Origin of the sequence: Ottowia sp. (assembly GCF_016703145.1) — a bacterium.
Taxonomy (GTDB): domain Bacteria; phylum Pseudomonadota; class Gammaproteobacteria; order Burkholderiales; family Burkholderiaceae_C; genus Ottowia.
Map to the genome: position 1 here is coordinate 957002 of NZ_JADJCO010000005.1, position 112386 is coordinate 1069387.

106 protein-coding genes, 3 tRNA genes and 8 pseudogenes (1 of these 117 running past the window's edge) are annotated in these 112386 nt (G+C 67.6%); 50 read left to right on the forward strand and 67 right to left on the reverse strand.

Features of this window, described 5'->3' with window-relative positions; all coding sequences use genetic code 11:
* Positions 1-489 precede the first annotated feature (489 nt).
* Together IPG65_RS17470 and IPG65_RS17475 are read left to right on the forward strand one after the other, a co-directional pair.
* A complete protein-coding gene (locus IPG65_RS17470; RefSeq protein ID WP_293192264.1) occupies positions 490-1788 on the forward strand; it encodes a hypothetical protein in 1299 nt (432 codons plus the stop codon).
* A complete protein-coding gene (locus tag IPG65_RS17475) occupies positions 1769-3574 on the forward strand; it encodes an alkaline phosphatase D family protein (RefSeq protein WP_293192265.1) in 1806 nt (601 codons plus the stop codon). The genes IPG65_RS17470 and IPG65_RS17475 overlap by 20 nt, the downstream gene beginning before the upstream one ends.
* Here IPG65_RS17475 and IPG65_RS17480 read toward each other — a convergent pair.
* The 3 genes from IPG65_RS17480 to IPG65_RS17490 are packed head-to-tail and all read right to left on the reverse strand — an operon-like array spanning position 3546 to position 6719.
* Positions 3546-5360, reverse strand: a complete 1815-nt coding sequence (locus IPG65_RS17480) for a hybrid sensor histidine kinase/response regulator (protein WP_293192266.1) — start codon at positions 5358-5360, stop codon at positions 3546-3548. The genes IPG65_RS17475 and IPG65_RS17480 overlap by 29 nt on opposite strands.
* Positions 5326-6084, reverse strand: coding sequence for a response regulator transcription factor (locus IPG65_RS17485; protein ID WP_293192268.1), 759 nt, complete (start codon positions 6082-6084; stop codon positions 5326-5328). The genes IPG65_RS17480 and IPG65_RS17485 overlap by 35 nt, the downstream gene beginning before the upstream one ends.
* A gap of 59 nt (positions 6085-6143) precedes the next feature.
* Positions 6144-6719 (reverse strand): OmpA family protein, encoded by a 576-nt coding sequence (locus IPG65_RS17490; protein ID WP_293192270.1) that lies wholly within the window; start codon positions 6717-6719, stop codon positions 6144-6146.
* A gap of 332 nt (positions 6720-7051) precedes the next feature.
* Here IPG65_RS17490 and IPG65_RS17495 point away from each other — a divergent pair, with 332 nt between their 5' ends.
* The 4 genes from IPG65_RS17495 to IPG65_RS17510 are packed head-to-tail and all read left to right on the forward strand — an operon-like array spanning position 7052 to position 9943.
* A complete protein-coding gene (locus tag IPG65_RS17495; RefSeq protein ID WP_293192272.1) occupies positions 7052-7612 on the forward strand; it encodes an NUDIX hydrolase in 561 nt (186 codons plus the stop codon).
* Positions 7609-8364 carry a leucyl/phenylalanyl-tRNA--protein transferase gene (gene aat / locus IPG65_RS17500; protein WP_293192274.1) on the forward strand — a complete coding sequence of 252 codons (756 nt, stop codon included), beginning with the start codon at positions 7609-7611 and terminating at the stop codon, positions 8362-8364. Before IPG65_RS17495 ends, aat begins: the two co-directional genes overlap by 4 nt.
* Before the next feature lie 3 nt (positions 8365-8367).
* Positions 8368-9135, forward strand: coding sequence for an arginyltransferase (locus tag IPG65_RS17505; RefSeq protein WP_293192276.1), 768 nt, complete (start codon positions 8368-8370; stop codon positions 9133-9135).
* Between the two features lie 22 nt (positions 9136-9157).
* Positions 9158-9943 (forward strand): IclR family transcriptional regulator, encoded by a 786-nt coding sequence (locus tag IPG65_RS17510; protein WP_293192278.1) that lies wholly within the window; start codon positions 9158-9160, stop codon positions 9941-9943.
* Between the two features lie 103 nt (positions 9944-10046).
* Here IPG65_RS17510 and IPG65_RS17515 read toward each other — a convergent pair whose 3' ends face one another.
* The 4 genes from IPG65_RS17515 to pssA all read right to left on the reverse strand — a co-directional run bounded on the left by IPG65_RS17515 (position 10047) and on the right by pssA (position 15785).
* Positions 10047-11285 carry a serine hydrolase gene (locus IPG65_RS17515; RefSeq protein ID WP_293192280.1) on the reverse strand — a complete coding sequence of 413 codons (1239 nt, stop codon included), beginning with the start codon at positions 11283-11285 and terminating at the stop codon, positions 10047-10049.
* Between the two features lie 118 nt (positions 11286-11403).
* Positions 11404-12942: a 2-isopropylmalate synthase gene (locus IPG65_RS17520; protein ID WP_293192282.1), complete on the reverse strand. Its 1539-nt coding sequence runs from the start codon at positions 12940-12942 to the stop codon at positions 11404-11406.
* A 39-nt stretch (positions 12943-12981) separates the two neighbouring features.
* On the reverse strand, positions 12982-14694 hold the full coding sequence (leuA, locus tag IPG65_RS17525; protein WP_293192284.1) for a 2-isopropylmalate synthase: 1713 nt from the start codon (positions 14692-14694) through the stop codon (positions 12982-12984).
* A gap of 221 nt (positions 14695-14915) precedes the next feature.
* A complete protein-coding gene (gene pssA, locus IPG65_RS17530; RefSeq protein ID WP_293192287.1) occupies positions 14916-15785 on the reverse strand; it encodes a CDP-diacylglycerol--serine O-phosphatidyltransferase in 870 nt (289 codons plus the stop codon).
* A 236-nt stretch (positions 15786-16021) separates the two neighbouring features.
* Between pssA and IPG65_RS17535 the strand changes: the two genes are divergently transcribed.
* Complete coding sequence (locus IPG65_RS17535) at positions 16022-16282, forward strand: CopG family transcriptional regulator (RefSeq protein WP_293192289.1); 261 nt, start codon at positions 16022-16024, stop codon at positions 16280-16282.
* Between the two features lies 1 nt (position 16283).
* On the forward strand, positions 16284-16712 hold the full coding sequence (locus tag IPG65_RS17540) for a TA system VapC family ribonuclease toxin (RefSeq protein ID WP_293192292.1): 429 nt from the start codon (positions 16284-16286) through the stop codon (positions 16710-16712).
* Positions 16713-16866: 154 nt separating this feature from the next.
* On the opposite strand, the gene IPG65_RS17545 is transcribed toward IPG65_RS17540, so the two are convergent.
* The 4 genes from IPG65_RS17545 to IPG65_RS17560 form a co-directional block, all read right to left on the reverse strand.
* Positions 16867-20367, reverse strand: coding sequence for a hypothetical protein (locus tag IPG65_RS17545; RefSeq protein ID WP_293192295.1), 3501 nt, complete (start codon positions 20365-20367; stop codon positions 16867-16869).
* Positions 20368-20830: 463 nt separating this feature from the next.
* Entirely contained in the window at positions 20831-21433 is a 603-nt protein-coding gene (locus IPG65_RS17550) for a hypothetical protein (protein WP_293192298.1), read from the reverse strand.
* 481 nt (positions 21434-21914) lie between these two features.
* Positions 21915-22256 carry a hypothetical protein gene (locus IPG65_RS17555; protein WP_293192315.1) on the reverse strand — a complete coding sequence of 114 codons (342 nt, stop codon included), beginning with the start codon at positions 22254-22256 and terminating at the stop codon, positions 21915-21917.
* A gap of 306 nt (positions 22257-22562) precedes the next feature.
* Positions 22563-24251 carry a hypothetical protein gene (locus IPG65_RS17560; protein WP_293192318.1) on the reverse strand — a complete coding sequence of 563 codons (1689 nt, stop codon included), beginning with the start codon at positions 24249-24251 and terminating at the stop codon, positions 22563-22565.
* 293 nt (positions 24252-24544) lie between these two features.
* On the opposite strand from IPG65_RS17560, the gene IPG65_RS17565 reads away from it, so the two are divergent.
* Positions 24545-25255 (forward strand): response regulator transcription factor, encoded by a 711-nt coding sequence (locus tag IPG65_RS17565; RefSeq protein ID WP_293192320.1) that lies wholly within the window; start codon positions 24545-24547, stop codon positions 25253-25255.
* A gap of 77 nt (positions 25256-25332) precedes the next feature.
* On the opposite strand, the gene mazF is transcribed toward IPG65_RS17565, so the two are convergent.
* Both mazF and IPG65_RS17575 read right to left on the reverse strand, forming a co-directional pair.
* Positions 25333-25668, reverse strand: a complete 336-nt coding sequence (gene mazF, locus IPG65_RS17570) for an endoribonuclease MazF (protein WP_293192322.1) — start codon at positions 25666-25668, stop codon at positions 25333-25335.
* 2 nt (positions 25669-25670) lie between these two features.
* Positions 25671-25913, reverse strand: a complete 243-nt coding sequence (locus IPG65_RS17575; protein ID WP_293192324.1) for an AbrB/MazE/SpoVT family DNA-binding domain-containing protein — start codon at positions 25911-25913, stop codon at positions 25671-25673.
* A gap of 131 nt (positions 25914-26044) precedes the next feature.
* Here IPG65_RS17575 and IPG65_RS17580 point away from each other — a divergent pair, with 131 nt between their 5' ends.
* Positions 26045-27877, forward strand: coding sequence for a 7TM diverse intracellular signaling domain-containing protein (locus tag IPG65_RS17580; RefSeq protein ID WP_293192326.1), 1833 nt, complete (start codon positions 26045-26047; stop codon positions 27875-27877).
* Between the two features lie 317 nt (positions 27878-28194).
* Here the strand turns inward: IPG65_RS17580 and ilvC are convergent, their stop codons facing one another.
* The 3 genes and pseudogenes from ilvC to IPG65_RS17595 form a co-directional block, all read right to left on the reverse strand.
* On the reverse strand, positions 28195-29211 hold the full coding sequence (gene ilvC / locus IPG65_RS17585; protein ID WP_293192328.1) for a ketol-acid reductoisomerase: 1017 nt from the start codon (positions 29209-29211) through the stop codon (positions 28195-28197).
* Positions 29212-29284: 73 nt separating this feature from the next.
* Positions 29285-29776, reverse strand: coding sequence for an acetolactate synthase small subunit (gene ilvN / locus IPG65_RS17590; protein ID WP_293192330.1), 492 nt, complete (start codon positions 29774-29776; stop codon positions 29285-29287).
* 130 nt (positions 29777-29906) lie between these two features.
* Positions 29907-31690: pseudogene (locus IPG65_RS17595) on the reverse strand (acetolactate synthase 3 catalytic subunit).
* A 329-nt stretch (positions 31691-32019) separates the two neighbouring features.
* Between IPG65_RS17595 and IPG65_RS17600 the strand changes: the two are divergent.
* The 6 genes from IPG65_RS17600 to IPG65_RS17625 all read left to right on the forward strand — a co-directional run bounded on the left by IPG65_RS17600 (position 32020) and on the right by IPG65_RS17625 (position 35317).
* The gene (locus tag IPG65_RS17600; protein ID WP_293192332.1) at positions 32020-32586 is read left to right on the forward strand and encodes an RNA polymerase sigma factor; all 567 of its coding nucleotides are present in this window, start codon (positions 32020-32022) and stop codon (positions 32584-32586) included.
* Positions 32583-33044 carry a DUF3619 family protein gene (locus IPG65_RS17605; protein ID WP_293192334.1) on the forward strand — a complete coding sequence of 154 codons (462 nt, stop codon included), beginning with the start codon at positions 32583-32585 and terminating at the stop codon, positions 33042-33044. The genes IPG65_RS17600 and IPG65_RS17605 overlap by 4 nt, the downstream gene beginning before the upstream one ends.
* Positions 33045-33066: 22 nt before the next feature.
* Positions 33067-33675 carry a DUF3106 domain-containing protein gene (locus IPG65_RS17610; RefSeq protein WP_293192336.1) on the forward strand — a complete coding sequence of 203 codons (609 nt, stop codon included), beginning with the start codon at positions 33067-33069 and terminating at the stop codon, positions 33673-33675.
* Between the two features lie 90 nt (positions 33676-33765).
* Entirely contained in the window at positions 33766-34308 is a 543-nt protein-coding gene (locus IPG65_RS17615) for an RDD family protein (protein WP_293192338.1), read from the forward strand.
* Positions 34305-34709: a diacylglycerol kinase gene (locus tag IPG65_RS17620; RefSeq protein WP_293192340.1), complete on the forward strand. Its 405-nt coding sequence runs from the start codon at positions 34305-34307 to the stop codon at positions 34707-34709. The genes IPG65_RS17615 and IPG65_RS17620 overlap by 4 nt, the downstream gene beginning before the upstream one ends.
* Before the next feature lie 17 nt (positions 34710-34726).
* Complete coding sequence (locus tag IPG65_RS17625; RefSeq protein WP_293192342.1) at positions 34727-35317, forward strand: TIGR00730 family Rossman fold protein; 591 nt, start codon at positions 34727-34729, stop codon at positions 35315-35317.
* A gap of 84 nt (positions 35318-35401) precedes the next feature.
* Here the strand turns inward: IPG65_RS17625 and IPG65_RS17630 are convergent, their stop codons facing one another.
* The 6 genes from IPG65_RS17630 to IPG65_RS17655 all read right to left on the reverse strand — a co-directional run bounded on the left by IPG65_RS17630 (position 35402) and on the right by IPG65_RS17655 (position 40371).
* On the reverse strand, positions 35402-35614 hold the full coding sequence (locus IPG65_RS17630; protein ID WP_293192344.1) for a CsbD family protein: 213 nt from the start codon (positions 35612-35614) through the stop codon (positions 35402-35404).
* 180 nt (positions 35615-35794) lie between these two features.
* Positions 35795-37003, reverse strand: coding sequence for a radical SAM family heme chaperone HemW (gene hemW, locus IPG65_RS17635; RefSeq protein WP_293192346.1), 1209 nt, complete (start codon positions 37001-37003; stop codon positions 35795-35797).
* On the reverse strand, positions 37000-37599 hold the full coding sequence (gene rdgB, locus IPG65_RS17640; protein ID WP_293192348.1) for an RdgB/HAM1 family non-canonical purine NTP pyrophosphatase: 600 nt from the start codon (positions 37597-37599) through the stop codon (positions 37000-37002). Before rdgB ends, hemW begins: the two co-directional genes overlap by 4 nt.
* Positions 37600-37643: 44 nt before the next feature.
* The gene (gene rph / locus IPG65_RS17645) at positions 37644-38387 is read right to left on the reverse strand and encodes a ribonuclease PH (protein ID WP_293192351.1); all 744 of its coding nucleotides are present in this window, start codon (positions 38385-38387) and stop codon (positions 37644-37646) included.
* Positions 38388-38444: 57 nt separating this feature from the next.
* Entirely contained in the window at positions 38445-39353 is a 909-nt protein-coding gene (locus IPG65_RS17650) for a protein phosphatase 2C domain-containing protein (RefSeq protein WP_293192353.1), read from the reverse strand.
* Between the two features lie 10 nt (positions 39354-39363).
* Complete coding sequence (locus tag IPG65_RS17655; RefSeq protein WP_293192355.1) at positions 39364-40371, reverse strand: serine/threonine-protein kinase; 1008 nt, start codon at positions 40369-40371, stop codon at positions 39364-39366.
* Between the two features lie 87 nt (positions 40372-40458).
* On the opposite strand from IPG65_RS17655, the gene IPG65_RS17660 reads away from it, so the two are divergent.
* On the forward strand, positions 40459-41379 hold the full coding sequence (locus tag IPG65_RS17660) for a YicC/YloC family endoribonuclease (protein WP_293192356.1): 921 nt from the start codon (positions 40459-40461) through the stop codon (positions 41377-41379).
* Positions 41380-41694: 315 nt separating this feature from the next.
* On the opposite strand, the pseudogene IPG65_RS17665 reads toward IPG65_RS17660, so the two are convergent.
* The 3 genes and pseudogenes from IPG65_RS17665 to IPG65_RS17675 all read right to left on the reverse strand — a co-directional run.
* Positions 41695-42353 (reverse strand): annotated as a pseudogene (locus tag IPG65_RS17665) (IS3 family transposase); the annotation flags it as partial.
* A 217-nt stretch (positions 42354-42570) separates the two neighbouring features.
* Positions 42571-42646, reverse strand: a tRNA-His gene (locus IPG65_RS17670).
* The gene (locus IPG65_RS17675; RefSeq protein WP_293192358.1) at positions 42637-42915 is read right to left on the reverse strand and encodes a hypothetical protein; all 279 of its coding nucleotides are present in this window, start codon (positions 42913-42915) and stop codon (positions 42637-42639) included. Before IPG65_RS17675 ends, IPG65_RS17670 begins: the two co-directional genes overlap by 10 nt.
* Here IPG65_RS17675 and IPG65_RS17680 point away from each other — a divergent pair.
* A pseudogene (locus IPG65_RS17680) lies at positions 42860-43198 on the forward strand (IS3 family transposase); the annotation flags it as partial. The gene IPG65_RS17675 and the pseudogene IPG65_RS17680 sit on opposite strands and share 56 nt — an antisense overlap.
* 114 nt (positions 43199-43312) lie before the next feature.
* Here IPG65_RS17680 and IPG65_RS17685 read toward each other — a convergent pair.
* The 3 genes and pseudogenes from IPG65_RS17685 to IPG65_RS17695 all read right to left on the reverse strand — a co-directional run bounded on the left by IPG65_RS17685 (position 43313) and on the right by IPG65_RS17695 (position 45671).
* Positions 43313-44567, reverse strand: a pseudogene (locus tag IPG65_RS17685) (IS256 family transposase).
* Between the two features lie 68 nt (positions 44568-44635).
* Positions 44636-44773, reverse strand: a complete 138-nt coding sequence (locus IPG65_RS17690; RefSeq protein ID WP_293192361.1) for a hypothetical protein — start codon at positions 44771-44773, stop codon at positions 44636-44638.
* Complete coding sequence (locus IPG65_RS17695) at positions 44754-45671, reverse strand: LPD38 domain-containing protein (RefSeq protein WP_293192363.1); 918 nt, start codon at positions 45669-45671, stop codon at positions 44754-44756. The genes IPG65_RS17690 and IPG65_RS17695 overlap by 20 nt, the downstream gene beginning before the upstream one ends.
* Before the next feature lie 292 nt (positions 45672-45963).
* On the opposite strand from IPG65_RS17695, the gene IPG65_RS17700 reads away from it, so the two are divergent.
* Positions 45964-46254, forward strand: coding sequence for a hypothetical protein (locus tag IPG65_RS17700; RefSeq protein ID WP_293192365.1), 291 nt, complete (start codon positions 45964-45966; stop codon positions 46252-46254).
* 283 nt (positions 46255-46537) lie between these two features.
* Here the strand turns inward: IPG65_RS17700 and IPG65_RS17705 are convergent.
* The 9 genes from IPG65_RS17705 to thrS all read right to left on the reverse strand — a co-directional run bounded on the left by IPG65_RS17705 (position 46538) and on the right by thrS (position 54590).
* Positions 46538-46614, reverse strand: a tRNA-Pro gene (locus tag IPG65_RS17705).
* Positions 46615-46626: 12 nt separating this feature from the next.
* Positions 46627-47097, reverse strand: a complete 471-nt coding sequence (locus IPG65_RS17710) for a MerR family transcriptional regulator (RefSeq protein ID WP_293192367.1) — start codon at positions 47095-47097, stop codon at positions 46627-46629.
* Positions 47098-47215: 118 nt separating this feature from the next.
* Complete coding sequence (locus tag IPG65_RS17715; protein ID WP_293192368.1) at positions 47216-47560, reverse strand: integration host factor subunit alpha; 345 nt, start codon at positions 47558-47560, stop codon at positions 47216-47218.
* Positions 47561-47607: 47 nt separating this feature from the next.
* Positions 47608-50043: a phenylalanine--tRNA ligase subunit beta gene (pheT, locus tag IPG65_RS17720; protein ID WP_293192370.1), complete on the reverse strand. Its 2436-nt coding sequence runs from the start codon at positions 50041-50043 to the stop codon at positions 47608-47610.
* A gap of 12 nt (positions 50044-50055) precedes the next feature.
* Positions 50056-51126 carry a phenylalanine--tRNA ligase subunit alpha gene (gene pheS, locus IPG65_RS17725; RefSeq protein WP_293192372.1) on the reverse strand — a complete coding sequence of 357 codons (1071 nt, stop codon included), beginning with the start codon at positions 51124-51126 and terminating at the stop codon, positions 50056-50058.
* Positions 51127-51245: 119 nt separating this feature from the next.
* The gene (rplT, locus tag IPG65_RS17730) at positions 51246-51602 is read right to left on the reverse strand and encodes a 50S ribosomal protein L20 (protein WP_293192374.1); all 357 of its coding nucleotides are present in this window, start codon (positions 51600-51602) and stop codon (positions 51246-51248) included.
* Between the two features lie 26 nt (positions 51603-51628).
* Positions 51629-51832 carry a 50S ribosomal protein L35 gene (gene rpmI / locus IPG65_RS17735; protein ID WP_293192376.1) on the reverse strand — a complete coding sequence of 68 codons (204 nt, stop codon included), beginning with the start codon at positions 51830-51832 and terminating at the stop codon, positions 51629-51631.
* Positions 51833-51981: 149 nt separating this feature from the next.
* On the reverse strand, positions 51982-52596 hold the full coding sequence (infC, locus tag IPG65_RS17740; protein ID WP_293193056.1) for a translation initiation factor IF-3: 615 nt from the start codon (positions 52594-52596) through the stop codon (positions 51982-51984).
* Positions 52597-52682: 86 nt separating this feature from the next.
* Positions 52683-54590, reverse strand: a complete 1908-nt coding sequence (gene thrS, locus IPG65_RS17745; protein WP_293192379.1) for a threonine--tRNA ligase — start codon at positions 54588-54590, stop codon at positions 52683-52685.
* Positions 54591-55022: 432 nt separating this feature from the next.
* On the opposite strand from thrS, the gene IPG65_RS17750 reads away from it, so the two are divergent.
* Complete coding sequence (locus IPG65_RS17750; RefSeq protein WP_293192382.1) at positions 55023-55394, forward strand: hypothetical protein; 372 nt, start codon at positions 55023-55025, stop codon at positions 55392-55394.
* An 85-nt stretch (positions 55395-55479) separates the two neighbouring features.
* Here IPG65_RS17750 and aceA read toward each other — a convergent pair whose 3' ends face one another.
* Complete coding sequence (gene aceA / locus IPG65_RS17755; protein ID WP_293192385.1) at positions 55480-56808, reverse strand: isocitrate lyase; 1329 nt, start codon at positions 56806-56808, stop codon at positions 55480-55482.
* Positions 56809-57428: 620 nt separating this feature from the next.
* Here aceA and IPG65_RS17760 point away from each other — a divergent pair.
* Positions 57429-58352: a DMT family transporter gene (locus tag IPG65_RS17760; RefSeq protein WP_293193058.1), complete on the forward strand. Its 924-nt coding sequence runs from the start codon at positions 57429-57431 to the stop codon at positions 58350-58352.
* 81 nt (positions 58353-58433) lie between these two features.
* On the opposite strand, the gene IPG65_RS17765 is transcribed toward IPG65_RS17760, so the two are convergent.
* Positions 58434-58742, reverse strand: a complete 309-nt coding sequence (locus IPG65_RS17765) for a hypothetical protein (protein WP_293192387.1) — start codon at positions 58740-58742, stop codon at positions 58434-58436.
* Positions 58743-59190: 448 nt separating this feature from the next.
* Here IPG65_RS17765 and IPG65_RS17770 point away from each other — a divergent pair.
* Positions 59191-60058: pseudogene (locus IPG65_RS17770) on the forward strand (IS4 family transposase); the annotation flags it as partial.
* A gap of 262 nt (positions 60059-60320) precedes the next feature.
* On the opposite strand, the gene IPG65_RS17775 reads toward IPG65_RS17770, so the two are convergent.
* On the reverse strand, positions 60321-61445 hold the full coding sequence (locus IPG65_RS17775; protein ID WP_293192389.1) for a cupin domain-containing protein: 1125 nt from the start codon (positions 61443-61445) through the stop codon (positions 60321-60323).
* A 56-nt stretch (positions 61446-61501) separates the two neighbouring features.
* Here IPG65_RS17775 and IPG65_RS17780 point away from each other — a divergent pair, with 56 nt between their 5' ends.
* Positions 61502-62026, forward strand: a complete 525-nt coding sequence (locus tag IPG65_RS17780; RefSeq protein WP_293192391.1) for a peptidylprolyl isomerase — start codon at positions 61502-61504, stop codon at positions 62024-62026.
* 57 nt (positions 62027-62083) lie between these two features.
* Here the strand turns inward: IPG65_RS17780 and IPG65_RS17785 are convergent, their stop codons facing one another.
* The 3 genes from IPG65_RS17785 to coaBC all read right to left on the reverse strand — a co-directional run bounded on the left by IPG65_RS17785 (position 62084) and on the right by coaBC (position 64399).
* Positions 62084-62641 (reverse strand): glycine zipper 2TM domain-containing protein, encoded by a 558-nt coding sequence (locus IPG65_RS17785; RefSeq protein ID WP_293192393.1) that lies wholly within the window; start codon positions 62639-62641, stop codon positions 62084-62086.
* 73 nt (positions 62642-62714) lie between these two features.
* On the reverse strand, positions 62715-63161 hold the full coding sequence (dut, locus tag IPG65_RS17790) for a dUTP diphosphatase (protein ID WP_293192395.1): 447 nt from the start codon (positions 63159-63161) through the stop codon (positions 62715-62717).
* The gene (coaBC, locus tag IPG65_RS17795) at positions 63158-64399 is read right to left on the reverse strand and encodes a bifunctional phosphopantothenoylcysteine decarboxylase/phosphopantothenate--cysteine ligase CoaBC (RefSeq protein WP_293192397.1); all 1242 of its coding nucleotides are present in this window, start codon (positions 64397-64399) and stop codon (positions 63158-63160) included. The genes dut and coaBC overlap by 4 nt, the downstream gene beginning before the upstream one ends.
* A gap of 79 nt (positions 64400-64478) precedes the next feature.
* Here coaBC and IPG65_RS17800 point away from each other — a divergent pair.
* From IPG65_RS17800 to IPG65_RS17820, 5 genes and pseudogenes are all read left to right on the forward strand, one after another.
* Positions 64479-66169, forward strand: a pseudogene (locus tag IPG65_RS17800) (CTP synthase).
* A gap of 82 nt (positions 66170-66251) precedes the next feature.
* On the forward strand, positions 66252-67109 hold the full coding sequence (gene kdsA / locus IPG65_RS17805; RefSeq protein WP_293192399.1) for a 3-deoxy-8-phosphooctulonate synthase: 858 nt from the start codon (positions 66252-66254) through the stop codon (positions 67107-67109).
* Between the two features lie 14 nt (positions 67110-67123).
* Positions 67124-67414, forward strand: a complete 291-nt coding sequence (locus IPG65_RS17810) for a DUF1330 domain-containing protein (RefSeq protein ID WP_293192401.1) — start codon at positions 67124-67126, stop codon at positions 67412-67414.
* Between the two features lie 109 nt (positions 67415-67523).
* A complete protein-coding gene (eno, locus tag IPG65_RS17815; RefSeq protein WP_293192403.1) occupies positions 67524-68810 on the forward strand; it encodes a phosphopyruvate hydratase in 1287 nt (428 codons plus the stop codon).
* A 61-nt stretch (positions 68811-68871) separates the two neighbouring features.
* Positions 68872-69147: a septum formation initiator family protein gene (locus tag IPG65_RS17820; RefSeq protein WP_293192405.1), complete on the forward strand. Its 276-nt coding sequence runs from the start codon at positions 68872-68874 to the stop codon at positions 69145-69147.
* Between the two features lie 25 nt (positions 69148-69172).
* Here the strand turns inward: IPG65_RS17820 and rimM are convergent, their stop codons facing one another.
* Together rimM and rpsP are read right to left on the reverse strand one after the other, a co-directional pair.
* Entirely contained in the window at positions 69173-69739 is a 567-nt protein-coding gene (rimM, locus tag IPG65_RS17825; protein WP_293192407.1) for a ribosome maturation factor RimM, read from the reverse strand.
* Positions 69740-69748: 9 nt separating this feature from the next.
* Positions 69749-70009 carry a 30S ribosomal protein S16 gene (gene rpsP / locus IPG65_RS17830; protein WP_293192409.1) on the reverse strand — a complete coding sequence of 87 codons (261 nt, stop codon included), beginning with the start codon at positions 70007-70009 and terminating at the stop codon, positions 69749-69751.
* Positions 70010-70142: 133 nt separating this feature from the next.
* Here rpsP and IPG65_RS17835 point away from each other — a divergent pair, with 133 nt between their 5' ends.
* Entirely contained in the window at positions 70143-70589 is a 447-nt protein-coding gene (locus tag IPG65_RS17835; RefSeq protein WP_293192410.1) for a hypothetical protein, read from the forward strand.
* 73 nt (positions 70590-70662) lie between these two features.
* On the opposite strand, the gene IPG65_RS17840 is transcribed toward IPG65_RS17835, so the two are convergent.
* The 6 genes and pseudogenes from IPG65_RS17840 to hda all read right to left on the reverse strand — a co-directional run bounded on the left by IPG65_RS17840 (position 70663) and on the right by hda (position 75933).
* A complete protein-coding gene (locus IPG65_RS17840; RefSeq protein WP_293192413.1) occupies positions 70663-71673 on the reverse strand; it encodes an inorganic phosphate transporter in 1011 nt (336 codons plus the stop codon).
* Positions 71674-71694: 21 nt separating this feature from the next.
* Positions 71695-72342: a DUF47 domain-containing protein gene (locus IPG65_RS17845; protein WP_293192415.1), complete on the reverse strand. Its 648-nt coding sequence runs from the start codon at positions 72340-72342 to the stop codon at positions 71695-71697.
* 134 nt (positions 72343-72476) lie between these two features.
* Positions 72477-72950, reverse strand: a complete 474-nt coding sequence (gene folK / locus IPG65_RS17850; protein ID WP_293192417.1) for a 2-amino-4-hydroxy-6-hydroxymethyldihydropteridine diphosphokinase — start codon at positions 72948-72950, stop codon at positions 72477-72479.
* 3 nt (positions 72951-72953) lie between these two features.
* On the reverse strand, positions 72954-74531 hold the full coding sequence (gene pcnB, locus IPG65_RS17855) for a polynucleotide adenylyltransferase PcnB (protein ID WP_293192419.1): 1578 nt from the start codon (positions 74529-74531) through the stop codon (positions 72954-72956).
* Positions 74528-75204, reverse strand: a pseudogene (locus tag IPG65_RS17860) (HAD family hydrolase). The gene pcnB and the pseudogene IPG65_RS17860 overlap by 4 nt, the downstream one beginning before the upstream one ends.
* A 42-nt stretch (positions 75205-75246) precedes the next feature.
* On the reverse strand, positions 75247-75933 hold the full coding sequence (gene hda, locus IPG65_RS17865; protein ID WP_293192421.1) for a DnaA regulatory inactivator Hda: 687 nt from the start codon (positions 75931-75933) through the stop codon (positions 75247-75249).
* Between the two features lie 146 nt (positions 75934-76079).
* Here hda and purM point away from each other — a divergent pair, with 146 nt between their 5' ends.
* The 3 genes from purM (at position 76080) to IPG65_RS17880 (ending at position 78726) form a co-directional block, all read left to right on the forward strand.
* A complete protein-coding gene (gene purM, locus IPG65_RS17870) occupies positions 76080-77120 on the forward strand; it encodes a phosphoribosylformylglycinamidine cyclo-ligase (RefSeq protein WP_293192423.1) in 1041 nt (346 codons plus the stop codon).
* 231 nt (positions 77121-77351) lie between these two features.
* Positions 77352-78314, forward strand: coding sequence for an AI-2E family transporter (locus tag IPG65_RS17875; RefSeq protein WP_293193060.1), 963 nt, complete (start codon positions 77352-77354; stop codon positions 78312-78314).
* An 88-nt stretch (positions 78315-78402) separates the two neighbouring features.
* Positions 78403-78726, forward strand: a complete 324-nt coding sequence (locus tag IPG65_RS17880; protein WP_293192426.1) for an antibiotic biosynthesis monooxygenase — start codon at positions 78403-78405, stop codon at positions 78724-78726.
* Between the two features lie 3 nt (positions 78727-78729).
* Here the strand turns inward: IPG65_RS17880 and IPG65_RS17885 are convergent, their stop codons facing one another.
* A complete protein-coding gene (locus IPG65_RS17885; RefSeq protein WP_293192428.1) occupies positions 78730-79272 on the reverse strand; it encodes a PaaI family thioesterase in 543 nt (180 codons plus the stop codon).
* Between the two features lie 40 nt (positions 79273-79312).
* Positions 79313-79477: a hypothetical protein gene (locus IPG65_RS17890; RefSeq protein ID WP_293192430.1), complete on the reverse strand. Its 165-nt coding sequence runs from the start codon at positions 79475-79477 to the stop codon at positions 79313-79315.
* Positions 79478-79626: 149 nt separating this feature from the next.
* On the opposite strand from IPG65_RS17890, the gene IPG65_RS17895 reads away from it, so the two are divergent.
* From IPG65_RS17895 to IPG65_RS17910, 4 genes are all read left to right on the forward strand, one after another.
* Complete coding sequence (locus tag IPG65_RS17895) at positions 79627-81309, forward strand: hypothetical protein (protein WP_293192432.1); 1683 nt, start codon at positions 79627-79629, stop codon at positions 81307-81309.
* 481 nt (positions 81310-81790) lie between these two features.
* Positions 81791-81988, forward strand: coding sequence for a hypothetical protein (locus IPG65_RS17900; protein ID WP_293192434.1), 198 nt, complete (start codon positions 81791-81793; stop codon positions 81986-81988).
* Between the two features lie 78 nt (positions 81989-82066).
* Positions 82067-82327: a hypothetical protein gene (locus IPG65_RS17905; RefSeq protein ID WP_293192436.1), complete on the forward strand. Its 261-nt coding sequence runs from the start codon at positions 82067-82069 to the stop codon at positions 82325-82327.
* Positions 82328-82630: 303 nt separating this feature from the next.
* Positions 82631-82969, forward strand: a complete 339-nt coding sequence (locus IPG65_RS17910) for a MarR family winged helix-turn-helix transcriptional regulator (protein ID WP_293192437.1) — start codon at positions 82631-82633, stop codon at positions 82967-82969.
* Here the strand turns inward: IPG65_RS17910 and IPG65_RS17915 are convergent.
* Positions 82970-83056: transfer RNA gene (locus IPG65_RS17915), tRNA-Leu, on the reverse strand.
* Between the two features lie 17 nt (positions 83057-83073).
* Here IPG65_RS17915 and IPG65_RS17920 point away from each other — a divergent pair.
* On the forward strand, positions 83074-84075 hold the full coding sequence (locus IPG65_RS17920; protein ID WP_293192439.1) for a site-specific integrase: 1002 nt from the start codon (positions 83074-83076) through the stop codon (positions 84073-84075).
* Positions 84068-84241 (forward strand): hypothetical protein, encoded by a 174-nt coding sequence (locus tag IPG65_RS17925; protein ID WP_293192441.1) that lies wholly within the window; start codon positions 84068-84070, stop codon positions 84239-84241. The genes IPG65_RS17920 and IPG65_RS17925 overlap by 8 nt, the downstream gene beginning before the upstream one ends.
* Positions 84242-84340: 99 nt before the next feature.
* Here the strand turns inward: IPG65_RS17925 and IPG65_RS17930 are convergent, their stop codons facing one another.
* The 3 genes from IPG65_RS17930 to murJ all read right to left on the reverse strand — a co-directional run bounded on the left by IPG65_RS17930 (position 84341) and on the right by murJ (position 88028).
* Positions 84341-85420, reverse strand: coding sequence for a glycosyltransferase (locus IPG65_RS17930; protein ID WP_293193688.1), 1080 nt, complete (start codon positions 85418-85420; stop codon positions 84341-84343).
* A gap of 153 nt (positions 85421-85573) precedes the next feature.
* Positions 85574-86425, reverse strand: coding sequence for a tetratricopeptide repeat protein (locus IPG65_RS17935; RefSeq protein WP_293192445.1), 852 nt, complete (start codon positions 86423-86425; stop codon positions 85574-85576).
* 49 nt (positions 86426-86474) lie between these two features.
* On the reverse strand, positions 86475-88028 hold the full coding sequence (murJ, locus tag IPG65_RS17940; protein WP_293192447.1) for a murein biosynthesis integral membrane protein MurJ: 1554 nt from the start codon (positions 88026-88028) through the stop codon (positions 86475-86477).
* Positions 88029-88127: 99 nt separating this feature from the next.
* Between murJ and rpsT the strand changes: the two genes are divergently transcribed.
* The gene (rpsT, locus tag IPG65_RS17945; RefSeq protein WP_293192449.1) at positions 88128-88430 is read left to right on the forward strand and encodes a 30S ribosomal protein S20; all 303 of its coding nucleotides are present in this window, start codon (positions 88128-88130) and stop codon (positions 88428-88430) included.
* A gap of 271 nt (positions 88431-88701) precedes the next feature.
* Here rpsT and IPG65_RS17950 read toward each other — a convergent pair whose 3' ends face one another.
* Positions 88702-90402, reverse strand: coding sequence for a hypothetical protein (locus IPG65_RS17950; RefSeq protein ID WP_293192451.1), 1701 nt, complete (start codon positions 90400-90402; stop codon positions 88702-88704).
* A 363-nt stretch (positions 90403-90765) separates the two neighbouring features.
* On the opposite strand from IPG65_RS17950, the gene IPG65_RS17955 reads away from it, so the two are divergent.
* Both IPG65_RS17955 and miaA read left to right on the forward strand, forming a co-directional pair.
* Complete coding sequence (locus tag IPG65_RS17955) at positions 90766-92025, forward strand: multidrug effflux MFS transporter (protein WP_366819531.1); 1260 nt, start codon at positions 90766-90768, stop codon at positions 92023-92025.
* Complete coding sequence (gene miaA / locus IPG65_RS17960; protein WP_293192453.1) at positions 91997-92977, forward strand: tRNA (adenosine(37)-N6)-dimethylallyltransferase MiaA; 981 nt, start codon at positions 91997-91999, stop codon at positions 92975-92977. Before IPG65_RS17955 ends, miaA begins: the two co-directional genes overlap by 29 nt.
* 9 nt (positions 92978-92986) lie before the next feature.
* Here the strand turns inward: miaA and IPG65_RS17965 are convergent, their stop codons facing one another.
* Together IPG65_RS17965 and IPG65_RS19435 are read right to left on the reverse strand one after the other, a co-directional pair.
* The gene (locus IPG65_RS17965) at positions 92987-93244 is read right to left on the reverse strand and encodes a hypothetical protein (protein WP_293193096.1); all 258 of its coding nucleotides are present in this window, start codon (positions 93242-93244) and stop codon (positions 92987-92989) included.
* A gap of 50 nt (positions 93245-93294) precedes the next feature.
* Positions 93295-93639, reverse strand: a pseudogene (locus tag IPG65_RS19435) (hypothetical protein); the annotation flags it as partial.
* Between IPG65_RS19435 and moaA the strand changes: the two are divergent.
* The 5 genes from moaA to IPG65_RS17995 all read left to right on the forward strand — a co-directional run bounded on the left by moaA (position 93614) and on the right by IPG65_RS17995 (position 97563).
* The gene (moaA, locus tag IPG65_RS17975) at positions 93614-94744 is read left to right on the forward strand and encodes a GTP 3',8-cyclase MoaA (RefSeq protein ID WP_293192455.1); all 1131 of its coding nucleotides are present in this window, start codon (positions 93614-93616) and stop codon (positions 94742-94744) included. The pseudogene IPG65_RS19435 and the gene moaA sit on opposite strands and share 26 nt — an antisense overlap.
* Positions 94745-94752: 8 nt before the next feature.
* On the forward strand, positions 94753-95463 hold the full coding sequence (gene mobA / locus IPG65_RS17980; RefSeq protein WP_293192456.1) for a molybdenum cofactor guanylyltransferase MobA: 711 nt from the start codon (positions 94753-94755) through the stop codon (positions 95461-95463).
* A complete protein-coding gene (locus IPG65_RS17985; protein WP_293192458.1) occupies positions 95427-95762 on the forward strand; it encodes a thioredoxin family protein in 336 nt (111 codons plus the stop codon). The genes mobA and IPG65_RS17985 overlap by 37 nt, the downstream gene beginning before the upstream one ends.
* A 128-nt stretch (positions 95763-95890) precedes the next feature.
* On the forward strand, positions 95891-97108 hold the full coding sequence (locus tag IPG65_RS17990; protein ID WP_293192460.1) for an MFS transporter: 1218 nt from the start codon (positions 95891-95893) through the stop codon (positions 97106-97108).
* A 23-nt stretch (positions 97109-97131) separates the two neighbouring features.
* Positions 97132-97563 carry a PaaI family thioesterase gene (locus IPG65_RS17995; protein WP_293192462.1) on the forward strand — a complete coding sequence of 144 codons (432 nt, stop codon included), beginning with the start codon at positions 97132-97134 and terminating at the stop codon, positions 97561-97563.
* Positions 97564-97938: 375 nt separating this feature from the next.
* On the opposite strand, the gene IPG65_RS18000 is transcribed toward IPG65_RS17995, so the two are convergent.
* Positions 97939-99354, reverse strand: a complete 1416-nt coding sequence (locus IPG65_RS18000; protein WP_293192464.1) for an AMP-binding protein — start codon at positions 99352-99354, stop codon at positions 97939-97941.
* Between the two features lie 423 nt (positions 99355-99777).
* Here IPG65_RS18000 and IPG65_RS18005 point away from each other — a divergent pair, with 423 nt between their 5' ends.
* Positions 99778-101079, forward strand: a complete 1302-nt coding sequence (locus IPG65_RS18005) for a lipase family protein (protein WP_293192466.1) — start codon at positions 99778-99780, stop codon at positions 101077-101079.
* A 221-nt stretch (positions 101080-101300) separates the two neighbouring features.
* Positions 101301-102440 carry an acyltransferase gene (locus tag IPG65_RS18010; RefSeq protein WP_293192468.1) on the forward strand — a complete coding sequence of 380 codons (1140 nt, stop codon included), beginning with the start codon at positions 101301-101303 and terminating at the stop codon, positions 102438-102440.
* Positions 102441-102443: 3 nt separating this feature from the next.
* Here IPG65_RS18010 and IPG65_RS18015 read toward each other — a convergent pair whose 3' ends face one another.
* The 4 genes from IPG65_RS18015 to IPG65_RS18030 all read right to left on the reverse strand — a co-directional run bounded on the left by IPG65_RS18015 (position 102444) and on the right by IPG65_RS18030 (position 108224).
* Positions 102444-105560, reverse strand: a complete 3117-nt coding sequence (locus tag IPG65_RS18015; RefSeq protein WP_293192470.1) for an efflux RND transporter permease subunit — start codon at positions 105558-105560, stop codon at positions 102444-102446.
* A 9-nt stretch (positions 105561-105569) separates the two neighbouring features.
* A complete protein-coding gene (locus IPG65_RS18020) occupies positions 105570-106826 on the reverse strand; it encodes an efflux RND transporter periplasmic adaptor subunit (protein WP_293192472.1) in 1257 nt (418 codons plus the stop codon).
* A gap of 131 nt (positions 106827-106957) precedes the next feature.
* Entirely contained in the window at positions 106958-107428 is a 471-nt protein-coding gene (rnhA, locus tag IPG65_RS18025) for a ribonuclease HI (protein ID WP_293192474.1), read from the reverse strand.
* Entirely contained in the window at positions 107415-108224 is an 810-nt protein-coding gene (locus IPG65_RS18030; protein WP_293192476.1) for a methyltransferase domain-containing protein, read from the reverse strand. Before IPG65_RS18030 ends, rnhA begins: the two co-directional genes overlap by 14 nt.
* A 30-nt stretch (positions 108225-108254) precedes the next feature.
* Between IPG65_RS18030 and gloB the strand changes: the two genes are divergently transcribed.
* On the forward strand, positions 108255-109025 hold the full coding sequence (gene gloB, locus IPG65_RS18035; protein WP_293192478.1) for a hydroxyacylglutathione hydrolase: 771 nt from the start codon (positions 108255-108257) through the stop codon (positions 109023-109025).
* A complete protein-coding gene (locus tag IPG65_RS18040) occupies positions 109022-110569 on the forward strand; it encodes a transglycosylase SLT domain-containing protein (RefSeq protein WP_293192480.1) in 1548 nt (515 codons plus the stop codon). The genes gloB and IPG65_RS18040 overlap by 4 nt, the downstream gene beginning before the upstream one ends.
* Before the next feature lie 39 nt (positions 110570-110608).
* Here IPG65_RS18040 and IPG65_RS18045 read toward each other — a convergent pair whose 3' ends face one another.
* Together IPG65_RS18045 and recR are read right to left on the reverse strand one after the other, a co-directional pair.
* Positions 110609-111670 carry an ABC transporter substrate-binding protein gene (locus IPG65_RS18045; RefSeq protein WP_293192483.1) on the reverse strand — a complete coding sequence of 354 codons (1062 nt, stop codon included), beginning with the start codon at positions 111668-111670 and terminating at the stop codon, positions 110609-110611.
* Between the two features lie 214 nt (positions 111671-111884).
* A protein-coding gene (gene recR, locus IPG65_RS18050; RefSeq protein WP_293192486.1) for a recombination mediator RecR crosses the window boundary here: on the reverse strand, positions 111885-112386 show its 3' portion. Its footprint extends 83 nt past the window's final position; 502 of the gene's 585 nt are visible here — the last part of the coding sequence; its start codon lies off the right edge, out of view; it ends in the stop codon at positions 111885-111887.

Below are 112386 nucleotides of genomic sequence, written 5' to 3' on the forward strand. Positions count from 1 at the left end.
TCCGCTGAGCGGCTCGATGCAGCTCTTCGCCCATGAGGCATCGGGGCGCTGGCGCCGCACGCTGCGGGCCTCTCTCGCCTGGCTGCGCAACCGCGCGGTGCGCGACCTCTTCAGCGGCGACTCGCTGCGCTCGCTGGTGTCGGGGAGCTGCGCGACTGGATTCCGCAAACGCTCAACCTCGCTTCGCGCGCGGGGGACCGGCGCCTGCTGCGCTACGAACTGGAGATCGGCGCGCCCGCCAGTGGCCTGCTGCTGGATGATCCTGCCGCCTGGACCGGACGGCGCATCCGCGCGACCAAGACCCTCACCTACGCCGTGGCCTGCAACCCGGCCGGCCAACTGCTCGAAGCCCGGATCGACGCGTTCCCGCGATCCCGCGCGCTGCGCGTGCGCGGGCCGTTCAGGGTCGATCTGCCCTACTTTGGCCAAGTCGCCGTGCCCCTTCTGCGCATCGTCGAGCAGCACGATCACGTGCGCGGGCTGGTCGATATGGCGAGCCTGCTGGCGTACTTCGGCCGCACCATCGTGCCGCTGCACGCTTGGTCGTTCCGCCTGCCCGACCGGCCGCGCCTGCCGCTGCCCAAGGACCCACGCCTGCCGCGGCGCCTGCCGGGACTGCCGCCGCCGCGCATCGTGTGGCTGCCGATGAGCGATGGCCGGCCCGTGCGGCTCACGCACTACGCGCCGCCGGCCGGCGTCATGGCACGCCCCGATCCGGTGCTGGCCCTGCATGGCTACAGCGCCAGCGGAACGACCTTCGCCCACGAAGCCCTTCCCGAGGGCGGCCTCGCCGGCGCGCTGTGCCGGCGAGGCCACCACGTCTGGGTGGCGGACTTGCGCAGCAGTGCGGGCCTCGAATCAAGCCGGGAGCCCTGGACCTTCGAGATGATCGGCTGCCAGGACATTCCGATGGCGGTCGCCTACGTGCATGGGCAGCACTCGGGCCAGGTGCACGTGGTCGCCCACTGCATGGGCGCGGCGATGCTGTCCCTGGGCCTGTTCCGGCGCTGGCCCGGCGACCCGGCCTTCACGCCCCACGCCGCGGCCTGCCGCGCGATGCCGGAGCGCATGGGCCGCCTCGTGCTCTACCAGGTCGGGCCGGCGGTGACCATGTCGCCGGCCAACCTGGCGCGCGCCTATGTGTTCCAGTGGCTCAAGAACTACCCCGGCTTCGGCGCGATCAGCTTCCGCCCGAGCGCGGTGCCTGGCACGGCGGAGGACATGCTCGACCGGCTGCTCTGCGCGGTGCCTTATCCGCGCTCGGACTTCTTCCGCGAGAACCCGCTCTGGCCCCCCTGGAAGCGCACGCCGTGGGTGGCCCAGCGCCACCGGATGGACGCCCTCTACGGCATCACCTTCGAAGTTCAGGGCATGAGTGACCAGGTTCTCGAACGCATCGACGAGTTCTTCGGCCCCTCGCACATGGCCACCACCGCCCAGGTCATCTGGTTCGCGCGTTCCCGGCTCATCACCGACATGCAAGGCCGGGGAGCGTTCATGACGCCCGACAGGATGTCCGCCCTGAGGCACCGGCCCGTGCTGAGCCTGCACGCCGAGCGCAACGGCCTCGTCGATCCCGACACGCAGCGCACCCTGACCGAGCTGCTGAGGCAAGCCGGCGCGGCCGTCCGCGCCGTGAGCCTGCCGGGCGGGCACCAGGACAGCCTGATCGGCCGCGACGCGGCGCGGGTCTTCGCGGAAATCGCCGAGTTCCTGGAAACCCCGGCCGACAACCCGGCCGCACCGCACCCCCCAACCGAGTCCAGCCATGAGCACGCCGGCGTCTGAGATCCGCAAGGCCCGTGCAGTCAGCGGCTTCGTGGACACCCTGCGGCTGCGCGAAAACCGCCTGTGCGGTACGGTCCGGTTCGAGTCGACCAATGGCAGGCCCCTGGGCGTTGTGCTCGTGCCGGTCGTGCGCCCTGCGGACCGCTGGCTGCTGCAGGGGCCGGATGGCCAGGCCGAGCCCCGGCCGTGTGCCAATGACATCCAGCCGGCCCTGGGGCGGATCGGCCATGTGCGCGCCGACACGGTGCCGATCGAGGTCCCCTGGCCGTCCGGCCCGGTGGCCGAGGCGCTCCTCCTGTTGCTGCATGCCCAGATCGAAGGCATCGGCGACCCGGAGTTCGGACTCGCGCGGATGGCCGGTGCCACGGCCAACGCCTCGAAGCGCTGTTCACACGCTCCCATCGACCCAGGATCTCCGCAGCCCGCCGATGCCCTGCGTGCCGCGATCGCCCGATGCATTGACCAACGTCCGGCCAGTGAACTCGACCTCGCGGTGATCCGCCGTCCGGCCGCGCTCGCGCACGGCGGCCCAGAAGCAACCGTGCGACTCGCCCCCTCGGACCACCTCGCTCCCGACCGCTCACCAGCCTTCGCCCTGGGCAGTTGCCAGTATCCGGCCGGCCTCATCGACGGCAGTGTGAACCTGCGCCATGCGGTCAGGAGCGAGGCGGACATCGGTCCGGCAGACAGCTCGCTGTGGCGCCTGGCCGCGCGCTGCGAGGCCGACCACTCGATCGACGCCGTGGTCCTGGCTGGCGATCTGGTGTACGTGGACGCCACGGCGGGGTTGTTCGACCCGAAATCCCAGCTCGACGCGCTCGACTTCGCCTATGGGCGGCTGCGTGACAACCGCGCCCTCGACCGGATCAAGCGCCTGGGCGTGTCGGTCTTCACCCTGATGGACGACCACGAGATCCGGGACAACTATGGCGGCGAGCCGGGCGAGCTCGACGCCGCGCGGCGCCGTTACCTGAACTCGCAACGGGCGATGTGGCCACCCCCGGTCCACTCTCCTGGTGCCCCACTGTGGACCACCCGGCAAGTGGCCGGCCACCCCTGCTTTCTGGCCGACACGCGGTCCGAACGCGAGGCCCGCACGCTCGCCAACTGGCGGGACGCACGGATTTACTCGCCCGCTCAATCCGCCGGGTTGCGGCAGTGGATCGCGGCTCAGTCGCGCACCGGCCGGCCGGCCTTCGTGGTCACCTCTTCCATGCTGCTGCCGCGCCCGATCCGCCTGCGCGACGGCGCGGCCGCGCTGGCCCTCCAGGCCGATGCCTGGTGCGGCTATCCAGCCTCTCTGCACGAGCTGCTGGCCTGGATTCATGACCGGCGCGCGGGCAACATCGTCTTCCTCTCGGGCGATGAGCACCTGTCCTCGCTCGCGCGCATCACGCTGCACGACGGCGAGCCAGGGCGCTTACCCCTGACCGTGTATTCGATCCACAGTTCGGCCCTCTACGCCCCCTTCCCGTTCGCCAACAGCCAGCCCCAGGATTTCGCCAGCTCCGATAGGTTCGAGTTCGAGGTCCCCGGCGCAGGCGGCGCTCGGACCCTCGCCTGCACGGTCGAGGTGCTCGACTGGATACCCGGAGACGGCCATGCCCTGATCCGCCCGGTAGAGACCAAGGAAGGATGGCGGATCGATGTGAATTTCGATCGCGTTGCCAATGGCGCCTCCACCGGATCCCGTGACCATCGGGTTTGGCTGGACACGGCGGCTGCGCCTGCAGAACCGGACGCGACGGCCCCCAGCTTCAATCCCGGGGCGGCTCGGAGCGTGTGAGGACCGCGTCGAGCATCTCCGCGAGCTTCAGCCCGTCCACCGGCTTGTAGAGGATCGGAATCCCCGATTCGCGCGCGGCCAGGATGCGCGAGGGCTCGGTCTCGCCGGTGACCAGCCAAGCCGGCGCATGGCAACCCAGGTGGCGCAGCGCCGCCAGCACTTCGAGGCCGGTGCGCCCGCCGGTCAGCCGGAAGTCCACGATGATCGCGTGCGGCGCGAATCCCTGGGACCAGGCGGCGACCGCGCCCTCCTGGCCGGGCACGGCGCGCGCCTCCCAGCCCAGGGCAACAAGGAAGGTAGCCAGCCCCTCGGCCACCTCGGATTCGTCGTCCACGACGAGCACCCGCCGCGTCGCGCCGAGGGCCAGAGGAGCTGGCCTCGACGCGCGACCTTCCGCGCCCATGCGCGAGATGTCGGGCACATCGACGCGCGGCACCACCACCTCGAAGGTGCTGCCACGCCCGAGTTCGCTCTGGAGGCGGATCTCGGCCTCGATCAGGCGCGCCAACCGGCGCACGATAGCCAGACCCAGGCCCAGGCCGCGACTGCGGTTGCGCTCCGGGTTTCCTGTCTGGAAGAATTCCTCGAACACCTGCTCGCGGACCTCGGGCGCGATGCCCGGGCCGGTATCGCTGACCTGGAAGATCACGTGCCGGCCATCGGCCGACGCCACGGCCCCGAGAGTCACGCCGCCTTCGCTGGTGAACTTGATCGCGTTGCCGATCAGGTTCTGCAGGATGCGCCGCAGCAGGCCGCCATCCACATGGGCCTGGAGCGGCACCGGGTCGGCCGGGTAGGCGCGATCGGAGCGCGTCGACACCACGAAGCTCAGGCCCTTGTCGTCAGCGGCGCGGATGAAGGCCTCCCCCAGATCATCGAGTAGGCGCGCCACGTCGATGCGCCGGGGCTGGGACTTGACCACGCCTGCGTCGAGCTCGGACATCTCCAGCAGGCTGTCGAGCAGGTTGCGGCTCTCACCGAGGGCACGCCGGATCGCCGCGCTGACCTTCTGCAGGGTGGCGTCCCCGCTGCTCTGCGCCAGCGCCTGCACGGTCGCCGCGTTGTACGACAGCGCGGTGAGCGGCTGCCGCAGGTCGTGACTGGCGGCGGCAAAGAAACGCGTCCGCGCTTCGCTCGCCCTCTCGGCACGATCGCGTTCAACCCGCAGAGACTCCGACAGGCCGACCAGGTCGCCAATCGTGCGCCCCTGGTCGCGCACATACAGCGACAGCACGGTGAACAGGAACACCACCAGCAAGCCGATCGCGGCGCCCTCGATCGTCCCCTTGAGCAGCCAGACCGCCACCAGGGTTCCGCCGTAGACCGCGGCCCACTCGAGATAACCCCGCAGATAGCCGGCCGACGGCGACACCGCGCCCGCCGCGTTGCCCACCAGGATCATGGTCATCACGTATTCGGCCGACTGCGAGGGCTGCATGAACACACAGACGATCAACAGGGCATGCACGGCCCCGAGACCAGCCATCAAATGCCCCATGCGTGCAAGCATCGCGTGGGCGGTCATGCGCCCCGACCGGTGCAGCCGGAGTACATAGGCCGTGCGGCCGACCTGGGCCGCCGTCATCAGTGCGAGCCAGATCCAGGCCAGCGGGCCCAAGCCGGCCCGCGCGGCGCTCCAGGTAAGGCAGACATCCAGCAGCAGGTGCGGCAACGGCAGGCGCCGCACCTGCTCGACCGCCAGCCGAACCTGTTCGGCCTCGATCAGCGGCCGCAGACGGGCGGCGCCGGCCTCAGGCTTCACCGGCCCCACGGCTTCGGGCGGCATAAGCGGCCTCGCCGCGCGACCGCGCGCCGACGATCTGGAGGATGGCCCGTACGTGGGACTTTACCGTGGTGTCCGACAGGCCCAAGTCGCGGGCGATGCGCTTGTCCGGTTCACCACGCATGAGCAGACGGAACACCTCGCTCTGGCGCGATGTAAGGTCGGGAAAGACTTGCCGAACGTCGAGCGCGGGAAGTGGCGCATGGGCTTCGGACTCGCCCGGCAGTCGACGTGGCAGCCGGTGGACGACCCCTTGCAGCGCATCACGAACAGCCTTGACAAGCTGCTCAGGCTCGGCCGACTTGGTGACGTAGCCGATGGCACCGGCAGCCAGGGCCTCGCGCATTACAAGCTCGCGCTCGTCGCCCGACACGACCAGGATCGGCGCCTCGCAGCCCGCTTCGCGCAGTGCCTTGATGGCCGTGGCTCCGTCGGACTGGCCTAGCCACCAGTCCAGCAGAACCACCTCGTAGGCAATCGACTTGACCAAGCCCGTCGCGAAGTCGAGATCGCGTGCCTTGTCCAGTGATACATCGGGCATCAGCACCTGGAGCAGCATTTCCAGGGAATCGCCGATGAGCTGGTGATCCTCGATCCATAGGGCCCGCATGTTCTTCCCCTGTAGCGGCGCGGTTGCATCGCCGCGCGTCGCAACCCGTCGGATGACAGCGTAGCAAGGCTGCTGCGGATCGCCATCCTTCGCACGAACGAGGCCGGCGTCGCTCACCGCCCTCGGAAGGGCCGATGACCGATCTTACCGCTCACCCCTCAACCGGGTAGGGGCTCTCAACGGCCCGCGACGGCCGCGCGCTCGGCCAGGAAGATCTCCACGCGGCGGTTGTGCGCGCGGCCAGCATCGGACTGGTTGCTGGCGACGGGCTCGCGCGACCCTCGACCTTCAGTGCGCACGCGGCGCGTATCGACGCCGCGCGTCGCCAGGTAGTCGCGCACGCTGTTGGCGCGCGCCACCGACAGCGGGTTGTTGATGGCGTCGGTGCCCGTCGAGTCCGTGTGGCCGACGATGAACACCTCGGTGTTGGGCTCCTGGCCCAGGCCCTGCGCGAACTGATCGAGGATGGGCCGCATATTTGACTTGATGTCGGCGCGGCCCGTGTCGAAGGAAATGTCGCTGGGAATGTTCAGCTTGAGTTGGTTGTCCGCCGTCTGTGTCACCTGGACGCCCGTGCCGGCTGTGGCCTGCTGCATCTGGGTACGCTTGTTCTCCATGTAGCGGGACCACACGTAGCCACCCAGAGCGCCCACGCCGGCACCGATGGCGGCACCCTTGCCGTCGCCGATCAGCCCGCCAGCGGCGGCACCCACGCCCGCGCCGATGGCGGTGTTGCGCTGAGTTTCGGACATGTTGGCGCAGCCAGCCATCAGCACGGCGGCAGCGGTTGCCGAGAGAACCAGGCTCCGGCTTGTGGAAATCAATGGGTTCGTCATGTTGTGCATCCTTTCTCCGCGAGGAAAAGTGTTCGGGATCAGCGCGCGGGACGATGAGCCCCGCAGCAGTTCCTGATTTGACAAGCCCCTCCCGCCACGACCTGTAGGACGCCAGCCCGTGGCCTCGTCAGGCCGCCCATTCCGAGGCGGATTGTGACGAAGTTGGCACGGACTCCCTTCAATTGTCGTTTTTCGCATGCCGCCAGCCGCGATGGCTCACGCCAGCGGGCCGCTACACTGCCAAGCCCATGCAGCCCCGAACGATCAAGCACTGCCGCGAATGCGGCGCCGCCGTGGTGTACCGCGTGCCCGATGACGGCGACACGCGCGAGCGCGCGGTGTGCCCGGCCTGCGACACCATCCACTACGTCAACCCGCTCATCGTGGTCGGCACGGTGCCCCACCTGGGCGAGCGCGTGCTGCTGTGCAAGCGCGCGATCGAGCCGCGCCTGGGCAAGTGGACGCTGCCGGCCGGCTTCATGGAGCTGGGCGAGACCATGGCCGAGGGCGCGGCGCGCGAAACGGACGAGGAAGCCGGCGCGCGGATCGAGATGGGCGCCTTCTTCAGCGCCATCAGCATCCCGCGCGTGGGGCAGGTGCATTTCTTCTACCTGGCGCGGCTGCTGGACGACCGCTTCCAACCCGGATCCGAAACGCTGGAGGCACGACTCTTCGACGAGGCCGATATCCCCTGGGACGAGATCGCTTTCCTGACCGTGCGCGAGACTCTGGAGCATTTCTTCGCCGACCGCCGGCGCGGCCAGTACGGGATGCACGAATCCAACATCCACTGGCCCGCCAGGAAATGAAACCCCAGCCGGCGCTGGCGGTCCTGCGTCCCGGCGAGCCGTTTCCGCCCCTGGCGCATGCCTGGCCGGCCGACTCGCCTGCGCCCGGCCTATTGGCCGCTGGCGGCGCGCTGGACGTGCCGACGCTGCGGGCGGCGTATTCGGCCACCATCTTTCCCTGGTTCAGCGCGGGCGAGCCGATCCTGTGGTGGAGCCCCGACCCGCGCATGGTGCTGCAGGTGGCGCGCTTTCGGCAGCACCGCTCGCTGCGCCGCGCGATCCAGCGCTTTGCCGCCACCCCGCGCGGCGAGATCCGCATCGACACCGCCTTCGGCGAGGTGATGGCGGCATGCGCGCGCGCGCCGCGCCCCGGCCAGTCGGGCACCTGGATCGGCCCCGAGATGCGCGCCGCCTACCAAGCCCTGCACCAGGCCGGCCACGCCCACAGCGTGGAAACCTGGATCGACGGCCATCTGGTGGCGGGCCTGTACTGCGTGGCGGTCGGACACGCGGTATTTGGCGAATCCATGTTCACCGAAGTCACCGACGGCTCCAAGATCGCCCTGGGCGCGCTCGTCGCCTGGTGCCGCCGGCACGGCGTGCCGCTGATCGACTGCCAGCAGAACACGCACCACCTGGCCTCGCTGGGCGCGGCGGAAATGCCGCGTGCCGACTTCGCGCGCCAGGTGCGGGCGCTGGCCGCGCAGCCGCCCGCGCCCTGGCGATTCGAGCCCGTATACTGGACCGACTTGCTTTCCCCCAGTTCAGCTTAAGCGGTGACGCACCTCAAGGATCTTCCGCTGCAGGCGCTGCAGTTCTACGCCACGGCGCCTTATCCGTGCAGCTACCTGCCGAACCGCCAGGCGCGTTCGCAAGTGGCCACGCCAAGCCATCTGATCCACAGCGACGCCTACTCGGGACTGGTGCGCAAGGGCTTTCGCCGCAGCGGCATGTTCACCTACCGCCCCTATTGCGACGGCTGCAGTGCCTGCCTGCCGGTGCGCGTGCGGGTGCGCGAGTTCCAGCCCGACCGCAGCCAGCGCCGCGCCCACGCCCGCCACCATCAGCTGCAGGCGCGGGCGCTCAAGCTGTGCTACATCCCCGAGCACTACCAGCTCTACCTGCGCTACCAGACCGGGCGCCACACCGGCGGCGGCATGGACCACGACAGCGTGGACCAGTACACGCAGTTCCTGCTGCAGAGCAACGTCAATTCGCGCCTGGTCGAGTTCCGCGAGCCCGGCCAGGGCGACGGCGCCGGGCCGCTGCGCATGGTCTCCATCGTGGATATCCTGGGCGACGGACTGTCGGCCGTCTACACCTTCTACGAGCCCGACCGGCGCGCCAGCTACGGCACCTACGGCGTGCTGTGGCAGATCGCGCAGGCCGCGGCCCTGGGCCTGCCCTACGTGTACCTGGGCTACTGGATCGAGGGCAGCGCCAAGATGGCATACAAGGCCCGCTTTCGCCCCCTCGATCGCTTGACGGACGGGCAATGGCTGCCACACGGCCGGGCCCCGGCCCAGGCCGCCCACGGCGGTTGAACCGCCGCAAGAACACCCTCTCATGCGCAGACCCAACCCCGACGCCCACCTGACGCCGACGATCCAGGTGATCGAGCGCATGTTCACGCTGATCGACGTACTGGCCTCGCGCGAAGAGGCCATGTCGCTCAAGGACATCAGCGCGCAGTCGGGCCTGCACCCCTCCACCACGCACCGCATCCTGAACGACCTCGCCTCGGGCCGCTTCGTGGACCGCCCCGAGGCCGGCACTTACCGGCTGGGCATGCGCCTGCTGGAGCTGGGCAACCTGGTCAAGGCGCGCCTGTCGGTGCGCGACGCGGCGCTGACGCCCATGCGCGAGCTGCACCGGCTGACGCAGCAGCCCGTCAACCTGAGCATGCGCCAGGGCGATGAGATCGTCTACGTCGAGCGCGCCTACAGCGAGCGCTCGGGCATGCAGGTGGTGCGCGCCATCGGCGGGCGGGCGCCGCTGCACCTGACCTCGACCGGCAAGCTGTTCCTGGCCGCGGACGAGCTCCAGCGCGTGCGCGCCTACGCCACGCGCACCGGCCTGGCCGGCCACACGCGCAACAGCATCACGCAGCTGCCGGCGCTGGAGCGCGAGCTGGCCCGGGCGCGCCAATCCGGCGTGGCGCACGACAACGAGGAGCTGGAGATGGGCGTGCGCTGCATGGCCGCCGGCATCTACGACGATCAGGGCCGGCTGGTCGCGGGCCTGTCGATCTCCGCACCGGCCGACCGGCTGGACGACGGCTGGCTGCCCAAGCTACAGCAGACCGCGCAGCAGATCTCGGCGGCGCTGGGACACGTGGCGCCGCCGCATTGATCCGGCGCCCAAGTGCCATCCTCAAGACGATTTTCAGTGCTTTCGGCCTCTAGCCCACATGCATATTTCGCCAAAAGCTATCGATAAGATAGCAAGCTGACGCTCAGCCGGCCAAGGCGCTGCCCACGGCCGTGTTGGCGTGGTGCTGCAGCTCGACCCAGCGGCGCACGCGCTCGGCGTCGCCCAGGCGGCTGTATTTGCCGGTGGAATCGAGGAACACCATGATCAGCTTGCGGCCTGCCACTCGGGCCTGCATCACCAGGCAGCGGCCCGCTTCCGAGATGTAGCCTGTCTTCTGCAGGCCGATGTCCCAGTCCGGGCTGCGCACCAGGCCGTTGGTGTTGTTGTACTGCAGCACGCGGCTGCCGACGGCGACCTCGTAGCTCGGCGACGTGGTCAACTGGCGCAGCAGCGCGTCCCGGTGGGCGGCGGCCACCAACACCGCCAGGTCCTGCGCGCTGGAGCGGTTGGCGCTGAACAGGCCTGTGGGCTCGATGTAGCGCGTGTCCTTCATGCCCAGCATGAGGGCGCGCGCGTTCATCAGCGCCACGAAGCGGCCCATGCCGCCGGGGTAAGTCCGGCCCAGCGCGTGCGCGGCGCGGTTCTCGCTCGACATCAGGGCCAGGTGCATCAGCTCGCCGCGCGTGAGCTGCGTACCGACGGCCAGGCGCGAGCGGCTGCCCTTCTCGGTGTCCACGTCGTCCTGGGTGATCGTGATCACCTCGTCCAGCGGCAGGCGCGCGTCGGAGACGACCAGCCCGGTCATCAGCTTGGTCAGCGACGCGATGGGCAGCACCGCGTGGTCGTTCTTGCTCAGCAGCACCTCGTGCGTGTCCTGGTCCAGCACCAGCGCCACGCTGGACTCCAGGTCGAGCGGGTCGCTGACGGCGCGCAGGCCGGCCATCTGCCCGAACGACAGGCGCGGCGCCGGCGCCTCCCTCGGCACGTGCGCGACCGTGCGCAGCGACAGGCGGGTCTGCTGCGACGCCACGCGCGACGCGCGCGAACCGACCTTGTCCTTGCGCTGGCCGGCCACCAGGGTGCGGCCTACGCGCTCGCCGCGGCGGGCCGCGCCGTCGTCGGCCGCGAAGGCGCGCTTGGCCGACATGCGCCGACCGCTCTTGCCGCTCGCCGGCGTCGTGGATTCAGCGGCCCTGGCCTTTCCGCCAGAGGCCTTGGAGGACGTGGTCTTGGTCTTGGCCGAGGCCGCCTTGGCGGACTTCTTGGCCGGCGCGGCAAGGGCCGGGCTGAGGGGCGCCAGCGTGAGCACCAAGCTCGCCGAGGCCAGACCCAGGCCACATGCCCACGCCGTCAAAAACTTCCTGAGTGCAGCCGTGCGCATCACTGTTCCCCAAACCAGACCACGAATGGGAACGGAGTGTACTGAAACTCAAAAAGAGGCGCAATATCAGCGACTTGCGCCTCTTTCTTCATGCATCGGCTCGAAAAAAGGGTTAACCCTATCCTTGCGCCGCAACCCGGTCAGCTTTGCTGTGTAATTTGTTGAGTGCACTCAGATAAGCCTTGGCCGAGGCGACCACGATGTCGGGGTCGGCGCCCACGCCGTTGACCACTCGGCCGCTGTTCTGCAGCCGCACGGTGACCTCGCCCTGGCTCTCGGTCGATCCGCTGATGGCGTTGACCGAGTACAGCACCATCTCGGCGCCGCTCTTGACGTGCGATTCGATCGCCTTGAGCGACGCGTCCACCGGCCCGTTGCCGTCGGATTCGCCGCGCACCTCCCTGCCATCGACGGTGAACACGATCTGGGCATGGGGCATCTCGCCCGTCTCGCTGTGCTGCGACAGGGAGACAAAGCCGTATTGCTCCTTTTCGGCCGTCACGCTCTCGTCGCTGACCAGGGCCAGGATGTCCTCGTCGAAGATCTCGCTCTTGCGGTCGGCCAGTTCCTTGAACTTGGCGAACGCCGCCATGATCTCGCCCTCGGACTCCAGCACCACGCCCAGCTCCTGCAGGCGCTGCTTGAAGGCATTGCGGCCGCTGAGCTTGCCCAGCACGATCTTGTTGGCGCTCCAGCCCACGTCCTCGGCACGCATGATCTCGTAGGTGTCGCGCGCCTTCAGCACGCCGTCCTGGTGGATGCCCGAAGCGTGCGCGAAGGCGTTGGCGCCCACCACCGCCTTGTTGGGCTGCACCACGAAGCCGGTGGTCTGGCTGACCATGCGGCTGGCCGGCACGATCTGCGAGGTGTCGATGCCGACGTCGAGGCCAAAGTAGTCCCGCCGCGTCTTCACGGCCATCACGATCTCTTCGAGCGAGCAGTTGCCCGCGCGCTCGCCCAGGCCGTTGATGGTGCACTCGATCTGCCGCGCGCCGCCGATCTTCACGCCCGCCAGGCTGTTGGCCACGGCCATGCCCAGGTCGTTGTGGCAGTGCACGGACCAGACGGCCTTGTCGCTGTTGGGCACCTTCTCGCGCAGCGTCTTGAGGAACTGGCCGTACAGCTCGGGAATGGCGTAGCCCACCGTGTCGGGGATGTTGATGGTGGTGGCGCCTTCGTTGATGACGGCCTCGCATACGCGCGCCAGAAAGTCGATTTCGCTGCGGTAGCCGTCCTCGGCGCTGAATTCCACGTTGCCCATTTGGTTGCGTGCGAAGCGCACCGCCAGCCGCGCCTGCTCGAACACCTCGTCGGGCGTCATGCGCAGCTTCTTCTCCATGTGCAGCGGGCTGGTGGCGATGAAGGTGTGGATGCGCCCGCTGGCGGCCCCCTTCAGCGCCTCGGCGGCGCGCGCGATGTCGCGGTCGTTGGCGCGCGAGAGCGAGCAGATGGTCGAGTCCTTGATCACGTTGGCAATGGCCTGCACGCACTCGAAGTCGCCGTTGCTGCTGGCGGCGAAGCCGGCCTCGATCACGTCCACCTTCAGGCGTTCGAGCTGGCGGGCGATGCGCAGCTTCTCGTCGCGCGTCATGCTGGCGCCGGGCGATTGCTCGCCATCGCGCAAGGTGGTGTCGAAAATGATCAGCTTGTCGGTCATCGTGTTTTCTCCTGGTCTGTTCGTCGAATCGCGCGGGGCTCAGGCGGCCACGGCGTCGGTCACGGACCGCGATTGTGCCGTGCCCCCAGGAGCGGCCCACCCCAACGCCTCGGCCCGGTGCACCCCGGAGGCGATGGCCCTGAAGGAAGCCGCCGTGGTGTCGGCATCGATGCCGACGCCGAACAGCGCCTGCGAGCCGTCCACGCGCAGCTCGACGTAGGCGACCGCGCGCGCATCCGCGCCGCTGCCGATGGCGTGCTGCTGGTAGTCGACGACGCGGATGGCATGGCCGGCGGCCTGCCCCAACGCGCGGCTGAAGGCGTCGATCGGCCCGTTGCCGCGACCTTCGATGGCATGCACCTGGCCGTTCCAGGAAAGGTCGCCGCGCAGCGAGACGATGCCCCCGTCATGCGCCTGCACCACGTGGCGGCGCAGGCCATGGCCCGTCTCCATGCGGTATTCGCGCTGGAAGATGCGCCACAGGTCGGCGGCGGTCAACTCCTTGCCCTCGGTGTCCATCACGCGCTGCACCACCTGGCTGAACTCGATCTGCAGGCGGCGCGGCAACGCCAGGCCGTATTCGCTTTCGAGCAGGTACGCCATGCCGCCCTTGCCCGACTGGCTGTTGACACGGATGATGGCCTCGTAGCTGCGGCCCAGGTCCTTCGGGTCGATCGGCAGGTAGGGCATCTGCCACACGTCGCCCTCCCGCCGGGCGGCGAAGGCCTTCTTGATCGCGTCCTGGTGCGAGCCGGAAAACGAGGTGTAGACCAGATCGCCCGCGTAGGGGTGGCGCGGGTGCACGGGCAACTGGTTACAGTGCTCGACCTCGGCCCGCACGGCGTCGATGTCGGAAAAATCCAGCCCCGGCGCCACGCCCTGGGTGTAGAGGTTGAGCGCCACGTTGACCACGTCCAGGTTGCCCGTGCGCTCGCCGTTGCCGAACAGGCAGCCCTCGACCCGGTGCGCGCCGGCCATGAGCGCCAGCTCGGCGCTGGCGGTGCCGGTGCCGCGGTCGTTGTGCGGGTGCACCGAGATCACCACCTCGGGCCGGCCAGCGAAGCGGCGCGCCATCCACTCGATCTGGTCGGCGAACACGTTGGGCGTGGCGCATTCCACCGTGGTCGGCAGGTTCAGGATGATGGGGCGTCCCGGCCCCCAGGCGGCGATGGCGGTCTCGCAGGCCTGCAGCGACACGTCAAGCTCGGCCAGGCTGAAGGTCTCGGGCGAATACTGCAGCACCCATTCGGCGCCCGGCTGCGCGTCGGTGAGCTGCCGCACCTGCCGCACGCGCGCGTCCACGAGTTCCATCACCTGCGGCACGCTCATGCCGAACACCACCTCGCGCCACACCGGGGCGACGGCGTTGTAGACGTGCACGATGGCGCGCCGCGCGCCGCGCAGCGACTCGATGGTGCGCTCGATCAACTCGTCGCGCGCGGGCGTCATGACCTGAATGGTCACGTCGGGCGGAACGCGCCCCTCGTCGATCAGCTTGCGCACGAAGTCGAACTCGATCTGCGACGAGGCGGGAAAGCCGACCTCGATCTCCTTGAAGCCGGTCTTCACCAGCAGCTCGAACATGCGCAGCTTGCGCGCGGCGTCCATGGGTTCCACCAGCGCCTGGTTGCCGTCGCGCAGGTCGGTGGACAGCCACGTCGGCGCGCGGGACAGGACGGCGTCGGGCCAGGTGCGGTCCTTCAGGCCGATGGGCGGAAAAGCGCGGTACTTGGTGCTGGGTTGCTGGAGCATGGGGTCATCCTTGTGGGAGGGGTTCGCCACCAGCAACACGAATGCAAACGGCCCGCTGCTGGTGCATACGGGCCGTCGAGGTGTTCGATGAAGAAATGAACGCGTCTAGCCCGCCTGTGGTAGCAGTAGAGCCAGTAGCGCACGCGCGGCGCAAGCCGATGCATCGGCTTGGACGGCAGCGGCGCGGGCGAATTTCATAAGCCGATTACTCTATCACAAACTCAGTCGTGCAGGCCGCGTTCGTCCGGCTCGTCGGTGGAAGTGCTGACGATGCTGACCGGCTCGCCCTTGGCGCGCCGCCAGGCGTAGATGACGTAGCCCGACAGCGCGTAGCCCACGAACAGCACGAACAGCATGGTGGCCGGCTCGATGCTGATGATGGCGAACACCAGCGCCACCAGCACCAGCACCGCGAAAGGCACGCTGCGCCGGCCGCCGAAGTCCTTGAAGCTGTAGTAGGGGATGTTGGTCACCATCGTCAGGCCGGCGAACAGCGTGACTGCGAACATGATCCACGACAGATCGCCCCGCCCGATCGGCACGCCGCCACCGCCGACCGAGATCAGCGCGCGGAACAGCGGCACCTCGCGGTGCGCGACCAGCATGGCGCTGGTGAGCCAGATAAAGCCCGCCACCAGCGCCGCCGCCGCCGGCGACGGCAGGCCCTGGAAGTAGCGCTTGTCCACCACGCTGGTGTTGACGTTGAAGCGCGCCAGCCGCAGCGCCGCGCAGGCGCAGTAGATGAACGCGGCAATCCAGCCCCAGCGGCCCAGGGTTTCCAGCGCCCACAGATAGGCGATCAGCGCGGGCGCCACGCCAAAGGACACCATGTCGGCCAGCGAATCCATCTGCTCGCCAAACGCGCTTTGCGTGTGCGTCATGCGCGCCACGCGGCCGTCCAGGCTGTCCAGCACCATGGAGGCAAAGATGGCCGCGGTGGCCAGGTCAAAGCGGTTGTTGATCGCCATGACGATGCCGTAGAACGCCGCGAACAGCGCCGCCAGCGTGAACAGGTTGGGCAGCACGTAAATGCCCTTGGCCAGCCCTCGACGCGCATGCGGCTCGGGCGCATCGGGTGTGTTTCGTTCCATGAGGCTGATCTTACGTGGTGAGCCCACGCCCGTGGCGCATCGGCTTTCGCCGCGAACGCCCCCACAGCCACGCCCCAGTCCCTGCAGGAGCGGCTTCAGCCGCGAATGCCCGCGTTTCCTTGCGGTTCGCGGCCAAAGCCGTTCCTGCAAGTCATCGGCGTGCGTCAGTCCCGACAAGCCATCAAAGATGCGTGATGCGTTAGCATCAAACATCCCGTTTTTTTCAGGAGCCCGCCATGCGCACCACGCTCGACATTGCGGACGACGTGCTTTTCGCCGCCAAGGAACTCGCACGCCGCGAAAAAAAGCCGCTGGGCCAGATCATCAGCGAACTGGCCCGCCAAGCCTTTGCCCAGCCCACCGCACTTGCGGCACCTGCCGCCGCCGCGCACGTGGCCGAACCGCTCGCCGCCTATGGCATCCACCCGCTGCCGCCGCGCGGCGCCGTCATCAGCAATGAATTGATCGACCGCCTGCGCGACGAAGAAGGCGTTTGACGTGCGCGCCCTGCTTGACGTGAACGTACTGATCGCGCTGCACGACAGCGACCACGTGCACCACCACACCGCCTCGCGCTGGCTGCAAGCGCACATTGCCCAGGGCTGGGCCAGTTGCCCGCTGACGCAAAACGGCTGCTTGCGCATCATGGCCCAGCCCGGCTACGGCCAGCCGCAGCCGCTGGCCGTGCTGGCGGCCATGCTGGGCCAATCGACCGCCGCGCGCTTTCATGCGTTCTGGCCCGATGACCTCAGCGTGCTGGACGCCGGGCATTTCCACCACGCCCACATCCACAGCCCGCGCCAGTTGACCGACCTGTACCTGCTGGCGCTGGCCGTGCGCCACGGCGGGCGGCTGGTGACGTTTGACCAGCGCATTGCCCTCAGCGCGGTGCCGCAGGCGCGGGCGGCGCATCTGGTGGTGCTGTAGCCCGCTGGCCTGAGTAGACACGTAGGGTGGGTAGAGCGAAGCGAAACCCACCAAACACACAACACACACCCATTGTTGTTTGCATGCCGAGTGGAGATGGGTTTCGCTTCGCTCTACCCATCCTACGAGCTACGAGCTGCCACCCTTAGAACGCTTACCCACGCGCGTGCCGCGAGCGAGCCAGCCCGATGGACGCCAGCATCGCCCCCAACAACCCGAGCAGCCACGCCGACAGCGTGGGCACCGGCACCAGTGCCCGCACGGCCACGTCCACGGTGGCCGTGGCCTGCTCGTGGTTCGCATCGGCTGCCCTGGTGGCGGTGACGGTGCAGGTGCCCACGGCGGTGCCGGTCAGCGTGCTGCCGTTCACCGTGCAAAACGCATTGCCCGCAGTCACCGCATAGCTCACCGCGCCCGTGCCCGAGCCGCCCGTGGTGCCCAGCGTGCTGATGCCACCGAGGGTGACGCCAGCCGGGCTGGCGGTGGCGGTCAGGGCGGCCTGGCTGGCTTTGCCGATGCTCAGGGTTTGCGTCTCTGTGGCGACCTCGTAGCTGGCGTCGCCCGCTTGCGTGGCGGTGATCTGGCAATTGGCCGTGCCCGCGTTGATGCCCGTCACCACGCCTGCGCTGCTCACCGAGCAATCGGTCGATGTTGTGGAGAACGTGATCGGATAACTTGTGCCTGGTGTTGCCGTGGTCGAGGCCGTCACCGTGCCGGTACCGCCGTACAGCACGGTGGGCAGGGGGTCGAAGGTGATGAGCTGACTGGCTTTGCCCACATTGATCGTCTGCTGCACCTGCGGCGCAGCGCTGTAGTTTGCATTACCGGCCTGATTCGCATTGACGATGCAGTTGCCTACGCCAGTGAACGACACCACCCCACTTGCAATCGTGCACGCGCCTGCGGTGGAGGCGGCGTCAAGGGTGAACGTCACCTCGTTGCCCGAGCCACCGCCGGTGGCGGCTACGGTGTAGGTCGCGCCGCCTACCGTGGCATTGCCGGGTGCGGTCGAGGTGAAGGTGATGGTTTGCGGCAGCCTCGTGATTTCGAGCAGGCGCAACTGCTGCGGCGCTGCTGCGGTGGTGCCGCCGTCTCCATCGCCGCCGCCCGCGCGCGAGGCGCGCACGCCGCACAGCGCGCCGACGGCCCCAGTGGCGGCCAGCGTGGTGCCGCTGACAGTGCAGGTATCGGGGGTCCACACATCAAAGACGATTGGCGCGCTGCCGCCAGCGCTTGCCTGCGCGGCGAGGGACAGCATGCCGCCCAGCGCAATCGTCGTCAGGGGCACGGTCGGCGCAGGCGGATTGAAGGCCAGCGATTGACCACTGCGCAGCGCCAATGGCCGCGGATGGGGGTTGTCGTTGCCGTTGTTGGTCGGGTTGCCGAGCTCGCCGTTCCGGTTCGAGCCCCAGCACGTGACCGCACCCGCCGTGCTCAGCGCACAGGTGTGGCTAAAGCCCGCCGCGATCGCCGCCACACCGCTCAAACCCGTGACCGGCTGCGGTGCCGGATTGGAGCTGTTATTGCCGCTGTTGGTCGGGTTGCCGAGCTGGCCGCTGTTGTTCAAGCCCCAGCACGTGACCGCACCCGACGTGGTCAGCGCGCAGGTGTAAAGTCGGCCCGCCGTGATCGCCGCCACGCCGCTGCTCAAACCCGTGACCGGCTGCGGTGCCGGATTGGGGTTGCTATTGCCGCTGTTGGTCGGGTTGCCGAGCTGGCCTCTGTTGTTCAAGCCCCAGCACGTGACCGCGCCCGCCGTGCTCAGCGCGCAGGTGTGATCGCTGTTCGCCGTGATCGCCACCACGCCGCTGCTCAAACCCGTGACCGGCTGCGGTGCCGGATTGGGGTTGTTATTGCCGCTGTTGGTCGGGTTGCCGAGCTGGCCTCTGTTGTTCAAGCCCCAGCACGTGACCGCGCCCGACGTGGTCAGCGCACAGGTGTGGGCGTCGCCCGCCGCGATCGCCACCACGCTGCTCAAACCCGCCACCGGCTGCGGTGCCGGATTGGGGTTGCTGTTGCCGTTGTTGGTCGTGTTGCCGAGCTGGCCGTACCAGTTCAAGCCCCAGCACGTGACCGTGCCCGCCGTGCTCAGCGCGCAGGTGTGAAGTTGGCCCGCCGTGATTGCGACCACACCGCTGTCCAAGTCCGTCACCGGCAACGGTGTCGGATTGGCGTTGCTGTTGCCGTTGTTGCTCGTGTTGCCGAGCTGGCCGTACAAGTTGTCACCCCAGCACGTGACCGCGCCCGCCGTGCTCAACGCACAAGTGTGGGAAGCGCCCGTCGCGATCGCCGCCACACCGCTGCCCAAACCCGTGACCGGCAGTGGTGCCGGATTGGGGTTGTAATTGCCGCTGTTGCTCGGGTTGCCGAGCTGGCCGAACCGGTTTTCCCCCCAGCACGTGACCGCGCCCGCCGGGGTCAGCGCGCAGGTGTGGTCGCCGCCCACCGCAATCGTGCCGACCGGCTGGTCGACTGGCGTGCCGCTGATCGTGACCGGGCGCGTCGCATAGGCCACACCCTGGGCGTAGCCGCTCACGGCGCGAGGCACCGGGTTGGCGTTGTTGTTGCCGGTGTTGGTCGGGTTGCCGAGCTGACCGAACTGGTTCCGACCCCAGCACGTAAGCGCGCCCGCCGTGCTCAGCGCGCAGGTGTGGGCAGCGCCCGCCGTGATTGCCGCCACACCGCTGCTCAAACCCGTCACTGGCTGTGGATTGGCGCTGCTGTTGGTCGGGTTGCCGAGCTGGCCGACGCTGTTGTCACCCCAGCACGTAAGCGCGCCCGCCGTGCTCAGCGCGCAGGTGTGGTGGTCGCCCGCCGCGATCGCCGCCACGCTGCTCAAACCCGCCACCGGCTGCGGTGCCGGATTGGCGTTGCTGTTGCTGTTGCCGAGCTGGCGGTAGAAGTTGTCACCCCAGCACGTGACCGCGCCCGCCGTGCTCAACGCACAAGTGTGGGCAGCGCCCGTCGCGATCGCCGCCACACCGCTGCCCAAACCCGTGACCGGCAGTGGTGCCGGATTGGGGTTGTTATTGCCGCTGTTGGTCAGGTTGCCGAGCTGACCGAACTGGTTCCGACCCCAGCACGTGACCGCGCCCGCCGTGCTCAGCGCGCAGGTGTAATCGTTGCTCGCCGTGATCGCCACCACGCCGCTGCTCAAACCCGTGACCGGCTGCGGTGCCGGATTGGGGTTGTTATTGCCGCTGTTGGTCGGGTTGCCGAGCTGGCCGTACCGGTTCGAGCCCCAGCACGTGACCGCGCCCGACGTGGTCAGCGCACAGGTGTGGGCGATGCCCGACGCAATCGCCGCCACGCCGCTGCTCAAACCCGTGACCGGCAGCGGTGCCGGATTGGGGTTGTTATTGCCGCTGTTGGTCAGGTTGCCGAGCTGACCGAACTGGTTCCGACCCCAGCACGTGACCGCGCCCGCCGTGCTCAGCGCGCAGGTGTGGCCGCTGCCCGCCGCGATCGCCGCCACGCCGCTGCTCAAACCCGTGACCGGCAGCGGTGCCGGATTGGGGTTGTTATTGCCGCTGTTGGTCAGGTTGCCGAGCTGGCCTCTGTTGTTCAAGCCCCAGCACGTGACCGCGCCCGCTGTGCTCAGCGCGCAGGTGTGGTCACCCCTCGCCGAGACCTGGGTCACGGTCGGGTCGAGCATGCTCGGCGTCTGCGCCCTTGCGGGCAGGACGGTCGCGACGGTTGCAAACGTCAGCACGACCCAAGCGAGTCTGAACAATGATTTAAGCGATGGACGCACAGTATTCCCCTCAATGGCAGTGTGTTGCGGACGGCAGCCCGCTATTAATTAATAGGACTTACGCAAACCATACAAATTAATGGTCAAGATGATTAATCATGGCTTAGTCAAAGCAATTTCGTCATACATAATTTTTGACTAATTTTTAAGCAAAGCCCCCAAAGACCCTTGAAATGTGGAATTTCGGTATGCAGGGAATCCAAAATCTTGGCTCAAGCATTCATCTTGGCTTATTTGCAAATCATTGATTTACAATGACCTTGAGGATATGTGTATAAGGAGATGGACTTAGTATCACCAATGCACACGGCGCAAGAGAACCAGCCCGAGCCACTAATTGAATTTCCATTAGGAATATGGGCCATCAAGGCACGCCAGTCAAAGGTATTATTGCCGCATTAAAATGGTTTGTACATGGAGTTTTAGGCGAAAATATCACAAGTGCCGGGATCGATGCGTTCGATGACGTACACCACTGCGCAGTCAATCCCGTGATTGATATATGAACACCAAACATGGTCGGACTCGCGAGCCACCAGTTATTGGTTTCGTTAAAATTCCCTTGCGCAACGGTGAATTTTTCGCATGAATATACTTTATTGGTCAGCGTAGTGATATTTAGAGTACCCTGCACAGCAAAATTCAATTGGTTTGGGTAGGTACTCGAACTGTCACATGCCAGCGTTTGCCCAGTCCCCGCCTGCGACTTGAACCACGCTGCGGTAGCATCGGTTTTATGCCTTCCCGCATTGATCAAGATATACCCTTGATCTTGGCCATTTTCCTTTTTAACCCCAGATGCAACGGGGCCGTAAGCTTGCCCCGGAGATATGGAGTGCCCTGTCTCGGTGAAACTGAACTCCTTCATGCCTGCGATGTCGAAATAGACATAGTTGGGCCATGAGGTAGCGTCCGCGGAGCTAAGGAAGCATGCGGCGAAAATTGCTAGGGGAAATTTTTTATTCATAGCCATATCCGTTGAATAGAACGAATTTTATTAAATGGTGCGAGCCCAAGCAGATAGTATTTTCCAAATACCCACCTAGTTTCGGGGGAGACGCGTTTTTATCATCTTAGTGAAAGACTATGTCTTCCATTAGGTCATTGTTAATACTGATACCAGGGGTGCAGCGTCGAACCCGTCAACCTTGGGTCCAATATCATCTGTGGTAAAACGCCGCGGACTAGGCGGAGCGTGGGCATAGTCACTTCCCCTCGACAAATCGGATTGCCAGTCCCGCCTTTGCGACTACTCCCTAGTCTCTACTCTCTTGGGGGCACGCAGTTTTTCGCCAATCTGTACGTAGATTTCCTTGAGCCGCTCCCGTGCGGCAACCTGTTCCTGATTAATAGAATCGACTAGGGGTGTTTTTGTGGAATTAGGGTCAGATAAAAATTATCACCCTCCTTCAAAAATACCAGGTTGTGGCCACCACGGGGCATCACGTTCAGTTGCAGTCGCTACAGATCGCATCATAATTTTCGCACACCTTCTTGATGACGGCCTTGATCTGGCCGATGTTGGCGATGGTGCACGCCCCGTTGGCCTGCCCGGCGTTAAACTGTTCCCCGTTCAAAAAGTTCTTGTGGTTAGACCCACTGGCGGAGAACGTGAGGCCGGTGGTCAGGCAATGCAAATGGGGGTAGATTTTTCCATTGTTGGATCCATCGGAGGTGTAGTAGTCCTGGTTATTGCAGTACGCCTTTTTGGGACTGACCGCATGCGCCGCAGACTGACTGCCCAGGATGATAGCGGCAAGCACAAAAATTTTTAGGTGCAGTTTCTTCATCATTGGCTCCTTCTCAGGTTAGCTTGAACGAATCAAACTTGGGTAGAGTGGCTTCAGCTCCGCTTCTGCTTCTTGTAGTGGGGGAATTGCGCCTTGGCGTCTTGCACTGCTTCGCTGACGGCAATCTCGTCATTCCCGCGCTGGCGGGAATCCAGAACGCTTGCGGGAGCACAGGACTCCCGCCTTCACGGGAACGACGGAGATATCTACTTAACTGACTGGCATTGGCGTTAGGGAAATTTTCTTCTTCATATCCCCTTCTTTGACCAAGCAACCATATATCAGGTATATGCCATATTTCGACCATCAATCAAAGTGGCTGTAAGGCTCTGCGTCAACGTAGTAATATTTGACGGTCCAGTTGAAGCCACGATCAAATTTACCTTCAACGTAAATAGCACCATAATTCGTAGAGATAATTTTTTCAGTTGCCTTCTTCCAAAAACCATTACTTCCATCATGCCAATTGGAAATTACTTCCCAACCTACAATCATATGTTTCGGATCAGGCCCGAATGCAATATTCCTCGACCGATAACCACATCCTGGCGCGTCGTCTCGAGCGTTCACTGTTGACACATAGAGCTTAATGCTTTCGGGATCCTCTGAGGCTGTATGACCAAATTCCCAAACATTGCTCGTCGAGGATTCAGATATTTTCGATCCATGAGTTGGCTCACTATGTGCCATTCCAATGAGAGCGTCATAGAAGTCTTGACGAGAGCGAATTTTCTTCATCTGTGCTACGAGATCGTTCGCCTTAGATTGGAACGAGGCTCGCATCTTCCCGTCGGTAGCAAGCTTGGATTGATTGGAGCTTATGCCTGAATCAACGTCAATAAAATAATTACCAAGTTGCTGACTGTAAAAGTCAGGGAGAGAATTATATAGAACTCTAACTTCCCAGAGCTGAGTATAAAGTTCCCGAAGTTCAGTAAATTCCTCTGTACTGACATTCACGCGACGTGGATATCCCGGATGGAGGGAATTATAGTGAATGAGCTTCGCACGCTGCGGAACTCCGACCTGATGCTCCTTGAACCACTTTAGCGCGTCTGGTACATCCGTGGGGGTGCTCACAATAGGCTGACTTTTTACATCATCCACGCCGATCATGTATACACGGGAAGAAATTTGAATACCAAAATGCGCCGCATCATTTTCAAATTTAGCACTACCATTCTTTGAAAATAGACCCTCTACCGAAACCCCTGCACTGGCCTCAAAACTTTTCAATTCATTTGAAGATTTCGCTTTCAAGTTATATATCGCTTGAAAACTGGATGCATTTTGCTTGGATGCTACGAAATAATCTCCGTACGTTGCGCGGAATTTATCAGGATCATTCCTCATGATATTCTTGGCTTCGTCGGTAAGCACGTAACCAGATTTCGGCGAAGCTTCAAATACGGCGTCCTGAACTTTGCATTCGACAATATATGTTATTTCCAGGGCACTTTGACGAATATCTGTCAGGTACTTGATTGACTCGTCTATGGAAACGCCTTCGATATTATACTCCCCCTTCGTTGATGTTTCGATCTTATGATTCATAGAATCAAAACTAGCAATCACATCAAACTTCTCCGTGCTGTTATGTATTTTTGCGGGAATGGTCTGAAATGGCACTAGAGCAGATACGCCCATGGTGTTGCCGGTGATGGCATCGACGCCTACGCCTTCCGCATATGATGATGCCCAAGGTACATCGGGAAGCATAGGATCCAGATCGGAACCTGGTTGCTCGATAGCTACAGCTGCGAATGCAATGACTGAACTCACCTGGATTGTTTGATGAGGGTTACCGCGAACGTTTGCATCATAAATAATATCGACTGTCTTAGCGCCACTGATTGTGTTTTTTGGATTGCTGCATTGGAATTGAATGGCCCCTCCGGTAATATTAGTCAAAACGACATTCATGGGCTGTGCCGTCATTGTGAGAATTTTTTGAACATCATGTGCCGCCGCTTGAATCAAAGTAACAGTTGTCATTGAATTCTCCGTTTGGATTAAAAATAAGGGTAGTGCATGAGATTTCCCAACGAATTTCACGTCCGCAACGTCATCTCATCGAGCAGAGTGAACTTGCGAGTTCCAACGTGACTCACGTCGCAACAGCGAACTAAACTGAAATTGGAATCCCGAACCCGCCCCCTTTTTTGGCGCGCAGATTTTTTGCGAGCACCTGCAGCGTATCCAACCGTTTCAAATCTTCACATCACGTAAATTACTGATTGGCGTTACGATACGTTACGGTAGCGTAGCGAGCCAAGCCATCCCACCCCATGCCCCAAGCCATCCTGATCGTTGAAGACGAGCCGCCCATGCAGGCGCGGCTGCGCCGCATCCTGGCGGGCCTGGGCCATGCCGATGGCTTGCTGCATTGCGCGGCGGACATGGCCCAGGGCCAGGCGCTGGCCAATCAAGCAGCGTATGCGCTGGCGCTGGTCGATCTGGGCCTGCCGGACGGCAACGGCATCGAGCTGATCCGCTGGCTGCATCGGTGCGATCCGGGTTTGCCGGTGCTGGTGATTTCGGCCTGGAGCACGGAGGAGATGATTCTTGGCGCGCTGCGCGCGGGCGCCAGCGGCTATGTGCTGAAAGAGCGCGATGACGCCGAGATTGCGATGTCGCTGAGCAGCGTGCTGCGCGGCGGCGCGCCGATCGACCCGTTCATCGCGCGGCGCATTCTGGCGCTGATCGGCAGCGCGGATGCGCCTGGTGGCAACGGCGGCACGGCTGGGGCGGCGGTGGCGGTGGCGGGCGTGCCGCAAGCAGCAGGGTGCGAGGTGGAGATGCCAGCCTCGTTCAGCATGCGCGAGCGGGACATTCTGGCGCTGATCGCCAAGGGCCTGAGCAACCGCGAAATCGCCGAGCAGATGCAGCGGTCACGCCGGACGGTGGAGTCCCATGTGCGCCACATCTACGCCAAGCTGGCCGTGAACTCGCGCACGCAGGCCGTGCACCTGGCGCGCGAGCGCGGGTTGCTGAAGTAAAAGTGTTCGTCATTCCCGCGAAGGCGGGAATCCACCGTGCAACCCCCTCGCGAAGCGAGCAATAAAGACGCTGCAGCTTACGGTTTGCCGATCAATGCCAGCGCTTTGGTGCGGACTTCTGACAACTCAGCCGCCGCTGCACGGCCTTTGCGCATGGCCTTGCGTGCCCGCCAGTCGAGGCTCTTCAACTGGTCCGCGAGCGCCACGCCGGAACGCGCTCCGGCAATCAGCACTTCGAACGGGTAGCCCTTGATCTGCGTGGTCATGGGGCAGCAGAGCATCAGGCCTGTCTTGCCGTTGTACGTGGCGGGGCTGATGACCAGCGCTGGGCGGTGGCCGGCCTGTTCGCGTCCGGCTTGCGGGTCGAACAACAGCCAGACAATGTCACCGGCATCCGGGACATAACGTGGCATGGCTAGCGCCACTCTTTTCCAACTGCCTTGCCAAAGTCTGCCTCGGCATGCAGGTTGTCCGGCGTGATTGCGGCCAGCAGCGCGTCCAGACTGGGGGCCAGTGCAAGCACCGGTTGCAAGATAATGCGACCGCCTTCCTCATGCATATCCACCGCTGCGTCCACCTTGAGTCTGGCGGCCTGCATGATCGCGGCGGGAATGCGCACGGACGCGCTGTTGCCCCATTTTTTGATCTGAATTCGCACGATGCTGCTCTTTCTTCTCATGTATCTACAATGTTGATACTAGCCCGCAAATGCCGGGCTGTCAATCTTGAAAGGCACGGCCGTTGATCCTTCGTCTCGTCCGCTGCCTGGTGTGCCTGCTTGCGCTCTGCGTGAACACCGCGACCACCGCGACCACCGCGAGCGTGGCGCAGGACGCAGGCCGCGCTTGGCCGAACCGCGTCGAGGCGGTGCGCAGCGACTGGAGCGCGCAGGTGCCGCCCGTGACGGGCTGGCAGGCGGTGACGCTGCCCGACGACTGGAGCACGCGCTGGCCCACGTTTGACGGCGTGGTGTGGTACCGGCTGACCTGGACGGCGCCCGCGCCGTTGGCGGACACCGGCCTGCTGCTGGAATACCTGATCATGGCCGGTGCGGTTCGCATCAATGGCACCGAGATTGCGCGTGACACCAGCCTGGTGGAGCCGCTGACGCGGATGTGGAACATGCCGCGCTACTTTTTGCTGGCCGCGCCGCTGCTGCAGGCGGGCGACAACACCCTGCTGATCCGGGTGTCGGGGTTGGCGGCCTATCAGCCGGGGCTGGGGGCGGTGCGCCTGGGTGCGCCCGTCGTGGTGCAGGCCGCGTATGAGCGCGAACGCTGGCAGCGGCGTGATCTGAACCTCTATTCGACGGCGCTGTGCGCGACGCTGGGTTGTTTCTTTCTGGTGTTGTGGCTGCTGCGGCGGCAAGAGGTGGCCTACGGCTGGTATGGCGTGCAGCAACTGCTGTGGGTGGGCGTGGCGTGGAACCAGATCACCACCAGCGTGTGGCCGTTCGCCACCACCGATGCGTTCGAGGCGTTCAACACCATGGCGGTGGTGGTCTATGTGGCCTGCTACGCGATGTTCGTGCTGCGCTTTTGCGATTTGCGCTGGCCGCGGCGCGAGGCATGGCTGTGGGCGATGGCGCTGGCAGGGTGCGGGTGGCTGCTGCTGGCGCCGCACACCGGGATGCGCCTGGCGCGCGATGCGCTCACGCTGTGGGCGCTGGGGGTGTATCTGCTGACCAACCTGGTGTTTGTGCATGTGGCCTGGCGCCACGGGCGCACCGATCAGCGCGCGCTGGCGCTGATCGCGCTGCTGATGCTGGTCGCGGCGGTGCATGACGGGCTGACTTTTGTGCGGGTGATTCCCGGCAATGACTACTACGCGACGGCCACGGTGCAACTGTCGGTGATTGGCGTGGCGGTGGTGCTGGCGTGGAATTTCGTGCGCAACCTGCGCCGCATCGAGGGCTTCAACACCGAGCTGCAACGCAATGTGGCGGCGGCGCGCGCCGAACTGGCGAGCACGCTGGCGCGGCAGCACGAGCTGGAGCTGGTGCATGCGCGGCTGGGCGAGCGGGTGAGCCTGGCGCATGACCTGCACGATGGCCTGGGCGGCATGCTGATTGGCAACATCGCGGCGCTGGAACAGGCACCGAGCCATCTGCCCTCACGCGAGGTGCTGGGCATGTTCCGCGAGCTGCGCGACGACCTGCGGCTGATCATCGACACCGCCGCGGCCCAGCAGTACGGCGAGCATTCGCTGGATGAGTTGCTGGCGCCGCTGCGCCACCGCACGACGCGCCAGTTCGAGCCGCACGACATCGACGTGCGCTGGCGCGTGGAAAACCTGGAGCGGGTGTACCTGAGCACCACGCAGAGCCTTGACCTGCTGCGCGTGGTGCAGGAGGCGCTGGCCAATGTGCTCAAGCACGCGGGTGCCCGTCAGGTGCGCATTGAGCTGGTGCATGCCGATGGCGCGCTGCGCCTTGCCATCAGCGACGACGGCGTGGGCCTGTGCGCGGACGGCGAAGGCGCACCGGGCACCGGCATGCACAGCATGCAAGCCCGCGCGCGGCGCCTGGGCGCGACGCTGTCCGTCGCATCGGAGCCCGGCGCGACGGTGGTGCGGCTGCGCATGCCGTGGGCGCTGGATGAGGGCAAGGCCGACGCGGCCTGAATCGCCATCCCCGGAAGATGGGCCGGTAGAGGATTTTCACCTCCGGGTCGGCGCACCTGCCGGCTGACACCCAAAAACAAAGCCACTGCAAGCAGTGGCTTTGTTTTGCGCCAGGCGCATCGAATGGCCGGGCCATCCGTGCGCCGATCCCGGCATCAGAGGCTGAGAGTTTTTTGGCCGTGCCCGAAAGGTGCGTCAAAACGCCCCGGATCTAGGCGCAAAGCGCAGCCATGGCTCGGGCTATGGCGAGCATTTGCAACGACGAGCCGGGGTGTTTTGGCGTGCAAGGCGGGCATGGACGAAAGACTCTCAGCCTCTCAGTTGCGGGTCTGGTCCACCAGCTTGTTCTTGGCGATCCAGGGCATCATGGCGCGCAACTGGGCGCCCACCACTTCGATGCTGTGGTCGGCGGTGTTGCGGCGGCGGGCTGTCATGCCGGGGTAGCCGGTGCGGCCTTCCAGGATGAACATCTTGGCGTAGTCGCCGTTCTGGATGCGCTTGAGCGCGTTGCGCATGGCGGCGCGCGACTGCTCGTTGATGACCTCGGGGCCGGTCACGTACTCGCCGTATTCGGCGTTGTTCGAGATCGAGTAGTTCATGTTGGCAATGCCGCCTTCGTAGATCAGGTCCACGATCAATTTCAGCTCGTGCAGGCACTCGAAATAGGCCATCTCGGGCGCGTAGCCGGCTTCGACCAGCGTCTCGTAGCCCATCTTGATCAGCTCGACGGCGCCGCCGCACAGCACGGCCTGCTCGCCGAACAGGTCGGTCTCGGTCTCTTCCTTGAAGTTGGTCTCGATGATGCCGGCCTTGCCGCCGCCGTTGGCCATGGCGTAGCTCAGGGCCAGGTCACGCGCCTTGCCGCTCTTGTCCTGGTGCACGGCCACCAGGTGGGGCACGCCGCCGCCCTGGGTGTAGGTATTGCGCACGGTGTGTCCGGGGGCCTTGGGGGCGACCATCCACACGTCCAGGTCGGCGCGCGGCACGACCTGGTTGTAGTGCACGTTGAAGCCGTGGGCGAAGGCCAGCGAGGCGCCTTCCTTGATGTTGGGCTCGACGTTGTTCTTGTAGACCTCGGCGATCTGCTCGTCGGGCAGCAGGATCATGACCACGTCGGCGGCCTTCACGGCGTCGTTGACTTCGAGCACGTTCAGGCCGGCCTTGCCGACCTTGTCCCAGCTGGCGCCGCCCTTGCGCAGGCCGACCACGACCTTGACGCCGCTGTCGTTCAGGTTCTGTGCATGGGCGTGGCCCTGGCTGCCGTAGCCGATGATGGCCACGGTCTTGCCCTTGATGAGGGACAGGTCACAGTCTTTGTCGTAGAACACTTTCACGGGTTTCTCCTTGAATGATCGGATTGCTATTTAATTAAGAGCTGTCGGCGTAATACCGGCACGGGCTACGGCCTCAAATCTTCAACAAACGCTCGCCCCGGCCGATGCCGCTGCCGCCGGTGCGCACGGTCTCGAGGATGGCGGTCTTGTCGATGGAGTTCAGGAAGGCGTCGTTCTTGCCTTGGTCGCCGGTCAACTCGATGGTGTAGCTCTTGTCGGTGACGTCGATGACGCGGCCGCGGAAGATGTCGGCGGTGCGCTTGATCTCCTCGCGCTCCTTGCCGACGGCGCGCACCTTGACCATCATGTGCTCGCGCTCGATGTAGCTGCCCTCGGTCAGGTCCACCACCTTCACCACCTCGATCAGGCGGTTGAGGTGCTTGGTGATCTGCTCGATGACCTCGTCGGAGCCGCGCGTCTGGATGGTCATGCGCGACAGGCTTTCGTCCTCGGTCGGCGCGACGATGAGCGATTCGATGTTGTAGCCCCGGGCCGAGAACAGGCCCACCACGCGGGAGAGCGCTCCCGCTTCGTTCTCGATCAGTACGGCGATGATGTGTTTCATGGTGATTCCTCTTCTCGCCGCCCTCCCCCGTGGCCGGTAAGCCGCGGGCTCGGCGGACGATAGATTCGTCTTGCTATTGATTGGATAGCTGCAGGCGCAACAGGGATGCTGGCTGGCAGCCTTTTTTGGCTTAAAGGTCTTCGGCGCCCAGCAGCATCTCGGTGATGCCCTTGCCGGCCTGCACCATCGGGAAGACGTTTTCAGTCGGATCGGTGCGGAAGTCCATGAACACGGTGCGGTCCTTGAGCTTGCGCGCCTCGCGCAGCGCCGGCTCCACGTCCTGCGGGCGCTCGATCAGCATGCCGACGTGGCCGTAGGCCTCGGCCAGCTTGACGAAGTTGGGCAGCGCGTCCATGTAGCTGTGGCTGTAGCGGCCGGAGTATTCGATCTCCTGCCACTGGCGCACCATGCCCAGGTAGCGGTTGTTGAGCGAGAGGATCTTGATGGGCGTGTTGTACTGCAGGCAGGTGGACAGCTCCTGGATGCACATCTGCACCGAGCCTTCGCCGGTGACGCAGTACACCTCGCTCTCGGGCCGCGCCAGCTTGATGCCCATGGCGTAAGGGATGCCCACGCCCATGGTGCCGAGGCCGCCGGAGTTGATCCAGCGGCGCGGCTCGTCGAAGCGGTAGTACTGCGCCGCCCACATCTGGTGCTGGCCAACGTCGGAGGTGACGTAGGCATCGGCGTCCTTCGTCATGTTCCACAGCGTCTCAACCACGTACTGCGGCTTGATGACGTCCGCGTTGCCGCGGTCGTACTTCAGGCAGTCGCGCGAGCGCCAGCCCTCGATCGCCTTCCACCAGTCGGCCAGCGCGGCCCCGTCAGGGCGGGCAGCGGATTCCTTGACCATGCCGATCAGCTCGATCAGCACGTCCTTGACGTCGCCGACGATGGGCACGTCCACCTTCACGCGCTTGGAGATGCTGGACGGGTCAATGTCGATGTGGATGATCTTGCGCTCGTTCTGCGCGAAATGCTTGGGGTTGCCGATCACCCGGTCGTCGAAGCGCGCGCCCACGGCCAGCAACACGTCGCAGTTCTGCATGGCGTTGTTGGCCTCCCAGGTGCCGTGCATGCCCAGCATGCCCAGGAAGCGCCGGTCCGACGCCGGGAAGGCGCCCAAGCCCATCAGCGTGTTGGTGACCGGAAAGCCCAGCAGATCGACCAGCGCGCGCAGCTCGTTGGTGGCATTGGCCAGCAGCACGCCGCCGCCGGTGTAGATATAGGGCCGCTTGGCGCCCATCAGCAGTTGCAGCGCCTTGCGGATCTGGCCGCCGTGGCCCTTCTTCACCGGGTTGTAGGAGCGCATCTCCACGCTCTCGGGGTAGCCTTTGTAGACGGCCTTGTTGAAAGACACGTCCTTGGGAATGTCGACCACCACCGGGCCCGGGCGGCCGGAGCGCGCGATGTGGAAGGCCTTCTTCATCACCTCCGCCATCTGACGCGCGTCCTTGACCAGGAAGTTGTGCTTGACGATGGGGCGGGTGATGCCCACGGTGTCGCACTCCTGGAAGGCGTCCAGCCCGATGGCGGGCGTGGGCACCTGCCCGGTGATGATCACCATCGGGATCGAGTCCATGTAGGCGGTGGCGATGCCGGTGATGGCGTTGGTGACGCCGGGGCCGGAGGTGACCAGCGCCACGCCCACGTCACCCGTGGCGCGCGCGTAGCCGTCGGCCGCGTGCACGGCCGCCTGCTCGTGGCGCACCAGCACGTGCTGGATGGTGTCCTGCTTGTAGAACGCGTCGTAGATGTGCAATACCGCGCCGCCGGGGTAGCCCCAGACGTACTTCACGCCCTCGGCCTGCAGGGCCTTGACCAGGATTTCCGCGCCGCGAGTTCTTGGGGAGAGTCCTGGCCGCGCGAGGATGCTGCGGCCGCCGATTTGAGTTCGGCCTTGGAGATTTCCATGTCGATCAACCTTTCGAGAATTTCTCTGACGAAAAACCTTGGGTGCCCCTTGCCAGCCCTCGTGGGGCCGCGCCAGGACTTGAGACCACGCGCCATGGACGGGAATCTATGCCTGCCCGCCGGACGGTGACCCGTTTGCCTTTTTGACTGCAACGCGCATTATCGCACCGCAACATGGGAACCGGGAATGCGGTGCCAAGAAGGTCCGCGGCGGGTGCCATAATCGCGCCGAGGAGAACAAGAGAGAGCGCTCAGGCCGCGCCCCTGCGGCCACCCGATTCCAGCGGTATCCAGCGCCTGCCCCGCATTCGCCGCCCCATCCGACGCCCTTGGCCACCGAACAAGAACTATCCGACTTTCTCAGGAGCGTCGAGAAGCGGGCTTTCAAGCGCACCGTCTACCACGTGCGCGACGCGGACGCAGCCCTGGACGTCGTGCAGGACAGCATGATGAAGCTGGCCGAGCATTACGGTGACAAACCCCCGGCCGAATTGCCGCTGCTGTTCCAACGCATCCTGTCGAACAGCACACTGGACTGGTTTCGCCGCCAGAAGACGCGCAACGCTGTATTCTCGAACATGAGCGACTTCGAGCCGGCCGACGGCGAGGGCGATTTCGATCTTCTGGAAGCGTTCGCGGGGGCCTCCGCCTCCGAGCAGGTCGAGAGCGCCGAGGACTCCACGCGCCGGACGCAGGTTCTGAGGGAAATCGAGTTACAGGTCCAGGCACTGCCCAACCGTCAACGAGAGGCGTTTCTGATGCGTTACTGGGAGGAACTGGACGTTGCCGAAACCGCCGCCGCCATGGGTTGCTCGGAAGGCAGCGTCAAGACGCACTGTTCGCGCGCAGTCCACGCATTGGCGAAGGCGTTGCGCGCCAAGGGAATCCTGCCATGAACACCAACCAACACCTGCAGCGCCACGACATCGCGCAGAACCGCTTCGGACTGCGAGTGGCCGCCCGGCTGTCGGCCGGCGCCGAGGACATGCCCCACGACATCCGCGAGCGGCTGCGGGTGGCGCGCGAGCAGGCCGTGGCCCGCCGCAAGCAGCCGGTGGCCGTTGCGCGGCAGCGCGTGGCCAGCACGGTATCGCGCAGCGGCCCGGTCGCCATGCTGGGCTTTGGCGACGACGGGCTGGGCTTTTGGGGACGCATGAGTTCAGCGGCGCTGGTCGTGGCCCTGGCGATTGGCCTGGTGGCCGTCAACATCGTGCAGGACGATGACCGTGCCATGGAAATAGCCGACCTCGACGCAGCCCTGCTGACGGACGATCTGCCGCCCGAGGCCTATGCCGACCCCGGCTTCCTGCAATTCCTGAAAACCCGCGCCGACGATCCGCCGTCCAGCCGATAGGCCGACACCCGCCCCATTCCCGATGCTCCAGTTGCTGCAGGCCGCCGTCCTCACACTCGCTCTCGTGCTGGCCCTGCCCGCGCTCGCGCAGTGGACGCCGGGTGGCCACCAAACCATCGGGCCCGTGGTGGGCAGTGTCGAGTGGAGCGACCTGACCATCGAGCAGAAGACGGCGCTGCACCCCCTGGCCGAGCTTTGGCCCACGCTCAGCCTGGAGCACCAGCGCAAATGGCTGGCCCTGGCGCACAACTTCAGCCGCAGGCCCCCCGCCGAGCAGACCACGCTGCAGAGTCGCATGACGGAATGGGCCAACCTGAGCCCGGCGCAGCGCACGCAGGCGCGCCTGAACTTTGGCGAAGTCCGCAAAGTCCCGGCCGACGAGCGGCGCGCCAAATGGGAGGAGTACCAGACCTTGCCCGCCGAGGAGCGCGAACGGCTCGCCAACGACCGGCCCAAGCCCCCGGTCAGCGCCGCGCCGGCGCTGCGTCCGGTGCCGCCAGGCAAAATCCTGCGGCCGGCCCGGCCCGTGGCGCCCAGCGCCAGCGCAGCCTCCGGCGCGGCGCGGCCCGCCCTGCCCGTGAACCGCCATACACTCCTGCCTCAGCCGCCGGCGTCGGCGCCCGCCCGCTGAAATCGAACTGTGCCAGTGGGCTGAGCATGCCAGCCTGGGCTGGCCAACTCCGCTTTCCCCGCACCACCGCCACTTGCCGCCGCTTCCCGCATGACTTCGCCCACCGCCGGCGCCCCCTCTCCCGACGCGCCCGCGTTGCGCACGCCCTCGCTGCGCCGCCGCATGGCCTGCTGGCTGTACGAAGGCACGCTGATGTTCGGCGTGGTCTTCCTGGCTGGGTACCTGTTCAGCGCTCTGACCCAGACACGCCATGCCCTGGACAATCGGCACGGCCTGCAGGCTTTCGTATTCGTGGTCTCCGGCATCTACTTCGTCTGGTTCTGGTCCAAGGGACAGACGCTGGCCATGAAGACCTGGCACATCCGCGTGGTCGACCGCGCCAGCCGGCCGCTGACCCAGGGCCGCGCCCTGCTGCGCTACGCGCTGAGCTGGCTCTGGTTCCTGCCCCCGCTGGCGGTGATGGGCCCGTTCGGCCTGCGCGCCGGCGAGGTCGCGGTGCTGGTGGTGGGCTGGGTCGCCGTGTGGGCGCTGCTCAGCCGCTTTCAGCGCGATCAGCAGTTCTGGCACGACGCCTGGGCGGGTACGCGGCTGGTCGATGCCAGGCCCCCGACACCCGGACCTCGCCCCTCATGACGCCAGCAGGTCCACCGCCCGACACGGCCAACCCGCAGAAAGCGCGCACCGGCTTGTCGCGCGTCTGGCATGCGGCTGGCTATTCCCTGCAGGGCCTGCGCGCCGGCTGGAGGGAGACGGCCTTCCGGCAAGAGGCGATCGCGGCCGTCGTCCTGCTGCCGACCGCGCCCTGGGTCGGCTGCGGCTGGGTCGAAACCGCCTTGCTGGCCGGTTCGGTGCTGCTGGTGCTGATCGCCGAGCTGCTCAACAGCGGCATCGAGGCCGCCATCGACCGCATCGGCCCGGAATGGCACCCGTTGTCCAAGCGCGCCAAGGACATGGGCTCGGCCGCCGTGCTGCTGAGCCTGCTGCTGGCCAGCGGCATCTGGCTGGCGGCGATCTACCACCGATTTCTGATGTAACGACCATGGATACACGAATGGCCACGCCCCCCGCTTTCTCCATCTGCGTGTATTGCGGCTCGCGCCCGGGATCGACCCCGGCCTTCGCGCAGACCGCCGCGCTCGTGGGCCGCTGGATCGGCGAGCACGGCGGCCAGCTCGTCTATGGCGGCGGCCGCGGCGGGCTGATGGGCGTGGTGGCCGACGCGGCGCTGGACGCCGGCGCGCGCGTGGTCGGCGTGATTCCGCGTGCGCTGGTCGAGCGCGAGCATGCGCACCGGGGCTGCACCGAGTTGCTGATCGTGGACACCATGCACGAGCGCAAGCGCCTGATGGCCGAACACGCCGACGCGTTCCTGGCACTGCCCGGCGGCATCGGCACTTTCGAGGAATTCTTCGAGGCTTGGACCTGGCGGCAACTCGGCTACCACGACAAGCCTGTGGGCCTGCTGAACCAGGACGGCTATTACGACGCGCTGCTCGACTTCCTGCGGCATGGCGTCGGCGCCGGCTTCATGGATGAGGGTCAGATGGGGATGATCGCCGCCAATGCCCAATGGCAGCCGCTGCTGGAGCATCTGGTCGTCTCGGCAGGGTTTCCCGCACCGCACCGACTGGGCGCCATCTGAAGAAAAGCCGCGTGCGGCGCTGTCGCCGACGCGGCCTCGCTCAGCCCCTGCCCGGCCCTGCGTGCCGGCCGGGCCTGCCGGGACTCAGTCCCAGTGGTACTTGGTGCGGTCTTCCCAGTCCTTGAGCTGCTTCTCCGCCGCGTCCTTGGCGAGGCCTTGGCGCTCCTGGAGCTTGCCCAGCAACTGGTCGCGCTTGCCGGCGATCACGTCCAGGTCGTCGTCGGTCAGCTTGCCCCACTGCTCCTTGATCTTGCCCTTGACCTGCAGCCAGTTGCCTTTGAGGGTGTCCTCGTTCATGCCGAACTCCTTGCGTTGCGAAGGTTGTCACAAGCGCGCTTCGTGGTGACCATGAATCCAGGAATGCCTTGTGATGGCTCGACTGTAGGCAGGCGCGCCCGACACCGCGGTAGGCCCGCGCAACCGCATCGCGTCAGCCGTGGGCTCGCCCGGGCGGCGCATCGTCCGACACCGCCAACCTCAGGTGTCGGGCAGAAAAAGCTGCAGGACGTCGCTGAGGAAGTCGAAGCCGCGCGCCGTCGGCCGCAGCCAGGCGCCGTCGCGCTCCAGCCAGCCCCGGCGCTCGGCATCGCCCAGCGCGGCGGCGATGCTGCCGGGCGGCAGGCCGGTGCGGTCCATGAAGTCCTGCAGCGTGAACCCGTCCTTCAGGCGCAGCGCGTTCAGCATGTACTCGAACGGCAGGTCGCGGCGCGCCACCTCGTGCGCCTGGGCCACGGCGTCGCCGGCCAGCGCGCGGTCCATGTACAGCTCGGGCTGGCGGTGCCGCACCTGGCGCAGGATGCGGTGCGCGAAGCTGAGCTTGCCGTGCGCCCCCGCGCCCAGGCCCAGGTAGTCGCCGAACTGCCAGTAGTTGAGGTTGTGCACGCAACGGTGGCCGGGGCGCGCATAGGCGGAGACCTCGTAGCGCGCCATGCCGGCCTGCGCGGTCCGCTCGGTGATGCGGTCGAGCATGGCCCAGGCGGTGTCCTCGTCGGGCACGCGCGGCGGGAACTTGGCGAACACCGTGTTCGGCTCGATCGTGAGGTGGTAGATCGATAGGTGCGGCGGCTGGAACGCCAGCGCGGTGTCGATGTCCTGTTGCAGTTCGGCCAGGGTCTGGCCGGGCAGCGCGTACATCAGGTCGAGGTTGAAGGTGTCGAAGGCGCGCGCGGCCTCCTCCAGCGCGGCGCGGGCCTGCGCGCCGTCGTGCACGCGGCCCAGCGCCGACAGGTGCGCGTCGTTGAAGCTCTGCACGCCGACCGACAGGCGCGTCACGCCGGCGGCGCGGAAGGCGGCGAAGCGCTCACGCTCGAAGGTGCCGGGGTTGGCTTCCAGCGTGATCTCGCACACGGCCGACAGCGGCAGCCGGGCGCGGATGCCGGCGATCAGCCGGTCGATGGCTTCGGGCGCGAACAAGCTGGGCGTGCCGCCGCCGATGAACACGCTGTGCACGGCCCGCCCCCAGACGAACGGCAGGCTGGCCTCCAGGTCGGCCACCAGGGCGTCCACGTAGCGCGCCTGCTGCGCGGCGGCATCGGCGCCGGCGCGCGGCTCGTGCGAATTGAAGTCGCAGTACGGGCACTTCTTCAGGCACCAGGGCAGGTGCACGTAGAGCGACAGCGGCGGCAGCGCGCGCAGCTGCAGTAGGCCGGGGCGCATGTAGTGCGCGAGATCGGCCACCGGGGTCATAGCCAGCGCTGGCGTATCAGTAGGGCCATGGCGGCGGCGGCCTGGCCGCGGTGGCTGTGCGCGTTCTTCACTTCGACGGGCAACTCGGCGAAGGTCTTGCCGAAGGCCGGGATGAACATCACGGGGTCGAAGCCGAAGCCGTTGCTGCCGCGCGGCTCGCGGGTAATTTCTCCCACGACGCGGCCGACGGCGATGAGCGGCTCGGGGTCGTCGGCGCCGCGCAGCGCCACCAGGGTGCTGACCATGGCGGCGCGACGGTTGTCGATGCCGGCCATCTGCTCCAGCAGCGCGCGCACGTTGTGGGCGTCGCCCTTGGGGTAGCCGAACCGGGTGGCGTAGTACGCCGTGTCCACGCCGGGCAGGCCACCGAAGGCGTCGACGCACAGGCCGGCGTCGTCGGCCAGCGCCGGCAGGCCGCTGGCGGCGGCGGCGTGGCGCGCCTTGGCCAGCGCGTTCTCGACGAAGGTGCGGAACGGCTCATCGGCCTCGCCGATGCCCAGATCGGACTGGCGCACCAGCGTCATCGACAGCGGCGCCAGCATGGCCTGCAGTTCGGCCAGCTTGCCGGGGTTGTTGGAAGCCAGAACGATCTTCACGAGAAAAGTGCCATTAGCCCGCGTGGGTATTTAGCCATAAGCTATTAATTAGATAGCGATTCATGCTGCAGCGCGATCAGCTCGCCGATGCCCTTTTCGGCCAGTTGCAGCAGGCGGTCCATCTCGGCGCGCGAGAAGGTGGCGCCTTCGGCGGTGCCTTGCACTTCGACGAAGTGGCCTGCGCCGGTCATCACCACGTTCATGTCGGTGTCGCAGGCCGAGTCTTCCCCATAGTCCAGGTCGAGCAGCGGCACGCCGCCGACGATGCCCACCGAGATCGCGGCCACCGGCTGCAGCACCGGCGTGTCGGCCAGCAGGCCGCGCTGCATCAGCCAACGCACGGCGTCCTGCGCGGCGACGAAGGCGCCGGTGATGCTGGCGGTGCGCGTGCCGCCGTCGGCCTGGATGACGTCGCAGTCGAGGTGGATGGTGCGTTCGCCCAGTTTCCGGAGGTCGAACACGGCGCGCAGGCTGCGGCCGATCAGGCGCTGGATCTCCTGCGTGCGGCCGCTCTGCTTGCCGCGCGCGGCCTCGCGGTCGCCGCGCGTGTGCGTGGCGCGCGGCAGCATGCCGTATTCGGCCGTGACCCAGCCCTCGCCGCTGCCGCGCTTGTGCGGTGGCACTTTTTCGGCGACCGAGGCGGTGCACAGCACCTTGGTCTGGCCGAATTCGATCAGCACCGATCCTTCGGCGTGCACGGTGTAGTGGCGGGTGATGCGCACGGGGCGCAGGGCGTCGGCGGCGCGGCCGGTGCGATGCGGGCCGGCGGAGGCGGAATCAGCAGTCATGAGGTCAGGATGAGGGTTCAGGCAGGAAGGCACCGCGCGGGGCGGGTGCCGGCACGGTCAGCGCCGCCGCGTGGCGGTGCGCTGGATGGCGTCGTTGATTTCGGCGATGGAGCGCTCGATGGCCGCTTCGTCCATCTCGTCGGGCAGCGGATCGACGTCCTCGGTCTGGATGGTGGAGGCGAACCCGTCGTCCGCCATCGTCTCGGTCTCGGTGAAGCCGCTGGCGTGGAAGAGCGGCTCGGCCGGCGTCTCCCATTCCAGCGCCAGCACCGTGACGTTGTCGGAATACTCGCCGGCGGCGACGAGCGCCATCTCGACCAGCGCCGGCACGGCATCGGCCACGGCCATGCCGGCCAGCGTGCTGACGATCTGCTCGTCGCCCACGCTGCCCCACAGGCCGTCGGAGCACAGCAGCACCTTGTCGCCCTCGACCAGGGACACCGGACCGCCCAGGTCGAACATCGGCCGCACGGTGGAGCCCAGGCAGGTGAACAGCACGTTGCGGTTGATGCCCTCGATGGCCATGCCGGCGTGGACCTGCGCCTCGAGGTACGAATGGTCGCGCGTGCGCGTGAGCAACTGGCCATCGCGCACCACGTACAGGCGCGAATCGCCGCAATGCATCCAGTGCAGCTTGCCGCCCTGGATCAGCCCCGCCACCAGCGTGGTGCGCGGGGTGTCGAGCATGCCGCGCTCGCTGGCGTAGCGGATGATGCGCTGATGGGCCGACAGGATGCCCGCCGACAGGAACGCCGGCGCCGCCGGCAGGCGCGGCCTGGCCTCGCGCTGGAACCGCGCGGACAGGACCTGCAGCGCGATCTGCGCCGCCACCTCGCCGTCGGGGTGCCCGCCCATGCCGTCGGCCAGCACGAACAAGGCCGCGTCCCGCGTGTAGCAGTAGCCCATGCGGTCTTCATTCTTCTCACGGCCGCCGAGGCGGCTGAGCTGGAATACCGAGAACTTCATGAGGCGGGACTCACCTGATCCGCGTGCCCAGGCACGTGGCGCGCTTGAGGTTCTTCTTGGTGTCGGTGAGCATGTTGTCGAAGCCCAACCGCACCTTCTCGCCCACCGACAGCTTGGTGTACTGGCGCTCGCCCTCGCGGCTGAGCTCCTTCTGCAGCACGAACACCGATTGCGGGCGAGACAGCGGGTCGAGCGACATGCACCACTCCACCACCTCGATCAGGTTGTCCGAATACACCCCGCGCATGCGCGTGAGCGCCAGCGCCAGCCGGTCCTTCTCCAGCCGCTGCGGGGCGTCGTTGGGCGGATAGCCCTGCATGCACGAATAGATGCACGCACCGATGGCGTAGATGTCGGTCCACGGCCCCATCGTGGAATCGCGTCGGTACATCTCGGGCGCGGCGAAGCCGGGGGTGTACATGGGACGGGTGAAGTTGCCTTCCTTGTTCAGCACTTCGCGCGCGGCGCCAAAGTCCAGCATCACCGCGCGGTTGTCGTCGGTGATGAAGATGTTGGCTGGCTTCAGGTCCAGGTGCAGCATCTTGTGCTGGTGCACGATGCGCAGGCCGCGCAGGATTTCGTCGAACAGCGAGCGGATGGTGGACTCGCGGAACACCTTCTGCTTCTTCAGGTCGCGCGCCGTGACGATGAAATCCTGCAAGGTGGCGCCCTCCAGGTAGTTCATGACCATGTACACGGTCTCGTTCTGGCGGAAGAAGTTGAGCACGCTTACCACCGACGCGTGGGAGATCTGCGCCAGCGAACGCCCCTCCTCGAAGAAACTCTTCAAGCCCAGCCGATAGAGCGACAGCTTCTCCGGCGGCACCTGGGGCACCAACTCGCCTGCCGCGCGCGTGGTCAGGGCCGAGGGCAAGTACTCCTTGATGGCGACCTGCTGTCCCTGGTCATCCACCGCCAGGTACACCACGCCAAAGCCGCCGGCGGAAATCTTGTTCAGCACGCGGTAGCCGCCGATCACCGTATCGGGCGGCAAGGAAGCGGGCTTGAGCTTTGACATAATTTGCGGTGACCAGTCGACCCACGCGACGACTGGGCGCTGAAGGAAACTCAACCGCCGTGACCGTTTCGCACCGGGAATATTCGAATGTCAGTTTACAGTATGACCGGCTACGCCAGCGGCCACCAAGCCGCCTCCCAGCCCTCGGGAGACCACCCGGCGTGGAAGAATGCGCACGCACGCCTCGCCATCGAATTGCGCTCGGTCAACAGCCGATTTCTCGACCTCGCCTTCCGCCTGCCGGACGAGTTGCGCCAGCACGAACCCGCCCTGCGTGAACTGCTGGGCCAACGCCTGAAGCGCGGCAAGGTCGAACTGCGGGCCTACGTGGAAGGCCGCGACGCGAGCGCATTGGCGGATCCGCCGACGGCCATGCTGCAGCGCCTAGCCACGCTGCAGGACAAGGTCCGCACCTGGCTCCCCGATGCGCCGGCCCTGCCGGTGGCCGAAGTGCTGCGCCTGGCGGGGAACAAAACGGAAGCCGGCGACGACGGCATCGCGCAGGCCGTGCTGCCGCTCGCCAGGAACGTGCTGGACGACTTCATCGCGGCGCGCGCCCGTGAAGGCGCGCGGCTCAGCCATCTGCTCAAGGAGCGTTTGACCGAATTACACCGGCTGGCAAAGGAAGCCGCGCCGCTGATTCCTCGGTCCGTGGAAGCGCAAAAGCAGCGCTTCATCGTGCGCTGGAACGAAGCACTGGGTGTTGCCGACAGCAATGTCTCCGAAGCAGCTGGCCAAGAACGCGCCCTGGCAGAAGCCACCGCGTTCGCGATCCGTATCGACGTGGCCGAGGAACTGGAGCGCCTCGCGGCTCACCTGGACGAAATCGAAGACGTCCTGACCAGAGGCGGCGAGGCTGGCAAGCGGCTGGACTTCCTCATCCAGGAACTGCACCGCGAAGCCAACACGCTGGGATCGAAGTCCGCGGGGCTGGAGCTGACGCGCATCAGCGTGGATATGAAAGTGCTGATCGAGCAGATGCGCGAGCAGGTGCAAAACATTGAATGATGCTCCATGTAGCGCCATCTGATCTCAAGTTTCCGGTTTATCCGCCACTTTTCAGCAGCTTGGAGACCCATCTCCCAATGGGGTGATCATGAAGTGTCACCGGGTCTCACCAAAGCGCGCGCTTCGCGCCAGATAGATCGTTGAAGGCCGTACCCAGGCCCTCTCGCTGAGGCAAAGCCGTCAATAAGCCACGCTCTGGATGTTGGCGCGGTCGATGTGTAGACGGCCCGCGCTACGAGGTTGGAAATTCGATGTTCCAAGGCAGCTGCGCCTCATTGAACCGCCCGGGCTTTCACGGAGGCCCATTGGCTTGAGTCAGGCCGATATGGTCTGCTGCTCAAGAATTCGATAGTAGTTGGCCTCGAACTCGGCCGGCGGCACGTAGCCCAGGGGGCCCATCAGGCGCTGGTTGTTGAACCAGGATACCCACTGCAGTGTGGCCAATTCCACCGATTCCCTGGTCTTCCATGCCGTGCGCCGATGGATCACTTCGGCCTTGTACAACCCATTGATGGTCTCGGCCAGCGCGTTGTCTTAGGAGTCGCCCTTGCTGCCCATCGACGGCTCGATGCCGGCCTCGGCCAGCCGCTCGGTGTAGCGAATGCTGACGTATTGCGAGCTGCGGTCCGAATGACAGACGAGGGCATCTTCACGCTCAGGTCTGCGCTCGTACAAGGCCTGCTCCAGCACGTCCAGGACAAAGTCCGTGCGCATGAAGCTGCTCACGCGCCAACCCACGATGCGCCGAGCGAACACGTCGACCACGAAGGCCTTTGTGCGTGGCCTTCAAGCCCCATCGCCACGATGCGCCGAGCGAACACGTCGACCACGAAGGCCACGTACAGCCAGCCCTGCCAGGTGGACACGTATGTGAAGTCCGAGACCCACAGCTGGTTGGGCCGCTGCGCGCTGAACTGCCGGTTCACCCGGTCCAGCGGACACGGCGCCTTGGCATCGCTGACCGTGGTGCGCAGTTCAACGAACTGGCGGCGAGGGTGCGGTGAAGTGGGACTTGACAGGGGCGCTCTGGCTGCTCGCCACGCCCCACGGCTTGGCTGTGCTTGTCTTCGTCGCCGCAGCGCTCGTCGTGAGAGAGGTGCGGCGCAGGTGACGCGGGGCGGTGGTTTATCCCTGCGTTATCCCCGGAAAAAATAAAAGGCACCTAAGTGCCTGATCTATAAGAATAATTTCTGGGGTGGCTGATGGGACTCGAACCCACGACGACCAGAATCACAATCTGGGACTCTACCAACTGAGCTACAGCCACCGTCGCAAACCATAAATTATAGCGCGGCTTAGGGAAGCTCTGTTGCCTTCGCCCAGCAGGGCCCGCAGGCTGGCCTCGTCCTCGGCCAATGTCTCTTCGAACAGTTGGCGTTGCTGGGCGGTTGTGGCCTCGGTCCTGGCGCCGAACCTCCAGGCGTTCAGGCGTGCTAGCTCGAACGTGATGCGCTCGATCCTGGTGTCCTTGAACTTGAGTGATGGCCAGGCGCTGGTGGAGATCGGCGCCGAGGTCAGCGAGCAGATGGACGTCATCCCCGAGCAGGTGCGTGTGCTGCAGCACAGGGCACTGCAGTTTGCCCCGTCAGCCTATCGGCGCCATGCGGCCCGCCAGCGTCACTCGGAACTGCTGTGTGCTCGGGCGCAGCGCGATGCGGTGTTGATGCCGCACATCGAACGCGTCTGGCGATCCAACCATCAGATCTACGGTGCCGACAAAGTCTGGCAGCAGTTGCAGCGCGAAGGCTTCACGGTCGCCCGCTGCACCGTGGAGCGGCTGATGCGCCGGCTGGGCCTGCGCGACGTGGTGCGCGGCAAGGGCCTGTCTGAATTTTTGTGTTCGAGGCGGTTGGTTGATCTGCTCTCGATTGATTTCTCTTCTGTCTTCAGGCCCCTGCCAGGCCGCCGGAGGCGCCCCGGTTGAGCCATGTATTCATGGTTCAACCTCCTTGCTGCTGGCGCCATGGGTCGGCTGCGTGAAGCGATCTTCGTGGAGTATCGCGAACTGGTTCATCGCCTCCTTCCAATCCTTGGCTGCCCGTCCCCAGTCGGCCGTTATGTTGCGCAGCGCCAGCCAGATCAGCTTGGAGGCCGCATCGTCACTGGGGAAGTGTCCCCGTGTCTTGATGATCTTGCGCAGTCGCGCGTTGATGCTCTCGATGGCGTTGGTCGTGTAGATCACCCGGCGGATGGACGGTGGAAATGCAAAGAACGGAATCACCCGGTCCCACGCCCGACGCCAGGCCGCCACCACGGTGGGGAACTTGACGCCCCACGGGCCTTGAGCGAAGGCGTCGAGTTCGGCCTCGGCCGCCTCTGCGCTGGCGGCCGTGTAGATCGGCCTGATGGCCGCCGCCAGCAGCTTGCGATCCTTCCAACTGGCGTAGTCCAGGGAGTTGCGAATCAGGTGCACGATGCACGTCTGCAGCGTGGTGGCCGGGTACACCGCCGCCAGCGCTTCGGGCATGCCCTTCAAGCCGTCGGTGACGGCAATGAGGATGTCATTGACGCCGCGGGTCTTCAAGTCGTTGAACACCTTCATCCAGAACTTGGCGCCTTCGGTGCCCTCGATCCACAAGCCCAGGATGTCGCGCGTGCCATCGGGCAGCACGCCCAGGGCCAGGTAGATGGCCTTGTTGCGCACCACCGCGTCTTCCTTGATCTTCACGCGCAAGGCGTCGAAGAAGACCACCGGGTACATCGGCTCCAGCGGGCGCGCCTGCCAGGCGGTGACCTCGGCCATGACGGCGTCGGTGACCGAACTGATGAACTCGGGCGACACCTCCACGCCGTAGCTCTCCAGCAGGAAGCCCTGGATCTCGCGCATGGTCAGGCCGCGCGCGTACATGGCCACGATCTTGTCGTCGAAGCCGGTGAAGCGGCGTTCGTGCAGGGATGAGCACCGGCTCGAAGGAGCCGGCGCGGTCGCGCGGGACTTCGATGCGCAGCGGCCCATCGTCGGTCAGCACGGTCTTGGCGCTGCGGCCGTTGCGCTGGTTGGCAGTGCCGGCCTCGGGCTTGCTCGCGCCATTCGGGTAGCCCAAATGGTGCGACATCTCGGCACCCAGGGCGCGCTCGATCAACGCCTTCTTGAATGCCACCGTCGCCGCGTTCACGGCATCGCCGGTCATGGGCCCCGAGACGAACTGGTCAATCAGCTCCTTCGGGATCGACGGCAGCGCCGCCATCTTGGCGGCGATCGCCGCGTTCTTCATCTTCGTCTTGCTCGTCGGCATACATGTTCCTGGTCGTCATGCTATGCCTCGAACACAAAATTCAGGACAGGCTCCGCGGCAATGCCGTGCGCCATCCGCTGCATCATCCGCAGCTCCGTGGCGTGGATGACGCCCTTGGGCGCCCCCTCCTGCTCCAGCTCACGGATGCGTTCGCGCATATCCTTCACCTGTTTCTGCGCCGCGCGCGCGACAAGGGCCAGCCGGGCCTGGGGGTGCTCGCGGGTGTAGTCGTTGGCCTCGGCCGCCTTGCCCTCCAGCCGCAGACCCTTGGCCTGCTCGGCATGGCGCGCCACCTCGTCCAGGCGGCGGTAGAACGCCGACTGCCTGGCGCTCGGGCTGTCCGCATTGCCATGGAAGCGCCCCAGCACCGGTATTTTTGTGCGCCGGCACATCTTTGCCCTGCGCCACGCCCACCACCGTTTGCTGCAGCTTCGACGCCTCGCGCCCCACCCCGCCCGTCACCTGGCCCACCAGGTAGTCGATCTGGTCCGGCGTGGGCGAGAACGCCCCGCGCACGTGCCGCGTGCCGCCGCTCAGGTAGTTGATGGCCTCCGACATCCACAGCGCCGGCAGCGATGCCGTGTCGCGCGCCAGCGCATGCCCCGGCGTCAGCTTGTTGAACGACTCCTTGGCGATGGCCCGGCCGGCAAAGTCCTTGTTCTCGGCCAGCGCCGCGAACGGGTCCAGCACCGTGGGCGCCAGCGACTGCATGCTCAGCCCCGCGTTGCCCATCGGGTTGAACGTGTCGCTGAACAGGCTCAGCAGCTTCACCACATGCTCGGCCGGCTTGTCGAAACCGCCCAGCGCGAACTCCACCGGAATGCGCCCCAGGTTCGGCAGCACATGAAAGCCCAGCGGCATCGGAATGGTGATGTACTTCTTGCCCCCGGTCGGGATCACCAGGTTGCGCTCGCGGATAAAGTCCGGCGGCTCCTCATCGTCAAACCCGGCCGCCGCCAGCATCAGCGCCTGCGCGCCGCCCAGCAGCACGCCGCCGGCCACGATCTTCTGGCCCACGGCCGACAGACGCAGCGTCTTGGGCTTGCCCGGCTCCATGTCGAACAGTGTCTGGCTTCATCTGCAATATCGCCCCCCACCAGGGCGCGCATTTCTGCATCGTCCAAGTATTCGCTACGCTTGCCATTGTCGTCTTCGACAACCCATTGGCGATCATGGTCTCAAAGCATTCGGGCAGGCATTTGCGCAATACTTGATCGGCGTGCATGGTTCCCCGCAGTCTTCGTTGGTTTGGTCACCGTGAAGAGTGCTCCATGCACGCGCCTTTGTGTCGGCTACCCGCGCAGCGCGTTGCATGCCGCAGGGCTGGGAAATTCGTGGGGATACCTCAGTGGCAGAGGCCGATACCACGCGCAGGCAGCTTGTGGCCGCGTTCCCGCCGGGCAAGGGATTCGCCGTTGGCAAGGTGCTCAAGGCCAAGGACTTCGTGGCCGAGCGCGACAGCGTGGGGCGCGGTTTCATGGAACAGCTCTACGGCGTGCTGGACAAGCAGGGCATGGATGCGAGGCAGCGCGCCGAGCTGGAGGACGCGCTGGGCCAACTCTACCTGTCGTCGCTGCCCGATCTGTCCTGGGTCAAGCATGGCATCCACCGCAAGGGCACGCCGGGCTTCGAAACATGAAACCACGTCTTTGCGCCCAGGGCGGCGTTGCAAATCCTCGCGATACCGGGCGGTATCGCCGCGGTTTGCGCCTTGCCCTGAACGCAAATCCTTCGGTTTCATTTCGTTCCGATATCTCCGTGCCGGCGTACTAGGTGTCTCACGGACCCCACAGGCCTTGACAATCCACTGGGGCCAAATCCGGTTTACCCCTGGGTTTACCCCTTAGCCCAAAACGCTCTCGGACAAAGAAAAACGGGTTACGGCATTTCTGCTGTAACCCGTTGATTTTATTGAGAAAAAATGGTCGGCGTGGCGGGATTCGAACTCGCGACCCCTTGCACCCCATGCAAGTGCGCTACCAGGCTGCGCTACACGCCGACAAGCCTGTCATTATAGCGTCTCCAGATCGAGCCAAGGAGGTACGGTGAGCATGTCGCGAATTTCCTTCAGTTCGCGCTCGACTTCCCTGATCTGCTCTGGCAGAGGATCGCCCTCGAAAAACACGCCATCGGCACAGTCGCCGGACAGGGCTTCGTCCCCATGGATCTGTTCGGAGCCAGCCGGCAAAGATTCGTTCATGCCGGGCCGGCCGCGCTCGTGCTGGACCAATTCCTGCAGCTTGCCGCGCGCACCGCTGATGGTGAAACCCTGGTCGTACAGCAGATCGCGGATGCGGCGAATCATCAACACCTCGTGGTGCTGGTAGTAGCGCCGATTGCCGCGGCGCTTCATCGGCCTAAGCTGGGTGAACTCCTGCTCCCAATAGCGCAGCACGTGCGGCTTGACACCGCACAGTTCGCCGACCTCACCGATGGTGAAGTAGCGCTTGGCTGGTATGGGGGGGAGAGTCTTCTCCGTCACGGTCCAACGCCTCCGGCAACAAGCGTTCGAGGTTAGCGCAAGTCATCGCTTGCCACCATGCCGCCCCGCGCGAATCCGCGCGTGAGCAGACAATAACCGGAAAAATTTGGAAGTTTACCTACTCCGGCGCCTCATCGGCGCCACCGATGTCCGCCTCGCCCTGAACCTGCTCCTTCAGTTTTTGGCTGGCATGGAAGGTGACCACGCGGCGTGCGGCAATGGGAATCATCTCGCCCGTGCGCGGGTTGCGGCCCGGCCGCGGCGCCTTGATCCGCATCTGGAAGTTGCCGAAGCCGGACAGCTTGACCTCCTCGCCCGCAATCAGCCGCTCCCCCATCAGATCGAAGAACGCATCGATCATGTCCTTGGATTCGCGCTTGTTGAGGCCAATCTGCTCGAACAGCATGTCGGCCAACTGCGCCTTGGTCAGCGCCGCCGTCTCCAGGCTGTCGACGGCCAGCATCGAGAAATCGAGTGAGTCGTGCGCCATGCCGATGTCTCCAGTCGCCTTCAACCACGCAGCCGCGCACCCAGGTCGCCCTGCAAGCGCTCCACCACCGCCTTGACCGCTGCATCGATGCGCTCGTCGGTCAAGGTCTCGCCCTCGCTGCCCAGCACCAGCCGCACCGCCAGGCTCTTCTCGCCGGCGGCCATGCCAGCCGCGTGCTCGGCGCCGGCCTTGGGCCGGTAGATGTCGAACAGCGCGGCACCTCTCAGCAGCTCGCTGGTGGACGCGGCACGCACCGCTTGCATCAGTTGCGCGTGCGTGACACCTTCCTTCACCACGACGGCGATGTCGCGCTCGGCCGGCTGCTGGCGCGATACCGTTCGCGCCGCCGGCAGCGTGCGTTGCAGCACGGCATCCAGCGCCAGCTCGAACATCACCGGCGCATGGGGCCATTCCCAGGCCTGGCGCCAACGTGGATGCAACTCGCCGACGAACCCGATGGCGCGTCCATCCAGCACCACCCGGGCACAGCGGCCAGGGTGCAGCGCGGGGTGTTCGGCGCGCTCGAACACCGCCTGACGCGGGCCGAGCAAGGCTTCCACGTCGCCCTTGATGTCGTAGAAATCAGCGGGGCCCTGGTGGCCTTCCCAACCCTGGCGGCTGGCCGGCCCATAGCTGATGCCGGCCACATGCAGGGGCTGATCCACACCCTGCACGCTGGTGTCCGTGGTTTTCACCGAGGCATCGCGCAGAAACACGCGCCCGATCTCGAAGACGCGCACGCGGCTCGCACGGCGATCCGTGTTGTGCTTCACAATCTGTAGCAAAGAGCCCAGAAGGGACGAGCGCATCACGCTCATCTGGCTCGCGATCGGATTCAGCAGGCGCACCGGGTCGGTGTTGCCGGCGAGATCGCGCTCCCAGCCCTCCTCGACGAAGCTGAAGTTGATGGTTTCCAGGTAGCCCAGCACTGCCAGCGCACGGCGCACGTCGAAGGGGCTGCGGCGCGATTCGGAGGGCACGCGCGGCACGATGGGCGCGAGCGGCGCGGTCTCGGGCAACTGCTGGTAGCCGGTGATGCGCGCCACCTCCTCGATCAGGTCTTCCTCGATGCGCAGATCGAAGCGGTAGGCCGGCGGCACGACGGTGAGGGTGCCCCCGCCTTCCGTGAAGGCCAGCCCCAGCCGACGGAAGACCTGGGCGCACTGCGCCTGCGTGAGGGGCATGCCGATGACCTTGGCCGCGCGCGCCACGCGCAGCGTGACGGGTGTCGGCGCGGGCAGGTTGGGCTGCTGATCGTCGATGGGGCCGCACACGGTCTGCGGCGTGCCGCAGATGTCGAGGATGAGCCGGCTGATGCGCTCGATGTGGGCGGCCGTCAGGTCGGGATCGACGCCGCGTTCGAACCGATGGCCGGCGTCGGTGGCGAAGTTGTAGCGGCGCGATCGGCCCGCCACGGCGTCGGGCCACCAGAAGGCGGCTTCGACGTAGACGTTCTGCGTGTCGTCCGATACCGCGGTGGCGTCGCCGCCCATGATGCCGGCCAGCGACTCGACCTCGCGCTCGTCGGCGATCACGCCGACGGTTTCGTCCAGGGTCACGGTGTTGCCGTTCAGCAGCGTGAGCTGCTCGCCGGCGCGGCCCCAACGGATTTGAAGGCCACCGTGAATCTTGTCCAGGTCGAAGATGTGCGTGGGCCGGCCGTACTCGAACATCACGTAGTTGGAGATGTCCACCAGCGCCGTCACGCTGCGCTGGCCGCAGCGCGCCAGGCGATCGACCATCCAGGCCGGCGTGGCGGCGCGCGTGTTCACGTGGCGGATGACGCGGCCCGAGAAGCGTCCGCACAGATCGGGCGCGCTCACCTTCACAGGCAGCACGTCGGACACACCGGCGGCCACGGGCGGGTGCGCGGGCGTGACGAGCGGCGCGCCCGTGAGCGCCGACACTTCGCGTGCGATGCCGTACACGCTGAGCCCATGGCCCAGGTTGGGCGTGAGCTTGAGCGTGAACACCGTGTCGTCCAGGTCCAGCGCGACGCGGATGTCCTGCCCCGGCGACAGCTCGGACGGCAGTTCGAGCAAGCCGCTGTGGTCATCGGCCAAGCCCAGTTCGCGCGCCGAGCACAGCATGCCCTGGCTCTCGACGCCGCGCAGCTTGCCCAGCTTGATGACGAACGGATTGCCATCGTCGCCCGGCGGCAGTTCGGCGCCCAACAGCGCGCACGGCACCTTGATGCCCGCGCGCGCGTTCGGCGCGCCGCAGACGATGTTCAGCAGCGCGCCCTGCCCCACGTCCACCTGGCACACGCGCAGGCGGTCGGCGTTGGGGTGCGGCTCGGCGTGCTTGATCTCGCCCACCACCACCTGGGTGAAGGGCGGCGCGACGGGGCGCAGCTCCTCCACCTCGAAGCCGCCCATGGTCAGGGTGTCGGCCAATTGCCGGGTGGACAGGGGCGGGTTGCAGAACTCGCGCAGCCAGGATTCAGGAAACTGCATGAAAACTCTCGATCAACGGAACTGGCTGAGGAAGCGGATGTCGCCTTCGAAGAACAGGCGCAGGTCGTTCACGCCATAGCGCAGCATCGCCAGGCGGTCGATGCCGGAGCCGAAGGCGAAGCCGATGAAGCGCTCCGGGTCCAGCCCCATGTTGCGCACCACCTGCGGATGCACCTGGCCCGAGCCGGACACCTCCAGCCACCGGCCCGCCAGCAGGCCGGACTGGAACTGGATGTCGATTTCCGCGCTGGGCTCGGTGAAGGGGAAGTAGCTGGGCCTAAAGCGCAGGATCAGCTCGTCGGTCTCGAAAAATGCCTTGCAGAAATTCAGGTAGGTGACCTTCAGGTCCTTGAAGCTGACGTTCTCGCCCAGCCACAGCCCCTCGACCTGGTGGAACATGGGCGAGTGCGTGGCATCGTTGTCCACGCGGTAGGTGCGGCCCGGCGCGATGACGCGGATTTCGCTCATCTCGCCGCGCGCCAGCGCCTCGGCGTGTTTTTTGGCATGGGCCGTGGCATGGCGGATCTGCATCGGGCTGGTGTGCGTGCGCAGGCAGTAGGCCTGGCCCTGCTCGTCCTTCAGGTCGACGTAGAAGGTGTCCTGCATCGAGCGCGCCGGGTGGTTGGGCGGGTTGTTGAGGGCGGTAAAGTTGAACCAGTCGCTCTCGATCTCGGGGCCGTCGGCCACGTCGAAGCCCATGCTGCCGAAGATCTGCTCGATGCGCTCCCAGGCCAGCGAGATCGGGTGCAGCCCGCCGCCACCGCGCTGGCGGCCGGGCAGGGTCACGTCCAGCGCCTCGGCCTGCAGTTGGCGCGCCAGTTCGGCGTCGGCCAGCGCTTGCCGGCGTGCGCCCAATGCCGCCTCGATGGCCTGCTTGGCCTGGTTGATGGCGGCGCCGCGCGACTTCTTCTCGTCGATGCTGAGCGCGCCCAGCCCCTTCATCAGCTCGGTCACGCGGCCGGCCTTGCCCAGAAAGAGCGCCTTGGCGTTCTCCAGATCGGCCGGGGTGGCGGCGCGCGCGAAGCTGTCGGCGGCGCTGGAGACCAGTTCGGAAAGGTCGCTGGTGACGGCGGATGCGTTCATCGGTGAAGCGGCGTGAAAGTCTGAAATGAAAAAGGGATTGAAGCCAAATTGGCCTCAACCCCTTGAAGCACCTGCGCGAAACGCTATGAAAAACAGAGTATCGCGCGGTGGCGCCGGCCTCAGGCCAGCTTGGCCTTGGCCTGCTCCACGATGCCCGCGAAGGCGGTCTTGTCGTGCACGGCGATGTCGGCCAGGACCTTGCGGTCCAGGGTGATGCCGGCCTTGTTCATGCCATTGATGAACTGGCTGTAGGTGATCCCGCATTCACGCGCAGCGGCGTTGATGCGGGCGATCCACAGGCGGCGGAACACCCGCTTCTTGTTGCGGCGGTCGCGGTAGGCGTACTGCCCGGCCTTCATCACCGCCTGTTTGGCGATGCGGAAGACGTTCTTGCGGCGGCCGCGAAAACCCTTGGCCAGGGCCAGCACTTTCTTGTGACGAGCACGGGCGGTCACACCACGTTTGACGCGAGGCATATCAGTTCTCCTTGTCCGTCAGTTGATCACAGGCCGGCGAAGGGCAGCATCTGCGCCATGTGACCGAGGTTGGTCTCATGCACATTCACCGCACCGCGCAGGTGGCGCTTGTTCTTGGTGGTCTTCTTGGTCAGGATGTGACGCTTGAAGGCTTGGCCGCGCTTGACGGTACCACCCGGACGGACGCGAAAACGCTTCTTCGCGCTGCTCTTGGACTTCATCTTGGGCATTTGACATGCTCCTTTTGATTGTGCTCGCGAGGCGTGCGCAAAACTGCTTTGCGCCCTTGGATGGGCCCCGAGCCACTTCTGGGTCGGCAGGCCTTACAGCCTGCCCGTTCGCCGGGCGAACCCGGCAAATGCTTCGATGGCCTTGCCGCTCAGCCCGCCGCTTGCGCGGCGGTGGCTTCGGCCGCCGGCGCGGCGGGCTTGGCCGCGCCGCCACCGGCTTTCTTGCGGGCCGGCGCGATCATCATGATCATCTGCCGGCCTTCGAGCTTGGGAAACTGCTCGACGAGGATGGTGTCGGCCAGTTCGTCGCGGATGCGGTTGAGCAGGGCCATGCCCAGCTCCTGGTGCGTGATCTCGCGGCCGCGGAAGCGCAGCGTGACCTTCACCTTGTCGCCATCGGCCAGGAACCGGCGGATGTTGCGCATCTTGATGTTGTAGTCGCCGTCATCGGTACCGGGGCGGAACTTGACTTCCTTGATTTCGATGACCGTCTGCTTGGCCTTGGCCTCGGCCGCCTTCTTCTGCTCCAGGTACTTGAATCGGCCGTAGTCCATCAGGCGGCAGACGGGCGGCGTGGCCGTGGCGACGATTTCCACCAGGTCCACATCCAGCTCGCCCGCCATGCGCAGCGCCTCCTGAATGGGCACGACGCCCAGGGGCTCGTTCTCGGGGCCGTTCAAGCGGACTTCGGGAGCATTGATCTCACGATTCAGACGATGCGCGCGCTCCTCCCGGTGGCGGCGGTCACGAAAATTGGTAGCGATGGTGTCGGTTCCTCAAATCAAATGCTATAATAAATATAGCTAATACCGCCCGTTTGACGCGGACCAGAGCCGGTTTTTGCTGAAAATCAGGCTTTGGAGGCGATGTCCTCGGCGATGCGCTTGGCAAACGCTTCGAGAGACACCACGCCGAGGTCTTGGTTACCCCTCGCGCGCACTGCGACGGCGCCAGCTTCCTTTTCCTTGTCGCCAACGACCAGGATGTAAGGCAGCTTTTGCAACGAATGCTCGCGTATTTTATACGTGATCTTCTCGTTGCGCAGATCGGTTTCGACCCTAAGCCCTTGATTCCGCAGCGTTTTCGCCACGTGCCGGACGTAGTCGGCCTGCGCGTCGGTGATATTGAGCACCGCCACCTGCACCGGCGCCAGCCAGACCGGCATGGCGCCGGCGTGGTGCTCGATCAGCATGCCGATGAAGCGCTCCAGGCTGCCGACGATGGCGCGGTGCAGCATCACCGGGTGGGCCCGGCCGCTGGATTCGGTCACGTACTCGGCGCCCAGGCGCTCTGCCATGTTGAAGTCCACCTGGATCGTGCCGCACTGCCACTGGCGGCCGATGGCGTCGCGCAGCGTGTATTCGATCTTGGGGCCGTAGAAGGCGCCGTCGCCCGGCGAGATGGCGAATTCCACCCCGGAGCGGCGCAGCGCCTCCATGCAGGCGTGCTCGGCCTTGTCCCACAGCTCGTCGGAGCCCACGCGCGCATCCGGCCGCGTGGCCACCTTGTAGAGGATGTCGGTGAAGCCGAAGTCGGCATAGACCTTCTGCAACTGCGCCGTGAAGGCCACGCACTCGTCCAGGATCTGGTCTTCGGTGCAGAAGATGTGGCCGTCGTCCTGCGTGAAGCCGCGCACGCGCATGATGCCGTGCAGGGCGCCGGAGGGCTCGTTGCGGTGGCACTGGCCGAACTCGCCGTAGCGCAGCGGCAGGTCGCGGTAGCTGCGCAGGCCGTGCTTGAAGATCAGCACGTGGCCAGGGCAGTTCATCGGCTTGAGCGCGTAGTCGCGCTTTTCCGACTCGGTGATGAACATGTTCTCGCGGTAGTTCTGCCAGTGGCCCGTCTTCTCCCACAGCGTCTTGTCCAGGATCTGCGGGCCCTTGACTTCCTGGTAGCCCGTGTCGCGGTACACCTGCCGCATGTACTGCTCCACCGCCTGCCAGATGGCCCAGCCCTTGGGGTGCCAGAACACCACGCCCGGCGCCACCTCGTCGATGTGGAACAGGTCCAGCTCCCGGCCCAGCCTGCGGTGGTCGCGCTTCTCGGCCTCCTCGATGCGCTGGATGTAGGCGTCGAGCTGCTTCTTGTCGGCCCAGGCCGTGCCGTAGATGCGCTGCAACTGCTCGTTCTTCGCATCGCCGCGCCAGTAGGCGCCGGCCAGCTTCGTCAGCTTGAAGGCCTTGAGGAAGCGCGTGTTCGGTACGTGCGGACCGCGGCACATGTCCACGTATTCCTGGTGGTAGTACAGGCCCATCGCCGTTTCATTCGGCATGTCTTCCACCAGACGCAGCTTGTAGTCCTCGCCGCGCGACTTGAAGACCTCGATCACCTCGGCGCGCGGCGTCATCTTCTTGATCACGTCGTAGTCCTGTGCAATCAGCTCGCGCATGCGCTGCTCGATGGCCGCCACGTCCTCGGGCGTGAAAGGGCGCTCGTAGGCGATGTCGTAATAGAAGCCCTCCTCGATCACCGGGCCGATCACCATCCGCGCCGTCGGGTAGAGCTGCTTGACGGCGTGGCCCACCAGATGCGCCGTGGAATGGCGGATGATCTCCAGGCCCTCCTCGTCCCTGGGCGTGATGATCTGCAGCTTCGCGTCCTGGTCGATCAGGTCGCTGGCATCGACCAGCCGGCCGTCCACCTTGCCGGCCACCGTCATCTTGGCCAGGCCCGGGCCGATGGCCTGCGCCACCTCGGCCACCGTCACGGGGCCGGGAAAGTCGCGCTGGGCGCCGTCGGGAAGCGTGATCTGAACCATGGGGAAAACTCCGTGTCTTGAAAATCTGTCTGAGAAAGAGAGGGGTGCGGGCAACAAAAAAGCGCGGCCCAGGCCGCGCTTTGGTATCTTTTTGATAGCGCAACCCCTAGGATGCGCCTGGACCAACACCGCAAACGGCCTTAAGCCATGCTCCTTCTCCAGATAGTTCGCGGTGTCATAACCAGGGTGCCTTTCTCGCTCTTGCTGTGGGGCTGGTGATCCGTGGCCGCACCCCGAGGTGCCGCCGAAGCCGCGCATTTTACCCGTTGGATGCCTTCGCGCCCGAACACCTCCCGCCACGCGCTCGCGTGAAGCCCAGGTAAAGACCGTGCCCGCTCGTCGGCTTTGGTCAGCGCGGCCCCGCGCCAGCCGTTGAAAGCAGCAGGCGGGCGCTGCGCGCTCCGCCCCTTCCACACAAGGAGCCCACTGTCCATGACCACCCGCCCCTCCCCCCGCACTCGCCGCCTCGCCACCGCCTGCGCGCTGGCGGCCCTGTCCGCCCTCGGCGGCTGCGTCGTCGCCCCGGCGCCCGCGCCAGGGTATGGCGACCCCTACGGCTACCCGAGCGCCACCGACGTCTATGCCCCCGTCGCCCCGCCCGCGCCCTACGTCGAGGTGCAACCCGCCGTCCCCTACCCCGGCGCCGTCTGGATCAATGGTTACTGGAACTGGAGCGGCAACCGCCACACCTGGGTTCCCGGCCGCTACGATCGCCCGCGCCCCGGCTGGCGCTGGCAGCCGCGCCGCTGGGAGCGCGCGCCGCGCGGCGGCTGGCATTCGCAGGGCGGCGGCTGGGTGCGTTAAGGCCGTGGGCCGGCCACGAAAAAGCCACCCCGAAAGGTGGCTTCGCTGACCGAGTGCAGGCGCCCTGCAAGCGCCTTGGCCGTGATCAGTGGAACTGTTCTTCTTCGGTGGAGCCGGTCAGGGCCTTGACGCTGGAGGAGCCGCCCTGGATCACCGTGGTCACGTCGTCGAAGTAGCCGGCGCCGACTTCCTGCTGGTGCGACACGAAGGTATAGCCTTTGTCGCGGGCGGCGAACTCGGGCTCCTGCACCATGTTCACGTAGTGCTTCATGCCTTCGCCGCGAGCATAGGCGTGGGCGAACTGGAAGGTGTTGAACCAGTTGACGTGGATGCCGGCCAGCGTGATGAACTGGTACTTGTAGCCCAGGGCCGACAGGTCGTCCTGGAACGCCGCGATCTGCTTGTCGTCGAGGTTCTTCTTCCAGTTGAAGGAAGGCGAGCAGTTGTACGACAGCAGCTTGCCGGGGCAGGCGGCGTGCACGGCCTGGGCGAACTCGCGGGCGAAGCCGATGTCGGGCACGCCGGTCTCGCACCACACCAGGTCGGCGTAGGGCGCGTAGGCCACGCCGCGGCTGATGGCCTGCTCCAGCCCGTTCTTGACGCGGTAGAAGCCTTCCTGCGTGCGCTCGCCGGTCAGGAAGGGTTTGTCGTTGGCGTCGTGGTCGCTGGTGATCAGGTTGGCGGCCTCGGCGTCGGTGCGGGCCAGCACGATGGTGGGCACGCCCATCACGTCGGCGGCGAAGCGCGCGGCGATCAGCTTCTCGCAGGCTTCTTGCGTGGGCACCAGCACCTTGCCGCCCATGTGGCCGCATTTCTTGACGGCGGCGAGCTGGTCCTCGAAGTGCACGCCCGACGCGCCGGCGGCGATCATGTTCTTCATCAGCTCGAAGGCGTTGAGCACGCCGCCGAAGCCGGCCTCGGCATCGGCCACGACGGGCAGGAAGTAGTCGATGAACTCCTTGTCGCCCGGGTTGATGCCGCGGCCCCACTGGATCTCATCGGCGCGCTTGAAGGTGTTGTTGATGCGGCGCACCATCGTCGGCACCGAGTCGTAGGCGTACAGCGACTGGTCGGGGTACATGGTTTCCGACGTGTTGCCGTCGGCGGCGACCTGCCAGCCCGACAGGTACACGGCTTCCAGGCCGGCCTTGGCCTGCTGCATGGCCTGGCCGGCGGTGATGGCGCCGAAGGCGTTGACGTAGCCCTTCTTGGCATCGCCGTTGATCAGCCCCCACAGCTTCTCGGCGCCGCGCTTGGCCAGCGTGTGCTCGATCGACAGGCTGCCGCGCAGGCGCACCACGTCGGCGGCGCTGTAGCCGCGCTTGACGCCCTTCCAGCGCGAGTTGCTGGCCCAGTCTTTTTCAAGGGCGGCGATCTGCTGGTCGCGGCTGAGTTGCTCGTTGGTGTTCGGCATGAAAAGCTCCAGTGGTGATGTTGAACAAGCTTGGGCGGCAACCGCGTGCGGTGCCGTTGAGGTGAATCATAACTCTTGTATAAGACTTGCGTCCATTCTTATGTCTTATACAAGACAAATTTTTATCTATTTGAAATCAATGGGTTGCAACTTCTATTCCTCGATGCGGAATTTTATCTTCCGTATCGAGAAATTTTGCCGCAATGCAGCATCGCATAATTTCACAATGCGGCGTATTGACCTCTCATCGCGAAATCATCATCCGCCCCGGGCTATTGCGGCACCAGTCCGGCGGCTTTCACCAGTTCGGCGTGGATCCGAATCTCCTCAGGGATGGTCTGCCTGAGCGGCTTGGCGTCGTCCAGCGCAAGCTCCAGCCCGGATCGGGTTAGCGGCCCTGGGCATGTTTCATGCCCAAGAACGCGCGGCGGAGTCGGGACCGAGCGGCGAGTCTCCTGCGGAGGCGTGCTTCGTCAAGCGGGGCTTCGTCGGACTCACGGGCCGGATGCCTGCCCGGCGGGGCCGCTATATATTCCCTGCACCCGCCGCCGCCATCGTCCGCTTTGCCCACGTCCCCTGCCCCGCCCCCAGCCCTGGCCTATGGCTGCCTGGCGCTGTCGATGGCGCTGGTGGGCAGCTACGTGGCGCTGTCCAAGCCGCTGGCGGCGGTGTTCCCGGTGCTGCTGCTGGCGTGGCTGCGCTTCGGCATCGGCGGGGTGGCGATGCTGCACTGGCTGAAAAAGCCGGCCGGCGAACCGCCCATGACGGCGCAGACGCGGAGCCTGCTGTTCCTCGAATCGTTCCTGGGCAATTTCCTGTTCACGCTGTGCATGATCTCGGGCGTGAAGCTGACCACCGCCGTGTCGGCCGGGGTCATCATGGCGGCCATCCCGGCGGCGGTGGCGGTGCTGTCTTGGCTGCTGCTGCGCGAGCGGGTAGCGCCGCGCGTGTGGGCGGGCGTGGTCTGCGCGGTCATCGGCATCGGCCTGCTTTCGCTATCGAAAAGTGAGCTTCCGGCGCATGCTGCGTCTGGGCTAGAGGCCGAAAACTCTTCAAATTTGGTGTGGCTGGGCAACCTGTTGCTGATCGGCGCCGTGCTGTGCGAAGCCAGCTACGCCGTCATCGGCAAGAAACTGACGGGCGCCCTGGGACCGCGGCGCATCTCGGCGCTGATCAACCTGTGGGGCTTCGCGCTGAGCACGCCGTTCGGGCTGTGGTTGGCCTGGCGCTTCGACTTTGGCGCCGTGGGCGCCGGCACCTGGGTGCTGCTGGTGTTCTACGCCCTCGCCGCGTGCATGTGGACCGTGTGGCTGTGGATGACGGGCCTGCGCAGCGTGCCCGCCGCGCAGGCCGGCGTGTTCACCGTGCTGCTGCCGGTCAGCGCGGCGCTGGTCGGCGTGGTGGTGCTGGGCGAGCGCCTGGGCGGGCTGCAGCTCGCGGCCTTCGCCATCGCGCTGGCGGGCGTGCTGATGGCCACCCTGCCCTCGCGCGCGAGGCATTCGGCGCGTGGTCAGGCGAGTACACGAAAAAGCCCGAAACCATGAAAAAAGCCACCCGAAGGTGGCGTTCCTTGGTCGGACCGGCCGCATCCAGCGACCGGCTCCGAACAGCGGGCGAACCGTGAATCAGTTCTTGGCGGCGCTGGCAGCGGCGCTGGCGGCGTCGGCCGCAGCGGTGGCGGCGGTCGCAGCAGCGTTGGCGGCCGCGGCAGCGGCGCTGTCGGCGGCGGCGCCAGCGGCGGACGCGGCATCGCTCACGGCAGCGCCAGCGGCGGAAGCCGCGTCGGCAGCAGCGGAGGCCGCGCTGTCGGCGGCGGCAGCAGCGGCTTCAGCAGCCGGCGCCGGCGCGGGAGCGGGAGCGGGTTCTTCCTTCTTGCCACAGGCGGCGAGGGCAGCGGCGGCGATCAGGGCAGCCAGTACAAGCGATTTGTTCATTTCAATGTTCCTTGTTTGAATGAATGACAGGAAATTCCGGAAAGCATCAAGACACTGAAGACATCACGCGCCCTGACCGAGAGAAAAGCATTCGGGACCTTTCCGCTCAACCTCGAATTATAGCTTGGAGCCTTGCAATTGTGGCTTACCCTGATGCGCCCGCGCCACGTCAAAACAAAGTGTCACAAGCCCAAGGTCGTAGCAGGAAACCCAGCGCTGCTGCGGCCCAGCCAGCCATCGACGGACTCGCGCAATGCCAGCCTGCGCTCCGCGGCGGCACCGCAAGCGCCGCCGCGGCGCACGCACCCGGTCGAGCCGCTGCATGACCCACTCGGGCGATCAAGGGGCGCTGGGCAGATCGAGCGCGTCGGCCTAGGACGCAATACTGTTCAGATAGACAAATGGCCAGCATAATTCGGCTCCATCCAATCCATGGAGGACGGAGCCGATGGCAAGAACGCGCAAGGTACTGCCGCACCAGGTCGATGTCGCCCACCTGATCAGCACAGGTGTACTGGCAAGCGTGTGTTCGAGGCCTCTGATCGACGAGGTGCTGGCCGAGACAGGGCGAGGCAGTCAGCGCAATCGGCTACCCCACAGCCGTACGCGGCCAGAGCGCCTTCCCGCAGGCGCGCCTGCTCGGCCTGGTCGAGTGCGGCACGCACGCCATCGTGGCCGCCGGCATCGCCGCGTACGCACGCAGCGAGAAGGCGATGGCCACGGAACTGCTGCCGGGCTGGCTGCGCAAGGACATGTTGGTAATGGCCGACCGGGGCTTCTACAGCTTCAAGCTCTGGGCGCTCGCTTGCGACAGCGGCGCCACGCTGCTGTGGCGCGTGAGTTCCAACATCAAGCTGGCGGCGCAGCAGGTCCTGCCCGATGGCTCGTACCTGAGCACCGTCTTCGACAGTGAAGACAGCGCCCGGCGGCATGGCCGCACGGTGCGCGTCATCGAGTACACGCTGCGCGACTTGGCCGTCCCCACAAAGGACAGCTACCGCCTGGTGACCACTTTGCTCGACCCCGAGCAGGCGCCCGGCCAAGAATTGGCGGCGCTGTACCACGAGCGCTGGGAGATCGAGGGTGTGTTCGATGAGTTCAAGACGCACCTGCGCGCCAGCAGCACCGTGCTGCGCAGCAAGACGCCCGATCTGGTGAAGCAGGAACCGTGGGGGCTGCTGCTGGCGCACTTCGCCATCCGCCAACTCATGGCACAAGCGGCTTGGCAGCGCGCACTCGACCCGGATCGCCTGAGCTTCAGCCACGCGGCGCGCGTGATCAAACGCAAGATGCCGCAAGCCGCGGCCGTTCCCCCTGAGCGCCTCGAAAGCTGGCGTGAGTCCCTGCTGGCCGAGATTGCCCGTGGTCGCTGCGTTAGTAGCCGCGGACGCCTCAACCCGCGCGGAGTCAAGCGCAAGATGAGCAGCTTCACCGTCCGCCATCGCGGCGCGTTGCTCCACCAGCGACATCAGCCCACGCCAGTGCTGCGTATCTGAACAGTATTGCGCCTAGGGCACGATGCGGCGGAACGTCTCGCGCCCCAGGAATGCGCCCTGCGGCAACCCGGTCAGAGCAGTTTCAGGCGTCGTCATGCAGCCACCCCGCTTCCTTCCATTGCGCCAGCAGGAATTGGGCGTCCTCGCTTAGCCGGGCCACCTGGCCGGCGCCGAGGCTGCGCTCGTCCGCCAGTTGCCGCATCAGCCGAGCATCGCGGCCGCTGGCGCGGTAGCCCTCGCCGTTGATGAAGACGTGCCGCTCGTCGTACATCATGCGCGTGCGGCGGTCGAGCGCCACGCCGCCGGCCGCGTCGCCCCGCGCGGGTGGCGTGTCGAACCAGACGTTCGGCTTGGGCTCGGTCAGCCACTCGCCCAGCAGCATGGCCAGTTGCGCGGGGTCGCGCAGCGCCCGCTCCACGGCGTCGCGCGCGAAGTCGAACATCGCCGGCGGCACCGCGCCAGGCGCCGCCACGGCCGCCTGTCCGGGGTCGCGGTAGGCGGCGTCGCCCAGCCCGTCTCCGGCCTCGTCCGCCAGGCGCTGCAGCAGCTCGCGCGCCAGCTCGCCGCGCGCCGGCTGGCGAAAGCCGATGGAATAGGTCATGCATTCGCCCAGGGCCACGCCGTCGTGCGCCCAGCGCGGCGGCAGGTACAGCATGTCGCCGGGATCAAGGACGTATTCCTCTTCCGGCTCGAAATCGGCCAGAATCTTGAGCGGCAGGCCTTCGACCAGCCGCAGGTCCTTCTGCCGCCCGATGCGCCAGCGGCGCCGGCCGTGGGCCTGCAGCAAGAACACGTCGTAGCTGTCGAAGTGCGGCCCCACGCCGCCGCCCTCGGTGGCGTAGCTGATCATGACGTCGTCCAGCCGCGCATCGGGCACGAAGCGGAACTGCCGCAGCAGCGCATGGACCCCGGCATGGTGCAGATCGACGCCCTGTACCAGCAAGGTCCAGTCCGGCTGGCCGAGGGGCGGCAGGCCGCGGCGCGGCAGCGGGCCCTGGCGCAGCGTCCAGCGGCCGCCGCCGTGGCGCAGCAGGCGCGACTCCACCGCCGCATCGGCCGCCAGGTCGAACAGCGCCGGCCGCGACAGCAGCGGCTGGAAGCCGGGGATGGCCTGGCGCACCAGCAGGGGTTTCTTCTGCCAGTGCCGCTTCATGAATTGCGCGGGCGACAGGCCGCCCAGCAGGCGCAGGGGTTGGGAGATGTCCATGCCGCCGAGCATACGCAAGCGCGGCCGCGTTCATCGGGCGATGCGACAATCGCGCGATGGAAATCAACTCACCGTGCGTCGTCGCCCTCGCCTGGACGCTCCAGGACAGCTTGGGCGAGACGCTGGACGAACTGCAGGAGCCGGTGGAGTTCCTGGTCGGCGGCGGCGACCTGCTGCCCGCCATCGACGCCGCGCTGCAGGGCCACGAGGCCGGGGCCACACTGCACCTGAACCTGGAGCCCAAGGATGCGTTCGGCGACTACGATGAGAAGCTGGTCCTGCTGGCGCCGCGCGATCAGCTCCCCGAGGGTATCGAGGAAGGCATGCTGCTGGAAGCCGGCTCGCTGCCCGCCGGCGTGGCCGACGGGGTGCCGCCCAACACCTTGTGCACCGTCACCGACATCTACCCCGAGCACGTCGTGCTGGACGGCAACCACCCGCTGGCGGGCATCGCGCTGCGCCTGCGCCTGAAGGTGGAGCAGGTGCGCGAAGCCACCGTGGACGAGGTCGGCCGGGGCAGCGCCGGCACCGGGTTCTTCCAGCTCCAGCCGATGGCGCCAGGCGGCACCCAGATCCACTGACGCCACGATGACCAACGGCGCCCTCGGGCGCCGTTGTCGTTCATGCCGTGGGATCAATCAGCGATAGAGCTGGTTGCCGTCCACGCGCACGCGGTCGCCGATCTGCACGTTGGGCGGCTGGGCGTAGTCGAATGCGCGCGCGGACCCGTTGTCGAACTGCACGGTCACGCGGTAGATCTCCTGGCCGCCGCCCCCGCCCATGTTCTGCTCCAGCGCGCGGCCGATGAGCGCGCCGCCGACCACGCCGGCGACCGTCGCCGCGGCGCGTCCGCTGCCGCCGCCGACCTGATTGCCCGCCAGACCACCGACCGCACCGCCGATGACCGCGCCGGCCACGCCCCTGGACTGGCCGCCGCGCAGGTACTCGACATTCGACACCCGGCCGTAGTTGCCGTAGGCTTGATTGCCCGGATAGTTGTTGCTGGGGTAGCCGCTCGGGTAGTTGCCGCCGACCGGCTGGCCCCCGGGGCTGCGCAGGCCACCAGCGCGCCCGCGATGCTGAGCACGGCGATGGAAGAAACCAGACGTTGTTTGATTTGCATGACGATTCTCCTGAATGCAAGCGCTGGTGCTGTAAGCGCCTTCCTGGATTAACGCATCGATGCCCGGAGGCAAGGGCGTCCAAAACGTAAAGTCGGCGCCCCCGACGCTTCAAATGGTAAGCCGGCGCCGCGCCCCGTCGGTCTCGTCATGCGCGGCCGGTGGAGCCGTAGCCGCCCTCTCCGCGCACCGAGGGCGGAAATTCATCGACGAGGTTGAACTCGGCCTGCGCCACCGGCACGATCACCAGTTGCGCGATGCGCTCCATCGGCGCGATCGTGAACGCCGTGGCGCTGCGGTTCCAGGCGCTGACCATGAGCTGCCCCTGGTAGTCGCTGTCGATCAGCCCCACCAGGTTGCCCAGCACGATGCCATGCTTGTGCCCCAGCCCCGAGCGCGGCAGGATCAGCGCCGCGTAGCCGGCGTCGGCCAGGTGGATGGCCAGGCCCGTGGGCACCAGTTGCCACGCATTGGGCGCCAGCGTCAGGGGCGCGTCGAGGCAGGCGCGCAGGTCCAGTCCCGCGCTGCCGGGCGTGGCGTAGGCGGGCAGGCTGGCGCGCAGGCGCTCGTCGAGGATCTTGACGTCGAGCTTCATGCCGCGAACCCCGACACCCGGCGCGCGATCTCGGCCACCAGTTGCTGCGCCAGCACGCGCTTGCTGGCGCGCGGCAGATCGCTCACGCCCTCATCGTCGACCAGCAGCAGCGCGTTGTCGTCCTTGCCGAAGGTGGCCGGCCCGATGTTGGCCACCAGCAGCGGCACGCCCTTGCGCACGCGCTTGGCCTGGGCGTTGGCCTGCAGGTCCTGGCTCTCGGCCGCGAAGCCTACACAGAACAGCTCGCCCGACTGCGCGCGCGGCGAATGCGCGATCTCGGCCAGGATGTCCGGGTTCTCGACAAAGCCGAGCTGCGGCGCCTCGCCGGAACCGTCCTTCTTGATCTTGTGCGCCGCCGCCGTCGCCGGGCGCCAGTCCGCCACCGCCGCGGTTGCTATGAAAATATGAGCAGACTGCGCAATATCCACGCCGGCTTCATGCATATCCAGTGCTGAAACCACGTCGATGCGCCGCACGCCGCGGGGCGTCGGCAGCGACACCGGGCCGGCGATCAGCGTCACCTCCGCGCCCGCCTCGCGCGCCGCGCGCGCCACGGCGAAGCCCATCTTGCCGCTGGACAGGTTGGTGATGCCCCGCACCGGGTCGATGGCCTCGAACGTGGGCCCCGCCGTCACCAGCACGCGCTGGCCGGCCAGCACCTTGGGCGTGAAGAAGGCGATCAGCTCATCGGCCAGCTCCCGTGCCTCCAGCATGCGGCCATCGCCCGTCTCGCCGCAGGCCTGGTCGCCGCAGGCCACGCCCAGCACGGTGGCGCCGTCGGCGACGATCTGCGCCAGGTTGCGCTGCGTCGCCGGGTGCGCCCACATCTCGCGGTTCATGGCCGGCGCGATGAGCAGCGGCACGCGCTCGATGGGGCGCGCCAGGCACATCAGCGGCAGCAGCTCGCCCGCCCGCCCCTGCGCCAGCTGCGCGATGAAGTCGGCGCTGGCCGGCGCGACGATGAGGGCGTCGGCCTCGCGGCTCAGGTTGATGTGCGCCATGTTGTTGCCGGGCCGCGCGTCCCACTGCGACACGTAGACCGGCCGGCCGGACAGCGCCTGCATGGCCACCGGCGTGATGAACTGGCAGGCCGCCTCGGTCATCACCACCTGCACGCTGGCGCCGGCCTTGACCAGCAGCCGGCAAAGCTCGGCGGCCTTGAAGCAGGCGGCCCCGCCCGACAGCCCCAGCACGATGTGGCGGCCCTGCAGCTCGCCGGCGACGTCGTTGGTATTCATGGCGCGCAATGTAGCAAAAGGAGCGGCTTCTATAATCGGCATTTCCCACCGAGCGGAGGTCTTCGGCCTCCGTCCTGACATGACCAAATTCGTCTTCGTCACCGGCGGTGTGGTGTCTTCCCTGGGCAAGGGAATCGCCTCGGCCTCCCTGGCCGCGATCCTCGAATCGCGCGGCCTCAAAGTCACCCTGATCAAGCTCGACCCGTACATCAACGTGGACCCGGGCACCATGTCGCCCTTCCAGCACGGCGAGGTCTTCGTCACCGACGACGGCGCCGAGACCGACCTGGACCTGGGCCACTACGAACGCTTCATCACCACCCGGATGCGGCGCGCCAACAACTTCACCACCGGCCAAATTTACAAGAGCGTGCTCGAGAAGGAGAGCGCCGCGGCGACTACCTGGGCAAGACGGTGCAGGTGATCCCGCACGTCACCAACGAGATCCAGGAGTACATCAAGCGCGGCGCCGGCTTCGGCACCGCCGGCGCGGCGGACGTGGCCATCGTCGAGATCGGCGGCACGGTGGGCGACATCGAGTCGCTGCCCTTCCTGGAGGCCGTGCGCCAGCTCAGCCTCAAGCTGGGCCCCAACCACAGCGCCTTCGTGCACCTGACCTACCTGCCGTGGATCGCGGCCGCGGGCGAGCTCAAGACCAAACCGACGCAGCACACGGTGCAGAAGCTGCGCGAAATCGGCATCCAGCCCGACGCGCTGCTGTGCCGCGCCGACCGGCGCATCCCCGCCGAGGAGCGCGAGAAGATCAGCCTGTTCACCAACGTGGCCGAATGGGGCGTGATCAGCATGTGGGACGTGGACACCATCTACAAGGTGCCGCGCATGCTGCACGAGCAGGGCCTGGACGGCCTGATCTGCGACAAGCTGCGCCTGAACACCCCGCCGGCCAGCCTGCAGCGCTGGGACGCGCTGGTGCACGAGGTGGAGCACCCGCAGCGCGAGGTGACCATCGCCATGGTGGGCAAGTACGTCGACCTGTCGGACAGCTACAAGTCAGTCAACGAGGCGCTGCGCCACGCCGGCATGCAAAGCCATGCGCGCGTGGTCATCGACCACGTCGATTCCGAGACCATCACCCCCGCCACCGTGGCGCAACTGGCCCGCTACGACGCCATCCTGGTGCCCGGCGGCTTCGGCGAGCGCGGCGTGGAAGGCAAGATCGCCACCGCCCGCTTCGCGCGCGAGCACCGCGTACCCTACCTCGGCATCTGCCTGGGCATGCAGGTGGCCACCATCGAGTACGCCCGCCACGTCTGCGGACTGGAAGGCGCCAACAGCACCGAATTCGACGCCGGCTGCGCGCACCCCGTCATCGCCCTCATCACCGAGTGGAAGGACAAGGACGGCAGCATCCAGAAGCGCGACGCCGGCTCCGACCTGGGCGGCACCATGCGCCTGGGCGCGCAAAGCTCCGACGTGCTGCCCGGCACGCTGGCCCACCACATCTACGGCGACGTGGTGACCGAGCGCCACCGCCACCGCTACGAGGCCAACGTGAACTACCTCGGCCAGTTGCGCGACGCGGGCCTGGTCATCTCCGCGCTGACCCAGCGCGAGCACCTGACCGAGATCGTCGAGCTGCCCCAGAGCGTCCATCCGTGGTTCATCGGCGTGCAGTTCCACCCCGAGTTCAAGAGCAAGCCCTGGGACGGCCACCCGCTGTTCAACGCCTTCATCCGGGCGGCGCTGGAGCACCAGGCCGCCCGCGCGGGGCAGGATGGCGCCGGCAAGAACCTGAAGGTCGTGGCATGAGCGCAGCGCCGAGCCGCCTCAAGCCAGCGACGGCCCCCTCGGGGGGCAGCGAAGACACGAAGTGCGAAGCGTGGGGGCTGACATGAAACTGTGCGGCTTCGAGATCGGGCTGGATCGCCCCTTCTTCCTCATCGCCGGCCCCTGCGTGGTCGAGTCAGAGCAGTTGCAGATGGACGTGGCGGGCCAGCTCAAGGACATCACGGCATCCCTGGGCATCCCCTTCATCTTCAAGAGCAGCTACGACAAGGCCAACCGCTCCAGCGGCGCCAGCTTCCGCGGCCCCGGCATGGACAAGGGCCTGGAGATCCTGGCGGCCGTCAAGCGCGAACTGAACCTGCCCGTGCTAACCGACGTGCACACCGAGGCCGAGATTCCCGCCGTCGCGCAGGTGGTGGACGTACTGCAGACGCCCGCCTTCCTGTGCCGGCAGACCGACTTCATCCGCGCCGTGGCGCAGTCGGGCAAGCCGGTCAACATCAAGAAGGGCCAGTTCCTCGCGCCCGGCGACATGAAGAACGTGATCCAGAAGGCCCGCGACGCCGCGCGGGAAGCCGGCCTGCCCGAGGACAGCTTCATGGCCTGCGAGCGCGGCGCCAGCTTCGGCTACAACAACCTCGTCTCCGACATGCGCAGCCTGGCCATCATGCGCGAGACCGGCGCGCCCGTGGTGTTCGACGCCACGCACAGCGTCCAGTTGCCCGGCGGCCAGGGCACCAGCAGCGGCGGCCAGCGCGAGATGGTGCCGGTGCTGGCGCGCGCCGCGGTCGCCGTGGGCGTGGCCGGCCTGTTCATGGAAACGCACCCCGACCCGGCCAGGGCGTTGTCCGACGGCCCCAATGCCGTGCCGCTCAAGCACATGAAGGCGCTGCTCGAAACCCTGCTCGCGCTCGACCAGGTCGCCAAGCGCCAACCCTTCCTCGAAAACGATTTCTCAGCCTAAGGAACCCTTGCACCATGCCCAGCGGCTACATCATCGCCAACGTCAGCGTCACCAACCCCCAGCAGTACGAGGACTACAAGAAGTGGTCCACCGAGGCCTTCCGCGTGCACGGCGCCGAAATCTGCGTGCGCGGCGGCCAGGTGGAGGTGCTGGAGGGTGACTGGCGGCCCGAGCGCCTGGTGGTGGCCAGGTTCCCCAGCTTCGCGGCGGCCAAGGCCTTCTACGACTCGGCCGAGTACCTGCGCGCGCGCCAGGCCCGCGAAGGCGCGGCCATCATGCGCATGGTGGTGGTCGAGGGACTGTAGGCCGCCCAACCCCGACAACTATCAATTCAATAGCTTCTCGCGCAATATCGGCGCGGGCTAGAGCCTGATTTGACATGAAAACCGGATTATTGACTCCAAGGAAACTGCAATGAGTGCCATCGTAGACATCGTCGGCCGCGAAATCCTCGACAGCCGCGGCAACCCCACGGTCGAATGCGACGTGCTGCTGGAAAGCGGCGTGATGGGCCGCGCCGCCGTGCCCAGCGGCGCGTCCACCGGCTCGCGCGAGGCCATCGAACTGCGCGACGGCGACAAGAAGCGCTACCTGGGCAAGGGCGTGCTCAAGGCCGTGGAGCACATCAACACCGAGATCAGCGAGGCCGTGCTGGGCCTGGACGCCTCGGAGCAGGCCTTCCTGGACAAGACCCTGATCGACCTGGACGGCACCGACAACAAGGGCCGCCTGGGCGCCAACGCCATGTTGGCCGTGTCGATGGCGGTGGCGCGCGCGGCGGCCGAGGAATCGGGCCTGCCGCTGTACCGCTACTTCGGCGGCATGAACGGCTGCCAGTTGCCGGTGCCGATGATGAACGTCATCAACGGTGGCGCGCACGCCAACAACAACCTCGACCTGCAGGAGTTCATGATCATCCCCGTGGGCGCGCCCAGCTTCCGCGAGGCGCTGCGCCAGGGTGCCGAGGTGTTCCACGCGCTCAAGAAGATCATCCACGACAAGGGCATGAGCGTGGCCGTGGGCGACGAGGGCGGCTTCGCCCCCAACGTCGAGAACCACGAGGCAGCCATCCAGCTCATCCTGCAGGCCATTGCCGACGCCGGCTACACCGCTGGCCAGGACATCGTGCTGGGCCTGGACTGCGCCAGCAGCGAGTTCTACAAGGACGGCCAATATGTGCTGGAAGGCGAAGGCGGCCTGAAGCTGTCGGCCGCGCAGTGGACCGACATGCTGGCCACGTGGGTCGACAAGTACCCCATCATCAGCATCGAGGACGGCATGGCCGAGGGCGACTGGGACGGCTGGAAGCTGCTGACCGACAAGCTCGGCCAGAAAGTGCAGCTCGTCGGCGACGACCTGTTCGTCACCAACACCAAGATCCTGCAGGAAGGCATCGACAAGCACATCGCCAACTCGATCCTCATCAAGATCAACCAGATCGGCACCCTGACCGAGACCTTCGCCGCCATCGAGATGGCCAAGCGCGCGGGCTACACCGCCGTCATCAGCCACCGCTCGGGCGAGACCGAGGACTCAACCATCGCCGACATCGCCGTGGGCCTGAACGCCGGCCAGATCAAGACCGGGTCCTTGAGCCGGTCCGACCGCATGGCCAAGTACAACCAGTTGCTGCGCATCGAGGAAGACCTGGGCGAGATGGCGCAGTACCCCGGCCGCGCGGCGTTCTACAACCTGCGTTGAAGCCGCGTCGAAGTTCTATTAAACTCATAGCACCCCGGCCAACCCCAACAATCCATTTAGCATGATCCAGCGCGTCGTTCCCGCCGTCCTGATCGTGCTGCTGGTCGTGATCCACGCCCAGATGTGGGTCGGCCGCGGCAGCGTGCCCAGCGTGGCGGCGCTGCAGCGCAAGCTGGATCTGCAGAAAGCCGCCAACGCCCAGGCCAAGCTGGCCAACGATCAGCTCGCGTCCGAGGTGGACGACCTGAAGGCGGGCCTGGGCATCGTCGAGGAGAAGGCCCGCGTGGAGCTGGGCATGGTGCGGCCCAACGAGATCTTCGTGCAGGTCGCGCGCTGAACCGATGGCGCGCCGAGCCGCGCCGTCAATAGTCAGGCTGCCAGTCCACCGTGATGCGCTTGCCGTCCAGGTCCACCGCATCGACGTAGGCATCGACGAAGGGAATCAGGCGCTCGGCCGGCTGGCCGTCTTGCTGATAGCGCACCACCAGCACCTGCTGCGGGCCCGTGGCCATGAGGTCGGCCACCTCGCCCAGCGCCACGCCCTCGCGGTTGACCACCGCCAGGCCGATCAGATCGACCCAGTAGTACTCGCCCTCGGCCGGCGTCGGAAAGGACGAGCGGGGGATGAAGATGCGCGCGCCCCTCAGCCCCTCGGCGGCGCCGCGGTCGGCGATCTCGTGCGCGCTGGCAACGACGGCATCGGCGTGGTCGCGGGCCTGCTTGATCGACAGGCGCACCGTGCCAGCGAAGGAGGTCTTGGCGCCGCGCTCAGGTGGCTGCAGGAACCAGCGCTTGGAAGAAAAAAGCGCCTCGGGCGAGGCGCTGTAGGGCTGGATCTTGATCCAGCCCTGGATGCCCCAGGCGTCCAGCACGCGGCCGACCTCGACCGCGTCCGCCGGCAGCTCGGCCGGCTCCAGCCCAGGGACCATGGCGACGGCTTAGGCCGCCGCCGGCGCGGCCTGGGCGGCCTGCTTGATCAGCCGCTCGACGGTGGGCGACGGCTGGGCGCCGACGCCGCGCCAGTAGGTCAGGCGGTCCTGGGCGATGCGCAGGCCCTCCTCGCCGCCCTTGGCGCCGGGGTTGTAGAAGCCGATGCGCTCGATGAAGCGGCCATCGCGGCGCACGCGCTTGTCGGCGACGACGATGCTGTAGAAGGGGCGGGCCTTGGCGCCGCCGCGCGAGAGACGAATCACGACCATGTTGGTTTGAATCCTGTGGGTGGTGGGCCCGGGCGCCGCGCTCTGGCACTGCGCCCAGGTTTCCTTCGATGCTGAGACACGCGACATGGCCACCCGGCCAGCGACACATCGAAAAGCCTATGATTATAGCCCGATGAAAAACAAGACCTTCGCCACCTGGCTCACCTTCCTGGGCGGCCCGCTCGGGCTGCACCGCTTCTACCTGCGCGGCCTGGGCGACCTGGCGGGCTGGCTGCTGCCGATTCCCACGGCGCTCGGGCTCTACGGCATCGAGCGGGTGCAGCGCCTGGGCCAGGACGACCAGTGGAGCTGGCTGCTGATTCCACTGCTGGGCTTCACCATCGCCGGCTGCGCGCTGACGGCCATCGTCTACGGCCTGATGACGCCCGAGAAGTGGAACGCGCGCTTCAACCCCGGGGCCGCACCCGACGCGCCGCCGGGGCGCACCCACTGGTTCACCGTGGTCGGCATCGCGGCCTCGTTGCTGGTCGGCACCGCCGTGCTCATGGCCTCGCTCGCCTTCAGCTTCCAGCGCTACTTCGAGTACCAGATCGAGGAAGCGCGCAAGATCTCGCAATGAGCGCCATTTTTTGAATGAAATCGGCCTCCAGCCAGCGCCGGTACTTCGCCGAAAGCTATATTTGATGTAGCAATCAGAAAAGCTGAAGGCTCACCCAGTACGCCAGCGCGGCCACGAAGGCGCTGGCCGGGATGGTCAGGATCCACGCCCACACGATGTTGCCGGCCACGCCCCAACGCACGGCCGAGGCGCGCTGCGTGGAGCCCACGCCGACGATGGCGCCGGTGATGGTGTGCGTGGTTGAGACGGGAATGCCCAGCCCGGTGGCGATGAACAGCGTCAGCGCCCCGCCCGTCTCGGCGCAGAAGCCGCCCACGGGCTTGAGCTTGGTGATCTTCTGCCCCATCGTCTTGACGATGCGCCAGCCGCCGAACATGGTGCCCAGGCCGATGGCCAGGTAGCAGCTCACGATGGTCCAGATGGGCGGCGCCGCGTCGCCCGCGGCGGTGTAGCCGGTGGCGATCAGCAGCATCCAGATGATGCCGATGGTCTTCTGCGCGTCGTTGCCGCCGTGGCCCAGGCTGTAGGCGCCGGCCGACACCAGTTGCAGCCGGCGGAACCACCGGTCGACGCGGCTGGGCCGCGCGCGGCGGCAGATCCAGGCCACCAGCACCATCATCAGCGAGCCGAGCACGAAGCCCAGCACCGGCGAGATGAAGATGAAGGCCACGGTCTTGAGGATGCCCCCGGCAATCAGCACGCTGGCGCCCGACTTGGCCAGCACCGCGCCCACGATGCCGCCGATGAGCGCGTGCGACGAGCTGCTGGGAATGCCGTAGTACCAGGTGATCAGGTTCCAGGTGATGGCGCCGATGAGCGCGCCGAACACCACGTGCACGTCCACCACGCCAGGCTCGACGATGCCCTTGCCCACCGTGGCCGCCACGCTGAGATGGAACACGAAGATGGCGACGACGTTGAAGAACGTGGCGAACAGCACCGCCTGCGCCGGCCGCAGCACGCCGGTGGAGACAACGGTGGCGATCGAGTTGGCGGCGTCGTGAAACCCGTTCATGAAGTCGAACGCCAGCGCCAGCGCGACCAGCAGCACGACGACCCACAGGGCGGCTTGAGCGATTTCCATGCTTGAGACGGCCCCGCTGGGTCAGGAATTTTCCAGGACGATGCCTTCGATCTGGTTGGCCACGTCCTCGCACTTGTCGGTGATGGTCTCCAGCAGCTCATAGATGGCCTTGAGCTTGATCAGCTCGCGCACATCGGGCTCGAAGCGAAACAGCTTGCTCATGGCGCTGCGCATCACGCGGTCGGCGTCGGATTCGAGCTGGTCGATCTCCTCGCAGGTCTTCAGCGCCGCCTCGGCCACCGGCTGCTCGGCGATGCGCCCCAGCAGCTTCACCGCGGCCTGCACGCGCTGGCAGCACTTCACCGACAGCTCGGTCAGGCGCACCATCTCGTCGGTCATGTGGTGGATGTCGTACAGGGCCATGGTCTCGGCCGAGTCCTGCAGCAGGTCGGCCACGTCGTCCATCAGGTTGATCAGGCCGTGGATCTGCTCGCGATCGATGGGCGTGATGAAGGTGGTGTGGATCAGCCGGTTGACCTCGTGCGTCACGCGATCGGCGGCGCGCTCGGCGTTGTCCACCTCCTGGTTGTACTTCTCGCGCAGCAGCGGGTCGCCGTAATGGGTCACCAGCTTCTGAAAGGCCTGCGCGGCCTCGACGATGCGGTCGGCGTGCTGGTTGAACAGTTCAAAAAAATTACCCTCCTTGGGCAACAGCTTGCTGAACAGCATGTAAGAGGGCTCCGATCTTCTTGAAGGCCGGCGCCATATCAAGAATCGATGGCGCCGCGATGACAGTGGTGGTCGAGTTTAACCACCCGCAACGCCGCCCCCGGCGCGGCGGCGTTGCATTTCATTGCAGTTTTCTACAGCAGCTCGATGGCCTGCCCCGCCACGCCGGCCTGGGCCTCGGCGGGCACGCGCGCGGGCGCGATCTCGGCCAGCGGCCGCAGCACGAAGGCGCGGCCCCACATGCGCGGGTGCGGCACGGTGAGGCGGGGGCTGTCGATGCGCGCCGCGCCGTACAGCAGCAGGTCCAGGTCCAGCGTGCGCGGCGCGTGGCGGTACGGGCGCTGGCGGCCGGCGGCGCGCTCCAGGCCCTGCAGCGCCCGCAGCAGATCGGGCGCCGTCAGCACGGTGGACAGCTCGGCCACCGCGTTGATGAAGTCCGGCCCCGCCGCCTCCACCGGCGCGCTGCGGTACAGGCGCGAGGTGGCGGTCACGCGTGTGCCGGGCAGCCGCGCCAGGTCGGCCAGCGCCTGCCGAGCGGCGGCCTCGGCGTCGCCCAGGTTGGCGCCCAGGGCGACGTAGGCGGTGACGGGCGCGCGCGCCTCGGGCACGGCCTATTCGCCGTCCGGCCGAGGGGGAGGCGCGGAGCCCCCCGATGCGGGCTTGCGGCGCCGGCGGCGGCGCTTCCTGGCCGGTGCGTCCGCGCCTTCGGCGGCGCCCTCCTCGGCCTCGAATGCTTCTGTTTCAATAGCGTCCTGCGCAGGTGCATCGGGGGCTGGCGACTCCTTGGGCAAGCGATGCACGCGCGGCGGCTTCTTGGCGCGCTGCTGCTCGGTGCGCGGTTGCTGCACCAGGTCCTCGCGCGCCGAATCGTCGGCCAGGCTGAATTCCTGCCACCAGTCGGCGAGACCCTCGTCCACCTCGCCGACGTCGGCGCGCAGGCGCAGGAAGTCGAAGCCGGCGCGAAAGCGCGGCTGTCCGGCCAGGCTGAAGGGCGAGGTGCCGGCGCGCTTCTCGAAGCGCGGCTGCATCATCCAGATCTCGCGCATGTCGGCGCCCAGCTTGCCGCGGCCGGAGACGTCGCCCACGCGGGCGTCGAAGACCTCGTCGATGGCGCCCTGCAGCGCGGGAAACGGGTGCTCCTTGCGCGCCAGGCGCTGCTGCCAGCCGACCAGCACGTCCTGCCACAGCACGCAGGCCAGCAGGAACGACGGGGCCACCGGCTTGCCCTCGCCCACGCGGCGGTCGGTGTCGGCCAGCGCGGCCTTCACGAAAGGCTGCTCGGCGCGCTCGACCACCACGTCCAGCAGCGGGTAGATGCCGCGCGCCAGGCCCAGCTTCTTCAACTGCTCGACGCTGGCCAGCGCGTGGCCGGTCTGCAGCAGCTTGAGCATCTCGTCGAACAGGCGGCTCTGCGGCACCTCGGCCAGCAGGGCCTTGGCCTCGACCAGCGGCTTGGCGGTCTTGGGCTCCAGCTTGAAGCCCAGCCCCGCCAGCTTGGCGCCGAAGCGCACGGCGCGGATGATGCGCACCGGGTCCTCGCGGTAGCGCTGCGCCGGGTCGCCGATCATGCGCAGCAGCTTCTTCCGCGCGTCGGCCATGCCGTTGTGGTAGTCGACCAGGATGCGCGTCTCCGGGTCGTAGTACATGGCGTTGACGGTGAAGTCGCGCCGCGCGGCGTCCTCGTCCTGCGGGCCCCAGACGTTGTCGCGCAGCACGCGGCCGCTGGCGTCCACGGCATGCTTCATGCCGGCCAGCTCGCTCTTGGCTGTCCGCTCGTTGCCGGCCACGGCCTCGGCCGCTTCGTTGTCGAGGTGGGCGCGGAAGGTGGAGACCTCGATCACCTCGTGCTCGCGCCCGCGCCCGTACACCACGTGCACGATGCGAAAGCGCCGCCCGATGATGAAGGCGCGCCGGAAGAGCTGCTTGACCTGCTCGGGCGTGGCGCTGGTGGCCACGTCGAAGTCCTTGGGCTTGAGGCCCAGCAGCAGGTCGCGCACCGCGCCACCGACGACGTAGGCCTCGTGGCCCGCCTCCTTGAGCGTGCGCACCACGTTGGCGGCGCGCTCGTCCACCAGCGCGGGGTTGATGCCGTGGTCCTGCGGGCCGTGCTCGACGCGCTTGCCGAAGCGCCCACGCGCGCCGCCGCCCTTGGCCTTGCCGATGAGCTTGTCGATGAACGTCTTGATCATGCGTGGTCTTCTTTGAAAAGGTCGAGGATGCGCCAGCCGCGCGCCTGCGCCAGCGCGCGCAGCCGCTCGTCGGGGTTGGTGGCGACGGGGTGGCGGGCCTGCTCCAGCAGCGGCAGGTCGTTCATCGAGTCGGAATAGAAGGTGATCTCGGCGTCGCCCAGGGCCAGCCCGCGCGCGCCCAGCCACTCGGCCACGCGCGTGACCTTGCCTTCGCGGAACGAGGGCGTGCCGCTGATCTCGCCGGTGATCCAGCCGCCGGGGCCGCGCGCCAGCTGCACGGCGATCAACTCGTCGACGCCGAAGCTGTGCGCGATGGGCCGCGTGACGAATTCGTTGGTGGCGGTGACGATGACCACCGCGTCGCCGGCCTGCTGGTGCCCGCGCACCAGCGCCCGCGCCCGCGGCGTGATGGCCGGGCCGATCACCTCGCGCATGAAGCGCGCCTGCGCCTCGGCCGCCGCGCCAGGGCGCGGCGGCGCGCGGCGTCGGTGGTGAAGCGCACGTACTCGTGCAGGTCCAGCGTGCCGGCCTGGTACTGGGCGTAGAAGGCGTCGTTGCGGCGCTTGAACTCGCCGCCGTCGGTCCAGCCCAGGCGCGTGGTGAACTCGCCCCAGGCGTGGTCGGAGTCCAGGGGGATCAGGGTGTGGTCCAGGTCGAACAGGGCCAGTTTCATCGTCAAATTGGCCTCCGGCCAGCGTGGTTGTTGAGCCAACAGCTATTCATTTTGCAGCATCGACTTGATCAGGGGAATGGTGATGGGGCGCTGCGCCTGCAGGGCGTAGCGGTCCAGGTGCTCCAGCCATTGCATCAGGCTGCCGAGGTCGCGCGAGAAGCGCTTGAGCACGAAGTCCATCACCTCGTCGGACAGGAACACCCCGCGCGCGTCGGCCGCGCGGCGCAGCACGGCGCGCACGTCGGGCTCGGGCAGCGGGTGCAGCTCGAACACGTGGCCCCAGCCCAGGCGCGTGCGCAGGTCCTCGCGCAGCGCCAGGTCGGCCGGCGGCAGGGCGCCGGCGGCCAGCACGGCGCGCGGGCGGCCGTCGGCGGGCGCGACGGCGTGCACGAACCAGGTGAACGCGGTGTGCTGCTGCTCGGCGCCGTACAGGTGCACGTCGTCCATCAGCACGGCGTCCCAGGCTTCGCTGAAGGCGGCGTGCGGCGGCGTGGCCGCGTCCAGCCAGCCGATGGTGCCGCCGCCCGCCGCCAGCATCTGGCGCGCCGCGCGCAGCAGGTGCGTCTTGCCCGCGCCGGACGCGCCCCACAAGTAGATCGGCACGGGCGAGCGCGTGCGGCCTTCGGCCCACAGGCGCAGGTGTTGCGCCGCCAGCGCGTTGGGTCCGGCCGCGAAGCCTTCGAGCGAGGGCTCCGGCGCCAGGCCGATGTCCAGGGCGATCTGCTTCATCGGGCGAACGCGGCGACGGCGGGAAGAATGCGGGACAAGGGGGGCATACAGCCTGGAAGAGGCGCGCGGCGCCATCGGGTGCGCCACGGGGCAGCGCCTAGAATCGGGGCCTGAATTTTAAGCGCCCGCCGCCAACCACCCCTGATATGAGTGCCGCCCCCCCGAACACCCCCCTCCGCTACAAGGACGCCGGCGTCGACATCGACGCCGGCGACGCCTTGGTCGAACGCATCAAGCCCCTGGCGAGGAAGACGCTGCGCGAAGGCGTGATGGCCGGCATCGGCGGCTTCGGCGCGCTGTTCGAGGTGCCCAGGCGCTACCGGGAGCCGGTGCTGGTCAGCGGCACCGACGGCGTGGGCACCAAGCTGAAGCTGGCCTTCGAATGGGACATGCACGACACCGTGGGCATCGACCTGGTGGCCATGAGTGTCAACGACGTGCTGGTGCAGGGCGCCGAGCCGCTGTTCTTCCTCGACTACTTCGCCTGCGGCCGGCTCGACGTGGACACGGCCGCCGCCGTGGTCGGCGGCATCGCCCGCGGCTGCGAGCTGTCGGGCTGCGCGCTGATCGGCGGCGAGACGGCCGAGATGCCCGGCATGTACCCCGACGGCGAATACGACCTGGCGGGCTTTTGCGTCGGCGCGGTCGAGAAGTCGAAGATCCTCACTGGCCACGACGTGGCCGAGGGCGACGTGGTGCTGGGCCTGGGCTCCAGCGGCGTGCACAGCAACGGCTTCTCGCTGGTGCGCAAGTGCATCGAGCGCGCGGGCGCCAACCTGCCCGCCACGCTGGACGACCAGCCGTTCCGCCAGGCCGTCATGGCGCCCACGCGCCTGTACGTCAAGAACGTGCTGGCGGCGCTGGCCGCTCATCCCATCAAGGCCCTGGCCCACATCACCGGCGGCGGCCTGCTGGAGAACATCCCACGCGTGCTGCCCGAGGCCCTGGCCGCGCGCCTGGACCAGGGCAGCTGGCCGCGAAGCGAGCTGTTCGCCTGGCTGCAGCGCACCGCCGGCATCGACGACCACGAGATGAACCGCACCTTCAACAACGGCATCGGCATGGTGGTGGTGATCGCCGCCGAACACGCCGCCGCCTGCGCCGCCACGCTGCGCGCGGCGGGCGAGCAGGTGTTCGAGATCGGCCGCATCGTCCCGCGCGCCGGCGGCCCGGCCGTGGTCATATGAACCACCCCCAGGATCCACGCGCTTCGCCTTGTTCCTCCTCCCCCCTCGAGGGGGCGACGCCAACGGCCGGGCAGAGCCCGTCCGCGGCGTCTGCCGGCGTGGCCTGCTCCGCGGCCGTCGGCTTCGTTGGGCTCATGCGCCGCTGGCCCAACGCCAGCACCGTGGGCCGCTGACGTGCCCTCCCTGCCCGACCCGCGACAGCGCCGCGCCACCCTCGCCAGCCAGGTGCTGATGGCGGCGGCGCTGCTGCTGATCATGTGGCAGGGGCTGCTGCCGGGGCTGCTGTGCGTGTGCCTGGGCTTCGTGGCCACGCGCTGGCTCAGCCCGCACCTGGGGCGGCTCATGCGCATGCGGGACGGCGCGGCGCCCCAGCTGGCGGCCACCCTGGTCGCGCTGCTGCCGCTGGTGCTGGCGGCGCTGGCCCTGCCGCGCACGCGCGGGTTGATCATCGACGCGCCGGGGCAGTACCGCGAGCTGCTGGCCTTCATGGCCAGCACCGTGCTGGAGCTGCGCGACAAGCTGCCGCCCGACATCGCCAGCCAGTTGCCCGAGGGCGCGGCCGACATCCAGCGCGCCATCGCCAACTACCTGGCCAGCAAGGCCGGCACGCTGGCCACCACGGGGCGCGCGTGGCTGGGCGGGCTGCTGTTCGCCTTCGTCGGCCTGCTGGTGGGCGTGCTGGCCGCCGCCCGGCCGCCGGTGCGGCACCTCAAGCCGCTGGCCGCGCAACTGCACGAGCGCGTGCGCCACTTCGGCGAGACCTTCCGCCAGATCGTGGTGGCGCAGTTCTGGATCGCGCTGTTCAACACCAGCCTGACCGCCATCTTCCTGCTGGTGCTACTGCCGCTGTGGGACAGCCGCCTGCCCTACACCATGGCGCTGATCCTGCTGACCTTCGTGGCCGGGCTGGTGCCCATCGTCGGCAACCTGATCTGCAACGGCGTGCTGACGCTGGTGGGCCTGTCCGTCTCGCCGGGGGTGGCGCTGGCCTGCCTGGTCTTCCTGGTGGGCATCCACAAGGCCGAATACTTCATCAACGCCAAGGTCATCGGCCACCGCACGCACATGGGCGTGTGGGAGCTGCTGTCGGTGATGTTCGTGATGGAAGCCGTCTTCGGCCCCGCCGGCCTGGTGGCCGCGCCACTGTTCTACGCCTACCTGAAGCAGGAGCTGCAAGCCGGCGGCTGGGTGTGACGGCCGCGCGGCGGATGCTACATTTTTAATAGCTGTCAGCGCAATGTACACGCTGGCTTGAGGCATATTTCATTCAAAATCTCCAGCCATGTTCGCCCCCACCCCGCCGCCGCCCTATTACGCCGTCATCTTCAGCTCGACCCGCACCGAGGGCGACGACGGCTACGAGGCCATGGCCGAGCGCATGCTGAGCCTGGCGGCGCGGCAGCCCGGCTACCTGGGCGCCGAGAGCGTGCGCAACGCCGCGGGCGAGGGCATCACCGTCTCCTACTGGCGCGACGAGGCGTCCATCGCCGCCTGGAAGCAGCAGGCCGAACACCTGCAGGCCCAGCACCTGGGCCGCACGCGCTGGTACGCCGGCTACCAGCTGCGCATCGCCCGCGTCGAGCGCGCCCACGGCGGCCCGCCCTGACGTTCAGCGCCCCGGCAGCTCGAACACCAGGCAGGTGGTGGTGGCGTGGGCGTACAGCGTGCCGTCGGGGCCGACCAGGCGGGCCTCGGCGGTGGCCAGCTGGCGCCCGCCGTGGATCACCCGCCCCTCGGCGCGCACGCGGGGCACCTTGGGCGTGAGGGCGCGGACCATGTTCACGCCCAGCTCGGCCGTGGTGTAGCCCCGGCCCGGCGGCATCATCGTGTGGACCGCGCAGCCCAGGGCCGAATCCAGCAGCGTGGCGAACCAACCGCCGTGCACGGTGCCCATCGGGTTCAGGTGGCGCTGCAGCGGCGCGCCCTGGAACACGGCGAGGCCCGGACCGACCTCGACCAGGGCGAAGTCCAGCGTGCGGGCGATCTCGGCGTGCGGGATCTCGCCGGCCAGCATGGCCTGCATCACCTCCAGCCCGGTCTTGCCGGCGATCTGGTCGGGGCGGGCCACGCCGGGCCCGGGGCCGGCGTCCAGCCGGGCCTGCACCTCGGCTTCTTCCCGCAGCCAGCGCTCCAGTAGGTTCATGGTGGTCATTCGCGATCCTTTCTTGTACCTGCAATAGTTGCAGATGCAATCATAAATCACGAACGCCGCCGGGCGAGCCGGTGCCCATGACGAAGTCGCCCGCCGTGGCCCGGCCGATGCCCTGCGTCAGGCTGATCAGGTCGGCGCGGCCGCGCCGACAGTCCTGGCCCAGCTGCCGGCGCCATCGGCCATGCCTGAGTCTCGCCTTGCCCAATTCCGGTAGCGAGCGCCATCGGTGTAATTACCTATAAAGAACTACACCCAAAGTTCAAAAAAGAATACCAAAGAGATAACATCTACATGCTGAATAGCACTTTGTCAGTAGTTGATCACATTCTCAAACAAACAATGTAAGGAGTGAGCATGGATATGCTTGTAAGGAATCGGGCGTTTCGGCGACTGGTCGCCGGAATCGCGGCGGCCACCGCGTTGGGCATGGCAGGTACCGCATTCGCCGCCACGGCAGGCGCCGGCAGGGCCTATGGGTTGAACGTGACGGCGAGCCTTCCGATCGTCGGCCTGACCGTACCGCTGGGAGACACGGGTGAGCAAGCCGCGCTGCCCAATTTCGACGTGACGTCCCCCACGGTCCAGGCGAACGTGGCCGTGGGAACCGTGCTCACACTCACCACCGGAGACATCGTCGGCCACACCGAAAGCCACCTGAACCTGAATCAGGTGACCTCCACTGCCTCGGTGGCGGGGCTGCAGGCCAACATAGGCGCCATCGCTCCTCTGCCTGCCGTGTTGGCCCTGAGCGCCGGCGTCATCAGTTCCGAAGCGCGCGCCATCTGCGTCGGCGGCGCGGTCCAGCGCAGCGGCACGACGGAAATCGCCAACATCACGGCCACCGTGTTCGGAAACGCCATCCCCGTGGCCGCCGGAACCTACACGGCCGCGCAAGATCTGATAAATGTGGGTCTTCTGGGCGCCACCGTCAGGCTCACGGTGAACGACATGACCACAACGGGCAACCGCTTGGCCGTCAGCGGCCTCCATCTCGTGGTGAGCGTGCCGTTCCTGAATATCAACATCGACGTCGCGCTGGCCCGCTCCGAAGTCGACATGCCCAACTGCGCGGCCGCGCCAGGCTCGGTCACCATAACCGTCGACGAGCCGTCCGTGACCTTCGACAACCAGAATTCGGTGCCCGTCAGCGGCACGTGCACGTACGGCGCGAGCAACGTGACGATCACCGTGACCGACGTGGAGCCTCCAGTCACCGCGGACGTGAGCACGACGGTGGCCTGCGATTCGAATGGAAACTACGCCACCAACATGAACGTGTCCAGTCAGAACGATGGAGACGTGACGTTCACGGCCGTTCAGGATACCGAATCGGACGATGAAACGGTGAACAAGAACACCGCCGTGCCCAGCGTGACGATCACTTCCGCGCCCGACCCGATCAATGCCGCACCGCCGTACCCCAACTACACGGTCAGCGGCAGCTGCACCACGGGCGCGGGCAACGTGTCGGTGGTCATCGGCAGCCTGCCAGCGGTGTCCGTCCCCTGCACGGACGGCGGCTGGACGCATACGGCGGACGTGTCCGGCGTCGCGGAGGGCACCGTGACGATCACCGCCACGCAGACCAACGTGAACGGCGAGGACTCCGACACCCGCGATGTCCTGAAAGACACCATTCCGCCCATCGTGACGGTGGAGGCCGACCCGATCAACGCCGGCAACCAGGACACCTACACCTTCGGCGGCACCTGCGAGATCGGCGGCAGCGACGTGACGGTGACCATCGGCACCGGCCCCAACGCCATCGTCCTGACCGTGCCCTGCGACGACACAGGCCACTGGACGGCCGGCCCGGTGGACGTGAGCGAGTTGCCGCGCGGCGAAGTGCCGATCACGGCGACGCAGACCGATCCGGCCAGCAACCCCGGCTCCGGCAGTGCCGCTCCGGTGAAATCCACCGCCGGCGCTGGCCAGCGCGGCATCGCGCCCGTCCCCGTGGGCGGCGTCTGGGCCGGCCTGCTGCTGCTGGCCACGGGCCTGGGCTTCCTGCGCCGCCGCCGGTCGGGCGATGCCTGATTGACCTGTGCCCGGACAGCGCCAGTCAGGCTGCTGTCCCAGGGCTCACCCGCCAAAAGGGCGCCACGATCGTGGCGCCCTTTTTCGTTACCGACCAGAGATTCGGCCCAAAACAATGCCCGATAGCTATCTTAAAGATAGCATACATCTCAATAAACACGCTAGATTCAGGCCCAAAAGACTTAAAAGGTACAGCCGCTACGATCCACCATCGCAACTGATACAATAGCGATCAGTTCCGAGACCCACTCCCAGCAGTGGGTTTTCTTTTTCCTCTCACTATCCACCTCGTCAACTGTTTCAACGTCACGCCACAGACGGTGGTTTTCAGTGGTGTTTCGGACATGAAGGTGATTACCCCGCAGTCATGGACGGACACCCGCCCCATCGACGTGAAGCGTGAAGAGTCCGTGCCTGCTGTGACCCCTAAGCCTCGCCCTGAGCCTACCTTGGAGCAATACCGCGCTGCCCTGGCTGCCCGATGAGCCAGCAACAACATGCCCTGATGGGGCTGTCCCTGGCCCTGATCGTGGTGCTGTACGTCCTGGATGTGACCCGCAAGGGCAACCCTGAGGACACCGCACCGCGCTGGTGGAAGTACCTCACCGGCTTCTACGTGTTCCTGTACTGCCTGGGGGCGGTCGGGTTCCTCTACCTGAGCCTCACCCCCAACAAGTGACCAATCACTGACCCTTCACTGAGGGGTCAGGAGTGGGTCTCTCGATCCAGTTTCGCAACAACCATAGGAGTTTTCCAGATGAACACCACCATCCACACCGAAACCAACGAGCGCCACATCATGCGTAACCTGCTGGCCCTCAAGCCTGGGCAGTTCGTGGGTGTGACCTTCCGCAAGATCAACGGCGACGTTCGCCGCATGTCCTGCCGAGTGAAGGACACCGACCAGACCAAAAAGTACCTGACCGTGTACCACATGAACTCCCGGGGGTATCGTAGGGTAAACCTGGATTGCATCATGTCGGTGCGTATGGCAGGCATCGAGTTCAAGGTTCAGTAAACGGCGTGTAAAGTAATAAACCTGTCACATCGGATGCCCCCTAAGTGGGGGCTACAATGCCCGACACACTGACAAGTGTTCCACAGGTGAATCGCTGGATGGTGACCCCATCCCCCGTAGGAAAAGAAAGGACTGGTTTTGCTTTTACGCTTTGGAAGCCTTGACATTTACATAGGCATAGAGAGGGTTTTCCCTCCAACCACTATCGCAACACTCAAAGACGGGGATACAATCTCCGTGTGGATTTACCGATTTCAAATCGTGGTTTCGCCACGTAAAAAATAAACCAACCTGGAGAGAGATGTGACCACCAAGGCCCTTTACAAGCTGTACCGCGCAGTCGAGGAAGCACGGAAGATCGACCCGGAGATGCAGGCGCATACCTTCAACATCTTCCTGACCGTGTGCATCAACCCCAACGTGACCATGAAAGACCTGGGCGAACGCTTAGGTCTGTCTCAGGCCACCATGTCACGCAACATAGCCGCACTCGGGAAGGTTCACAGACTGAACCGCCCTGGCTATGACCTGTGTGTCGCTGAGGAAGACCCGGTAGAGCGCCGCCGCAAGGTGGTCAATCTCACCCCCAAAGGGAAGCGAGTGCGCGATGCGCTCGTGGAAATCATGGAACAACCAAGCTGATGGTGCGCCGAGCGGGGATCGAACCCGCAAGCCCGTGAGGGCGAGGGATTTTAAGTCCCTGGTGTTTACCAGTTTCACCATCGGCGCTGAACCAAGGAGGCACCATGCCTGTAGCGCCAAGAGGCAGCGGCTATCTCGCCACTGTCCACTTCAAGACCGAAAGACTCCGTCGTCAGTTTAACACCAAGGCCGAGGCCGAAGGCTGGGAACTGGACAGCAAGTCCCGCCTCATGCGGGGCGAACTCCCGATCATGGGGGAGGGGGACGAGGGGGCACCAGCCAACCTGGAAACCCTGCTCGACCAGTGCTACAAGAGGCACTGGGCTGGCTCCAAAGGGGAGCGCACCTCCCTGATCAACGCCAACCGAGTGATCAAAGACCTGGGCAACATCAGCCCCAGCAAGGTCACCACGCAGGCCCTGGACGCCCTCATTGCACAGTGGCAAAGGGAGGGCACCAGCAACGCCACCATCAACCGCAGACTGGCTGCCCTGTCCAAGATGCTGACCTTCGCACTGGGGCGTGGCTACATCACAGCCAAGCCCAAGTTCGACAGACTCAGGGAGAAGGAGGGCCGCATCCGTTTCTTCTCCCAGGAGGAAGAGAAGAACATGCTGGCGTGGTTCGACTACTGCGACAACCAGGACATGAAAGACCTCGTGATCCTGGGCCTGGACACCGGCTTCCGCAAGAGTGAACTGCTCAACATCGAAGGCCGGGACAGGAGTGGCAACATGCTGACCACCTGGAAGACCAAGAACGGGAAGCCCCGGTCTGTACCGCTGACCAAGCGGGCACAGGAGGTACTGTCCAGGCGCATCGAGACCCACAAGGAGGGGCTGCTGTTCCCGGGCATGACCCACGACAGTGTGCGCCACCATTGGGACTCCATGCGTGAGCAGTTGGGGTTCGCTGATGATGACCAGTATGTGTTCCACGTCCTGCGTCACACCTTCGTGTCTCGACTGGTGCAGCGGGGGGTTCCCCTCAAGGTCTGCTCTGAACTGGCTGGTCACCTGACCATCATCACCACCATGAGGTACGCCAAGCTGGCACCTCACAACCTCACCGACGCCATCAACCTACTGGAGCCTGATCATGCTTGAGAACATCATCGCAGCCTTCTGGGGACTTCTCGCCCTGTTCGTGGTCGGCACCTACCTGGGTGACCAGCCGCTGGGCTGGGACCTCATGGCCTTGATCGGATACGCAGCCTGCGTTGTGAAACAGAAGACTGGGGACGAGGCAGCCGCCCGTAAAATCACGCATTAGATATTCGTCCACACCAAACGCCACACGCCACACCACGTGGCGTTTGACTCCCACAACCCCCTAACAGTTGCTCTCATGGATACCAAAAGTCCTTATGAATCAAGCACTTATAGGAAAGACCCCACGCCGCAGCGGACTTGAAATCCCCGGCATCCGCCGCCTGGAGCCCGACGCGCGGATCCGCCGGGGAAGAAGCACACCGCTCGCATCGAGCGCCTCGCGCCCTTGCGCCTGGTGGGGCGTGTAGTAGGCGTTCACGGCCAGCTCGTCCAGCGCACGCCAGCGGTAGACCTCGGCATCGACGAACAGGATGTCGGTGGGCATCGGGATGCGGGACGCCTGCAGCGCGAACAGGGCGCCCAGCGCGAAGTCCTTGCGCTCGCGGCATTGGCGGGCCAGCGCGCACAGCGGCTCGGCGCGCTGCGGGCGGGCGGCGTAGGCGGCCAGGTAGGCCGCGCGCACGGCCTCGGGCGCCGCGCCGGTGCGCTCCAGCAGGGCGGCGGCCTGGAACTGGGCGAACCAGCGCTCCTCCTCCCAGCCGCCCAGTGCGGCGCGGCGCTGGTACTGCGCCAGGCTGGCGGCATGCTGGCCGGCGTCGCGGTAGCTCTGCGCCAGGTAGTAGACGTAGCGTGTGTTGTCGGGTTCATCGCGCAGGGCCTGCTCCAGCACGGCGATGTCCTTGAGGTAGGTGCCGGGGTCGCGGGCGCGGGCGCCGTCGTGCGACACCTCGATGACGGGGCCCGGCAGTTGCTGCCAGGGCTGGGCGCCGTCGGCGCTCAGGTATTCGTGCAGCACGCCGACCCAGCGCCAGTCGCGGCGGGTGGCGACGAGCGCGTTGCGCTGGTACTCGGTGCCGGCCATGCGGCAGGTCAGAAAGTAGCCGTCGGCCGTGAGCGCGGGCCAGGAGAAACCGGCGGGAACGGCCAGTTGCTCGTCGGCGTCGATGAACAGCAGGTGGTCGGCCCGCGCGCGGGCCAGTTGCAGCGCTTCGTTGCGGTTGTGGGCGAAGTTGCGCCAGGGCCGCTCGTGCAGCTCGCCCGCGACGCCGGCCATGGCGCGCCGCACCAGCGCCTGGGTGCCGTCGGTGGAGCCGGTGTCCACGATGACCCAGTGGTCCACCCAGGGCTTGACGCTGGCGAGGCACCGCTCGATCACGGGGGCCTCGTTCCTCACGATCATGTTGAGGCAGATTCTGGGGCGGGACGCAGCAGGCATGGGCATCGGAAAGGGGTAGAAAAGAAGCGGTATTTTGCTATGCCGGGCATAGCTGGTGGCGCAGTATCCACGGGGGCTGGAGGCCGAAAAGACTTCAAAACGCGGAACCCGCCCCCCTCAAGCCAGCCGCCCGCCCAGATCGGCCAGCCGCTCCGCCATGGCCTGCCGGTCGTCGGCGTCGAGGGCCTCGCGCAGGTACAGCGACAGGTCGAGCCGGGCGCGCCGCCGCTCGCCCAGCTCGGCCAGGGCCAGGCCGCGGTCGCGGTACTCGGGCCAGGCGCTGGGCAGCAGGGTGACCAGTCGGTCCTGCACGGCGACGAAGCGCGGCCAGTCCTGCTGGCTGCGGTGGATGTCCTGCAGGTTGCGCAGCATGCGCGCGAGGATCTGGCGCGGCTCGGCGGCGCCAAGGTACAGCGCCAGCGGCACGTCGCGGGCCGGATGGAAGGGCTGCCGGGGCGACAGCTCGTCGATCCGCTCGCGCAACTCGTCCTGGCTGAGCGACTGGCCGGTGAAGGGGTCGATGACCACCCTGCCCTCGCCCAGCCGCACCTGCACCAGGAAGTGGCCCGGAAAGCCCACGCCCTCGGCGCGCAGGTTGAGGCCGCGCGCCAGCTCCAGCCACAGCACGGCCAGCGAGATCGGGATGCCCCGGCGCGTGCGCAGCACGACGTGGAGATGGCTGTTGTCGGGGTTGTAGTAGTCGTTGACGTTGCCGCCGAAGCCCAGGTCTCCGAAGAAGAACTGCCCCAGCGCGCGCAGGCGGTCCAGCGCCGGGGCCTCGGGCGCGGCGCGGCGGCGCAGGCGCGCGGCCAGGTGGTCCATGTCGCCCAGCACCTGCTGCACGTCCAGCTCGGGGTATTCGTCCTGCGCCAGGCTGGCGGCGGCCTCGAGCAGGGGCAGCTGCTCGTCGCTCCGCACCAGCACGGCGAAGTACTGCAGCGGGGTGGGGGTGGACAGGTCGAGCGTCATGCGTCCAGTTGTAGGCCGGGGACGCGGGAGCGTCAACCCCGGCGATGCATCAGCGCCGCAGCAGTTGCCCTGGCCGCAGGCCGGCGGCGGCCAGCGCGCCGAAGTAGACCGCCGCCGCGCCCGCCAGCACCAGCATCAGCAGGCCGGCGCGCGGCCAGGCGGCGATGGCGATCCAGTCGAAGCGGCGGGCGGCCCACAGCAGAAAGCCGCTCATCAGCAGCGTGGCGCCGGCCACCTGGGCGCCCAGCACCACCCAGCCGCCCCGCGGCCGGTAGCTGCCGCGCCGGATCAGCCCCACCAGCAGCCACAGCGCGTTGATGAGCGCGCCCAGCGCGATGGACAGCGTGAGCGCCGCGTGCTGCAGCAGCGGCACCAGCAACAGGTTGAAGCATTGCGTGATGACCAGCACCACGACGGCGATCCGCACCGGCGTGCGCACGTCCAGGCTGGCGTAGTAGCCCGGCGCCAGCACCTTCACCGCCACCAGCCCCAGCAGGCCGACGCCGTAGCCCGACAGCGCCAGCGCCACGCGCTGCACGTCGCCGGCGTCGAAGCGGCCGTGGTGGAACAGCGTGGCGATCAGCGGCGTGCCGAACACCAGCAGCGCCGCCGCGCAGGGCACGGCCAGCACCACCACCAGGCGCAGGCCCCAGTCCAGCAGCTGCGAGTAGCGCGCCTCGTCGCCGCCGGCGCGCGCGGCGGCCAGTTGCGGGGTCAGCACCACGCCCAGGGCCACGCCCAGCAGCGCGGTCGGAAACTCCATCAGCCGGTCGGCGTACCACACCCAGGTGACGCTGCCGGCCGCCAGGTGCGAGGCGATCTGCGTGTTGATCAGCAGCGACAACTGCGCCACGCCCACGCCCAGCAGCGCCGGCAGCATCAGCGTCAGCACCTGCCGCACGCCGGCGTCGCGCCAGGCCGCGCGCACGCGGCCCAGGCCCAGGCCGATGCGCGGCAGCAGTCCGCGGCGCCTGAGCGCCGGCACCTGCACGCCCAGTTGCAGCAGGCCGCCCAGCATCACGCCGGCCGCCATGGCGTAGATCGGCTCGATGCCCAGCCGGGCGAACCAGGGCGCGCCCAGCCAGGCGGCGGCGATCATGGCCAGGTTCAGCAGCACCGGCGTGGCCGCCGGCACGGCGAAGTGCCGCCACGTGTTCAGGATGCCGGCCGACAGCGCCACCAGCGACATGCAGGCGATGTAGGGGAACATCCAGCGCGTCATCAGCACGCCGGCGTCGAAGCTGCGCTCGTCCAGCCCGCTGGCCAGCGCCCACACCAGCAGCGGCGCGGCGAGCACGCCCACCACGCAGGTCAGCAGCAGCGCCCAGGCCAGCGCGGTGGCCACGGCGTCGATCAGCACCTTGGTCGCGGCCTCGCCGTCGCGCGCCCGGCTGGCCGCCAGCACCGGCACGAAGGCCTGGCTGAACGCGCCCTCGGCGAACAGCCGCCGCAGCAGGTTGGGGATGCGGAAGGCGACGTTGAAGGCATCCGTCAGCCCGCTCACGCCGAAGGCCGAGGCCATGAGCAGGTCGCGCGCCAGCCCGGTCACGCGCGAGGCCAGGGTGAGCAGGGAAACGGTGGAGGCGGCTTTGAAAAGACTCACGAGTGGTTCCCGAAGGGGCCTGAAGTGTAGTCCGGCACGCCCCTGGTAGAATGCGCGGTTCTGCCGACATCATCCGCAAACCCCTAAAGGAACACTTCGATGGCTGCTGGAAAGCCCAAGAAAAAGAACCCGCGCCTGGCGTCGGGCCGCAAGCGCGTCCGCCAGGACGTCAAACTCAACGCCGCGAACACCTCGCTGCGCTCCAAATACCGCACCGCCGTGAAAAACGTCGAGAAGGCCGTGCTGGCCGGCGACCAGGACAAGGCCAAGAGCGCCTTCGCCCTCATGCAGTCGGTGGTGGACACGGTGGCCGACAAGGGCATCTTCCACAAGAACAAGGCCGCGCGCGACAAGAGCCGCCTGTCGGCCAAGGTCAAGGGCCTGGTCCAGGCCGCGGCCTGACCCCCACGACACACCCGCCCGGAAGGGTCGCCCCGACCCTCTCCGCCGTTTGATTCGGGTGCGCTGCCGGCAGAACGAAAAAACCGCCTTCAGGCGGTTTTTTCGTTTCGGCTTCAGCAGAAGCCGCCGATGCTGCAGGTTGCGGTGGCGAGAGGAACAGGTGTCAACCCAGGTGAGGACGGATCAGGCGGGATTGCTCCCGCCCTTTCTGGATTCGCCCGCCATCGGCCATCAGGCCGATGGGGTCGATTTACCTGCTCATATCGGCGGCTTAACCCCCAACATCGCCGCCGTTCCCACCGCCACCGTTCCCACCGCCACCGCCCACGACAGCGCCGGTCCAGCGATGCGGGATGGTCAGGCCGTAGTTGCCGTTGCCAGCCTTGATCGAGGTGGCCGCGAAGCCCACCACCGGCACCGGGTGGATGGCGGTGGGTGACCCGGACCCGGTCCCCGTGTTCTGGCTCATCTGCAGCTTGGCCCAGCCCGCCACGCCCGGCAGCGGGTGCGTCACGCTGTGCGCCGTCACCGCCGCTTGCAGCACCGAGCTGGTGCCGAACTGCAGCGTGAACACTTCACCGCACGCTTGACCCTCGCCAGGCGAGAAGCCACCCGTCCATCCCCCCGTCTCTTCACGATCCCAGAGCGTGAGTATTGGACGCAGGCACGCCATCGGGCCGTAGCCGCCAGCGTTGTGGTTCAGCACCAGACGGCCGGTGTACGGGCTCTCGGGGTTGATGAACCCACTAAAACCCATGCTGCCCAGCCAGTCCGGCAGAATCACCGGGCTGCCGTTGGTGAGCGGCGACAGCGAGTCGTACAGCACCGCGGCGTGGTAGCGGCGCGTCGGCTGCGACACCACCCAGTCCGTCATCCAGGCCACTCCACCAGCGCCCGCGGCCGTGGCCACGTAGTCGTTCATGATGAATTCCTTGGCCAGGGCTTTGGACAGTTTCACCGCCTGGTCTTGCGGGTAATCACCCACGATGTACGGCGTGGACAGGTTGGGCAGATCCCACCACTGAGCGGTGATGCCCAGGAGGAACTGGTTGGGCGGCACGGTCATCAGCGGATCGGAGGTGAACTGCACCACGATCGGGTAAGGCACGTTGCCGGTCATCTGGGGCGAGTAGTTGATCAAGCCAGCACCTTCGGGCGCCACGCCGTTGACGCCCAGCGGGGCGGTAGCGGCCAGAACCGCAGTCTGCGCGCCACCATACACGGCGATCTGCTCGGTGTTCAGCACCGCCCACGAGCCCATCAGCTTGCCCGTGGGGCTGTCCAGGCCCACGGCCAGCGCGTCGGAGGCGGTGGTCAGCACCTGGACCGACTTCAGCACGTCGAGCACTTCGGCCGTGCACGGTGCAACGCCTGCCTTGTGCTTGATGGCCGTGTACAGCGGGTTGGGGGTCGCACCGAACGGACCCTTGCTTTGCGCAGGGACGTCGGCCATGGTGTACACCTCGAAGTAGCCTTCGCGGGTCAGCGCGTTCACCTTGCTCTCATCGCTGAGCTTGGGCAGGCGCAGGGTCTTGAACACGCCAGGCCACTGGTTGGGCGCACCGGCCTCGGGCAGGGTGCACGATTTGTCGTCGGTGCTCAGCACGGTGCGGCCAGCAGCGTTGCGCGCCAGCGATCCGCTCCACACGTCGCCGGGCGACAGGAACACCGTGAAGTCCAGCAGTTCGTCAGAGCCGCTGGCCCCGCGGAAGCGAACCTTCACCACCTTGCCGTTGACCGTGTCGGTGTTGGTGATGTTGAACAGCGAACCCATGTTGCCCTGGGTCGTGAAGTACGGCCCGATCAGCATGTGGCCCGTGCCGGCCGGGTGAATCACCAGATCCGAGGCAGGGGCCGTTCCGCCAAGGTTGGTGCCCTCGATACCCAGCGCGACAACCGCGTGGGCCGTGCTGGCAAGCCCCAGGCCGCCCAGGGCAATTGCTGCGCTCAGCGACAGAATGCTCTTTTTCATAGCTAGTCCGCTCTATAGAAAGAAAGTTGAGGGCGCCATTATTGCGACAGAATGCTCTTTCTCATAGCCATGTCCGCTCTGAACAACTCGCAACCTCTTGAAGTTGTTGAATATCTCCGGGTTCCCCCGGCGCACGAGGTGCAAGGTTGACCACCGACAACTTAAAAGCCAGCATGTAGTCCCGCTGCGTACGTTTGATGCCTGATTTCATTGGATGGTTTTCATGCACCATCTGCTGGGGATGGTTGTACGGAATATCCAGATTGCACGGATAGTCCGCATTCTCCGCCGGCAGGCCGGACGGGATCCGACGACAAGGCGCTGGGCGGCGGCGGGCGATTGAAAACTGATACGCTCGCCCGCGTGTCCACCCAGCCCCAGGCCGGCGGCGCGCCGCGCGGCGCCGCGGCGGCCATGCCCCCCCTGATCGTCGTCGTCCTGCTGGCCCTGCTGCTGGGCCTGCAGCCGGTCACCACCGACGTGGTCCTGCCCGCCCTGCCGGCGCTGCAGGCCGACCTGGGCGCGTCGATGCACCAGGTGCAGATGACCTTTGCCGCGCTGATGCTGGCCTTCGGCGTCTCGCAGCTCGCGTGGGGGCCGCTGTCGGACCGCTTAGGCCGGCGGCCGGTGCTGCTGGCGGGCATGGGGGCCTACGTGCTGGCCTCCCTCGCCTGCGTGGTGGCGCCGACCATGCCGCTGCTGATCCTGGCGCGCATCGCGCAGGGCGCCGCCATGGGCGCGGCGGTGATGTGCGCGCGCGCCATCGTGCGCGACCTGTACCCGCCGCTGGAGGGCGCGCGCATGATGTCCAAGGGCCTGTCGGGCCTGGGCGCCATCGCCATCGTCTGCGCGCCGCTGGGCGGGTTGATGGCGGCGTGGCTGCACTGGCGCGCGGCCTTCGCGGTGCTGGGGGTGTTCGGCATCGGCACGCTGGCGGTGCTGGCGCTGCGCTTCCGGGAAACCAATGCCGCGCCCAACCCGCACGCGCTGGCGCCGCGCACGCTGTGGCGGTCGTGGACGTGCATCGCGCGGCACCCCACGTTCATCGCCTATTCGCTGCTGGCCACGTCGTCCTACGTGGGGCTGTTCACCTTCCTGGCGGCGTCGTCCTTCGTGCTGATCGAGGCGCTGGGCCTGAGCCAGCTGGCCTACGGCGCCATCATGGCGGGGCTGTCGGCGCTGTACATCGTCGGCACCGTCGCCTGCCGGCGGCTGCTGCCGCGCTGGGGCCTGCGCCGCACGGTGGCGGTGGCGGGCGGCCTGACCTTCACCGCCGGCGTGCTGATGGCCGCGCTGGCCTGGTTCGGCTGGGGCCGGCCCTGGTACGGGGCCTGGGCCTTGGTGCTGCCGCAGGCGCTGTTCATCCTGGCGCACGGCGTGCACCAGCCGGTGGGCCAGAGCGGCACGGTGGCGCCGTTTCCGCGCATGGCGGGAGCGGCCTCGGCGCTGAACGGCTTCATCATGATGGCCGCCGCCTTTCCCGTGGGCCTGTGGCTGGGCCGCGCGATGGACGGCACGGCCCGCCCCCTGGCCCTGGGCTTCGGGCTGGCGTGCATGGTGGTCGCCTTCACCGCATGGACTTTGGTACAGCGCCATGGCCAACCCGACCCCGAGCCGGCCTGAGGCGCCGATCCAGGCGCTGTGCCTGGCCGGCCCCACGGCCAGCGGCAAGAGCGCGCTGGCGCTGGCGCTGGCCGAGCGCTGGCCGGTGGAGGTCATCAGCGTCGATTCGGCCCTGGTGTACCGCGGCATGGACATCGGCACCGCCAAGCCCACGCCCGGGGAGCGCGCCGCCGCGCCGCACCACCTGATCGACATCCGCGACCCGCGCGAGGCCTACAGCGCCGCCGAGTTCGCGCGCGACGCGCGGCGCCTGATGGGCGAGATCCGCGCGCGCGGCCGGCTGCCGCTGCTGGTGGGCGGCACGATGCTGTACTTCAAGGCGCTGCTCGAAGGACTGGACGCCCTGCCGGCCGCCGACCCCGCCGTGCGTGCCGCGCTGGAGGCCGAGGCGCGCGCGCGCGGCTGGCCGGCGCTGCACGCCGAGCTGGCGCGCGTGGACCCCGCCACCGCCGCGCGGCTGGCCCCGGCCGACGGCCAGCGCATCCAGCGCGCGCTGGAGGTGTGGCGCGTCACCGGGCGGCCCCTGTCCACCTTCCACACTGCAAAATCAGGAGCTGCTGACGAAGAATGGATGCGGGCTACACCGCTTTTTTCCTTGGAACCACGGGACCGCGCCTGGTTGCACGAGCGCATCGCGCGCCGCTTCGACGCGATGCTGGCCGGGGGCTTTCTGGACGAGGTGGCGGCGCTGCGCGCGCGCGGCGACCTGACGCCCGACCTGCCCTCGATGCGCTGCATCGGCTACCGGCAGGCGTGGGAGGCGCTGGAGGCGGGCCGGCCGCTGGCCGAGCTGCGCGAGCGCGGCATCGCCGCCACGCGCCAGTTGGCCAAGCGCCAGCTCACCTGGCTGCGCGGCATGGCCGGCCGGCACGTGCTGGCGATCGATCAGGAAGCCCGTCCGGCCGAGCTGGCGAAGGGCCTGCTTCAGGCCCTGGGCATTGGCCGGGCTTGAGCGCGGGCGCTACACCCAACGCGCGAGTTCCGCCACGTCCTCCGCGAAGAGCTGGCCCTTCTCGGCTTGCGCCACACGCCCGTCCTTGCCGCGCACCACCGTCACGGGCAGGCCTTCGGGCTTGGGGTAGGCGCGCGCCAGGTCGGGGCCGAGCCAGACGGCGGGAAAGGTGTAGCCCTTGCGGCGCAGGTAGGCCAGGGCGTCGCCGGACTGGCGGTCGATGGACAGCGCCAGCATCCGCAGGCCGCGCCGCGCTGCGCCGCCCACAGCTTCTGCATCTCGGGGCTTTGCTGCGCGCAGAAGGGGCACCAGCTGGCCCACCAGTACAGCACCAGCACCCGGCCCTCGGCCTGCGCGGGCTCGAAGCGGCCGCCGTCCAGCAGCGCGGCCGGCACCAGCGGCAGGATGCTGCCGACGGCGGGCAGGGGCGCTTCTTTTTTCTCGCGCGCCAGCGCCCAGGCCGGCGCCAGCGCGCCGGCGGCGCCCAGATGCAGCAGGCGGCGGCGTGACCAGGTCGAGTCGTGCATCCAGCTTCTCCAATGCAAGGCCATCAGTTTGCTCATGGTAGCGCCGAGGCCGCGGCGCCCGCATGGCACCACCGCCGTGTCGCCGCGTCCGCTTCGGGATAATCCGCCCATGGGTGAACGCGTCATACCCCTCATCGACCAGCGTGCCGCCGCGCGGTGGGTGCCCGTGCCCGCGTTCGCGCCCACCGGCGAGTTGCTGGATGCGCGAGGGCGCCCTCTGCACGACCTGCGCATCAGCGTCACCGACCGCTGCAACTTCCGCTGCAGCTACTGCATGCCCAAGGAGGTGTTCGACAGCCGCTACCAGTACCTGCCGCACGGCGATCTGCTCAGCTTCGAGGAGATCACGCGGCTGGCGCGCCTGTTCGTCGCGCGCGGCGTGACCAAGCTGCGCCTGACCGGCGGCGAGCCGCTGCTGCGCAAGGGCATCGAGCGGCTGGTCGGGCAACTGGCCGCGCTGCGCACCCCCGGCGGCGAGCCGCTGGACATCACGCTGACCACCAACGGCGCCCTGCTGGCGCGCAAGGCGGCCACGCTGGCCGCCGCCGGGCTGCGGCGCGTCACCGTCAGCCTGGACGGCCTGCAGGACGAGGTGTTCCGCCGCATGAACGACGTCCAGTTCCCCGTCGCCGAGGTGCTGGCCGGCATCGAGGCGGCGCACGCGGCCGGGCTGGCGCCGGTCAAGGTCAACATGGTGGTCAAGCGCGGCACCAACGAGCACGAGATCCTGCCCATGGCGCGGCACTTCCGCGGCAGCGGCATCACGCTGCGCTTCATCGAGTACATGGACGTGGGCGCCACCAACGGCTGGCGCATGGACGAGGTGCTGCCTTCGGCCGAGGTCGTGCGCCGGCTGCAGGCCGAATTCCCCCTGGTGGCGCTCGATCCCGCCGCGCCGGGCGAGACCGCCGAGCGCTGGGGCCACGCGGGGGCCGACGGCCGGCACGACCCGGCGCTGGGCGAAGTCGGCGTCATCAGCAGTGTCACCCACGCCTTCTGCGGCGGCTGCAGCCGCGCGCGCCTGTCCACCGATGGCCGCATGTACCTGTGCCTGTTCGCCACCCAGGGGTACGACCTGCGCGCCCTGCTGCGCGGCGGCGCCGGCGACGAGGCCATCGCCGGCGCCATCGCCGCCCTCTGGCAGGGCCGCGCCGACCGCTACAGCGAGCTGCGCGCCAGCCTGCCGGCCGACGCCGAGGGCGGCGCGCGGCGGGTCGAGATGAGCTACATCGGGGGATGAGCGGCCCCATGGCATCGCCGCCGCCAGTCACGTCGCGGGACATCACCGCCCTCCTCCTGGCCGGCGGCCAGGGCACGCGCATGGGCAGGGCGGACAAGGGGCTGCAGCCCTTTCGCGGCGTGCCGCTGGCGCTGCACGCGCTGCGGCGGCTGCGGCGACAGAGCCTGCCGCCGGCCGCGGTGATGATCAGCGCCAACCGCCACCTGGCCGACTACGCTGCCTTCGGCGCGCCCGTGTGGCCCGACGCCGTGCCTGGCCACGCCGGGCCACTGGCGGGTTTTCTGGCGGCGTTGGAGCACTGCCAAACCCCGCTGCTGCTCACCCTGCCCTGCGACGTTCCCCACTTTCCGCTATCGCTTTGCGAGCGCCTGGCGCAAGCCCTGTGCGAGCAAACGGCCGATATCGCCATGGCCGCCGCGCTTGGCGGCGACGAGCCCGGCGCGGCCCGCCTGCGCACGCAGCCCGTGTTCTGCCTGCTGCGCGCCACGCTGCGGGACAGCCTGGCCGGCTTCATGCAGGCGGGCGGGCGCAAGGTCGATGCCTGGGCCGCGCAGCACCGGCGGGTCATCGTGCCCTTCGACGCGCCGAGCGACGATCCGCGCGCCTTCGCCAACGCCAATACGCTGGAAGAGCTGCGCCGGCTGGAGCGCGCCGAGAATCAGAGCCCGTTTACGATCCCCCCATGCCCTACACCGCCGCCTTCACCCCCGAGACCCTGACCCGCGCCGACGTGGACGCCGCGCGCGGCCCCCTGGTGCTGGAGTTCGGCACCCACTGGTGCGGCTGGTGCCAGGGCGCGCAGCCGCACGTCCAGGCGGCGTTCTCGCAGGCCGGCGCCGAGGTGCCGCACGTCAAGGTCGAGGACGGCCCCGGCCGCCGGCTGGGGCGCAGCTTCGGCATCAAGCTGTGGCCGACGCTGGTGTTCCTGAAGGACGGCGTTGAGGTGGCACGGCTGGTGCGGCCGCACCAGCCGCGGGAGATCGCGCAGACGCTGCGGCAGATCCAGCCGCCGGCCTGACGCCCAGGGCCGGCCCCCCGACTGCCGGGACATGGGCCTTCGCCGGCAAGCCTGCGCCCGGGTCACTATCATCCGTTGCCCGTCGGGCCACGGCACCGCGGCGGCTTCAGACATAAGCAAAAAACATCATGTTCACCACCCTCAGAGCCTCGGGCGCCATGACCATCACCCTGGCGGCCGCCGGCATCCTGATGATCACCATGGGCGCGCGCCAGTCCATCGGCCTGTTCGTGGGGCCGATCAACACGTCCACCGGCCTGGGCATCGCCACCATCAGCTTCGCCCTGGCGGTGGCGCAGTTCACCTGGGGCGCGATTCAGCCGATCGCCGGCGCGGCGGCCGATCGCTGGGGACCGCGCGCGGTGCTGGTCGGCGGCATCGTGGTGATGGCGCTGGGCACGGCGCTGACGCCGCTGATGGGTTCGGGCATCGGCCTGGTGTTCGCCCAGGGCCTGCTGGTGGCCATGGGCGCGGGCGCGGGCAGCTTCTCGGTGCTGATCGGCGCGGCGGCGCAGCGCATGCCGGCCGAGGCGCGCGGCACGGCCTCGGGCGTGATCAACGCTGGCGGCTCGCTGGGGCAGTTCGTGTTCGCGCCGGTGGCGCAAAAGCTGATCCAGCTGCTGGGCTGGATGGGCGCCATGTACACGCTGGCCGTGATCTCGCTGGCGGCGCTGCCGCTGGTGGGCCGGGTGACCCGGGGCGGGCAGGCCCCGGCCGCCCCGGCGGCGGGCGAGCAGGGCCTGCGCGCGACCGTGAAGGGCGCACTGGGCGACCGCAGCTACCTGCTGCTGCACGCGGGCTTCTTCACCTGCGGCTTCCACATCGCCTTCCTGGTCACGCACCTGCCGACCGAGGTGGACCTGTGCGGCCTGCCGCCTTCGGTGGCGAGCTGGTCGCTGGCGCTGATCGGGCTGGCCAACGTGGTCGGCAGCCTGGTGACCGGCCACCTGGTGGGCCAGTACCGCAGCAAGATGATCCTGGCGATCATGTACGGCAGCCGCGCCGCGCTGGTGCTGTGGTACCTGATGATGCCGCGCGAGCCCTGGGTGTTCTACGTCTTCGCCGTCGGCCTGGGCCTGACCTGGTTGGCCACGGTGCCGCCCACGGCGGGCCTGGTGGGCAAGCTGTTCGGCGTGCGCTACCTGGGCACGCTGTTCGGGCTGACGCTGCTGAGCCACCAGATCGGCGGCTTCCTGGGCGCGTGGCTGGGCGGCCTGGCGATCACGCGCTTCGGCGACTACACGTGGATGTGGTGGGCCGACATCGCGCTGGCGCTGCTGGCCGCCGTGCTGAACCTGCCGATCCGCGAAGCGCGCATCGCGCGCACCGCGCCCGCCGCCGCCTGAACCTTGAACCTGGAGAACACGCCATGCCCTTGCTGCGCCCCGAAGTCACCGTCGATGCCCTCAACCAGCGCAGCCCCGGCCACCTGCCGGGCTTCCTGGGGATCCACATCCTGGAACTGGCCGAGGGCCGGCTGGCGAGCCGCATGCCGGTGGAACAGCTGCACTTCGCGTCCAACGGCTACCTGCACGCGGCCAGCGTGGTGGCGCTGGCGGACACCTCGTGCGGCTACGCGACGGTGGCGCATCTGCCGGCCGGCGCGCAGTCCTTCACCACCATCGAGTTGAAAAGCAACCACCTGGGGACGGTGAAGGAAGGCGCCATCGCCTGCGTCGCCACGGCGCAGCACCTGGGACGCAACACGCAGGTGTGGGATGCGGTGGTGACCGACGAGGCGTCGGGCCGCACCATCGCTCTGTTCCGCTGCACGCAGATGGTGCTTTGGCCGAAGGGCTGATTTTTGAGCTGAATCGGGTTTCATCCCGCGTGGATATTGTGGTTGAAGCTATCAAATTTGATGGTTCTTGTTGTTGGATGAGCTGTCGGGCTGGGCCGAGGTCGGCCAGGCGCCGGGCGCTCTTGCATCCACCCCAGGCCGGGTGCTGGCAGCGCAGGGCCAGCACCGCCAACTCGGCGACCCGGGGGCTGCGCGCGGGCCAGGTGTGCGGGCGTTCCCGGTCTGGACATCGTGCAAGAAAAAGTGGGTCGCCCACTGGGGCGAATTCCCGGCCTACAGCGCCTCCAACCAACCGAGGATAACTACAAGATCGATAGCTCCCTGCGCAATATCCATGCGGGCTAAAGCCAGCCAGGCTTCAAACACAGCACCCAATCAAACGTTCACTCCCGGCATCACCCGGCACGCCTTGCCGCTGCGCCCGCGCGGCACGTCGCAGCCCGCCTCGCCCAGCACGCGGATGGGTCCGGCGCCCTGCGCGGCGGCGAAGTGCTGCAGGGCGCCGCGGCAGCGGTCGATGGCGGCGGCGGCCGCGTCGCCGCGCAGTGGCACGCGCAGCACCAGCGTGCGGGCGTCGCGCTGCAGCAGTTGGAAGTCGAACAGCCCGCACTCCTCCTCGACCACGGTGCACAGCGCCAGCGGCAGCAGGCTCACGCTCTGGCCGCGGCGCCGGCCGGGCACGCGCAGCACGTCGTCGCGCCGGCCGCGCACCTCGATCACCGGCAGGGCCGAGCCGCAGGCGCAGCGCCCGGCGTGCAGCGTGACGTGGTCGCCCAGTTCGTAGCGGATCAGCGGCTGCACCCGGTTGGCCAGGTTGGTCAGCAGCACGCCGTGCCCGGCCTGGCCGGGCGGCACGGGGCGGTGGCGCTCGTCCACCGGCTCCAGGATCACCCAGTCCTCGTTGACGTGCAAGCGGCCGTGCGCGCACTCCCAGGCGATGGGCAAAAACTCCGACGCGCCGTAGCTGCCGCGCACGGTGGCGCCCAGGGCCTGCTGGATGCGCGCGCGCACGGCGGGGCCCAGGGTCTCGCCGCCGGTCATCACGCAGCGCGGGCGCACGCGCAGGCGCCCGGCCTCGGCCTCCTCGGCCAACAGCGCGGCGGCCGTGGGGTAGGTGGCGATGACGGTGGGCTGGAAGTCGTTCAGCGCCGCCACCAGCGCGGCCACCGGCTGCAGCAGGCTGAAGCTGCGCGCCTGCGCCGCGACCCAGGGGTTGAGTCGCCGCAGGCGCTCGAAGCTGACGATGGAGGCGAAGTGCCCGCCCGTGGCCGTGACCAGGGCGGTGCGGTCGGCGCCGACCATGGCCTGCAGCGCCGCGAAGGGACCGAACAGGCGGCCAGCGCCCGGCCCCGGCGGGCGGTGGCGCACGGCCTCCAGCGCGTCGTACACCGCCAGGGCCCGCGCGTCCTGCACGAACACGCCGGGCTGGCCGCTGGTGCCGGAGCTTTCCCACACCATGTAGCGGCCCTGCCAGGGTTCGCCGACCCGCGCCGCCTGGCGCGAGAAGTCGCGCAATTCGTCGAGCCGCAGCGCCGGGTCGGCCACCCATTCGTCCCAGCGCCCCATCAGCTCGCCGCGCGTGACGTGCGGCACGCGCGTCCAGTCGGCCGCGCCCGCGCCCGCGCGGGGCAGGCGCTCGCGGTACAGCGCCGAGCCCTCGCGCGCGGCGTCCAGCAGGCGCAGCAGGCGCTGCTGCTGGCGCTGCAGCAGCAGCGCCGGCGGGGCGAAGCTGGCGGCCACCGCGTCCAGCAGGGCGGCCTGCAGGTGCACGGGGTCGAAGACGGCGGTCATGGCGGGCCTTCCGGCAGCGGCGCGGGGTGGCCTGGGCAAAGCGGATGGACGGTGCGCATACAGGTCTTTCCGGGGTCGTGGCGCGATCCCTGCATGCATCTTGCCCCTGCATGGCGGTCGGACCTTGCGCAGGATCAATTCATGAGAGCGGAGCGGGGCCATTGCCCGGCACCGGTGCCGGGCATCTTCGGTTTATTCGGATCAATAACGCCTGCAGCCCGCGACAGTAAATCGCCTATAGCTATTTATTCAGTAGCATATAAAAGCCCGGAATGCCCGCCCGACCTCGGATCGAAGCCGTTCGCTGGCGACCGGCGGCTCTTTTTGCGTCCCCGTCCCCGCGTAATCCCCAATGGATGCGCGTGAGCCGCGCACGCAGGATGCGATGTTCCCATTTCTCCATCCAATAAGGAAAGGCACCCCATGAAGCTGTTTCGTCTGACCTGCGTCGCGTCCGCGGCCGCCGTGCTGGCGGCCTGCGGCGGCTCCGACGGCCCCGACCGCGGCGAGCTGCTGGACCCGGCCGCCATCGTCACCACGCTCACCGTGGCGCAAATCGACGCCGCCACGGCGCAGAGCGGCCTGCAGGCGGTCAGCGGACCGGCCAAGTGCGACGTCAAGGTGGTGGCGCTGAACTACGCCACCATCGGCGCCAAGGGCGAGGATGGCGCCAACTCCTCCGGCGTGATGCTGGTGCCCGCCGGCAGCGACCCTGCCTGTAGCGGCGCGGCGCCGCTGGTGGCCTATGCGCGCGGCACCAACGCGCTGAAAACGCGCACGCTGGCCAACCCGCAAGACGGCGAGACCGCCTCGCTGATCGCCTTTTTCGCCGCCCAGGGCTACGCCGTGGTGGCGACCGACTACCTGGGCTACGCCAAATCCACCTACACCTACCACCCTTACCAGGACGCGGCCTCCGAGGGCAGCGCGGTCATCGATTCGGTGCGCGCGGCGGGCAACGCCGCCTCGGCGGTGGGCGCCAAGCTGTCGGGCAAGGTGATGTTCACCGGGTACTCGCAGGGTGGCCATTCGTCCGCAGCGGCGCAGCGCGCGGCCGAGGACAAGGACAAGATCAAGGACTTCAGCGTGGTCGGCGGCGCTCACCTGGCCGGCCCCTACAACCTGGGCACGGCACTCAGCCTGCCGACGCCGACGGCGGGCTCGCAACTGTTCCTGCCCTTCATCATCACCGCCTGGCAGCACGCCTACGGCAACATCTACGGCAAGGCATCGGACGCCTTCCAGCCGCCCTACGACGGTTTCATCGAAACCGCGTTTCCCTCGACGGACGTCGCCGGCCTCTACGCCCAGTTGCGCATGGACCTCCCGGCCGCCAGCGCGCTGAACCTCATCCTGCAGCCGGCCTTCGTGGAAGGCGTGCGCGCCAAGGGCAACAACCCGCTCTACCAGGCGGGACTCAAGAACAGCTTCATCGGCTGGACGCCCAAGGCGCCGGTGCTGCTGTGCGGCGGCTCGGGCGACCCCGTGGTGCCGCCGGCGGTGCATCAGAACGTGCTGATGGCCGACTTCACCGCGCGCAACGTCACCAACGTCACCTCGGTGGACGTGGACGCGCAGGTGCAGGCCGCGTTCGCCCCCGGCGGCGTGGCGCCCACCGACCCCGCGACGCCCGAGTTCGCCACCTATTACAGCAACTACCACTCGCCCTACGAGCCAATGTTCTGCTACGCGGCGGCGCGCCAGTTCTTCGACTCGGTGCGCTGACCCCCGCGGGCCCAGGCCCGCGCGTCCCCTCGAAGCCGGCCTCTGAGCCGGTTTTCTTTTGCCGGCCCGCTCGTGCGCCCCGGGCGAGCCGCCAATGTGTTCGCAAGTGTTGTCGCTGGCGTCATTGCCTGACATGAGGCCCGATACCCCAACGTCCTGTAACGGCCCAGCGCCCAGGCCCCGCCCATACTGGCCGGCAGGCCGGGGCCCGCCCCCGGGGAATGGCAAGAGGTGCCCCGGTTTTGTCGGTCAAGAATTTTGCATTGCGCTACAACCCCGCTCTCGATGGGCTGCGGGGCGTGGCGATCCTGCTGGTGATCCTGTCACACGCCCACGTGCCGCTGTTCGACGGCGCGTTCTTCGGCGTGGACCTGTTCTTCGTTCTCAGCGGCTACCTGATCACCGCGCTGCTGCTGATCGAGCACCAGTCCTCGGGCAGGCTGGACTACTGGCGCTTCTACCGCCGGCGTTTCTTCCGCCTGATGCCGGCGCTGGCGCTGTTCCTGGCGGCCTACTGCCTGATGGCGCCGCTGCTGTGGCCCGGCCTGGACGACGTCTTCTCGGACGCACTGGTCTCCATCCTCTACCTGGCCGACTACGGCATCGCCTTCTTCGACCGCCCCGGCACGCTGCTGCACATGTGGTCGCTGTCGGTGGAGGAGCACTTCTACCTGCTGTGGCCGCCGCTGCTGATGCTGCTGCTGCGCCGCACGCCGCGGGGCGAGCTGTGGCGGCCGATCGCGCTGCTGTGGCTGCTGGCCACGCTGTGGCGCGTGCTGTGGGTGGCGCAGGGCCAGCTCTTCTACGAGGTCTTCTTCCGCTTCGACACCCGCGCCTCGGGCCTGCTGGCCGGCGCCCTGCTCGCCGCGCTGATGCACGAGCAGCCCGCCTTCGCCGCCGGTCTGCGCCGCCACCTGCGCCACGCCCTGTGGCTGCCGCTGGCGGTGCCGCTGCTGATGGCGCTGGAGTGGGACAAGCCGCAGGCGCTGCTGTGGGGCATCACCGTGGTCGAGGGCGCGGCCGTCGTGGTGCTGGTGGCGGCGCAGCGGCACCGGGGACTGGTCCACGACATGCTGAGCGCGCCGGCGCTGGTGGGGCTGGGGCGCCTGTCCTACGGCATCTACCTGTGGCACTACCCGGTGGTGCGCTACCTGCGCGCCGACTTCTCCTGGCCGGTGGTGGTGGTGCTGGGCCTGGCCCTCTCCACCGCGCTGGCGGCGCTGTCGTACCACACCATCGAGCGCTGGGCGCTGCGCCGGCGCGATGGCCTGCCGCGCGGCGGCACGGCGCCGGCAGACCCCCGTGCACAACCCCTCAATTCAAGAGAAAACAGCCGCCAGCCCGCACCCAATATGCGGTGACAGCTATGCTTCATGTAGCTCCCGCGCGGCGGGCGCCACCGCCTTCGTGATCGCCCCCGGCACGCGTTTGCGCGCCAGCAGCGAGTACACGGTGGGCACCACGAACACCGTCAGCAGCGTGCCCAGGCTCATGCCGCCGACGATGACCCAGCCGATCTGCCGCCGCGTCTCGGCGCCCGCGCCGTGCGCCAGCGCCAGCGGCACGGCGCCCAGCACCATGGCGCCGGTGGTCATCAGGATGGGCCGAAGGCGCTGCGCCGAGGCCTTGACCAGCGCGTCGATCGTCTCCATGCCCTGCTCGCGCAACTGGTTGGTGAACTCGACGATCAGGATGCCGTGCTTGGTGATCAGCCCCACCAGGGTGATCAGCCCGATCTGCGAATAGACGTTGAGCGAGCCCCCGCTCCACTTGAGCGCCAGCAGCGCGCCCACCATCGACAGCGGCACCGACAGCATGATGACCAGCGGATCGACGAAGCTCTCGAACTGCGCCGCGAGCACCAGGAAGATGAACACCAGCGCGAGCACGAAGACGATGGCCAGCGCGCCCTGCGAGCTCTTGAACTCGCGCGAGATGCCGTTCAGGTCGGTGCTGTAGCCGGGCTGGATGTGCTGCGCCGCCACGCGGTCCATGAAGCGGATCGCCTCGCCCAGCGAGTAGTCGGGCGACAGGCTGGCCTGGATGGTGAACGAGCGGCGCTGGCCGAAGTGGTTGAGTTCGCGCGGGCTCACGCTCTCGCGCACCTGCACCAGCGCCGACAGCGGGATCATCGCGTCGCTCTGGCCGCGCACGTAGATGCCGTCGATGTCTTCCGGCGTGGTGCGTCCGCTCGCCTGGGTCTGCACGATCACGTCGTACTGCTCGGCGTCGCGCTTGTAGCGCGTGACGGTGCGTCCGCCCAGCATGGTCTCGATGGCGCGCGCCACCACGTCCACGCCCACGCCCAGGTCGGCGGCGCGGGCGCGGTTCACGTCGATGCGCAGCTCGGGCTTGTTCAGGCGCAGGTCCAGGTCGGGGCCGACGATGCCGGGGTTCCGGGCCACCTCGGCCATCATCTTGCCGGCCACGACGGCCAGGTTCTCGTAGCTGTCGGAGCTTTGCACCACGTAGTGCAGCGGGCGCGCGCGAAAACCCTGGCCCAGCGAGGGCGGCGTGATGAGAAAGCTGTTGACGCCCGGCATGCCGGCCACCTTGGGCTGCAGGTCGCGCGCGATCTCCAGCGTGCTGCGCTCGCGCTGCTCCCAGTCCACGGTGCGGAACACCACGCTGCCCTGCGACACGGTGGGGTTGCCGATGTTGGCGAAGATGCGGTCGAACTCGGGGTAGCCGCGGCCGATCTTCTCCAGCTCGAGCGCGTAGCGGTTGGTGTAGGCCAGCGTCGCGCCATCGGGCGCGGTGACGCTCACGAGGATGGTGCCCCGGTCCTCCAGCGGCGACAGCTCCTGCTTCATCGTCGGGTAGACGAGCCACAGCAGCACGCCGCTGGCGGCCATCACGCCGATCACCAGCCAGCGCGCCTGCAGCAGCCGGCCCGCGCGGCCCGGCGCGCGCGCCGTCACCACCCAGCGCAGCAGGCGCCCATAGGCGTCCGACAGGCGCGTCAGCCAGCGCTCCATCGAGCGGTCGAACCAGTTGGGCTTGGGGTTGTGGCGCAGCAGCACCGAGCACAGCATGGGCGAGAGCGTGAGCGCGACGAAGCCCGACACCACCACCGCGCCAGCCAGCGCCAGCGCGAACTCGATGAACAGCCGACCCGTGCGCCCCGGCGTGAAGGCCAGCGGCGCGTACACCGCCACCAGGGTGAGCGTCATGGCGACGATGGCGAAGCCGATCTCGCGCGCGCCCTTGATGGCGGCCGAGAACGGGTCGAGCCCTTCCTCGATGTGGCGGAAGATGTTCTCCAGCATCACGATGGCGTCGTCCACCACCAGGCCGATGGCCAGCACCAGCGCCAGCAGCGTGAGCGTGTTGATCGAGAACCCGGCCAGCGACATCAGCGCGAACGAGCCGATGAGGCTCACCGGAATCGTGACGATGGGGATGAGGGAGGCGCGCAGCGTGCGCAAAAACACGAAGATCACCAGCGCCACCAGCACCACCGCCTCGCCGATGGTCTGGTAAACGCTTTTGATGGAGCGGTCGATGAACAGCGAGTTGTCGTTGGCGATGTCGATCACCACGTCCGCCGGCAGGTCGCGCTGCAGCACGGGCAGCATGGCGCGCACGCCGTCCGACAGCTCCAGCGGGTTGGCCGTGGCCTGGCGGATCACGCCCACCGAGATCGCGTCGCGGCCGTTCAGGCGCACGCGGCTGCGGTCGTTGGCGGCCGCTTCCTCGACCCGCGCCACGTCGGCCAGGCGCACCGGGAAGCCGTTCACGGTGCGGATCACGATGCCGGCGAACTGCTCCGGCCGCGCCAGGCTGGTCTCGGAGGTGACGCTGAACTCGCGCTGGTGCGACTCGATGCGGCCCGCGGGCAGCTCCAGGTTGCTGCGGCGGATCGCGTCCTCCACGTCCTGCGTGGTCAGGCGGTAGCCGGCCATGCGCTCGGGGTCCAGCCACACGCGCATGGCGTAACGGCGCTCGCCGTAGATCGGCACGTCGGCCACGCCGGTCACCGTCTGCAGGCGCGGCTTGACGATGCGCGTGATCAGGTCGTTGATCTCCAGCGGCGTGCGCGTGTCGCTGCTGAAGGCCAGCCACAGCACCGGCGTGGCGTCGGCCTCCACTTTGGCGATCACCGGCTCGTCCACCTCGTCCGGCAGGCGGTTGCGCACGCGCGAAGTGCGGTCGCGCACCTCGGCCGCGGCGTTGTCGGCATCCTTCTCGAGGCGGAAGCGCACGCTGATCTGGCTGCGCTCGGCGCGGCTGATGGAGGTGATCACGTCCACGCCGTCGATGCCGGCGATCGAGTCCTCGAGCGGCTTGGTCACCTGCGACTCGATCACCTCGGCCGAGGCGCCCGCGTAGATCACGCTCACGGTGACCACGGGTTCGTCGATCTTGGGATATTCGCGCACCGACAGGCGCGTGAAGCTCACCGCCCCCACCAGCAGCACGAGCAGCGACAGCACGGTGGCGAACACCGGCCGGCGGATGGAGGCTTCAGCGAGCTGCATGGCCGGCGTTCAGGCGGGCGCGCGCCGCGCGGCGGCGGGCGCGTCCGGCATCGCGGCCAGGCACGGATTGGCGCCGGGCAGCGGCGCGGCCATGGCGGGCGCGGCCAGCGTGGGCCGCGGCGCCGACGCGGCGGCGCCGGGCGCCGCCGCGCCCTCTTCCGCGCCCGCTTGCCCGAGTTGGACCACGCGCACCACGGCGCCGTCGCCCTGCACGCGCTGCTGGCCGGCCGTGGCCACCACGTCGCCGGGTTCCAGGCCCTCCAGCACTTCGGCGAAGCCCGGCGTGCGCATGCCCAGCTTCACCCGCACGCGCCGCGCCACGTGCGTGCCCGGCTCGCCGCCCGGCAGGATGCGCACCACGTAGGCGTCCTGGCCCTGCGGCACGATGGCCTCCTCGGGCACCACGCGGGCGTCGGGGCGCTCGCCGAACACCGCCGTCACGCGGGCGAACATGCCGGGCCGCAGCTGCAGCCGCCGGTTGTCGATGCAGGCGCGCACCGCCACCGAGCGGCCCTCGGCGTCGATCCGCGGGTTGATCGCCTGCACCGTCGCGGCGTAGCGCACGTCCGGCAGCGCGTCGAAGCTCACCTGCGCCGTCTGCCCACGCCGCACCTTGGCCTGCAGCCGCTCGGGCAGGCGGAAATCGACGTACACCGCGTCGAGGTCCTCGACGTTGACGATGTCGGCGCCGTCTTTCACGTAGTCGCCCACGTTCGCCACGCGGATGCCGGTGATGCCGTCGAAGGGCGCGAGGATGCGCAGCCGCGCGGCCGTGGCATCGGCCAGCGCCAGCTTGGCCCGCGCCACCTGCAGCGCCGCGGCGCTCTCGTCGACCGAGCGCCGGCTGATGAAGCCCTGCGCGACCAACTCGCCGTTGCGCTGGTGGTTGGCCCGCGCGATCGACAGCTCGGCCTGGGCCTGCTGCACCTGGGCACGCGGCAACTGGTCGTCGAGTTGCACCAGCAGTTGCCCGCGGCGTACGCGCTCGCCGTCGCGAAAGTTGAGCTGCGTGATGCGGCCGCTGATCTCGGGCCGCACCACCACGCTCTGGCGCGAGCGCAGGCTGCCCACGGTCTCGGCCGCGTCGGTCAGGGGCATCCGCCGCACGCGGCCGACCTCCACCGCGACGACGCGCCCGTTGCCGTTGCTGGCGGCGACCTCCTGCGCCGGGGGCGCGGACGCCGGGCGCTGCAGCCACCACGCGGCACCGGCGGCGGCGGCGATGCCCGCTACCGCCACGACGAGATAGAGGGTTCGGGACGCCATTCAGGTTCAGTGCAAGCTAGGACGAGGGCCGCGAAGATGCAACCCGACAGTCAATGTAGCAGTGCGTAAGAGGCGGCGCAGGCCGAAAACCCCGCGGAGCGCCGGTGCCGGGCCCCGGATTTACCGGGGCTTTACACAAATCCCGCCGAAGGCGTGCGTTGTGCCCGCACGGTGTCCACGCCCCGATTGGCCAGTTGGTCGGCGCGCTCGTTGCCCTCGTGCCCGGCGTGGCCCTTGACCCAGTGCCAGCGGATGCGGTGGCCGGCACCGCCGGCCAGCGCATCCAGGCGCTGCCACAGATCGATGTTCTTGACCGGCTGGCCGGCGGCGGTGCGCCAGCCCTTGGCCTTCCACCCGGTGATCCAGGCGGTGATGCCCTGGCGCACGTACTGGCTGTCCAGATACAGGTCGACCTCGCACGGACGCTTGAGCGCGGCCAGGCCCTCGATCACGGCCGTCAGCTCCATGCGGTTGTTGGTGGTGAGCGGCTCGCCGCCGAACAGCTCCTTCTCGTGGCCGGGCGCGCGCAGCAGCGCGCCCCAGCCGCCCGGACCGGGGTTGCCCTTGCAGGCCCCGTCCGTGTACATCTCAATGCGATCCAAGGTGTTTTTCCGTGTTTACCGGCGCCGGTGCTGCGCGGTTAGCTATCGAAGCAGGAGCACCCACGACCGCGGGCACCTTCTTCCAGGATTGTCCCACCAGCTTGGCGCCGCGCGTGCGCTTGACGGCGACGACGAAATACGCCGCCCCGAAGATGGGCCACCAGCGCCGGCCCACGCGGTCCATCCAGCCGAAGCGCGCCAGCGCGCCGGCGCCGCGCACGGCGGGCTGGTAGCAGCCGAAGACGGTGGATTCGACCTCGAACTCCAGCAGCCGCAGCCAGTCGCGCAGGCGCCAGTAGCCGATGAACTCGCCCGCGTCCGGCAGGTACAGCCGCCCGCCGCCCAGGCGCCGCCACCAGCGCGCGCGCCGCTGGCGCAGGCCCCACAGGCTGGCCGGGTTGAGGCCGGCGATGGCCACCCGGCCCTCGTGCACCAGCACGCGCTGCACCTCGCGCAGCGTGGCGTGCGGGTCGGGGCTGAGCTCCAGCGTGTGCGGCAGCACCACCAGGTCGAGGCTGGCCTCGCCGAACGGCAACGCCGTGCTGTCGGTGACCAGCGCGGCGCGCGGCCCCGCCGGCGCGTGCGCCACGTCCGCCATGTCCGGCGCGGGCGGCGCCACCAGCGCCAGCCAGCGCTGCGGCATGCGGTTGGCGGCCAGCGTGTCGATGTCGGCCAGCCCGACCTGCAGCGCGTGGTAGCCGAACACGTCGGCCAGCGCGGCGTCGAAGCGCTCGCGCTCCCACGCCAACACCACCTGCCCCGGTGGGGTCTGGAACCAGTCGCGCAATCCGGTCATCGATGTTGACGCTTATAAAATCCGCTGTTCATGGAACTGATCGCCCTGCCCGCCTTCGACGACAACTACCTGTGGCTGTTGCACGATGGGCGCGATGCCCTGGTGGTGGACCCCGGCGACGCCGCCCCCGTGCGGGACGCGCTGGGCCGGCTGGGCCTGAAGCTGCAGTCCATTCTAGTCACGCACCACCACGCTGATCACACCGGCGGCGTGGCCGAGCTGCGCGGCGCCACCGGCGCGCAGGTGTTCGGCCCGGCGCGCGAGCGCATCCACGAGCCCTTCATTCCCCTGCGTGGCGGCGACGTGGCGCGGGCGCTGGGCATCGGCTGGCGCGTGATCGACGTGCCGGGCCACACGGCCGGCCACATCGCCTACTTCGCTGGCGACGTGGCCGGCGCGCCGCTGCTGTTCTGCGGCGACACGCTGTTCTCGGGCGGCTGCGGGCGGCTGTTCGAGGGCACGCCGGCGCAGATGCTGGCCTCGCTCGACGCGCTGGCCGCCTTGCCGGCCGCCACGCGGGTGTGCTGCGCGCACGAGTACACGCTGGGCAACCTGCGCTTCGCCGCCGCCGTGGAGCCGGGCAACGAGGCCCTGGCCGACCATGCGCGCCATTGCCAGGATCTGCGCGCGCAAGGGCGCCCCACCCTGCCCTCGACCCTCGGCATCGAGCGGGCGATCAACCCATTCCTGCGCAGCCGTGAACCCGCCGTCACGCAAGCCGTGCGCGCGCAGGCTGCAACCGCAACGGACGAAGTGACGGTGTTCGCCGCGCTTCGCGAATGGAAGAACCACTTCAGATGAAACTGCTTCACGTGCTGGCGCTGGGCGCCTGCGTCTGGCTGGCCGGCTGCGCCGCGCCCGGCACCCCGCCCACCGACGCGCCGGCGGGTGCCGCGCCCATCACCACCCGGCCGCGCGTGGACATGCCGCAGGCGGGCGACATGTCCCCCGTGGCCGTGACCGAGCTGCGCTCGCGCAAGGTGGCGCCGCTGGATGCGCCGGCCGACCTGTGGGAGCGTATCCGCCGAGGCTTCGCCCTGCCCGACCTCGACACCGAGCTGGTGCAGCAGCAGCAGCAGTGGTACGTCAGCCGGCCCGACTACATCCAGCGCATGACCGAGCGCTCGCGCCTGTACATCTTCCACGTCGTCGAGGAGCTGGAGCTGCGCGGCATGCCGACCGAGCTGGCGCTGCTGCCCTACATCGAGTCGGCCTTCAACCCGCAGGCCGTCTCCAGCGCCAAGGCCGCCGGCATGTGGCAGTTCATGCCGGCCACGGGCTCGTCGTTCGACCTGCGCCAGAACGCGCTGCGCGACGACCGGCGCGACGTGATCGCCTCCACGCGCGCCGCGCTCGACTACCTGCAGCGCCTGCACGACCGCTTCGGCGACTGGCACCTGGCGCTGGCGGCCTACAACTGGGGCCAGGGCAACGTCAACCGCGCCATCGAGCGCAACCGGGCCGCCGGCCAGGGCACGGGCTACCTCGACCTCAACATGCCCGCCGAGACGCGCCAGTACGTGCCCAAGCTGCAGGCGGTCAAGAACATCATCGCCCAGCCCGACGCCCTGGGCGCGGTGCTGCCGCTGATCGACAACCACCCCTTCTTCGACACGGTGGACATCACCCGGGACATCGACGTCGAGGTGGCGGCGCGCCTGGCCGAGGTGCGGCTGGAAGACTTCAAGGCGCTCAACCCGTCGCAGCACAAGCCCGTCATCTTCGCCGCCGGCACGCCGCAGGTGCTGCTGCCGTGGAACAACGCCGCCGTCTTCAAGCAGAACCTGACCAAGGCCCCGACCGGCTCGCTGGCCTCCTGGACCGCCTGGGTGGCGCCGGCGACGATGCCCTCGCGCGAGGCGGCGAGCCGCGTCGAGATGGACGAGGACGAGTTCCGCCAGATCAACGGCATCCCCAAGGGCATGATGATCAAGAGCGGCTCCACCCTGCTGGTGCCGCGCAACGGCCACGGGCCGGCGGCCGTGGCCAGCCACGTGGTGGACAACGCCCACGTCGCCTACACGCCCGAGGTCGTGCTGCGCCGCACCACCGTGCACGCGCGCCGGGGCGACTCGATCGCCACCATCGCGGCCCGCTACGACCTGCCCGCCGCCACCGTCGCCGGGTGGAACCAGGGCCGCGCCAGCCTCAAGAGCGGCCAGGCCGTGGTGCTGTACCTGCCGGTGCGCGCGTCGGCCGCGCGCGCGTCGGCGCCCCGGGGCCGCGCTGCCCCGGCGGCGAAGCAGCGCCAGGCCGCCCGGTCCGCCCAGGGGCGCGTTGGCGCGAAGTCCGCCAAGGCCCCAGTGGCCCGCGCGGCCAAGTCCATGGGCAACAGGAAGCGCTGAAAGCCGGCGGCGGTGGCAGGCGCCGGCCCGAAACTCCGCTCAAGCCTGGAACTTCAGCTTGGCGCGGCGCGCGAATTCGTTGGTGTAGGTGGCGGCCGGCGCCGCCGAGCGCACGGACGGGGTGCCCGGCGCGTACTGCGCCGCCACGCGGTGCGCGGTCAGCACGCCGTCCTCCGACAGCATGCCGTCGGGCGACAAGGCTTCGCGCGCCTTGTCCAGCGCCGCCAGGTAGACGGCGCGGTCATCGTGCATGTAGGCCTCGGGCACGGCGCGCACGATGTCGCTGGGCCCGGCCGTCTGCAGCCACTTGAGCGCGCGCACCACGGCGTTGACCAGCGCCTGCACCGTCCGCGGGTAGCGCAGCACGAAGCCCTGCGGCGCGTACAGGCAGCCCGCCGGCATGGGGCCGCCATACAGGTCCTGCGCGCCGCGCAGCGAGCGCGTGTCGGCGATGACGCGGATCTCGCCGCGAAACGCCAGCATGCTGATCACCGGATCGATGTTGGCCAGCGCATCGATGCGGCCCTCGCGCAACGCCGACACGGCCGCCAGGGAGGTGCCGACGCCGACGAACTCCACGTCGGACGGCCCCAGGCCGCCGCGCGCCAGCACACGGTGCGCGAACCACTGCGTGGACGAATCGGGCCACGAGATGCCGATGCGCCGCCCCCGCAGCTGCGCCACGTGCCGGAAGTCCGGCAGCGCCCGGCTACCGACGCCGAACACCAGTTGCGGCGCCCGCCCCAGCAGCACGAAGGAACGGCAGTTCTGCCCCCGCTGCCGCAGCAGGATGGTGTGCTCGTAGGCGCCGGCGGCCACGTCCGCCTGGCCGGCCAACATGGCCTGCTGCGCCAGGGCGCCGCCAGCGTGGTCCTGCAACTCGACCTGCAGCCCCTCGTCGTCGAAGAACTTCAACTGCTTGGCGATGGTGAGCGGCAGGTAGTACAGCGCCGCCTTGCCGCCCACCGCCAGGGTCACGTGGGGCTTCTCGACTCGCGTCTGCGCTGCCGGCCGGCCGGCGGCGGCCAGCAGTGCCAGCCACGGCGCCGCCGCCAGCAGCCTGCGGCGCGGGCGATGGACGCGAACGGGAGAGAGAGACACGGAAGCGGCGGCGGTGGGGCGCAAGGGAGCCCACGTTAGCCCAGGAGCGCACACCGCCGCATCGGGTCGTGCCCGCATCGGGTTTGTCTTGATGGCGTCGCCTGCCGGCTCGCGCCGATCTCACCGCGTTTCAAGACAAATCGGCCTTCAGCCGGCACCGGTACTTCGCCGACAGCTATCGAAAAATGAGTTACCGGGTGGACCGAGGTGCCGCTCAGCGCCGATCCACCAGCGCGTGGGCGATGGTGCCCAGGTCGACGTACTCCAGCTCGCTGCCGGCCGGCACGCCGCGCGCCAGCCGCGTCACCGTGAGGCCACGGCTTCTCAAGGCCTGGCCGATGACGTGCGCCGTGGCCTCGCCCTCGGCGGTGAAGTTGGTGGCCAGGATCACCTCCTGCACCACGCCGTCGGCGGCGCGCTCGATCAGCTCGTGCACGCCGATGTCGTGCGGGCCGATGCCGTCGAGCGGACTGAGCCGGCCCATGAGCACGAAGTAGCGGCCCTGGAACGCACTGGTGCGCTCCAGGGCCGCCTGGTCGGCCGGTGTCTCGACCACGCACAGTTTGCTGGCGTCGCGCCGGGGGTCGGCGCAAGTGGCGCAGATCTCGCTTTCGGTGAAGGTGTGGCACTGCGCGCAGTGGCGCACCTGGGCCACCGCGCCTTCCAGCGCGCGCGCCAGCACCCGCGCGCCCTCGCGGTCGTGCTGCAGCAGGTGG

Bases quoted from the DNA above. Each gene is read 5' to 3' on its own strand.
- IPG65_RS17470 (WP_293192264.1), top strand. From the start codon at position 490: ATGGCGAGCCTGCTGGCGTACTTCGGCCGCACCATCGTGCCGCTGCAC.
- IPG65_RS17475 (WP_293192265.1), top strand. From the start codon at position 1,769: ATGAGCACGCCGGCGTCTGAGATCCGCAAGGCCCGTGCAGTCAGCGGC.
- IPG65_RS17480 (WP_293192266.1), bottom strand. From the start codon at position 5,360: ATGCCGCCCGAAGCCGTGGGGCCGGTGAAGCCTGAGGCCGGCGCCGCC.
- IPG65_RS17490 (WP_293192270.1), bottom strand. From the start codon at position 6,719: ATGTCCGAAACTCAGCGCAACACCGCCATCGGCGCGGGCGTGGGTGCC.
- IPG65_RS17495 (WP_293192272.1), top strand. From the start codon at position 7,052: ATGCAGCCCCGAACGATCAAGCACTGCCGCGAATGCGGCGCCGCCGTG.
- aat (WP_293192274.1), top strand. From the start codon at position 7,609: ATGAAACCCCAGCCGGCGCTGGCGGTCCTGCGTCCCGGCGAGCCGTTT.
- IPG65_RS17510 (WP_293192278.1), top strand. From the start codon at position 9,158: ATGCGCAGACCCAACCCCGACGCCCACCTGACGCCGACGATCCAGGTG.
- IPG65_RS17515 (WP_293192280.1), bottom strand. From the start codon at position 11,285: ATGCGCACGGCTGCACTCAGGAAGTTTTTGACGGCGTGGGCATGTGGC.
- IPG65_RS17520 (WP_293192282.1), bottom strand. From the start codon at position 12,942: ATGACCGACAAGCTGATCATTTTCGACACCACCTTGCGCGATGGCGAG.
- leuA (WP_293192284.1), bottom strand. From the start codon at position 14,694: ATGCTCCAGCAACCCAGCACCAAGTACCGCGCTTTTCCGCCCATCGGC.
- pssA (WP_293192287.1), bottom strand. From the start codon at position 15,785: ATGGAACGAAACACACCCGATGCGCCCGAGCCGCATGCGCGTCGAGGG.
- IPG65_RS17535 (WP_293192289.1), top strand. From the start codon at position 16,022: ATGCGCACCACGCTCGACATTGCGGACGACGTGCTTTTCGCCGCCAAG.
- IPG65_RS17545 (WP_293192295.1), bottom strand. From the start codon at position 20,367: ATGCTCGACCCGACCGTGACCCAGGTCTCGGCGAGGGGTGACCACACC.
- IPG65_RS17550 (WP_293192298.1), bottom strand. From the start codon at position 21,433: ATGAATAAAAAATTTCCCCTAGCAATTTTCGCCGCATGCTTCCTTAGC.
- IPG65_RS17555 (WP_293192315.1), bottom strand. From the start codon at position 22,256: ATGAAGAAACTGCACCTAAAAATTTTTGTGCTTGCCGCTATCATCCTG.
- IPG65_RS17560 (WP_293192318.1), bottom strand. From the start codon at position 24,251: ATGACAACTGTTACTTTGATTCAAGCGGCGGCACATGATGTTCAAAAA.
- IPG65_RS17565 (WP_293192320.1), top strand. From the start codon at position 24,545: ATGCCCCAAGCCATCCTGATCGTTGAAGACGAGCCGCCCATGCAGGCG.
- mazF (WP_293192322.1), bottom strand. From the start codon at position 25,668: ATGCCACGTTATGTCCCGGATGCCGGTGACATTGTCTGGCTGTTGTTC.
- ilvN (WP_293192330.1), bottom strand. From the start codon at position 29,776: ATGAAACACATCATCGCCGTACTGATCGAGAACGAAGCGGGAGCGCTC.
- IPG65_RS17605 (WP_293192334.1), top strand. From the start codon at position 32,583: ATGAACACCAACCAACACCTGCAGCGCCACGACATCGCGCAGAACCGC.
- IPG65_RS17610 (WP_293192336.1), top strand. From the start codon at position 33,067: ATGCTCCAGTTGCTGCAGGCCGCCGTCCTCACACTCGCTCTCGTGCTG.
- IPG65_RS17615 (WP_293192338.1), top strand. From the start codon at position 33,766: ATGACTTCGCCCACCGCCGGCGCCCCCTCTCCCGACGCGCCCGCGTTG.
- IPG65_RS17620 (WP_293192340.1), top strand. From the start codon at position 34,305: ATGACGCCAGCAGGTCCACCGCCCGACACGGCCAACCCGCAGAAAGCG.
- IPG65_RS17625 (WP_293192342.1), top strand. From the start codon at position 34,727: ATGGCCACGCCCCCCGCTTTCTCCATCTGCGTGTATTGCGGCTCGCGC.
- IPG65_RS17630 (WP_293192344.1), bottom strand. From the start codon at position 35,614: ATGAACGAGGACACCCTCAAAGGCAACTGGCTGCAGGTCAAGGGCAAG.
- hemW (WP_293192346.1), bottom strand. From the start codon at position 37,003: ATGACCCCGGTGGCCGATCTCGCGCACTACATGCGCCCCGGCCTACTG.
- rph (WP_293192351.1), bottom strand. From the start codon at position 38,387: ATGACTGCTGATTCCGCCTCCGCCGGCCCGCATCGCACCGGCCGCGCC.
- IPG65_RS17650 (WP_293192353.1), bottom strand. From the start codon at position 39,353: ATGAAGTTCTCGGTATTCCAGCTCAGCCGCCTCGGCGGCCGTGAGAAG.
- IPG65_RS17655 (WP_293192355.1), bottom strand. From the start codon at position 40,371: ATGTCAAAGCTCAAGCCCGCTTCCTTGCCGCCCGATACGGTGATCGGC.
- IPG65_RS17660 (WP_293192356.1), top strand. From the start codon at position 40,459: ATGTCAGTTTACAGTATGACCGGCTACGCCAGCGGCCACCAAGCCGCC.
- IPG65_RS17675 (WP_293192358.1), bottom strand. From the start codon at position 42,915: ATGACGTCCATCTGCTCGCTGACCTCGGCGCCGATCTCCACCAGCGCC.
- IPG65_RS17690 (WP_293192361.1), bottom strand. From the start codon at position 44,773: ATGCGCGAACGCATCCGTGAGCTGGAGCAGGAGGGGGCGCCCAAGGGC.
- IPG65_RS17695 (WP_293192363.1), bottom strand. From the start codon at position 45,671: ATGGAGCCGGGCAAGCCCAAGACGCTGCGTCTGTCGGCCGTGGGCCAG.
- IPG65_RS17715 (WP_293192368.1), bottom strand. From the start codon at position 47,560: ATGCTGGCCGTCGACAGCCTGGAGACGGCGGCGCTGACCAAGGCGCAG.
- pheT (WP_293192370.1), bottom strand. From the start codon at position 50,043: ATGCAGTTTCCTGAATCCTGGCTGCGCGAGTTCTGCAACCCGCCCCTG.
- pheS (WP_293192372.1), bottom strand. From the start codon at position 51,126: ATGAACGCATCCGCCGTCACCAGCGACCTTTCCGAACTGGTCTCCAGC.
- rplT (WP_293192374.1), bottom strand. From the start codon at position 51,602: ATGCCTCGCGTCAAACGTGGTGTGACCGCCCGTGCTCGTCACAAGAAA.
- rpmI (WP_293192376.1), bottom strand. From the start codon at position 51,832: ATGCCCAAGATGAAGTCCAAGAGCAGCGCGAAGAAGCGTTTTCGCGTC.
- thrS (WP_293192379.1), bottom strand. From the start codon at position 54,590: ATGGTTCAGATCACGCTTCCCGACGGCGCCCAGCGCGACTTTCCCGGC.
- IPG65_RS17750 (WP_293192382.1), top strand. From the start codon at position 55,023: ATGACCACCCGCCCCTCCCCCCGCACTCGCCGCCTCGCCACCGCCTGC.
- aceA (WP_293192385.1), bottom strand. From the start codon at position 56,808: ATGCCGAACACCAACGAGCAACTCAGCCGCGACCAGCAGATCGCCGCC.
- IPG65_RS17760 (WP_293193058.1), top strand. From the start codon at position 57,429: ATGGCGCTGGTGGGCAGCTACGTGGCGCTGTCCAAGCCGCTGGCGGCG.
- IPG65_RS17765 (WP_293192387.1), bottom strand. From the start codon at position 58,742: ATGAACAAATCGCTTGTACTGGCTGCCCTGATCGCCGCCGCTGCCCTC.
- IPG65_RS17775 (WP_293192389.1), bottom strand. From the start codon at position 61,445: ATGGACATCTCCCAACCCCTGCGCCTGCTGGGCGGCCTGTCGCCCGCG.
- IPG65_RS17780 (WP_293192391.1), top strand. From the start codon at position 61,502: ATGGAAATCAACTCACCGTGCGTCGTCGCCCTCGCCTGGACGCTCCAG.
- dut (WP_293192395.1), bottom strand. From the start codon at position 63,161: ATGAAGCTCGACGTCAAGATCCTCGACGAGCGCCTGCGCGCCAGCCTG.
- coaBC (WP_293192397.1), bottom strand. From the start codon at position 64,399: ATGAATACCAACGACGTCGCCGGCGAGCTGCAGGGCCGCCACATCGTG.
- kdsA (WP_293192399.1), top strand. From the start codon at position 66,252: ATGAAACTGTGCGGCTTCGAGATCGGGCTGGATCGCCCCTTCTTCCTC.
- IPG65_RS17810 (WP_293192401.1), top strand. From the start codon at position 67,124: ATGCCCAGCGGCTACATCATCGCCAACGTCAGCGTCACCAACCCCCAG.
- eno (WP_293192403.1), top strand. From the start codon at position 67,524: ATGAGTGCCATCGTAGACATCGTCGGCCGCGAAATCCTCGACAGCCGC.
- IPG65_RS17820 (WP_293192405.1), top strand. From the start codon at position 68,872: ATGATCCAGCGCGTCGTTCCCGCCGTCCTGATCGTGCTGCTGGTCGTG.
- rimM (WP_293192407.1), bottom strand. From the start codon at position 69,739: ATGGTCCCTGGGCTGGAGCCGGCCGAGCTGCCGGCGGACGCGGTCGAG.
- rpsP (WP_293192409.1), bottom strand. From the start codon at position 70,009: ATGGTCGTGATTCGTCTCTCGCGCGGCGGCGCCAAGGCCCGCCCCTTC.
- IPG65_RS17835 (WP_293192410.1), top strand. From the start codon at position 70,143: ATGAAAAACAAGACCTTCGCCACCTGGCTCACCTTCCTGGGCGGCCCG.
- IPG65_RS17840 (WP_293192413.1), bottom strand. From the start codon at position 71,673: ATGGAAATCGCTCAAGCCGCCCTGTGGGTCGTCGTGCTGCTGGTCGCG.
- IPG65_RS17845 (WP_293192415.1), bottom strand. From the start codon at position 72,342: ATGCTGTTCAGCAAGCTGTTGCCCAAGGAGGGTAATTTTTTTGAACTG.
- pcnB (WP_293192419.1), bottom strand. From the start codon at position 74,531: ATGATCAAGACGTTCATCGACAAGCTCATCGGCAAGGCCAAGGGCGGC.
- hda (WP_293192421.1), bottom strand. From the start codon at position 75,933: ATGAAGCAGATCGCCCTGGACATCGGCCTGGCGCCGGAGCCCTCGCTC.
- purM (WP_293192423.1), top strand. From the start codon at position 76,080: ATGAGTGCCGCCCCCCCGAACACCCCCCTCCGCTACAAGGACGCCGGC.
- IPG65_RS17875 (WP_293193060.1), top strand. From the start codon at position 77,352: ATGGCGGCGGCGCTGCTGCTGATCATGTGGCAGGGGCTGCTGCCGGGG.
- IPG65_RS17880 (WP_293192426.1), top strand. From the start codon at position 78,403: ATGTTCGCCCCCACCCCGCCGCCGCCCTATTACGCCGTCATCTTCAGC.
- IPG65_RS17885 (WP_293192428.1), bottom strand. From the start codon at position 79,272: ATGACCACCATGAACCTACTGGAGCGCTGGCTGCGGGAAGAAGCCGAG.
- IPG65_RS17895 (WP_293192432.1), top strand. From the start codon at position 79,627: ATGGATATGCTTGTAAGGAATCGGGCGTTTCGGCGACTGGTCGCCGGA.
- IPG65_RS17900 (WP_293192434.1), top strand. From the start codon at position 81,791: ATGAGCCAGCAACAACATGCCCTGATGGGGCTGTCCCTGGCCCTGATC.
- IPG65_RS17905 (WP_293192436.1), top strand. From the start codon at position 82,067: ATGAACACCACCATCCACACCGAAACCAACGAGCGCCACATCATGCGT.
- IPG65_RS17920 (WP_293192439.1), top strand. From the start codon at position 83,074: ATGCCTGTAGCGCCAAGAGGCAGCGGCTATCTCGCCACTGTCCACTTC.
- IPG65_RS17925 (WP_293192441.1), top strand. From the start codon at position 84,068: ATGCTTGAGAACATCATCGCAGCCTTCTGGGGACTTCTCGCCCTGTTC.
- IPG65_RS17930 (WP_293193688.1), bottom strand. From the start codon at position 85,420: ATGATCGTGAGGAACGAGGCCCCCGTGATCGAGCGGTGCCTCGCCAGC.
- IPG65_RS17935 (WP_293192445.1), bottom strand. From the start codon at position 86,425: ATGACGCTCGACCTGTCCACCCCCACCCCGCTGCAGTACTTCGCCGTG.
- rpsT (WP_293192449.1), top strand. From the start codon at position 88,128: ATGGCTGCTGGAAAGCCCAAGAAAAAGAACCCGCGCCTGGCGTCGGGC.
- IPG65_RS17950 (WP_293192451.1), bottom strand. From the start codon at position 90,402: ATGAAAAAGAGCATTCTGTCGCTGAGCGCAGCAATTGCCCTGGGCGGC.
- miaA (WP_293192453.1), top strand. From the start codon at position 91,997: ATGGCCAACCCGACCCCGAGCCGGCCTGAGGCGCCGATCCAGGCGCTG.
- moaA (WP_293192455.1), top strand. From the start codon at position 93,614: ATGGGTGAACGCGTCATACCCCTCATCGACCAGCGTGCCGCCGCGCGG.
- mobA (WP_293192456.1), top strand. From the start codon at position 94,753: ATGGCATCGCCGCCGCCAGTCACGTCGCGGGACATCACCGCCCTCCTC.
- IPG65_RS17985 (WP_293192458.1), top strand. From the start codon at position 95,427: ATGCCCTACACCGCCGCCTTCACCCCCGAGACCCTGACCCGCGCCGAC.
- IPG65_RS17990 (WP_293192460.1), top strand. From the start codon at position 95,891: ATGTTCACCACCCTCAGAGCCTCGGGCGCCATGACCATCACCCTGGCG.
- IPG65_RS17995 (WP_293192462.1), top strand. From the start codon at position 97,132: ATGCCCTTGCTGCGCCCCGAAGTCACCGTCGATGCCCTCAACCAGCGC.
- IPG65_RS18000 (WP_293192464.1), bottom strand. From the start codon at position 99,354: ATGACCGCCGTCTTCGACCCCGTGCACCTGCAGGCCGCCCTGCTGGAC.
- IPG65_RS18005 (WP_293192466.1), top strand. From the start codon at position 99,778: ATGAAGCTGTTTCGTCTGACCTGCGTCGCGTCCGCGGCCGCCGTGCTG.
- IPG65_RS18010 (WP_293192468.1), top strand. From the start codon at position 101,301: ATGGCAAGAGGTGCCCCGGTTTTGTCGGTCAAGAATTTTGCATTGCGC.
- IPG65_RS18015 (WP_293192470.1), bottom strand. From the start codon at position 105,560: ATGCAGCTCGCTGAAGCCTCCATCCGCCGGCCGGTGTTCGCCACCGTG.
- IPG65_RS18020 (WP_293192472.1), bottom strand. From the start codon at position 106,826: ATGGCGTCCCGAACCCTCTATCTCGTCGTGGCGGTAGCGGGCATCGCC.
- IPG65_RS18030 (WP_293192476.1), bottom strand. From the start codon at position 108,224: ATGACCGGATTGCGCGACTGGTTCCAGACCCCACCGGGGCAGGTGGTG.
- gloB (WP_293192478.1), top strand. From the start codon at position 108,255: ATGGAACTGATCGCCCTGCCCGCCTTCGACGACAACTACCTGTGGCTG.
- IPG65_RS18040 (WP_293192480.1), top strand. From the start codon at position 109,022: ATGAAACTGCTTCACGTGCTGGCGCTGGGCGCCTGCGTCTGGCTGGCC.